At 44.9% G+C, this 84,472-nt stretch carries 79 protein-coding genes and 1 tRNA gene; 24 read left to right on the forward strand and 56 right to left on the reverse strand.

Features of this window, described 5'->3' with window-relative positions:
• The first annotated feature begins 349 nt into the window (after positions 1–349).
• The 4 genes from B0182_RS00365 (at position 350) to B0182_RS00380 (ending at position 3,671) form a co-directional block, all read left to right on the forward strand.
• Positions 350–1,510 carry an MFS transporter gene (locus B0182_RS00365; RefSeq protein WP_078273155.1) on the forward strand — a complete coding sequence of 387 codons (1,161 nt, stop codon included), beginning with the start codon at positions 350–352 and terminating at the stop codon, positions 1,508–1,510.
• A 186-nt stretch (positions 1,511–1,696) separates the two neighbouring features.
• The gene (locus B0182_RS00370; RefSeq protein WP_078273047.1) at positions 1,697–2,482 is read left to right on the forward strand and encodes a hypothetical protein; all 786 of its coding nucleotides are present in this window, start codon (positions 1,697–1,699) and stop codon (positions 2,480–2,482) included.
• Positions 2,482–2,934 (forward strand): ATP-binding protein, encoded by a 453-nt coding sequence (locus B0182_RS00375; protein WP_078273048.1) that lies wholly within the window; start codon positions 2,482–2,484, stop codon positions 2,932–2,934. Before B0182_RS00370 ends, B0182_RS00375 begins: the two co-directional genes overlap by 1 nt.
• Positions 2,916–3,671 carry a tRNA(His) guanylyltransferase Thg1 family protein gene (locus B0182_RS00380; protein WP_078273049.1) on the forward strand — a complete coding sequence of 252 codons (756 nt, stop codon included), beginning with the start codon at positions 2,916–2,918 and terminating at the stop codon, positions 3,669–3,671. Before B0182_RS00375 ends, B0182_RS00380 begins: the two co-directional genes overlap by 19 nt.
• A 216-nt stretch (positions 3,672–3,887) precedes the next feature.
• Here B0182_RS00380 and B0182_RS00385 read toward each other — a convergent pair whose 3' ends face one another.
• Together B0182_RS00385 and prfB are read right to left on the reverse strand one after the other, a co-directional pair.
• Positions 3,888–5,414: a succinyl-CoA:acetate CoA-transferase ScpC gene (locus tag B0182_RS00385; RefSeq protein ID WP_078273050.1), complete on the reverse strand. Its 1,527-nt coding sequence runs from the start codon at positions 5,412–5,414 to the stop codon at positions 3,888–3,890.
• A 164-nt stretch (positions 5,415–5,578) separates the two neighbouring features.
• A protein-coding gene (gene prfB / locus B0182_RS00390; RefSeq protein WP_112742417.1) for a peptide chain release factor 2 occupies positions 5,579–6,674 on the reverse strand; the annotation gives its coding sequence in 2 pieces (ribosomal slippage) (positions 5,579–6,601 and positions 6,603–6,674; 1,095 coding nt in all).
• A gap of 220 nt (positions 6,675–6,894) precedes the next feature.
• Between prfB and gltS the strand changes: the two genes are divergently transcribed.
• Positions 6,895–8,157 carry a sodium/glutamate symporter gene (gene gltS, locus B0182_RS00395; RefSeq protein ID WP_078273051.1) on the forward strand — a complete coding sequence of 421 codons (1,263 nt, stop codon included), beginning with the start codon at positions 6,895–6,897 and terminating at the stop codon, positions 8,155–8,157.
• A 725-nt stretch (positions 8,158–8,882) separates the two neighbouring features.
• Here gltS and B0182_RS00400 read toward each other — a convergent pair.
• The 4 genes from B0182_RS00400 to B0182_RS00415 form a co-directional block, all read right to left on the reverse strand.
• The gene (locus tag B0182_RS00400; protein WP_078273052.1) at positions 8,883–10,472 is read right to left on the reverse strand and encodes an inorganic phosphate transporter; all 1,590 of its coding nucleotides are present in this window, start codon (positions 10,470–10,472) and stop codon (positions 8,883–8,885) included.
• A 488-nt stretch (positions 10,473–10,960) separates the two neighbouring features.
• Positions 10,961–11,191, reverse strand: coding sequence for a hypothetical protein (locus tag B0182_RS00405; protein ID WP_078273053.1), 231 nt, complete (start codon positions 11,189–11,191; stop codon positions 10,961–10,963).
• A 178-nt stretch (positions 11,192–11,369) separates the two neighbouring features.
• The gene (gene mrcB, locus B0182_RS00410; protein ID WP_228157692.1) at positions 11,370–13,757 is read right to left on the reverse strand and encodes a penicillin-binding protein 1B; all 2,388 of its coding nucleotides are present in this window, start codon (positions 13,755–13,757) and stop codon (positions 11,370–11,372) included.
• A gap of 336 nt (positions 13,758–14,093) precedes the next feature.
• Positions 14,094–14,990 (reverse strand): LysR family transcriptional regulator, encoded by an 897-nt coding sequence (locus tag B0182_RS00415; RefSeq protein ID WP_078273055.1) that lies wholly within the window; start codon positions 14,988–14,990, stop codon positions 14,094–14,096.
• Positions 14,991–15,286: 296 nt separating this feature from the next.
• Here B0182_RS00415 and B0182_RS00420 point away from each other — a divergent pair, with 296 nt between their 5' ends.
• The 3 genes from B0182_RS00420 to htpX all read left to right on the forward strand — a co-directional run bounded on the left by B0182_RS00420 (position 15,287) and on the right by htpX (position 17,946).
• Positions 15,287–15,889, forward strand: a complete 603-nt coding sequence (locus B0182_RS00420; protein WP_078273056.1) for a nitroreductase family protein — start codon at positions 15,287–15,289, stop codon at positions 15,887–15,889.
• A gap of 134 nt (positions 15,890–16,023) precedes the next feature.
• The gene (locus B0182_RS00425) at positions 16,024–16,875 is read left to right on the forward strand and encodes a lytic transglycosylase domain-containing protein (protein WP_078273057.1); all 852 of its coding nucleotides are present in this window, start codon (positions 16,024–16,026) and stop codon (positions 16,873–16,875) included.
• A 162-nt stretch (positions 16,876–17,037) separates the two neighbouring features.
• Positions 17,038–17,946 carry a protease HtpX gene (gene htpX / locus B0182_RS00430; protein WP_078273058.1) on the forward strand — a complete coding sequence of 303 codons (909 nt, stop codon included), beginning with the start codon at positions 17,038–17,040 and terminating at the stop codon, positions 17,944–17,946.
• Between the two features lie 45 nt (positions 17,947–17,991).
• Here the strand turns inward: htpX and B0182_RS00435 are convergent, their stop codons facing one another.
• The 3 genes from B0182_RS00435 to B0182_RS00445 form a co-directional block, all read right to left on the reverse strand.
• Entirely contained in the window at positions 17,992–18,192 is a 201-nt protein-coding gene (locus tag B0182_RS00435; protein ID WP_143821626.1) for a hypothetical protein, read from the reverse strand.
• Positions 18,193–18,274: 82 nt separating this feature from the next.
• Complete coding sequence (locus tag B0182_RS00440; protein WP_078273060.1) at positions 18,275–18,454, reverse strand: hypothetical protein; 180 nt, start codon at positions 18,452–18,454, stop codon at positions 18,275–18,277.
• Entirely contained in the window at positions 18,455–18,760 is a 306-nt protein-coding gene (locus tag B0182_RS00445; protein WP_078273061.1) for a phage protein Gp36 family protein, read from the reverse strand. It abuts the gene before it with no gap.
• Here B0182_RS00445 and B0182_RS00450 point away from each other — a divergent pair.
• Entirely contained in the window at positions 18,735–18,956 is a 222-nt protein-coding gene (locus B0182_RS00450; RefSeq protein ID WP_280522572.1) for a Mor transcription activator family protein, read from the forward strand. The genes B0182_RS00445 and B0182_RS00450 overlap by 26 nt on opposite strands.
• On the opposite strand, the gene B0182_RS00455 is transcribed toward B0182_RS00450, so the two are convergent.
• From B0182_RS00455 to B0182_RS00535, 17 genes are all read right to left on the reverse strand, one after another.
• A complete protein-coding gene (locus B0182_RS00455; RefSeq protein ID WP_078273063.1) occupies positions 18,953–19,915 on the reverse strand; it encodes a PIN domain-containing protein in 963 nt (320 codons plus the stop codon). The genes B0182_RS00450 and B0182_RS00455 overlap by 4 nt on opposite strands.
• A gap of 12 nt (positions 19,916–19,927) precedes the next feature.
• On the reverse strand, positions 19,928–20,632 hold the full coding sequence (locus B0182_RS00460) for an LrgB family protein (RefSeq protein ID WP_078273064.1): 705 nt from the start codon (positions 20,630–20,632) through the stop codon (positions 19,928–19,930).
• Positions 20,629–21,012: a CidA/LrgA family protein gene (locus tag B0182_RS00465; RefSeq protein WP_078273065.1), complete on the reverse strand. Its 384-nt coding sequence runs from the start codon at positions 21,010–21,012 to the stop codon at positions 20,629–20,631. The genes B0182_RS00460 and B0182_RS00465 overlap by 4 nt, the downstream gene beginning before the upstream one ends.
• 394 nt (positions 21,013–21,406) lie before the next feature.
• Positions 21,407–22,447 (reverse strand): signal peptide peptidase SppA, encoded by a 1,041-nt coding sequence (sppA, locus tag B0182_RS00470; protein WP_078273066.1) that lies wholly within the window; start codon positions 22,445–22,447, stop codon positions 21,407–21,409.
• Between the two features lie 349 nt (positions 22,448–22,796).
• A complete protein-coding gene (locus tag B0182_RS00475) occupies positions 22,797–25,379 on the reverse strand; it encodes a ComEC/Rec2 family competence protein (RefSeq protein ID WP_078273067.1) in 2,583 nt (860 codons plus the stop codon).
• Between the two features lie 18 nt (positions 25,380–25,397).
• Positions 25,398–26,177, reverse strand: a complete 780-nt coding sequence (ispD, locus tag B0182_RS00480; RefSeq protein ID WP_078273068.1) for a 2-C-methyl-D-erythritol 4-phosphate cytidylyltransferase — start codon at positions 26,175–26,177, stop codon at positions 25,398–25,400.
• Positions 26,177–26,584, reverse strand: coding sequence for a septum formation initiator family protein (locus B0182_RS00485; protein ID WP_407662297.1), 408 nt, complete (start codon positions 26,582–26,584; stop codon positions 26,177–26,179). Before B0182_RS00485 ends, ispD begins: the two co-directional genes overlap by 1 nt.
• Positions 26,585–26,672: 88 nt before the next feature.
• The gene (gene eno, locus B0182_RS00490) at positions 26,673–27,986 is read right to left on the reverse strand and encodes a phosphopyruvate hydratase (protein ID WP_078273070.1); all 1,314 of its coding nucleotides are present in this window, start codon (positions 27,984–27,986) and stop codon (positions 26,673–26,675) included.
• A 70-nt stretch (positions 27,987–28,056) separates the two neighbouring features.
• On the reverse strand, positions 28,057–28,422 hold the full coding sequence (locus B0182_RS00495) for a hypothetical protein (protein ID WP_078273071.1): 366 nt from the start codon (positions 28,420–28,422) through the stop codon (positions 28,057–28,059).
• Positions 28,423–28,453: 31 nt separating this feature from the next.
• Positions 28,454–28,606 carry a hypothetical protein gene (locus B0182_RS14110; protein WP_158079580.1) on the reverse strand — a complete coding sequence of 51 codons (153 nt, stop codon included), beginning with the start codon at positions 28,604–28,606 and terminating at the stop codon, positions 28,454–28,456.
• Between the two features lie 382 nt (positions 28,607–28,988).
• Positions 28,989–29,855 carry a 3-deoxy-8-phosphooctulonate synthase gene (kdsA, locus tag B0182_RS00505; protein WP_078273073.1) on the reverse strand — a complete coding sequence of 289 codons (867 nt, stop codon included), beginning with the start codon at positions 29,853–29,855 and terminating at the stop codon, positions 28,989–28,991.
• A complete protein-coding gene (locus B0182_RS00510; RefSeq protein ID WP_158079581.1) occupies positions 29,852–30,271 on the reverse strand; it encodes a PIN domain-containing protein in 420 nt (139 codons plus the stop codon). Before B0182_RS00510 ends, kdsA begins: the two co-directional genes overlap by 4 nt.
• Positions 30,258–30,494: a hypothetical protein gene (locus tag B0182_RS00515; protein ID WP_029102036.1), complete on the reverse strand. Its 237-nt coding sequence runs from the start codon at positions 30,492–30,494 to the stop codon at positions 30,258–30,260. The genes B0182_RS00510 and B0182_RS00515 overlap by 14 nt, the downstream gene beginning before the upstream one ends.
• A gap of 69 nt (positions 30,495–30,563) precedes the next feature.
• A complete protein-coding gene (locus B0182_RS00520) occupies positions 30,564–32,198 on the reverse strand; it encodes a CTP synthase (protein WP_078273156.1) in 1,635 nt (544 codons plus the stop codon).
• A gap of 142 nt (positions 32,199–32,340) precedes the next feature.
• Positions 32,341–33,741: a 30S ribosomal protein S12 methylthiotransferase RimO gene (rimO, locus tag B0182_RS00525; protein ID WP_244893624.1), complete on the reverse strand. Its 1,401-nt coding sequence runs from the start codon at positions 33,739–33,741 to the stop codon at positions 32,341–32,343.
• Positions 33,742–34,193: 452 nt separating this feature from the next.
• A tRNA-Leu gene (locus B0182_RS00530) sits at positions 34,194–34,278 on the reverse strand.
• Between the two features lie 95 nt (positions 34,279–34,373).
• On the reverse strand, positions 34,374–34,988 hold the full coding sequence (locus tag B0182_RS00535) for a nicotinamidase (RefSeq protein ID WP_078273076.1): 615 nt from the start codon (positions 34,986–34,988) through the stop codon (positions 34,374–34,376).
• Positions 34,989–35,113: 125 nt separating this feature from the next.
• Between B0182_RS00535 and B0182_RS00540 the strand changes: the two genes are divergently transcribed.
• Positions 35,114–36,679 carry an alanine/glycine:cation symporter family protein gene (locus B0182_RS00540; protein ID WP_228157693.1) on the forward strand — a complete coding sequence of 522 codons (1,566 nt, stop codon included), beginning with the start codon at positions 35,114–35,116 and terminating at the stop codon, positions 36,677–36,679.
• Positions 36,680–36,749: 70 nt separating this feature from the next.
• On the opposite strand, the gene B0182_RS00545 is transcribed toward B0182_RS00540, so the two are convergent.
• The 11 genes from B0182_RS00545 to nuoE form a co-directional block, all read right to left on the reverse strand.
• Positions 36,750–37,550, reverse strand: coding sequence for a ferredoxin--NADP reductase (locus B0182_RS00545; RefSeq protein ID WP_078273077.1), 801 nt, complete (start codon positions 37,548–37,550; stop codon positions 36,750–36,752).
• Between the two features lie 228 nt (positions 37,551–37,778).
• Entirely contained in the window at positions 37,779–39,293 is a 1,515-nt protein-coding gene (locus B0182_RS00550) for an NADH-quinone oxidoreductase subunit N (RefSeq protein ID WP_078273078.1), read from the reverse strand.
• Entirely contained in the window at positions 39,293–40,969 is a 1,677-nt protein-coding gene (nuoM, locus tag B0182_RS00555) for an NADH-quinone oxidoreductase subunit M (protein ID WP_078273079.1), read from the reverse strand. Before nuoM ends, B0182_RS00550 begins: the two co-directional genes overlap by 1 nt.
• A gap of 1 nt (position 40,970) precedes the next feature.
• Positions 40,971–42,827, reverse strand: coding sequence for an NADH-quinone oxidoreductase subunit L (nuoL, locus tag B0182_RS00560; protein WP_078273080.1), 1,857 nt, complete (start codon positions 42,825–42,827; stop codon positions 40,971–40,973).
• Between the two features lie 6 nt (positions 42,828–42,833).
• Positions 42,834–43,184 (reverse strand): NADH-quinone oxidoreductase subunit NuoK, encoded by a 351-nt coding sequence (nuoK, locus tag B0182_RS00565; RefSeq protein WP_078273081.1) that lies wholly within the window; start codon positions 43,182–43,184, stop codon positions 42,834–42,836.
• On the reverse strand, positions 43,181–43,807 hold the full coding sequence (nuoJ, locus tag B0182_RS00570) for an NADH-quinone oxidoreductase subunit J (protein ID WP_078273082.1): 627 nt from the start codon (positions 43,805–43,807) through the stop codon (positions 43,181–43,183). Before nuoJ ends, nuoK begins: the two co-directional genes overlap by 4 nt.
• Positions 43,804–44,352: an NADH-quinone oxidoreductase subunit NuoI gene (gene nuoI / locus B0182_RS00575; RefSeq protein ID WP_078273083.1), complete on the reverse strand. Its 549-nt coding sequence runs from the start codon at positions 44,350–44,352 to the stop codon at positions 43,804–43,806. The genes nuoJ and nuoI overlap by 4 nt, the downstream gene beginning before the upstream one ends.
• Positions 44,353–45,381: an NADH-quinone oxidoreductase subunit NuoH gene (gene nuoH / locus B0182_RS00580; protein ID WP_078273084.1), complete on the reverse strand. Its 1,029-nt coding sequence runs from the start codon at positions 45,379–45,381 to the stop codon at positions 44,353–44,355.
• Positions 45,382–48,498: an NADH-quinone oxidoreductase subunit NuoG gene (gene nuoG / locus B0182_RS00585; RefSeq protein ID WP_078273085.1), complete on the reverse strand. Its 3,117-nt coding sequence runs from the start codon at positions 48,496–48,498 to the stop codon at positions 45,382–45,384.
• 1 nt (position 48,499) lies between these two features.
• On the reverse strand, positions 48,500–49,918 hold the full coding sequence (nuoF, locus tag B0182_RS00590) for an NADH-quinone oxidoreductase subunit NuoF (RefSeq protein ID WP_078273086.1): 1,419 nt from the start codon (positions 49,916–49,918) through the stop codon (positions 48,500–48,502).
• The gene (gene nuoE / locus B0182_RS00595) at positions 49,915–50,424 is read right to left on the reverse strand and encodes an NADH-quinone oxidoreductase subunit NuoE (RefSeq protein WP_078273087.1); all 510 of its coding nucleotides are present in this window, start codon (positions 50,422–50,424) and stop codon (positions 49,915–49,917) included. Before nuoE ends, nuoF begins: the two co-directional genes overlap by 4 nt.
• A 56-nt stretch (positions 50,425–50,480) precedes the next feature.
• On the opposite strand from nuoE, the gene B0182_RS00600 reads away from it, so the two are divergent.
• Positions 50,481–51,197 (forward strand): AraC family transcriptional regulator, encoded by a 717-nt coding sequence (locus B0182_RS00600; protein ID WP_228157694.1) that lies wholly within the window; start codon positions 50,481–50,483, stop codon positions 51,195–51,197.
• A 45-nt stretch (positions 51,198–51,242) separates the two neighbouring features.
• Here B0182_RS00600 and B0182_RS00605 read toward each other — a convergent pair whose 3' ends face one another.
• The 10 genes from B0182_RS00605 to purL all read right to left on the reverse strand — a co-directional run bounded on the left by B0182_RS00605 (position 51,243) and on the right by purL (position 63,006).
• Entirely contained in the window at positions 51,243–52,538 is a 1,296-nt protein-coding gene (locus B0182_RS00605) for a S41 family peptidase (RefSeq protein ID WP_078273089.1), read from the reverse strand.
• 30 nt (positions 52,539–52,568) lie between these two features.
• Positions 52,569–52,787, reverse strand: a complete 219-nt coding sequence (locus B0182_RS13770) for a hypothetical protein (protein WP_143821628.1) — start codon at positions 52,785–52,787, stop codon at positions 52,569–52,571.
• Between the two features lie 168 nt (positions 52,788–52,955).
• Entirely contained in the window at positions 52,956–53,201 is a 246-nt protein-coding gene (locus B0182_RS14115) for a hypothetical protein (RefSeq protein ID WP_158079583.1), read from the reverse strand.
• Between the two features lie 90 nt (positions 53,202–53,291).
• On the reverse strand, positions 53,292–55,040 hold the full coding sequence (gene nuoC, locus B0182_RS00615; protein WP_078273091.1) for an NADH-quinone oxidoreductase subunit C/D: 1,749 nt from the start codon (positions 55,038–55,040) through the stop codon (positions 53,292–53,294).
• Positions 55,041–55,113: 73 nt separating this feature from the next.
• The gene (locus B0182_RS00620; RefSeq protein WP_078273092.1) at positions 55,114–56,034 is read right to left on the reverse strand and encodes a DMT family transporter; all 921 of its coding nucleotides are present in this window, start codon (positions 56,032–56,034) and stop codon (positions 55,114–55,116) included.
• Positions 56,027–56,968 (reverse strand): guanitoxin biosynthesis L-arginine gamma (S) hydroxylase, encoded by a 942-nt coding sequence (gene gntB, locus B0182_RS00625; protein ID WP_078273093.1) that lies wholly within the window; start codon positions 56,966–56,968, stop codon positions 56,027–56,029. The genes B0182_RS00620 and gntB overlap by 8 nt, the downstream gene beginning before the upstream one ends.
• A 53-nt stretch (positions 56,969–57,021) precedes the next feature.
• On the reverse strand, positions 57,022–57,690 hold the full coding sequence (locus B0182_RS00630) for an NADH-quinone oxidoreductase subunit B (RefSeq protein WP_078273158.1): 669 nt from the start codon (positions 57,688–57,690) through the stop codon (positions 57,022–57,024).
• A gap of 79 nt (positions 57,691–57,769) precedes the next feature.
• A complete protein-coding gene (locus tag B0182_RS00635; protein ID WP_078273094.1) occupies positions 57,770–58,258 on the reverse strand; it encodes a DUF2004 domain-containing protein in 489 nt (162 codons plus the stop codon).
• Positions 58,259–58,280: 22 nt separating this feature from the next.
• Entirely contained in the window at positions 58,281–58,886 is a 606-nt protein-coding gene (gene ndhC / locus B0182_RS00640; RefSeq protein WP_078273095.1) for an NADH-quinone oxidoreductase subunit A, read from the reverse strand.
• Positions 58,887–59,079: 193 nt separating this feature from the next.
• A complete protein-coding gene (gene purL, locus B0182_RS00645; RefSeq protein ID WP_078273159.1) occupies positions 59,080–63,006 on the reverse strand; it encodes a phosphoribosylformylglycinamidine synthase in 3,927 nt (1,308 codons plus the stop codon).
• Between the two features lie 267 nt (positions 63,007–63,273).
• On the opposite strand from purL, the gene B0182_RS00650 reads away from it, so the two are divergent.
• The 4 genes from B0182_RS00650 (at position 63,274) to B0182_RS00660 (ending at position 65,653) form a co-directional block, all read left to right on the forward strand.
• Positions 63,274–63,942 (forward strand): FixH family protein, encoded by a 669-nt coding sequence (locus B0182_RS00650; RefSeq protein WP_078273096.1) that lies wholly within the window; start codon positions 63,274–63,276, stop codon positions 63,940–63,942.
• An 18-nt stretch (positions 63,943–63,960) separates the two neighbouring features.
• A complete protein-coding gene (locus B0182_RS00655) occupies positions 63,961–64,746 on the forward strand; it encodes a TraX family protein (RefSeq protein ID WP_078273097.1) in 786 nt (261 codons plus the stop codon).
• A 338-nt stretch (positions 64,747–65,084) separates the two neighbouring features.
• Positions 65,085–65,231 carry a hypothetical protein gene (locus B0182_RS14120; RefSeq protein WP_158079584.1) on the forward strand — a complete coding sequence of 49 codons (147 nt, stop codon included), beginning with the start codon at positions 65,085–65,087 and terminating at the stop codon, positions 65,229–65,231.
• 23 nt (positions 65,232–65,254) lie between these two features.
• Positions 65,255–65,653: a hypothetical protein gene (locus B0182_RS00660; protein ID WP_078273098.1), complete on the forward strand. Its 399-nt coding sequence runs from the start codon at positions 65,255–65,257 to the stop codon at positions 65,651–65,653.
• Between the two features lie 59 nt (positions 65,654–65,712).
• Here the strand turns inward: B0182_RS00660 and B0182_RS00665 are convergent, their stop codons facing one another.
• The gene (locus tag B0182_RS00665; RefSeq protein ID WP_078273099.1) at positions 65,713–66,903 is read right to left on the reverse strand and encodes a CNNM domain-containing protein; all 1,191 of its coding nucleotides are present in this window, start codon (positions 66,901–66,903) and stop codon (positions 65,713–65,715) included.
• A 238-nt stretch (positions 66,904–67,141) separates the two neighbouring features.
• On the opposite strand from B0182_RS00665, the gene yajC reads away from it, so the two are divergent.
• The 3 genes from yajC to secF all read left to right on the forward strand — a co-directional run bounded on the left by yajC (position 67,142) and on the right by secF (position 70,651).
• The gene (gene yajC, locus B0182_RS00670) at positions 67,142–67,459 is read left to right on the forward strand and encodes a preprotein translocase subunit YajC (RefSeq protein ID WP_029102065.1); all 318 of its coding nucleotides are present in this window, start codon (positions 67,142–67,144) and stop codon (positions 67,457–67,459) included.
• A 180-nt stretch (positions 67,460–67,639) separates the two neighbouring features.
• On the forward strand, positions 67,640–69,514 hold the full coding sequence (gene secD / locus B0182_RS00675) for a protein translocase subunit SecD (protein WP_078273100.1): 1,875 nt from the start codon (positions 67,640–67,642) through the stop codon (positions 69,512–69,514).
• Positions 69,515–69,523: 9 nt separating this feature from the next.
• Positions 69,524–70,651 carry a protein translocase subunit SecF gene (gene secF / locus B0182_RS00680; RefSeq protein WP_078273101.1) on the forward strand — a complete coding sequence of 376 codons (1,128 nt, stop codon included), beginning with the start codon at positions 69,524–69,526 and terminating at the stop codon, positions 70,649–70,651.
• 117 nt (positions 70,652–70,768) lie between these two features.
• Here secF and cysG read toward each other — a convergent pair whose 3' ends face one another.
• The 5 genes from cysG to B0182_RS00700 all read right to left on the reverse strand — a co-directional run bounded on the left by cysG (position 70,769) and on the right by B0182_RS00700 (position 75,422).
• Positions 70,769–72,142 carry a siroheme synthase CysG gene (gene cysG / locus B0182_RS00685; RefSeq protein WP_078273102.1) on the reverse strand — a complete coding sequence of 458 codons (1,374 nt, stop codon included), beginning with the start codon at positions 72,140–72,142 and terminating at the stop codon, positions 70,769–70,771.
• A gap of 135 nt (positions 72,143–72,277) precedes the next feature.
• The gene (locus B0182_RS00690) at positions 72,278–72,733 is read right to left on the reverse strand and encodes a phosphoadenosine phosphosulfate reductase domain-containing protein (protein WP_244893622.1); all 456 of its coding nucleotides are present in this window, start codon (positions 72,731–72,733) and stop codon (positions 72,278–72,280) included.
• 4 nt (positions 72,734–72,737) lie between these two features.
• On the reverse strand, positions 72,738–72,938 hold the full coding sequence (locus B0182_RS14725) for an adenine nucleotide alpha hydrolase family protein (protein ID WP_244893623.1): 201 nt from the start codon (positions 72,936–72,938) through the stop codon (positions 72,738–72,740).
• A 263-nt stretch (positions 72,939–73,201) separates the two neighbouring features.
• Positions 73,202–73,729 (reverse strand): DUF934 domain-containing protein, encoded by a 528-nt coding sequence (locus B0182_RS00695; RefSeq protein ID WP_078273103.1) that lies wholly within the window; start codon positions 73,727–73,729, stop codon positions 73,202–73,204.
• 13 nt (positions 73,730–73,742) lie between these two features.
• Complete coding sequence (locus tag B0182_RS00700; protein WP_078273160.1) at positions 73,743–75,422, reverse strand: nitrite/sulfite reductase; 1,680 nt, start codon at positions 75,420–75,422, stop codon at positions 73,743–73,745.
• Between the two features lie 156 nt (positions 75,423–75,578).
• Here B0182_RS00700 and B0182_RS00705 point away from each other — a divergent pair, with 156 nt between their 5' ends.
• The 3 genes from B0182_RS00705 (at position 75,579) to B0182_RS00715 (ending at position 76,543) form a co-directional block, all read left to right on the forward strand.
• Positions 75,579–75,830, forward strand: coding sequence for a hypothetical protein (locus B0182_RS00705; protein ID WP_078273104.1), 252 nt, complete (start codon positions 75,579–75,581; stop codon positions 75,828–75,830).
• A 32-nt stretch (positions 75,831–75,862) separates the two neighbouring features.
• Positions 75,863–76,126: a hypothetical protein gene (locus tag B0182_RS00710; RefSeq protein ID WP_078273105.1), complete on the forward strand. Its 264-nt coding sequence runs from the start codon at positions 75,863–75,865 to the stop codon at positions 76,124–76,126.
• Between the two features lie 168 nt (positions 76,127–76,294).
• On the forward strand, positions 76,295–76,543 hold the full coding sequence (locus tag B0182_RS00715) for a hypothetical protein (RefSeq protein WP_078273106.1): 249 nt from the start codon (positions 76,295–76,297) through the stop codon (positions 76,541–76,543).
• A 129-nt stretch (positions 76,544–76,672) separates the two neighbouring features.
• On the opposite strand, the gene B0182_RS15060 is transcribed toward B0182_RS00715, so the two are convergent.
• Complete coding sequence (locus B0182_RS15060) at positions 76,673–76,807, reverse strand: hypothetical protein (RefSeq protein ID WP_264676628.1); 135 nt, start codon at positions 76,805–76,807, stop codon at positions 76,673–76,675.
• A gap of 24 nt (positions 76,808–76,831) precedes the next feature.
• Positions 76,832–78,124, reverse strand: a complete 1,293-nt coding sequence (gene brnQ, locus B0182_RS00725) for a branched-chain amino acid transport system II carrier protein (protein ID WP_078273108.1) — start codon at positions 78,122–78,124, stop codon at positions 76,832–76,834.
• 188 nt (positions 78,125–78,312) lie between these two features.
• Here brnQ and B0182_RS00730 point away from each other — a divergent pair, with 188 nt between their 5' ends.
• A complete protein-coding gene (locus tag B0182_RS00730) occupies positions 78,313–79,017 on the forward strand; it encodes a hypothetical protein (RefSeq protein ID WP_078273109.1) in 705 nt (234 codons plus the stop codon).
• A 48-nt stretch (positions 79,018–79,065) separates the two neighbouring features.
• On the opposite strand, the gene B0182_RS00735 is transcribed toward B0182_RS00730, so the two are convergent.
• Complete coding sequence (locus B0182_RS00735) at positions 79,066–80,727, reverse strand: mechanosensitive ion channel family protein (RefSeq protein WP_078273110.1); 1,662 nt, start codon at positions 80,725–80,727, stop codon at positions 79,066–79,068.
• A 460-nt stretch (positions 80,728–81,187) separates the two neighbouring features.
• On the opposite strand from B0182_RS00735, the gene ahcY reads away from it, so the two are divergent.
• Together ahcY and msrAB are read left to right on the forward strand one after the other, a co-directional pair.
• Positions 81,188–82,567, forward strand: coding sequence for an adenosylhomocysteinase (gene ahcY / locus B0182_RS00740; RefSeq protein WP_112742443.1), 1,380 nt, complete (start codon positions 81,188–81,190; stop codon positions 82,565–82,567).
• A gap of 93 nt (positions 82,568–82,660) precedes the next feature.
• Complete coding sequence (gene msrAB, locus B0182_RS00745; RefSeq protein WP_078273112.1) at positions 82,661–84,346, forward strand: bifunctional peptide-methionine (S)-S-oxide reductase MsrA/peptide-methionine (R)-S-oxide reductase MsrB; 1,686 nt, start codon at positions 82,661–82,663, stop codon at positions 84,344–84,346.
• The last annotated feature ends 126 nt before the right edge of the window (positions 84,347–84,472 follow it).

An 84,472-nucleotide genomic window follows, 5' to 3' on the forward strand; every position in this document is an offset into this window, starting at 1 on the left:
GAAAAATCGCACGTTTTTCAAGAAAAAGTCCGCAGTTAATATTAAATCTCTTTCCAAACTAAGAATAAACCCTTATAAACACTGGGTTTAAAGTTTTTAAAAATCTATAAAAATCGGGGTTTGAAAAGAAGTCTATTGAAATATCAACAAGAATTTTGATGATAAAAAACAATCCAACCACTTAATTTTAAAAAATTAAGTTAAAATCTTAAAAATTTATACGATTAAGTGGTCGGATAGCCATTTTCCATGCAAAAATTGATTTAAAACGTTAAGCTTTCACCTTATTTTATAAAAATGTTATCAATGGTAGACACGCCCTATGTTACCTACTATCTTTGATAATGTCATGACCGCCCACAATCCCACTTTTACCCAGAAATTCACCATTGCCATGATTGGCTTTTTTGCCTTTTTACAGGTCTATTCAGTGCAGGCGATTTTGCCGGTACTCATGCAGGACTTGCAGGCAAGCGAAGTGCAAGTGGGGCTAGCGGTCGGGGCAACAGTCATGGCAATTGCCCTGATGTCGCCCTTTATGGGCATGCTCTCGGACGCCTTTGGGCGACGGCGGTTCATCATCGGCTCGCTACTCATGCTCGCCATTCCTACTTTCATGGTCGGCATGGCAAGGTCGGTGGACGGGCTGACTTTTTGGCGGTTTTTGCAGGGGCTTGCCGTCCCTGGTATCACGGTGGTACTCATTGCCTACATTGGCGAAGAGTACAGTGATAACATCGCTGGCATGATGAGCCTGTATGTAGCAGGCACGGTATTGGGTGGATTTAGCGGACGGTTCTTTGCAGGACATTTGCACGAATGGATAGGCTGGCGGTGGGGCTATGGGGTCATGGCAGTACTGACCTTGGTGGGGGCGGTGTGGGTACTAAAAAGCCTGCCCAAATCACAACATTTTAAAAAAAGCCAAAACTTCCAAGACGCCCTACGCCTGCTCCTATCCCACACCAAAAACCGCCATTTCGTGAGTGCCTGCCTACTCGGTGGCTGTGTACTGTTTAGCCTGGTGGGCTGTTTTACCTTTATCAACTTACACCTAACCGATGCCCCTTATCGACTCTTGCCGTCTCATCTGGCGAACATCTTTGCTCTGTATCTCATCGGCATGGTCATCACCCCTTTGTCTGCCAAAATCATCGCTCGCTTTGGCATGACGGACACTATCATCTTTGCCGTTATCTGCTCCATCACAGGGCTATTTATCACGTTATCCACCCCCCTACCACTCATCATCATCGGCTTGACCATCATGTCATCAGGGGTGTTCATTACGCAGTCGGCGACCATCAGCTACATCACAAGCCATGTCAAAGAAGGACGTTCGCTGGCATCAGGACTATACTACATGGGCTACTATGGTGGGGGTAGTGTCGGGGCGTGGATCTGTGCCATCGCCTACGCTCATGGTGGGTGGCTCTATGCTGTACTGACCATCTTTGGCGTGCAACTGCTGGCGTTAGGCGTGGTAATGGGTCTTATGAAAAAGGCGTGATGATAAAAGGTATTTTCAATGAACAGACCTTTTAAAATGACATATAAAAAATTACATTTAATCAAAAATTAACCTACAGCACCAGATGGATTGTTATTTACCCGATTTGCACATAAATCTACCCATTTTTACCGAATTTTTGCTACAATAGTACAACTTTTTATTTCCCTTTTATTTTTAGCATTTATGAATAACACTTACGACAGTCGCACGCAGGCGGATTTTTCTGGCGAACAAGCAGGATTTGAGCAAACAGGGTTCGCCTTTGAAAACGAAAATTTATTTGACAACATCGCCACCAGCATTCAAAATATCCTAACCAACATCAAACACAGCTACACTAACACCGCAAGCGATTTGGTTGATGAGATTTATGTAACAGGCAGTCAGGAGCAGATCAATGACGCCTTAAATCAATTTGTGGTGCAAAATGTCGGCATGGTGCTAGATTTACGCCTTGAACTTTTTGATGGCTTTTTAAGGCTCTACTGCACAGCAGATGTGCTAGACATGCACCTGTCGGTGGCTTGTAATTTTAAACTCACCGAAGCTCGTCTTGACCGTCATGTTCAGCGGTTCGCCTTTGAACAAATCTCTAACACCGACATCATCACCCTGCACAGCAAATCATGGTGGAAGACCCCTGCCATCAAGTTTGCCGTGCCTGCCTATCGCACCCTACTTAGAAAAGACCCCCTGCCCTTTTTGTTGTCGCTGTCGCCCAAACTCAAAGGCAAGCCCTTTATCGAGTATAAAGGTAACGTCATCTACTTAGAAATCGGACGTTGGCTCCCCGAGAACATCAAAAATTACCTAAAAAAAGCTCAGGTCAATCACGGCGTGGTCAAAAAAGAACAGCTTATCTTAAAAGTACAGCCCAACTTTGGTGATATATTGAGCTTTGGCGACCCAAATAATCCCATCATCACCGAAAAAGACAACCCTAATAAGGCGGGCGACAAAGAAGCCTAATGGAGCTTATCATTTTTATCGGCTTGCAAGGGGCGGGCAAATCCACGTTTTATAAAGAGCGGTTTATTGATACGCATATTCGGCTAAATGGCGATATGCTAAAAACTGCTCACCGTGAAAAACGGCTGTTTGGGGCGTGCCTAGACAGCAAAACCCCCACCGTGATAGACAAAACCAATCCGACCAGAGATGTCCGAGCGGATTATATCCGTTTGGCAAAGACTCATCATTTTAAAGTCATCGCCTATTATTTTGATGTGCCGTTTGATGTAGCACTTGCCAATAATAACAGACGACACGGCAAAGCCAAAATCCCTGAAGTAGGACTAAAATCAGTTGCCAAAGTGCTTAGCCGACCTGATTTTGATGAAGGTTTTGATAAGATTTTTGTGGTAAAAAATACTGGTGGCGACTTTGAAGTACAGGAGTATGTATGCGATTTAACGAATTAGACACAAGATTACGTCAATACGAAACCTTACATGACAGCTTTGTCTTGCCAGATGTTCATATGGTCGTGCGACTAGACGGACGGGGCTTTACCAAAAAGGCAGACGATGTTTGGCAGCTCAACCGTCCTTTTGATGACACCTTTCATCACGCCATGACCAAAACCACCGAACACCTGATGAATACTGGCTTTCGTGTAGTCTATGGCTACACCCAAAGCGATGAGATTTCTCTGCTGTTGCACATCGATGACGACAGTTTTAACCGCAAAACTCGCAAAATCATCTCACTATTGGCAGGCGAAGCAAGTGGGGTATTTAGTCTTATCATGAACGCCCCAGCAAGTTTTGACGCTCGCATTTGTGAATTGCCAACTCAAAAGCTCGTGCAGGATTATTTTAGCTGGCGACAAAAAGACGCTCAGAGAAACGGCTTAAACACGCATTGTTATTGGCTACTTAGAAAACAAGGACAATCACCAAAAGCAAGTGCCGATTTTTTATTATACAAATCAGTAGGCGAAAAGCATGAACTACTATTTCAAAACGGCATTAACTTTAATGACATACCAAATTGGCAAAAGCGTGGTGTGGGGATATATTGGCAAGACGTTCAAAAAGACGGCTTTAACCCCAAAACAGGCGAGCAGACAACCGCCTTACGCAGAACCTTGGCCATTGATGATAATCTGCCCATTTATGATGAGTATCGTGAAATGATTGGGGGTATGCTCGGTTAAATTTAACCTTTAAAATATGATGTTGTTCAATAAAAAATATCATCATCAAAATACACCAACTGGCGTAATACACACCAATTTATCATTTCACCTAAAAGGTGCGTGGTACGCACCTTACAAAAAACCACATCAAGGGCAAATGCAATTTGCCGTTATAAATCCGCCCAAAAAAACACCCAAGCGACAACTTGGGTGTTTGTTTTGTCAAAGCGATGATTACTTGATACGCATATCGCCCGTTTCAACAAAACGTTGGTGCCATGATAGGGCTTCTAGCAATAGGTGCGGGGTGTGTACACCACCTGATTTTTGGCTTGCCACGAATGCACGGTCATAATAATCACGGAGCATATCACGGTAATCAGGGTGCGAGCAGTTGTCAATGATAAGTTTGGCACGCTCTTTTGGCGACTTACCACGCAAATCCGCCATGCCTTGCTCAGTTACAATAAACATCACGTCATGCTCGGTGTGGTCGTGGTGGCTTACCATTGGCACGATTGCCGAGATTGCCCCGCCTTTTGCGGTAGACGGGCTGACATAAATGCTAAAAAAGCCGTTACGGGTAAAGTCACCAGAACCGCCAATACCGTTCATCATGCGAGTACCCATGACGTGCGTTGAGTTTACGTTGCCATAAATATCCGCTTCAATCATGGAGTTCATGCCAATCACACCCAAACGGCGAATGACTTCTGGGTTGTTGCTGATTTCCATAGGACGAAGGATAATTTTGTCTTTTAAAAACTCAATGTTTTCGTTAAAGCGAGCCAGAGCATCTGGGCTAAATGACAAGGCGGTGGCGGACGCTGTTTTCATCTTTTTGGCAAGAATCAAATCAAGCATACCGTCTTGCAATACCTCGGTATAACCTGTCAAATCGTCAAATGGAGCGTCTAATAGTCCTGCCATGACTGCGTTCGCTACGTTACCCACGCCTGATTGAAGTGGCAATAGGCTCTTAGGCAAGCGACCTGCTTTAACTTCATGGTCAAGAAAATCAATGACTTGGGCGGCGATACGCTTAGAGATGTCATCGGGTTCTGCAAACTTAGAGTTACGGTCACCTGCGTTGGTAAATACAATCGCTACGATTTTGTTGGGGTCAATCGCTAGCCCTGTGGTGCCGATACGGTCAAACGCCCCTACCACAGGAATCGGCTTGCGGTGCGGTGGCAAGCCTACATCGCCATAGATGTCATGCATACCTTCTAAGCCTGCACTTAGGGCAGCGTTAATCTCAACGATGACTTTGTTGGCATTTTTAACCGCTTCTACGCCATGACCGATACCCATCGCAAAAATCAGCTCGCCATTTTCGGTAATGGCGGTCGCCTCAACGATAGCCACATCAAATTTACCATAAAAGCCTTGACGCATTTGCTGTTCAACGTGCGATAGGTGCATGTCTTGATAAGCAATCTCGCCTGCGTTAATGCCGTTACGCAGGGTTGGGTCAGACTGAAATGGTGAGCGAAAATGCAAGGCTTTGGCTTCGGCAAGCACGCCATCACACTCAGGGGCGGTGGACGCACCTGTTACCATACCTACGCTAAATTTTTCGCCTTTGGCGTGAGCGTCTTTGGCTTTGTTGGCGATGGCGGTTGGCATTGCTTTAGGATAACCTGCCCCTGTAAAGCCTGTAACAGCAAGCATCATGCCATTTTGGATAAATTGGGCAGCTTCATCAGCACTCATTACCTTTTCACGCAAAGTAGCGTGGCGAACACGGTCAATTGACATAATCATTCCTTATTGAAGTCATGGAAATTAAAAATACCCTTTTAAACAGGTGCTAAGATTTTAACACCTGTTAGGGATAAAATAAATAGTTTGTTACAATATTTAGCAGGATTTTTTGATAGGCAAAATCAATCATTACCATTTATCATAATTGATTTTAAAAATCACAATCCCGCCTTTAAACTTGCCACAATAAACTTATCCAAATCACCATTTAACACCGCTTGTGTGTTGGACGTCTCAACGCCCGTACGTAAATCCTTAATGCGTGAATCATCAAGCACATAGGAGCGGATTTGCGACCCCCAACCGATGTCAGATTTGCTGTCTTCTAAGGCTTGCTGTTTTTCCATGCGTTTTTGCATTTCAAGCTCGTAGAGTTTGGCACGAAGCATTTTCATGGCGGTATCTTTGTTGGCGTGCTGTGAACGCTCGTTTTGACACGCCACGACCACGCCTGTGGGCCCGTGCGTGATACGCACGGCAGAGTCGGTGGTATTGACGTGCTGACCGCCTGCCCCACTTGAACGATAGGTATCGATACGTAGGTCGGCAGGATTGATGTCAATCTGCACGTTGTCGTCAATCTCGGGGGAGACGAACACTGCCGAAAATGACGTATGACGACCGTTGTTGCTGTCAAAGGGAGATTTACGCACCAAACGATGAACGCCAATCTCGGTGCGAAGCCAACCAAAAGCATAATCACCCTTGACCGCAATGGTTGCCGACTTAATGCCTGCCACACCGCCTTCGGAGACTTCTAAAACTTCCGCCTTAAAGCCATGCGACTCGCACCAACGCAGATACATACGCAAGAGCATCTCCGACCAGTCTTGGGCTTCTGTCCCGCCAGAGCCTGCCTGTATGTCTAGGTAGCAGTTGTTAGCGTCCATCTCGCCGCTAAACATACGTTTAAATTCTAGGTCTTCCACGCTTTTTAGGGCATCATCAAGCTCGGCTTGCACGTCTGCCAGTAGGCTCTCATCGTCTGCTTCTACGGCAAGCTCTAACATGGCGGCAGCGTCATCTAGCTTGACGGTCAAGCCGTCCACCACGCCCACGATACCATCTAGGACGGATTTTTCTTTGCTGATTTTGGTGGCAAGCTCAGGGTCGTTCCAGATGTCGGGGTTTTCTAGTTCTAGATTAACTTCTTCTAGGCGTTCTTTTTTGCTTTCGACGTCAAAGATACCCCCAAAGCTCTTTGCCACGAGCGTGTAGGTCTTTGATTTGTTCTTGGTATGGGGCGATTTCCATGATGATTACCTTAAAAAATAAAAAGCGTATTATAACAAATTTTCTCTACAAATGCGAAAAAACAAGCACAACTAAAACACATGATTTGCTTTATTGTAACTTTTTGTTTATAATACACTATTTTCAACTGATTTTTGTAAATCATTGAAAATTATATCTTTAAAAAATTAACAATCAATTAAGCTCTTTTAGGGCATATTATTTTAAATAAGGAGTTTACATGGAACTCACCGAAATCACGCTAAACGGCTACTATACGCTGATTTTGGCGACCATTGTCCTACTGGTGGGGCAATTTTTGGTTAAAAAGATTAAATTTTTAGAAGATTTTAACATCCCTGAGCCTGTGGCAGGTGGCTTACTTGCAGCTGCCATCATTTATTTTTTAAATTTCCAATATGGCTACGTTTTTAACATCCAAAAGGAACTCCAAACCGCCTGTATGCTCATGTTTTTCTCATCCATCGGCTTGTCGGCAGATTTTCGCCGTCTAAAAGCAGGTGGGTTACCACTGATTATCTTGACAGTACTGGTTGGCTTTTTCCTACTTATACAAAATGGGGTGGGTGTGGCACTGGCATCCATGCTCGGACTTGACCCTATCATGGGTCTGGTGGCAGGTTCTATCAGTTTGATTGGTGGTCATGGCACGGCGGGTGCGTGGGGGGCAACCCTTGAAAACGACTATGGCGTAACAGGGGCGATTACCATGGGTATTGCGGCAGCGACTTATGGCTTGGTGGCAGGCGGTCTTATCGGCGGCCCTGTGGCAAAACGTCTTATCAAAAATATGGGCATACAAACTGTTAATACCGCACCAAACAACGCCAATCTTGAAAAAACAGACGGTAGTAATGATGCCAACAACACCGTGTTTGAAAAGTCTGACAGTGTCCGCCTGATTACTGCTGTGTCTGCGGTGGAGACTTTGGCTTTGTTTGCTGTGTGTTTGGTGGCTGCCGACTATATGAGCGGTGTCGCCAAAGACATCGAGTGGTTAGCTCAGCTTAAAGTTCCAACCTTTGTATGGGCATTGGCTACAGGCGTGATTTTGCGTAACGTTTTGACCAGTCTTTTTAATTTTGATATGTTTGACCGTGCCATTGATGTGTTTGGTAATGCGTCTTTGAGCCTATTTTTGGCAATGGCACTCATGTCATTAAAGCTGTGGGAACTTGCCGACTTAGCAGGTCCTTTGGTTATCATCCTAGTTGTACAGACCATTGTGATGATTTTGTTTGCCTATTTTGTGACGTTTAGAGTCATGGGCAAAAACTACGATTCGGCAGTACTGGCGGCAGGTCATTGTGGTTTTGGTATGGGTGCAACCCCCACCGCCGTGGCAAACATGCAAGCCATTACCGACCGTTATGGTGTGTCCCACAAAGCATTTTTGATTATCCCGATGGTAGGGGCGTTCTTTGTGGACTTGATGAACCTAGTGGTGCTACAAGGCTTCTTGATGTTGCCATTTATGAAATAATCGGCATAAATAAAAAGGCGTATCGTTGGGTACGCCTTTTTTGTTGGTAAATCTCTCATCAAATCCGACAATCCACCACCTCCCACCCCTGCTCTGTTGCATGAGCGGTTAATACCTCATCAGGGCAAACACACACCGCCTTATCAGCAAAACTCAAAAGCGGTAAATCTTTTTTGAATCTGAATAAGCGATGATTTTGTCAAAATAAACACCGTTGTTATTGGCGTATTTTATCTGGGGCATGCCTATCATTGATAACATTTTTATAAAATAAGATGGAAATTTAACGTTTTAAATCAATTTTTGCATGAAAAATGGCTGTCCGACCACTTAATCAAGCAAATTTTAAGATTTTAACTTAATTTTTTAAAATTAAGCGGTGGGATTATGGCTCGAAATCAAAAACTTGTCTGATAGTCTGATAGTCTGATAGTCTGATAGAATGACCATCAAACTTCACTTTTTCCTTGAAAAACGTACGATTTTTCGTGATTTTCATTGCAAATACCAAAGGTAAGCACGCCCTAATAATTTTGAAGTTTTAGACCGTATTTACAATCATCTAAGACAATATACCCACAAAAAAGAGCGATAAACACGCCCTTCTTTATGTTTTTAATAGACCTCTTGCGAAATTACAATTTTATTGAGCTTGTCAAAATTCCAAATCCAATAAAATCAAGGTTTGCAAGCCAAAATTTTGAATTTCTCAAGAATTCTAATCATCAACCAAATATCGCCGACAATGCCAAAAACGCCATGGCACTAATCGTCCCTGCTGCAGGAAGTGTGATGACCCACGCAAGCCCGATGGGTTTCATGAGTTTCCAGTTGGTGCTTTTGTTCACAAGTCCAATACCCAGCACCGCCCCAACAAGGATATGCGTACTAGACACAGGAATGCCAAGGCTTGACGCTCCCATGACGACCGCCGCCGCCGCAAGCTCGGCAGAAAAGCCCGATGCTGGGTGCATTTCGGTCAAATTCGTACCGACGGTCTGAATAACTTCTTTACCAATAAACCAAAGCCCCACGATAAGCGACACACCAAAGGTAACAAGTACAGGGGCAGGCACGGTCGCTTTGGTAGCAATGGCGTTTTCACGGATAACGTCCATAATCGCCACAAAAGGCCCGACAGCGTTGGCGATGTCGTTCGAGCCATGGCTAAACGCAAACGCACAAGCGGTAAACACCTGCATCCAGCTAAACATGATAAAGGTCGCCTTACCCAAATCCTCTTTGTGCTTGCCACGAATGGTCTTGGTATAGATAAAGGCGGTGAGCCACACCATCGCCCCAATCATGCCCATGACAAGGGCAGAATGCAAGGTGGATAGGTTTAGCCCTGTGTTTTTTAAACCCTTAAACACCACCATCGCTGTCATCACGACCGCACCCAAAGCAGCGATAAGTGGTACCCATGTTTTTAGGGCTTTTAGGGTATCAAGATTGTCTCTTTTGTTTTCTAGGGCGTATAATTCTTTGTAATAGCCCGTTTCAAGCTCATCGAGACTGTCCGTCTCTTTATAGACTTCTTGGTCTCGCAACAGGGCGGTTGTATAAGGCAATTTCTCAGAATCGCTTAATTTTTCAAAATGCTCTTTTTGGCGGGCTTTTAGGGCTTTTTTCTCTGATTTTAGGGCTTTGACCTCAAGCTCCATTTTGTCATTATATGCCAAAATGTTCTTTTTGATAAGCCCATAAATCACATAAGACAACGCCCCACCAAGTACAGGCGACAGCACCCACGATAGGGCAATCTCACCAATCTTTGACCATTTGACAGTAGATAAGGCAAGCTCAGACCCACCCAAATTCACACCAAGTACAATGCTTGACCCCACGATACCACCAATGATGGCGTGCGTGGTTGAGACAGGCAAGCCTCTTTTGGTGGCAAACAGTAGCCAAAATGCTGCTGCGATGAGTGCCGAGAGCATGAGATAAATAAACTGGTTAGGCGACACCCCCAAATCCGAGATATCCACAATGCCACTACGGATTGTATCGGTAACGGCAGCTCCAGCAAGCACCGCCCCCGACACCTCAAAAATTGCCGCAACCGCCAAGGCTTGGGTAACGGTAAGCGTCCCTGCTCCGACTGACGTACCAAAGGAGTTAGCAACATCGTTACCACCGATGTTAAACGCCATAAAAATCCCAAAAAATGATGCCACCAAGAACAGCACGACTTGCTGATGATTGGTATAATCAAGTCCCCACATCACAAAATAAATGCTCATGCCCGCAAGAAGCAACGCAAAAAAAACATTAGCAGCAAAAGGAGTATTCTGCTTTGTTGAAGTTACCATAAAATCCGCCAAGGGTTGGTTAAATTAAAAGAATATCACAATAAAAAAGCCCCACCCATTTAACTCCTTAAATGGGCAACGCCACTACTATTTAATCCAAATCGTCATGGATAGGGCGTGCCTGCCTTTTGTATTTGCCATGAAAAATGAGAAGAATCGCCCGTTTTTCAAGGAAAAAAGTGAAGTTTGATGGTCGTTCTATCAAACAAGCTTTTATTATAAAAAAATCCGACCACTTGATTTTAAAAATTAAGTTAAAATCTTAAAAATTTACACAGTTATACACAGTTAAGTGGTTCGATAGCCATTTTCATGCAAAAACAAGTAGTTTATTTCTACAATATTTTTAAATTTTAAATTGTGTTATAAAGGACAGGCACGCCCTAACATGAGTTTATCCAAAAATTGTTGCATTATAAAAGTCAAATATGACAGTTATATGACAATTTTAACACATTTCATAAGTTTTGGAAAAATGTATCAAAATGTTATGATTGTTTGCTTCTTAACAGCATTAACGTGCCTGACAACAAAACATCTCGCCTGCCCCCATCAGAAGTTCTAGCACACTTTTCAATGCGTTTGACATAGCTAATATCATTCATCAAAGACGATGCTTGTTCTTCATTAAGTACATCATCTTGCAAGCGGTTAAACGCTTGTCCATACAGTTTGTCAAGGTTGTCGGCATGACAAGCAAGCTCATCGATATGAGCCATCCACTCATGCAAGATGGTGTAGGTAGTTTTCGCGTTTCATGATAGATGCGGCATGATTGATGTGTGGCATGAACAAAAACCACGACAATCCTATTTTACAGTTTTGTCACTATTTTGCCATAAATCAATGATGGTAGTATTGATTTGATTTTGCAAATGGTTTTTAGGCGTGCTGATGTCAAAAACTCTCTTCTACCTCGCCATAGACCACCTCTTCTTCCACGACATCATGAGCCACCTCGCCATAGACCACCTCGCCATCGTCAATGACTTCATCAGCTGTCCCGCTTGGTTCATTATGATAATACTCTTCACTCAGACAAGACGTGCTTTGTTTGGGGGCATGTTCTGCCAATACTGGCACATACATGGCATGCTCGCAGGCTTCATCGGAGAGCAGTCCTGTCTCGCCATCGAGCCACAGCCACGCCACTTTATCACTCTCATCAAGACGCACAGGGGCTAAGTTAAGCCGTCTCATATAATCCGTCCAAATCGGCAACGCTCCCGACCCCCCTGTCAGTCCAATGGGCTTATTATCATCACGTCCAACCCACACCACCGAGACGTAGTTGCCACTAAACCCTGCAAACCACGCATCACGAGCGTCATTGGTCGTGCCTGTTTTACCAGCGAGTTTATAAGTACTGCCAATGTTGCCCATGCCTTTGGCGGTGCCATCTTTGACCACTTGTTGCAGACCGAAGTTTGTCACCGTCATGACCTCAGGCGGTATGCGTGCCGTCAATTTGATATTGTCATCTGTTCGCTGAATCACTTTGCCTGTCTCGCTGATGACCTGACGAATGCTATGAATGGGGGTGTGATAGCCACCACTGGCAAAGACCTGATATACACCGAGCATGTCCATGGGCGACAAATCAACCGCCCCGAGCATGACCGATGGGTAGTGAGGGACTTCACTCGCCACTCCCAACTGACGTAGCTGTTTGGCAAACACATCTACCCCAAAATCCATGCCAATATTGACCGCTGACTGGTTATAAGAATTGGCAAGGGCGGTGAGCATAGGGACATCGCCATAGCTTCTACCAGCATAGTTTTTGGGTGTCCATGATTTGCCACCAGCAGGATAGGCGATGGGTTCATCTTTGACAGGGGTTGCCCAGTGGTATTTACCCGACTGGATGGCGGTCATGTAGATGACAGGCTTTAACAGCGAGCCGACCTGTCGTTTTGAATCAATGGCACGGTTAAACCCCGTAAAGTCACTGGCACTGCCCACGATGGCAACGAGCTCACCCGTGGCAGGGTCAGCACTGACCAATGCCCCTTGTAGCTTCTTGTTTTTATTGCCTTTTTTATTTAAATGTTCACTAATGGCTTTATCTGCCGACATTTGGGCAATCGGGTCTAGCGTGGAGATGATTTTTAGCCCTGCCCCACGCAAATCGCTGTCTTTATAATACTGTCTTAGCTCACGGCTGACCGCATCAAAAAAATCAGGGAATTTGGGCTTGGCGATGGCAGGGGTTTTAACCACGCCCAGTGGTCGCTCGGTTGCTTCGTTATACTCATCTTGGCTGATTTTACCCATGATTAGCATGTTATGTAGCACGGTATTACGGCGTTCGGTCGCCCGCTCGGGGTGCTTTCTGGGATTATAATAGCTTGACCCTTTGGCAACCCCAACCAGCAAGGCATACTGGTCAAGACTTAGCTCTGATATAGGCTTGTCAAAATAAAAATGCGATGCAATGCCAAAGCCATTGACCGAACGATTGCCATTTTGCCCCAGATTAATCTCATTTAAATACGCCAGCAAAATCGCATCTTTGCTATAATGACGCTCTAACAGCAGAGCCATCAAGGCTTCATTTGCCTTGCGTTTTAGGGTGCGTTCGGAGTTTAGGTAGAAGTTTTTGATGAGCTGTTGGGTAATGGTTGAACCGCCTTGACGTTCGCCCCCTGTGATGTTGGAGAGCAACGCTCGGCTCGTGCCACGCAGTGAAATGCCATAATGCTCATAAAAACCACGGTCTTCGGTCGCAATGAGTGCATCCACCAACTGCCTCGGCATGGTATCTTTGGTCAGCAAAATGCGGTCTTCGTTATTCTCAGGATAGATACCGCCAATGTTAATCGGCTCTAAACGCACCACCCCATCTGTATTAGGATTGGTGCTTTGGATTTTGGCAACCTTGCCAGCGTTAAAGGTGATTTTTAGCACCTGTGCTGGGTCTATCTCGCCATCGCCATAATCAAACCCCCGTGTATGCACCGTGTAGGTATTGCCCGATTTCTCATAACGCCCCGTCTGATTGACATCGCCTTGGCTATATCCTAACATGTCAAGCCACGCCTTAAAATTGGCATCAGAGACCACCACGCCCCGCTCCAAATCTAGGGGGCGAGAATAGACCGTGGCAGGAATGTCCCAACGGCGATTTTCAAATTTACTGACAATCTCGCTGTTTAATTTATAGGCATACATCGCCAAAAACACAAGTCCTGCGATGATGATAACCAACAGCAAAAACCCAACAAGCATCAGCCCCTGTTCTGATTTTGGTGAGCGGTTGGGGATTTTTTTATGATTTAGCATGATAATCATTGTTAAAATGTGAAAAGTGTCATATCATAACGTTAAAATCAGGCATTTGGCAAGTGAAAAAACCATGGAAAACCGCCCAAATGTTACAGATGGCTGACAGGATATGATTAGAGCCTACCAAGCATTGATAACATTTTTATAAAAAGAAAACAAAATTTTACCCCATTCTCAACCTTGTATGAGTGATTGATTTATCAAGGGCAAATTGCAATTCGCCCCTACAACCCGAAAATAATCATTGAAAAATCAATAAGTTAATATTTTAAGTTGAGATTGAAGTAAATTTTAAAAATTTTAATCTATTTTTGCATGAAAGATGGCTAAATTCTAACCATCCAATTTTTCCACCATAAAATCAATAAACGCCCGTACTCTGGCACTCAAAAACGCCCTATCCACATACACCGCATAGAGCGTGACCGACAACAGCTCATAATCAGCAAGCAGTCGCACCAGTCGCCCATCTGCCAAATCATGCTCAACAAGCCAGCTTGGGGCATAGCCAATACCTGCCCCTGCCCGTACCAGCTCACTAATCATGGGTGTGTCATTACTGTACATGGACGGCTTGAGGTTTAGTACAAATTCCGCTTGCGTGGCGTGATGATAAATGGACACGCTGTCCATTTTGACATACGTTGGCAATATCACCCGATGACAAGCAGGGTCGTTTAGTTCATCGGGCGTGGTCGGCGTGCCATGGCGTGACAGATAATCAGGGCTTGCCACCAGATAAAAATCCATGCGTGTCAAAGGGCGAGCTATCAAAGACAGCTTGGGGTCATGAGTGATTCGCAGTGCCAAATCAAAACCATCCGCCACCAAATCCACGAACTGATTAGACAGCGAGACATTTAAAGTCACGTCAGGATAACGTGCCTGAAATTCACTCAAATAGCCTGCCATCTTGGGATTGGCAAACCATCTGGGCATGGTGATTTTTAACATGCCACGCACGCCATCGGTTGCCCCTTGGGCGGTCTCTTTGGCACTGTCTAACAGTTCCAAGGCATACAGCGACTCACGGTAATACTGCTCGCCTGCATCGGTCAGATGAATGTTGCGACTGTTTCTGTGTAACAGCTTGGTGCCAAGCGTGCGTTCTAAATGAGCGACGTGCTTACTGGTCATCGCCACCGACATATCTAAGCTGTCGGCAGATTTGGTAAAACTGCCTGTCAAAACCACTTGATGAAAAACTTTGATACTGGTAAGTGTGTCCATGTTAGGGTTCTTTGTTATTGATTGCTTGATATTTTGCCATAGGTTTTGTGGGGGGTATGTTGAGTACACCCTTTGATGGCATTACCATGCAAGGCGTGCTCAGCACGCCCCTACATCCAAACATCATTGTGTTTGTAGTAATTTTAAAGTTTATTGTGTGTGCTTAACAAAACCATTTTACCATTATAAACCTTTTCTTAATAAGAAACAAACCTTTAACAAAATGGCTATTGTTTTCTTATTATTTTAATTTATAATAAATCCCATTCTATTCATTCTTAACATAAGGAATGCCCATGTCTGTTCAAACCCTACAAGCCACCGCCGAACTTCGTCGTTCTATCTATGCCCTAGACAAGAATAGCCCCCTAACCAGCATACAAATCGACCAAATCGTCGAACACGCCCTACTACATACACCATCATCCTTTAACTCACAGTCCACTCGCCTTGTGGTGCTACACGGGGCTGAACACGAAAAACTGTGGGATGCCACCACCGAAATTTTGCGTGCTATCGTACCTGCCGAGAATTTTGCCCCCACCCAAGACAAATTAAACGCCTTTAAAGCAGGGGCAGGCACGGTGCTGTTTTTTGAAGATACCGACGTGGTCAAAGGCTTGCAAGAACAATTCCCTGCTTATGCCGACAACTTCCCCATCTGGGCAGGTCACGCCAATGCCATGGTGCAGTACGCCATCTGGACAACCCTAGCTTCCGCTAATGTCGGTGCCAACTTACAGCACTACAACCCACTCATTAATGACTTCGTGGCAAGCGAATGGGACGTGCCTAGCAACTGGCAACTGGTCGCCCAAATGGTCTTTGGCGGTATTGTTGCCCCTGCTGGCGAGAAAACGTTTGTCCCTGTGGCAGAACGCCTAAAAGTCTTTGGTTAATCATCAGCCATAAAACAGACAGGTTGGCATAAAAACAGAGATAAAACCAAGATAAAAAATCTTGGTTTTATTTTTTAAAAAATAAATTTTTGTGTTATAATTAAGGTATTTACCATCTTAACAACCAAAAGACCATGACCAACATTCTTTTAAGTCCCCTACTGCTCGTCGCCCTATTCTCTGCTGTTGTCACACATGCCACAGCCAACACCATCTATGTCTACGAAGATGGCGATAACGGACAAAAATTTTTGACCAATGTTCAACAAAACGCCAGTGGCGCCAAAAAATTCACCCAAATCAGTGTTACCTATTACCCTGACACCAAATTACACTCCAATGGCAACATCCCTAGCACCTACAACCCAACGACCGCCGCCACACCCAGTCGCAGTGCCAACCGTAACGCCTACGACCACTTAATCCGTGCCGCCGCTGCTCGTCATGGCGTAGACCCTGCCCTTGTCAAAGCCATCATTCACACCGAATCTGCCTTTAACCCGAACGCTCGCTCACCTGTGGGGGCAATGGGACTTATGCAGCTCATGCCCAGTACTGCCCGAGACATGGGCGTAAGTAACGCTTGGGACCCCATCCAAAACATCGAAGGTGGGGTAAAATATCTTGCATGGCTACAACGCCAATTTCGCAACCGTGACCATGTCGTCGCCGCCTACAATGCAGGATTGGGCAATGTCCGCAAACATGGTGGCATTCCCCCATTTCGGGAAACTCAAAATTACGTCCGCTCGGTAAACAGCCGTTATGCCAGTCTCTATCGCCATGATACGGGTATTATCGGGGGTGGCACGCACTTGGCAATGAACCAAAACTTTACCACGCCCGCCCCGACCACCTTGCAAGTACCCAGCTCGTCAGGCGTTCAAAATGTCAGCATTACTTACACCACCCCAAATAATAACTACGCCACTCCGCAAAACCCCAGTGTTGGTAGTGGTTCAGGACGTATTTATATCCATAAATAATGTGCTTGTAACTGGTTTATTTTAAAAAATATCTAATTTTTGTAAAAATAATCAATCAGTTACACAACTACCATTTAAATTTTTAACGTTATACCCCATAATAGCAGTAATGCCAATGGGGGCATTTTTATTTTGCAACTTTTATTTTAAGGAAAATTTACCGTGTTACGCATTGGTTTATTTTTACTCACCAACGTCGCCGTCATGGTCGTGGCAGGTATCGCCTTTTTTATCCTAAGTAGAGTCTTTGGATTGGGCGGTGTGCATGGACCGGGCGGACTTCAATATGCTTCGCTTGCCATCTTATGCCTGTGCTATGGCATGATTGTCTCAATGGTTTCTTTATTTTTGTCAAAATGGATGGCAAAAAAATCCACAGGTACGGTCATCATTGAACGTCCCAGTAACGCCACCGAGCAGTGGCTTGTGGATACCGTCGCCAAACAAGCCAAAGCTGTCGGTATTGGCATGCCCGAAGTGGGTATTTTTGACAATGCCCAACCCAACGCCTTTGCCACAGGTTGGAACAAAAACTCTGCCCTAGTCGCTGTTTCATCAGGACTGCTACACACCATGACCGCCGATGAAGTCGAAGCGGTATTGGCTCACGAAATCGGACACATTGCCAATGGCGACATGGTAACGCTTGCCTTGATTCAAGGTGTGGTGAACGCCTTTGTCATGTTCTTTGCCCGTATCATCGGCTCATTTGTGGACCAAGTGGTCTTTAAAAACGAAAGCGACTCCCCTGGTATCGGCTACTTTGTAACCAGTATGGTTATGGACATCTTGCTTGGCTTTTTGGCAAGTGCCATCGTCATGTGGTTCTCTCGCTTGCGTGAATACCGTGCCGACGAGATGGGGGCAAAACTTGCCAGCCGTGACAAGATGATTAGCGCCCTAAACGCCCTACGTCCTGCCGAAGCTCTCCCCGATCAAATGCCAGAGAGCATGAAAGCCTTTGCCATTTCTAGCGGTCAATCCCAAGGATTTAGCATTGCCAATCTGTTCCGCACACACCCGACATTGGATGAGCGTATCTCGGCACTGCAAAAACTACCTGCCAATTAATATTGTCACAAATCACCTAGACCGTCAAAGTATTGGCGGTCTTTTTTAAGAAATGAAGTCACTATAAACAACGCCATCATCTTTCATAATAACCCAGCCCTGACAAATGGCTAACTGCATTAAAATTTTATCATCCTCGTTAGGAAAAACTGATTTAGCAATATCTAAATATTCTGTCTCATCAACCTGTTTATCTTTTTTTTGACCCAATGTGACAAACTCTGCTAATTTATCTTTTAGTCTCATGACGCCACCTTTAACCAAAAGCGTATTTCCTATTCTGATGAAATTGTCATTCACTCTATTAATATTAATTCTCGCCCAATTCTCACCGCCCATAACTGACAAGCAAAGCCCCATTGGTGTGGTTTAGGCGGTAGCTTGTCGGCTTTTCTGGATAAAAACTTACCGCAAGCTCATTGCCTACGCCTTGTTTTAACTGCCCTACAATGCCTGTGGCAATGTCTTTGGTAAGACTAAATGACGGTAATTTTTGCAAAGTATTCATTTAAAAATTGTCCAACAAGGCATTATTAAACACCGAGCCATTTTGGGTACTTGGGCGAACTCGGATATGAAATTCGCCGTCATCGTTTAAAATGGCTTTGGCATTGTTTAGGGTGTCAGGCACACCAAGACTGACCTTGCCGTCCCTAATATTTTCAAGATTTTTAATGGCGACTTTGCGACCGTCCACCACCGCAGGGGGCAACTCAAAGCCTTCTGGACGGCGTTCGTACAAGGCATAGCGAGCGATTTGTTTGGCACATTGTTTTACCAGCGTGGGTGTGTTTGCAAAAGGGGGTGGTTCTATGTTTTATGTTACCAAGCACAACGCTTGGCAATACCACGAGAGGGATTTGGCGATTTGGGAAGCGTTTAAGGGCGATAATCATTTTGAGCTGGTGCAAAAGTTTAATTTGTCTTTGCCTTACATTTATGAAATCCTATCCCAACTTACCCCAGCCACCCCCACCATTTCCCATATTTATCCTACCTGTCTTGGTTAATTATCTATCTTGTGTTTATCAAAAATAATCTGATGATTTCTTTTTTCGATAACACAATAAGGTTGCATTGTATTGATGATATTTTGCACGCTAAAAACATGTTCAATCATCAACTCTTCTTTTAGCCATTCTGAAAATTCATTTATGGTTGCTGGCTTTTTCTTTAACAAAAACAATAAATCACAGATGATTTTCAATCTTTTCAAGGACATATCACCCAAAATATATTCCACTTTGGGTGGCAGAGCCAACTCTTTTTTGCGTAATTTTAACGTCATTCTATCTGGCTGATAATCAACAGTATCAAGAGCCGACCAATTTTTGATGTGACCTTGATTGTAGCCTATCTTGGTATGATTCACATGGACAATTTTATATTCTTGTAGCAACTCAAATATTCTGTCTACACTCTCATCTGTCAATTTTAATTTTTGATAAATGTCTTTTTTTAATGTTTTTATTTTAGCAGGGCGATTGTTATTCTCCTTAGTCCAAATATCACATAAATGCTTAATGTCATGTAGATAGATATTCTTTTTAAATTCAGTCAATTTTGGCATAAGTCCATTGTCAATATTTTTATGCATAATATATTGCTCTTTGGTGACTTGCTTAACCTTAAATGACTTTTTTTGAAGCAGTCTAGCAATATGTTCAAAATCTCTGTCACTAGACAAAATATAGAATTTTGTTTTATTAGGCTTAAATTGACCACTTAACACCCTTGCATAAAATGCCAAGCCAAAATCAGCACCATTGCTCTTTTTATTCTCTGTCATTGTAATTAAAAACAGCTTATAATTTAGCAACTTACTCAATAACTCAATATCTTGCAATGCAAAAATAGCAGGGGTTTTTGCAAAACTCACATAAACCCTATCATATTTTTGGCAAAAAGCAAAAATCTCATCCGCTTTTACAGTCACATTTTCAATATCCAATAACAAAATTTTTTTCATAAGACCCAATCATTAAAGCAACCACGGCACAATCACAGGGGCTAAAAATGCCGTTAAAATACCATTTAAAATCAGCCCCACTGTCGCATACGCCACAAACCTTGACCCCATCTGCATGACACGCACCGTACCAAGGGCGTGCGACGCTGTCCCCATGGATAACCCCCACGCCATAGGATGAGTGGATTTGACAAATAACAGCACGCCTATGCCCATCATCTGTCCCACCACACCTGCGATGAGTACGGTACTGGCGGTAATGCCCATCACCCCATCTAATTTATCGGTGACCTCGATGGCAATCGGCATGGTGACAGATTTGGGGGCGATGGCGATGGCACTTTGCTCACTGCCCCCCATCAGACGCACAAGCCACACCCCTGAGATAATACCCGTGAGCGAGCCTAGCAGTTGTGAGATGATAATAGGAAACCACTGCGAGCGGATTTTTTGCCACTGAACATAAAGCGGAATGGCAAGTGCCACAACCGCAGGCTGTAACCAAAAGGTCAGCTGACGACTCGCCTGCTCAAAGCTCGCCCACTCTATATTTAGCACTTTTAGTAAGATGATAACCACGATGGTTGTGATGAGTGTGGAGTTGATGAGCTGATTTTTAAAACGGGCTTTGATGTGCATACAGCCATGAAAGACAGCGATGAGCATAAATAGCAGAAAAAAGGGACTGTTTAACAGCTCTGACAGGTCGGTATTCATGAGCTACCCCCTTGATTTGTTCGTCCTTGATGTCTGGCTTTTTGGGCGTGCCGTAGCCACTCGTAGGATTTGCCCGTCACAATCAGTACCATCAATGTACTGATGGCAGTCGCCCCGATAAGCACCCCCAAATCCACCCGAATGATGTCCAGATACTGCGTGATGGAGATACAGGCAGGCACAACCATTAACACCAAATAGTCCAGTAAGGTCTTGGCAAGGCTCTGCACCGTCTCTAACTTAATCACGCCTGCCTGCAACGCCCCAAATAGAATAATCAGCCCAATCACGCTCGGGGGCAAGGACAATCCTGTTAGGGCGATAAAAATCTCACCCAAAAACACACACCCAAAAATAATCAAAAATGCTTTTAAAATCATGACGGTTTGTCCGACCCAAAGATACCCAAAGATGACGTATTGTACAAAACTTTATGGCATTTTGCACCGCTTAATTGTGCTTGTTATTTTATTTTGTTAAATTTGATAACAAGGCTTGATTTAATGAAAATAGGTATCGTTACACCCAACCAACTTGATATTTACCACGGGTTTGTAGGGGTGTGCTGAGCACACCCTTTGATGATATTCAGCACGCCCCTACGTCCACACATCATTGTATTTGTAGTAATTTTAAAGTTTCTTGGGTGTAACAACTTATTTTTTTAACCACCTTGTCGTAGACGTTTGAGTACAATTGGCAAGACTAAATCTAAATCAAGACAATAAAAAAGGGCAATCATGCCCTTTTTGGTTTTTTATTTTGTCTTTATCATCATTGCAATTTGCTTTGGCTGTTTTCTGCAATGCTCATTTGCACGCCCTGACCTAAACCTTTGCCGATTTGCACGCCAAGACGGTCAAAGACCTTACGCATAGGGTCTACATAGGTGTAATTTACCGAATGCTCAACGCCCAGCTCTTTTTCTAGCTTGCTAATACCGCCTGCTTTGTCGGCAAGTCCCAGTTTAAGCGACTCTTTGCCCGTCCAAAACAGACCGCTAAACACGTTGTTTTGTTCGGCATTTTTGAGCTTATCGCCACGCCCTTCTTTGACTGCATCGATGAAGTTTTGGTGCGTGGTGTCAAGCAGTTGTTGGACGTGTATCCGCTCGTCTTCGGTCATGGGGCGAGACATGGATAGGATGTCTTTGTACTGCCCCGATGTCATGGTGCGGTCTTGGACACCAATTTTTTTCATCAGCTCTTCGGTGTTGTAGCTTGACATGATGACCCCGATAGAGCCGACCAGACTTGATGGATTCACCCAAATCTCATCGGCAGAGCTGGCGATATAATACGCCCCACTCGCCCCGATGTCGCCGATGACGGCATAGAGTTTTTTGTCAGGGTTTTCTTTACGTAGCTCCATGGCGGTCTGCCAAATCTCGTCCGACTGCACGGGCGAGCCCCCAGGAGAGTTGATGGCAAGAGCGACAGCTTTAGCATTGGGATTTTCAAAGGCTTCGGTCAGTGCTGAGCTGATGTCATAAGCATTAGCATCGCTGTCACTGGCAATCACGCCATTGACTTCCACCACCGCCAAATGGGGCGAGTTCGCTTCTAGTGGCATCGTGCTACTGGCAGTGCTACACCCACGCCCCATGACGGCGATGATAAAAACGATATAGCCGAACGTGAGCAATTTAAAGAATATCCCCCAACGGCGAGCTTTTCTTTGCTCATCAAGACTTGCCATGAGTGTTTTTTCTAGCAGTCGCCACTCTTGACCGCTGTATTGGTTGGGCGGTGTTTGTGGTGCTGGGTTTGAGCGTTCGTTTAAGTTGTCTTTATTGGGATTTGGTGGCCATGCCATGATGTATTTTCCTGACTTAACTTGGGCGTGTTGAACCTTTATAACACTATTTACAATATAGACATATTTTAGAAAAACTAATCGTTTTTGCATGAAAAATGGCTAAATCTTGTTTTTCATCGTCAAAAACTTGCCTGATAGAATGACTATCAGCCTACGTTTTTTCCTTGAAAAACGGGCGATTTTTCTCATTTTTCATTGCAAATACAAAAGTTCAACACACCCTTTTAAAAATCCAAGTTAAAACCGTGCGGTCGGTTTTAGATGATTTTAAATTTTACAAGGGTTATTTTAACACAAATATTGCCAAATGCTCGCCTTAAATTTTATCAATTTGTTAAGGGCGCGTCTACTGACCACCAAGCTCTATCATCATCAGCTCAGCTCGCTCACGGTTGTCCGCTGTATCTTTGTCAGTAAAAACAAACCGTGATGGCAAAGTTTGTGCCAACACCGTCCCACTTACAGCATGGCGACTGTGTCCGAACCACACATCGGCATGCACCTGTTCATCATGGCACATACTCTCATACATGTGCCACGCATACTCATGGATTGCCCCGTTAATGACAAGCCGTGAGCCTGCCCGCTCGCTTTTTTGGTCATCACGACCATCATCGCCATAATCATGATGGATACCACCCATGATGGCAGGCATCAGCTCGCTCTCAACAATGATGGTACAGCCCCACACCCGCTCATCATCTATCATCTGCCAGCCTGTCATTGCCGATATGCTAAGCCCCTGCCCCGACCATGATCGCCCTACCCCACACGTCTGCATGGGCAAGCCCTGCACGGTGTTTGTAGGTTGCCCCGCCTGCCAATAGCGATGGATAAACACATCCTGTGCCAGCGTTGCCACCACATCACTCATGCGATGGCTTGGGGTCTGCACGATAACCCCTGTCAGATGGCGAACACTGTGCTGACGCAGTTTGTCGTGCAGAACACTCGCCACTTTATCATGTCCTACCGCCTTATCATCTTGCAAATCCGACAACACAAGCCACACCGCATCATCGCCATTATCCGCCCCTTGCTGACGGATGAGTACTTGGCTGACCTTATCATCACCATCTAACACCATCACGCTAAATGGCATTTGTCTATCTGCAAATAACACCATCATCGCCACCGCCACGAGTGGCACCAATGCAAACTTCCGCCCAATCACAGGGACGACCCACACCGCCACCCCAAGGGCAAACAGTGCCATACCCATTACGCTTGTGGTCTGATACAGCCATACATCACTTAGGCTCTGTAACCACGTCAGGAGCTGATGAAGCCATGCTAATATCAGCGATGAGACACCCCAAAGCACATCAGCAAGGCTCGGCAACACCACAAAAATCACCCCTGCCACCAAATTTATCGGCACGATGACCGCCCCAAACAGCCCCACCGCAAACAGATTGACAAATAGCCCCCACAGCGAGACTTTGCCAAAAAACAACAGCGACACAGGAAGCATGGCAACAAAGAGATAGCTTTGTAACTTTAAAAAACCAACCAGACGGTCTTTTATGGACATGACTGGCACATCAAACTCCCGCTCGCCATAACTCATGAGCAGTGCCACCGCCACAAAGGACAGCCAAAACCCCGCTTGCCACACCATGACAGGGTCAAGCCATATCATGCCCAGCCCCACCCACATCAGCACCGCCAACGACGACAAAGGCAATGCCAAATAGCCTGCCACCGCCACCGCCAACAGCATGTACACCGTCCGCACCGCAGGCACATCAAAGCCTGTAAACAACGCATAAATCATGCTCGCCCCCACCATGACAAACAGTCGCAAGCGATGGCGGGGCAGTCGCTGATAATATGGCAAAAACCTATCGGTCAAATAACACACCCCAAAGCTCAACATCGTCGCCAACAGCACCACATGCATGCCCGAGATGGCAAGCAGATGACTGATACCGCCAAACTGGTATAAATCTTTGGTCGCACGACTGATTAATGCCCTATCGCCCGTCAGCAGGGCAAGCGTGACCGCTCGGGCTTGCTGTTTATCATCACTAAGAGCATGCCAATCTTTATAAAAATGCGTGCGTAACGCATGGCGAAATCGCTCTAAATGCTCCACCAAGCCGACCTGTGGCAAGGGTGTCGGCTCATCACGCACCGCCAATACTCGGGCATTGGCATGGATGTGGCGTGTACGAAGCCACCGCTGACTGTCAAAGCCTGACGCACTGGGGTCGGCAGTAATGGGTGTAATACGTAGCGTCATGTAAGCGGTCGTGGCAGGATGTAGTTTGGCAAGCTGATGGCGGTTCGAGCCGTCCTTATTATCCTTGACATCTGCCACTTGGAGTAGCACCGTCATCTGACTGGGCAAGGGCGGATGGGATTCGGGTGTGTCTGCGGTAACAGCAAATGGGTTACGGGTCTCTGTCCTTGTGTGCTCGCCCTCATCTTTGCTATCTTTATTATTCTTACCAACATCATTAAAGCCATCCAACAAGCGGTCACCACCAAATGTCAAATCAGACAGCACTGCTTTTTGGCGATAATAGTTCCCTGTGTCATACACGCTGTCACTAATCTCATGCACCGTCACTTTGGCGGTGATGGTATAGCCAAGCTCAGGGATGGCATGAGCAGTATTTGTAAACGCCTGTTCGGTACTGATGGTGCGCAGCATGAATAATAGCACCACAAAGCCGACCAGTAGCACCTGCATGGCAGCCTGCCCCACTCGGGCAAAAGCGGATTTGGGATGAAATTGATTAAATTTAAAACATAAAAAAGCACACCCCAACAAGAGCATGCTCATCATCATAAAACCCATCCCATGAGTCGTATCCATGCCAAACAGCTGACTGCTCACGGCTGTCATGTCATGGCTGGGCAAGATATCCAGCGTGGCGAGCACCATCAACGCCACACCAATAAACACAAGCCAAATCAACATCGTACCCACATCTTAGGCTTAACCCATGCCATGTTGTAACATCAGCTCAATCATCGCCAAATCATCAGAATAAGTCAGCTTCATGTTCATGCGTGACCCCTGCACCAAAGCCACCGACTGACCGAACTGCTCAAACCCACTGGCTTCGTCGGTAATCATCAGCCCATCAGCAATGACCTTATCAAGCATGGCTTGTAAGGCGTACAATCTAAATACTTGGGGAGTCTGGGCTTGCCAAAGCTGACGACGATCTATGGTGCGATGTATCTGACCATTGATATATTGGCAACCTGTCAAGGCAGAGCTGTTGGTATCATGAGCAAGTTTTAAAGTATCAACCACAGGCGTGGCAAGTATCGCTCCTACTGGGTTATACTTACCATCCGTCTGTTCAAGCCGTTCAAGCTCACGCACCGCACCAATCAGGCGGGTCAAATCATCAGCAGGCAAGCATGGTCTGGCACCATCATGGATAAGCACCCACACATCACCAACCGCTCGCCGAGCAATGTCATCCACGCCTGCCTTGACCGACAAAAAACGCTCCGCCCCACCTTCGGTCAGATAAACAGGGCGGTCAAACTCAAAATCCAAAGACGATACCAGCGTATCATCTTTGGCAACCACGAGTGTCAAATCAGTGACGGCAGGGACATTTAAACACGCCACGCCATGCTCTAACACCGTTCGCCCTGCCACCGTCAAATACTGCTTTGGCACATCCGCCCCAAAACGACTGCCACGCCCTGCCGAGACGATGAGTGCGTGAATCGGTAGGTTGGGACTTGTCTGTTTCATCACTCGCCCGTATCACCGCTAACGCCCGTAAAGGCATTCTCGCCCATGTCATCATCAATAAGTCCATCAACAGGCTCGGTCGCACTCACCCCATCCACGCCATAGGGAATCTCTCTATCACTCACCATGGGGGCAACGGACAACTCTACAAATGTCTCGCCTGACTTAATCAAACCCAAATCAAGGCGAGCATGCTCTTCAATGGCACCCAGCCCTGATTTTAAATCACGGACATCCATTCGTAACGTGTCATTGACCGCTTGCTGGGTGGCATTGATTTTTTGTTGTTTGGCAAGTTCATTATTTAACTCATCAAACGCATGATGACCGAACTCGCCATACCAGTATTGATACTGTAGACCTGCCAACACCACCGCCCCAAAAACAATGAGTAGCAGATAGCCCAAAAAAGCAGGCGAAAAGCTAACGCCTACTTTTTGGTTGTGTGTTTGATGGTCTGATGACAAAGCATCATCAGTTTTTTGGGTTGCCATGTCAGCCACGCAGTCCAATGAATTCAGCACGCCCACGATAGCTTGCCGTTACCATCTGCTCAATGCGTAGCAGTTGGTTGTATTTGGCGACACGGTCAGAGCGACATAGCGAGCCTGTCTTGATCTGACCAGCCGCTGTACCTACTGCTAGGTCAGCAATGGTACTATCTTCGGTCTCACCCGAACGATGACTGATGACGGTCGCATAGCCGTTTTCTTTGGCAAGATAAATGGCGTCTAGCGTCTCGGACAATGTGCCGATTTGGTTAAATTTAATCAAAATGGCGTTGGCGATGTTTTTATCAATGCCTTCACGCAGGATTTTTGGATTGGTTACAAATAGGTCATCGCCCACCAGTTGCACTTTATCGCCAAGCTGACGGGTCAAATACGCCCAGCCGTCCCAGTCGCTCTCATCCAAACCGTCTTCAATGGAGATAATCGGATATTGACGCACAAGCCCTGCCAGATAATTCGAAAAGCCTTGGCTGTCGTAAGATTTGCCCTCACCTTCTAGCACATATTGACCGTTTTTATAAAACTCACTAGACGCACAGTCAAGAGCCAAATAAATATCCTGCCCTGCTTTGTAGCCCGCTTGTTCAATGGCTTTCATGATGACGGTAATCGCCTCTTCGTTAGAACGCAGGTTCGGGGCAAAACCACCTTCATCGCCCACGGCAGTATTTAACCCTTGGGCTTTTAGCACGGATTTTAGGCTATGGAAAATCTCTGTCCCTGCACGAAGCCCCTCTGAAAAAGACGTAAAGCCCACAGGCTCAATCATAAATTCTTGAATGTCCACGGTATTATCGGCGTGAGCCCCACCGTTTAGAATGTTCATCATCGGCACAGGCATGGTTAAGCTGGTTTGCCCACGCAAGTTGGCGATGTACTGATGAAGTGGCAAATTTTTGGCAATTGCCCCTGCTTTGGCAATGGCAAGCGATACCGCAAGCGTGGCATTTGCTCCTAGATTGGCTTTGTTTTCGGTGCCGTCAAGGTCAATCAAAATCTTATCAAGCTCACTTTGGGCGGTTACGTCCTTGTCAAGCAAAGCTGAGCGGATTTGGCTGTTCACATTTGCCACCGCTTTTTTGACACCCTTACCCAAATAGCGAGATTTGTCGCCATCTCTGAGCTCCAACGCCTCACGAGAACCTGTGGACGCACCAGACGGAGCGGCGGCACGACCACACACACCATTCGCCAAAATCACGTCTGCCTCAATGGTTGGGTTACCACGAGAATCCAAAATCTCACGAGCCACGATGTCTTTGATTTCAATGGCATTATCAGTGGTTTCAGCGTACATAACAAAATCCTTTAATGGTTGGGTAAAAGTTTAGCTAGATTATAACACAAATTTTGGCTGGCATAAACTGTTATTTAAACTCGTCCGCCCGCCCCGATACCGAAAATTCACAGCCATTATTTTCCACAAAAATCAGCTGATTTGATGTGCGAATATGATACCTTTCATAACGCACACCCTGCCGATAACCATTTTGCCCTGTTTGTAAACTTGGCGAACCCATCGCCTCTGTTGCCATTAACTTTTCGCCAAAGGCTGTTTGTAAGTCATCAACACTTGGGTAATGCTCTTTTTTAAAAGTAATATTCACATTTTTAGAGACGGTACTTAAATCATCATTGCCAAGCCCACCAAAAGACACATCGCAAGAAATAGATTCAATGACTTGATGTGTCTTGATTGGAAAATTGTAGATAATACTATTACGATTCGCCACAGGTTTATGCTCTGCCCTATAAATCTCATCTTTAAGCGTTACAATGTTCAGCCGTTTTGGTTAAATTAAAAATCTCTCCACTTTCTGCCAATGATACAATTTGTTTAATCGTATCAATATTATTATTGGCATAAGTATGGCTCGCCAATATTGCCATTAAAGGAAATAAGAGAAATTTTTTCATTTTAAAAAAACCTTTTTAAAATGAAAAAATTTGACGTAAGGTGCGTAATACACATCATTTAGATTTGGGATTTTAAATGGTGTGTATTACGCACCTTACAGATTACGCTTATCCTCAAAACCCTTCAATAATTGCATTTTGATAGTTTTTAAAAAATAAAAATATCATGAAAATATAACAAATCCATACAATAATTCCAACTATAAAAGCTGATACAATTTTTAAAGTCGGTTTTTCTTTAATTATACGATAAATATCTAACAATCCACGACAATCTTTGGGTGTTAAAATATGGTATAATAGCAAAACAATTATCCAAATGAACGAAAAAACACCATAGAATAACATTTTAATCCCCAAAGATTATCTTTGCAACTTTTATTTAATGCGTATCAAGCACTTCAAACCCTTTTACCAAATCATCAATTTCTTTTAATTGACGTAAAAACGGTTCTAATTGCGACAGTCGCAACGCACAAGGACCGTCGCACTTGGCTTTATCAGGGTCAGGGTGAGCTTCTAAGAACAGCCCTGCCAGTCCTGTTGCCATACCTGCTCTTGCCAAGGTGGTGATTTGATGACGGCGACCGCCTGCACTGTCTGCTCTCGCCCCTGGCTCTTGCAGGGCGTGCGTTACATCAAAAAACACCGGCACGTTCATCGCCTTCATCGTGTCAAAGCCGAGCATATCTACCACAAGGTTGTTATACCCAAAAGACGTGCCACGCTCACACAAGATGATGTTGTCATTGCCTGCTTCTAGGCATTTGTTAATGATGTGTCGCATCTCATGCGGAGTAAGGAATTGGGCTTTTTTGATGTTAATCACCGCCCCCGTGCGAGCAATGGCACTCACAAGGTCAGTTTGACGAGAGAGAAACGCAGGGATTTGTAGCACGTCCGCCACCTTTGCCACAGGGGAGGCTTGGTAGGGTTCGTGTACGTCTGTGATGATTGGCACGCCGTATTTTTCTTTAATGTCGTTTAGCCACGTTAGCCCCGTATCTAGGCTAGGCCCTCGAAATGAATGTAGGCTTGACCGATTGGCTTTATCAAAACTTGCCTTAAATACATAGCCAATATCTAGCTTTTTGCAAATCTCAATATAGCTCTCAGCAATCTCAAATGCCAATTCTCGGCTTTCTAATACATTCATACCACCGAATAACACAAATGGCAACTCATTGGCAATCTTTATATCGCCTGATTGTGATGATAATTCAATGGTAGATTTGGCGGTTAATGTCATGGGTTTTCCTTATAAAATGGATTGATAATGGTAAGTTTGTTTTCAATGATATGATTGTGGTGCATATCTTCGGAATATAAAATGGGTGTGTTTGCGTATAGAGCAGTTGCAATAAGCAAACTGTCCCAATAAGAATATTGATAACGCTTTTTGATGTGCAAAGCATCAACCACAAAATCGCTATTTAAGTCAATAATGGTAAAATACTTTTTAAAAAATCGTATTGATGATAATAATTCATCATCTGTCATGAGTTTTTTACGAAAAACCACATTACAAAATTCATTTAATACTTGGGTGCTAATCACGGCATTAGGATTGCGTGATAATTTTTCTGCAATGGGCTGTTTGTCATCATCACCAATAGAATATAATAAAATATTACTATCCATAAAATAGTGATTATGGGCGGTCATATAATTCATCTCTATTAAACTCATAATCGGCTGGCAATTTGCCTTTCATTTTGGCAAAAAATTCATCAAATGCCAATTGCCTTTCATCAGCTTGTGGCTTATTTGGTGTTAAACTAACTGCCACATTGTCATGCTTTAATATCACCTGCTCGCCTTGTACTGCCTTTTGTAGAATTTGCACCATGTCATATTTGGCGATGTCTGTAACCATAATTTCAATCATCTTATCCCCTTTTATCTTCCCAATGAATAAACAGGGCGAAAACCGCCCCTTTTATTTTATTGTAATGCTTTATTTGCCATTTTGCAATGCAACTGCCGAATGGATAAAGGCATTAAAGAGTGGGTGTCCGCCACGGGGCGAGCTTGTAAACTCTGGATGATATTGCACCGCCACAAAGAACGGGTGATTGTCAAGCTCCACTGTCTCTACAAGATTTTGTTTGGCAGAGTAGCCCGAGATTTTTAGCCCTTGTGCTTCAAGCGGTTCAATGTAGCGGTTGTTCATCTCATAGCGATGACGATGACGCTCAAAAATGGTGCCTGCCCCATAAATCTTGGCAAGGCGAGAGTCCGCCACCAGATGAGCTTCTTGTTTGCCCAGTCGCATCGTACCACCCAAATCGCTGTCATCTGAGCGAATTTGTAACTCGCCTTTTTCATCAAACCATTCGGTAATCAGACCAATAATCGGATTGGCGGTTTTGCGGTCAAACTCGGTAGAGTTGGCTTCAAGCCCAAGCACATTGCGAGCAAATTCAATGACGGCTAACTGCATACCCAAGCAAATGCCTAAAAATGGCACGTCATTTTCACGAGCATAGCGGATTGCTTTCATCTTGCCTTGGGTGCCACGCTCGCCAAATCCCCCCGGTACTAAGATAGCATGGCAGGCTTTTAGCTCGTCCATAAGGGCATCTTGGGTTTCTAGTTTTTCAGCATCAATGTAGTGGATTTTTACACGGATTTTGTTGTGAATGCCTGCGTGCAATAGGGCTTCATTGACCGATTTATAAGCATCGGGCAACTCTACATATTTACCAACCATTGCCACGACAATCTCGCCTTGGGCGTTAAACAGTCCGTCAATGACTTTATCCCAATCGGACAAATCGGCTTCGGGCTGATTAAAGCCAAAACGCTCACACACCAAATCGTCCAAATTTTGCTCATAAAAAGTGCGTGGAATCTCATAAATACTGCGAGCATCCTTGCACACCGCCACCGCACGCTCGGAGACGTTGGTGAACATCGCAATCTTACGCTTGGTGTCATCGTCCACGTCATGCTCGGTACGGCACACCAAAATATCAGGCTGAATACCAATGGACAGTAGCTCTTTGACAGAATGCTGAGTGGGCTTGGTTTTAAGTTCGCTGGCGGAAGAGATATAAGGCAGTAGAGTCAAGTGCATGAGCATGGTATTTTCACGCCCAAGTTTTACCATAAGTTGTCGCACCGCTTCCATAAAGGGCAAGCTCTCAATATCACCCACCGTGCCACCAATCTCAATCATGGCAACGTCATAACCCTCGCCTGACGCTAGAATACGGCTTTGAATCTCGTCTGTGATGTGCGGAACGACTTGCACGGTTTTGCCAAGATAGTCGCCACGGCGTTCTTTGGCAAGCACCGTTTGATAAATACGCCCCGATGTGAAGTTATTTGCACGAGACATTTTAGAATGTCTTAAAAAACGCTCATAATAGCCCAAATCAAGGTCAGTCTCTGCCCCGTCTTCGGTAACGAACACTTCACCATGCTCAAACGGACTCATCGTACCAGGGTCCACATTGATATAAGGGTCCATTTTGGTCATGGTAACTTTAAGACCACGGGCTTCTAACACGCTTGCCAAAGAGGCAGCCGCAATACCCTTACCGAGTGAGGAAACCACGCCACCTGTTACAAAAATAAATTTAGTCATGTCAATCATCGTTTATTGGTAAAAGCGAATTTTACTAAAAATTGACAAAAAAATATAGGGGGCAAAGGCAAAATCCCAAAATTTTTGTGAAAAATACCCAAAACAAAAAAAAGACTTGATAGGTTCAAGTCTTTTTAGAGCATTACTTAAAACTGGCAAACAAATCATATTCGCTGGCTTCATCAATGGTAACGGTTAAAAATTCGCCAACTTTTACCGTCTCATCAATATTATCCACATAGACATGACCGTCAATCTCGGGGGCATCGGCATAGCTACGGCAAATGGCGATATTTTCTTCTGTATCAATTTCATCGACCAAGACCACCAACGTTTGCCCGACTTTTTCTTGCAATTTTTCTTCGCTGATTTGTTGGGCGACCGCCATAAACCGCTCGTAACGCTCTTGCTTAACAGACTCTGGCACAGGGTTTGGCAAATCATTCGCCACCGCCCCGTCAATCTCTGAATAAGTAAAACAGCCCACACGGTCGAGGCGTGCTTGTTTTAACCAGTCAAGCAAGTACTCAAAATCTTCTTCGGTCTCCCCTGGAAAACCCACCACAAAGGTAGAACGAATGACAATCTCGGGGCAAATCTCCCGCCATTTGGCAAGCCGATCCAAGGTATTTTCGCTCATGGCAGGGCGTTTCATCGCCTTTAATACACTGGGGCTTGCGTGCTGAAAGGGAATGTCAAGATATGGCAAAAGCCCACCCTTACCACCACTGGCTTTCATGCTGTCCGCCATGATTTGTACCACATTATCCACGTGCGGATAAGGGTACACATAATGCAAACGCACCCAAATGCCAAGCCTTGCTAAGGCTTGGCACATATCAAAAAACTTGGTCTTTATCGGTTCGCCTTGCCAAAACGCCATTTTATATTTTAAATCCACGCCATAAGCGGACGTGTCTTGGCTGATGATAAGTAGCTCTTTGACCCCTGCTTTTTTTAGGGCAACAGCTTCATTCATCACGCTGTCAATGGTGCGAGACACCAAGTCGCCACGCAAGGACGGAATAATACAAAAAGTACAGCGATGATTACAGCCTTCACTGATTTTGACATACGCATAATGGGCAGGGGTCAGCTTCACGCCTGCGTCATTGATAAGGTCTATTTTGGGGTCATAAGTCTTGGATTTGGCAGGTTTTGGCACATGGTGCGTTACCGCTTTGACCACTTCATCATAGGCATGAGCCCCCGTTACTGCCAGTACGGCAGGGTGCATGGTGCGAATGCGTTCGGCATCTTTACCCAAACAGCCTGTTACGATGACTTTGCCGTTTTTGGTAATCGCCTCGCCAATGGCATCAAGGCTTTCTTGGACGGCAGATTCGATAAATCCGCAGGTGTTTACCACCACCAAATCCGCCCCGTCATAATCCTTGGCGACTTGGTAGCCCTCACGAGTCAGCTCGGTAATAATCCGCTCACTGTCCACGAGTGCTTTGGGGCAACCTAAGGAGACAAACCCCACTTTGGGCGTTTTGACAATCTCACTGGATAAACTGCCACTAGGCTCAGCAATCTGCATCAAACTTGCCGACTCTTCTAGGGTGCGGTTTTGGTTGTGATTGGCTTTATGATGATAGCCAACTTCGCTAGGATTGGGATTTTGATTTTTAGGATTAAAGGTTTGAACAGTCATGGTATTTTGGCTAAGGATAAACTTGGCTGATTGGGGGTGGGTTTAGGTAGAGATGAATTTTGGGCAAATGATTTTACCTTTATCATATACACCTAATGGACTTAATATTTACCACAGGGTTTGTAGGGGCGTGTTGAACACGCCCTTGATGATGTGATGTTCATTGGACGTGCAAAGCCAGTCCCTACACCCACACATCATAAATTTGTGGCAATTTTAAAATTCTTTATAAAATATAATATAAAATCAATCATATACAGACAAATTGCCATGTACCCTATTTTAAAATTTCAAAATTTACATAGCAAAAAACCCGCCTTAACAGCAGGTTTTTAATATGGTGGGGTCGGAGAGACTCGAACTCTCACAGGTCGCCCCGCTGGAACCTAAATCCAGTGCGTCTACCAATTTCGCCACGACCCCAGATTTCATCAACTTTCGTCTTGATGTGGCGTATTATATACGACTTTTAAAATTTGGCAAGTATTTTTTGCTAAAAATTTTAAAAAGTTTATAAGTCATTGATTTAAAATATCTTTTGAATTGATAAATTTCACCCCAACGTCCGTCATGTCCGCCATTGCCTTATCCAGCGAGCCGTTAATGTCTATCGGGGCAGTGGCGTCCGTGATGACCGTGCAATCAAACCCAAACGCTACGGCATCTATCGCTGTCCACGCCACACAAAAATCGGTCGCAATGCCCACCACATACACGCTGTCTATGCCCCGCTCATGAAGATAGCCCGCCAGCCCTGTTTTGGTCGCCCTGTCGGCTTCCATAAATGCCGAATAGCTGTCTATGTGGCGATGATAGCCTTTGCGAATGATGAGTTCGGCTTTATCAGCTTGCAAATCAGCATGAAAAAAAGCGTCCGATGTGCCTTGTACACAGTGAGCATTCCATAGAACCTGCGTACCATAGGGTAGCTCTATCGTGTCAAACGGGGCTTTGCCGTCATGATTTTGGTAAAATGAAATGTGGTCGGCAGGGTGATAATCTTGGGTCAAAATCACGGTATCAAAATGAGCAATCAAGCGGTTAATCATGGGGATAATCGTATGGCTGTTTGCCACCGCCAGATTGCCACCGACAAAACCGTTTTGTACGTCCACAACCAATAGGGTTTTCATAAATACTCCTTATTCTTTAATTTGTTTGATGGTTTGCATCACATTACATCATAAAGCAAGTCTAATTTTTAACATGAATGCTTTGATAAGAAGAAACTAAAATGCCATCATAAGAACTTGTAATAATGGACAAATTTTTTTATAATACCGCATTTACCAAAGCAAGGTCAAGCCTTGCTTTTTTTGTGAACTACAATGGAGCGGTTATGATTGAGTGGTTTAACAGTCTCATCAATTGGGGCGTAAGCCTGATTTGGGGCAATGGCGATTGGTTGATAGCGGGCAATCCTTGGTATGGTCTTATTGTGTTTTTGTTAGTGGGTGGGGGTATTTATTTTACCATAGCCACTCGCTTTGCTCAGTTTCGCTATTTTGGACATCTGTGGAAACTGCTTAGGGTGTCGGGGCAGGGCGGTCGCTCGGGCGGTATCAGCTCGTACGAAGCCTTGATGACATCGCTGGCGGCACGGGTCGGCACGGGCAACCTTGCTGGGGTTGCTATCGCCATTTATTTGGGCGGTGCTGGAGCGGTGTTTTGGATGTGGGTTACGGCAATTTTGGGTATGGCGACAAGCTTTATTGAGTCCGCTCTCGCCCAAGCCTACAAAGTCCCCCACACCGACAACGTCTTTCGTGGTGGTCCTGCGTATTATATCCAAGCAGGTCTTGGACAACGCTGGCTTGCCATTATCTTTTCGGTGTGTCTACTGATTGCCTTTGGGCTTGCCTTTAATGGCGTACAAGCCAATACCATTGCCCAAGCAAGCCTACAAGCCTTCAACATTCCGCCTTGGGCAACGGGGGTGTTTTTGGTGATTTTGGTTGCTCCTGTGGTTTTTGGTGGTATGCGTTCGGTTGCCAAAGTGGCAGGTAAGATTGTGCCGATTATGGCGATTTTGTACATTTTGCTTGCACTGTTTATTATCCTTACCAACATCACGCAGTTCCCTGCCGCCATTGCCACTATCTTTAAGTCCGCCTTTGGACTTGAACAAGCCGCAGGCGGGGTGCTTGGCTATACTGTCGCGACAGCGATGATTAACGGCATCAAGCGTGGTCTGTTCTCAAACGAAGCGGGCATGGGTTCTGCTCCCAACGCTGCCGCAACTGCCCAATCTTACCCCAATCACCCTGCTGTACAAGGCTTTATGCAAATGCTTGGGGTGTTTATAGACACCATTGTCATCTGTACGGCAACGGCCGCCATTGTGATTTTGTCGGGTGTGGTAGACCCAAACTCTGAGCAGACAGGCATTCAGCTTACCCAACTTGCCCTGTCGCAATATGTGGGGCAATTTGGTGTGGTGTTTGTGGCGGTGGCGATTTTCTTTTTTTCTTTTACGTCTATCATTGCCAATTATAGCTATGGCGAGAGCAACATTGAATTTTTGTCTGGTCAAAAAAACGCCAAGTCTGCCATGATGGGGCTACGCATCGCCCTGCTTGTCATGGTCTTTGTGGGGTCTATTGCTGACCTAAAAGCGGTTTGGAACTTTGCTGACTTGACGATGGGTATCATGGCGGTCATCAACCTTATCGCCATTGTGTGGCTATCGCCTGTGGCACTGCGTGTCCTAAAGGACTATGAGCGTCAAATCAAAGCAGGTGTTGCCCTAAAAGACATCAGTTTCGACCCCAACCTGTTCCCCAAACTAAAAAATGAAGCGGACAGAACAGCGTGGAAGGATTGATAATTTTCTAGACAAACCAAAAAACAGGGTATGGATACCACCTGCCCTGTTTTATTTTATCCGTCAAATATTACCAATAATTCTCCACCGCAATATTACCCACGCCCCTGCGGTTCATCGTTAAACCTTTGTTTTTTAAACTTTCTTTGGTGTCGTCCACCATCTGCGGATTGCCACAGAGCATGACATGGGAAGTGGCAGGATTTAAGTTTAGACCGACAAAGTTTTCAAGTTCGCCACTGTCTATCAAAGCAGGAATGCGAGCATTTAGGCAGTTTTCGACTTTTTCACGAGTGATAATCGGCACAAAATGGAGTTTAGCTGGGTTGTCGGTCAGTTCGCTAAACTGCTGATTTAATTCATGAATTTTATCAAGATAGGCAAGTTCTGCTTGCGTTCTGGCACTGTACACCAGTACAATGTCGCTGTAATTTTGCCAAGTGGTCAAATCGCCAAGCATGGATAAAAATGGAGCAAGTCCCGTGCCTGTTGCCAGTAGCCACAAATCCTTTGGGGCAGGCTCTTGGTAGCGAGCAAGGGTCAAAAAGCCAAACGGCTCGGGGTTAAGATAGAGCGTATCGCCCACCGTCAAATGCTGTAATTGACTGGTAAACGCCCCGTCAGGCACAACCACCGAGAAAAACTCCAACTGCTCATCATAGGGGCTTGACGCTACCGAATAAGCCCGAAAAATGCGTTCATCGGGGGCGTTTTGGGTGTGTTTTAATTCGCTGGGATTGACCCCGAGCCGTACAAACTGCCCTGCAAGAAAACGAAATCCATCTGGGCGGGTGGTGGTAAAGCTAAACAGCGTGGGAGTAATGGGGGTTTTGGAGAGTACGGTTAGGGGGGTGGCTTTTTGGTCGGACATGATTTTTCTCTATTTTATCGTAAATCAACCCCAATCTGCACCAATTCTACATTCTAAAAAAATTTTTGTAGGGGCGTGTTGCACACGCCCATTGGGGACTGGCAGGGCGTGCAGAGCCAGACCTTACGATGGTGCATTTTGAAGTTAAACAAGTATAAATTTATCCATGCTATTGTAAACCATCGCCACAAAAAAACAAGCGCCCAAATTGAGTGCTTGTTTTTTATCTCATAGACTTAAAATTGCCATACTTGCCCACTTAAACAGCGTATTTGGCAAAATCCCCATCACAAAAATAAACACCGTGATAAGAATCAGCACAAGCCCGCCTGCTTTGACCCGCCAATTACTTGGCACATCAAAAGGCACGATGGTCATTGGGCGTTTGAACATGATAAGCAGGACTTTAAGATAATAATAAAGTCCGATGGCACTGCCCACAATCACCATAAAGGCAAGCCCAAAGCGTCCGCCTTGAGTGGCAGCGAACAGCACCTGCATTTTGGTAATAAATCCTGCGGTAAACGGAATACCCGCCATGGACAAAATCATCACCGTCAAAACTGCCGTCAAGACAGGTCTTCGCCAAAACAGTCCTTGGTAGACTGCCATACTATCCGCTTCGTCTTCTACTTCTTGGGTTGCCGTGTTGCGGTTGGTCTCGCCATACGCCCCCGTCATCAGCACAATCACCCCAAATGCCCCAACAGACGACAAGGCATAGATGAGCATATACATACTAATCACGCTGTCAGCATCTGCCGTTGTCCCTGTGGCGATAAGCGGAATCAGCACATAGCCCATGTGTGCCACAGACGAAAACGCAAGCAGGCGTTTTAGGTTAGTTTGGGTTAGGGCAAGCAAGTTCCCTGCCACAATAGACACCAACACAAGGGCAACCAGTACCACATCAACAGACGAGATGGCAGGAGTGGCACTTGTCAGCAAAAAACGCACGACAAGGGCGACAACCGCCACCTTGCCCACGCTCGCCAAAAATGCCGTAACAGGAGCAGGAGAGCCTTGATAAATATCGCCCGCCCATGAATGAAACGGTGCCAAGGACAGCTTAAAAGCAACTGCTGCCACCATCATCACCGCCCCCACCATAAACAAAGGCGACAATCCAAACCCTGCCATGAGACTCTGCCCGAGACGGACAAAGCCAAGCTCGCCTGTCGCCCCAAAAATAAACGCCATACCCATCAGAAGCGTTGCCGAAGCGGTTGCCGATAGGATAAGGTATTTTAGCCCTGATTCTAAGGACTTTTGTTTTAGGTAAGCAAAACTTAGCATACCATACATAGGCACAGACAAAAGCTCCAATGACACAAAGAAAGAAGCAAAATGATGAGCCGATGTCATCAGTACCGCCCCAAGCGTACTTGTCAAAAGTAGCAGATACAGCTCTTCTTTGTTGTTATTAAAACTTTGAAAGTAGCGATAAGACAACGTAACGCACGCCAACGCCGACACGACAACAACAAGGCTATTGAACAAGGCAAAGCCGTCCACCAAAAACAGCCCCATGACATCGCCGCGATTGATATGAGTGGGCAATTTTTCAAAAAACTGCAACAGTAGCACCACCAACGCCCCATTTAGCCCAAGGGCAGTTAAGCCAACAATCAGACTGTGCGAGCGTTTGATGGTGATGGCAAGCATCACCACAAGCACCGCCACGCCCAATATCATGGCAGGGAGCAACGGGAGCAAAGACGAAAACTCAATAGACACGTTCATTAGTTGCCCCCTTGGTTAATTTCAATGACTTGTGGCACGATTTCTGGCGAGATGGGCTTTTGATTGCCTTTTAACCCTGTAATGGCGGTATCCACATCCGAATACCTATCAGGCATTTTGGTGCTGATATAGCTCATCGCTTGCTCGGATTTGTGTAGGACAGGTTGTGGATACAGCCCAAGCCAAACAAGCCCCACCGCCAACACACCAAGCAAAGACAGCTCTCGCCCACCCAAATCACGCAAAGGCTTGGCGGTGTCGTCTTTTCCCTTATATAAGGCGTGCAAATAGGGCGTGGTGTTGTCGCCAAACAACGCCTTATGAATCAAAATAAGTGCATAAAGCCCCGCCCACACAAAACTCACGGTCAATAGCACGCTGATGACAGGATGTGCCTTGAACGACCCCATCAAAATCAAAATCTCGCCAATGAAGTTGCCCGTACCAGGGATACCCAAAAGGGCGGCACAAAAGAACATCATAAACGGAGCAAGATAGCGAAACTGACCCCACATACCACCCATGACCGTCATATCACGAGTGTGCAAGCGTTCGTACACTTGCCCTGCCACAATAAAGAGTGCCGCACTCGATAAACCGTGAGCGAGCATTTGCACCATCAAGCCCTGCAACGACACCAGCGTGCCAGCATAGATGGCAAGCACGACAAAGCCCATGTGCGACACAGACGTATAGGCGAGCAGTCGTTTGATGTCGGTCTGGGCAAACGCCAAAAACGCCCCATAAAACACCCCAATCATGCCAAGCGTGATGGCAATGGGAGTAAACTCAGCAGACGCATTTGGAAAAAGCGGAATGACAAAGCGAAGCAAACCAAACGCCGCCGTCTTAATCAAAATCCCTGCCAAATCCACCGAACCTGCGGTTGGGGCTTGGGCGTGGACATCAGGTAGCCAGCCGTGCAATGGGAAAACAGGCAATTTGACCGCAAAGCCCACAAAAAAGCACAGCATAATCAGGTATTCATATTTGCCAAGATACGTGCCAAGCAGGTCTTCATAATGAAAACTTAGCACGCCTTTTTGGGCAAAATTGATAAGCACAAGCATACTGATACCAATGAACATGATAAGACCAGACGCTTGGGTATAAATAAAAAACTTCGTGGCGGCAGCCGATTTTGGCTTGATGATATTGCCATCTTTATCACGCACATCATGCCCCCATAGAGCAATCAAAAAGTAGATGGGCAGGAGCATCATTTCCCAAAAAAAGAAAAACAAAAACAAATCAATCGCCAAAAAGACACCGATGACACCGCCCAACGACCACAACAGGTTTAGATGAAAAAATCCCACACGGTGCTTAATCTCGCCCCACGAACAGCCCACCGCCATAATACCCAAAAATGCCGTCAAGACAATCATCAGCAAAGACAAGCCGTCCATTGCCAAGGAAAATTTGATACCAAAGGCAGGTATCCAAGGCACTTCAAAGGTTGCCACCCAAGGCAGACTGCCATCGGTGCTGGCATTTAGCACCCCAAAGTCGCCCTTGGCATACAGCACGAGCGACAGCACAAAGGTCAATGTCATGCCAATAAGTGCCACCCATCTGGGCAGTCTTGCGTCCTTTTTTTCAAATAACCAACACAAAAATCCTGCAATCAACGGGATTGCAATTAGACTTGGCAAAAGCCATGTTTGCTCTATCATCTTATACCACCATCATCATTGCCAAGATTAGTACCACAGCAAGCCCCACGCCAAAGCTCACCGCATGAGAGCCTAATCGCCCTGTTTGGGTTTTTACCAACAGCTTGTTGCCAAGTTTGACCCCAAAAGGCAAGATATTCCAAAGTTTGTCCACAGGGTCGCCCTTTAAGAATTTGCAAATTGCCAAAAACGGCTTGACAAACACAAGGGCATAAAGAGCGTCAAAACCCAGTCCGTGATAGCACCAATAAGTACACGCCCCACCAAAGGCAGAATTTGTCCATTTTGTCAAAATCTTACCCTTGTCAAGCACATACAAAAAGTACGCCAACGCCAAGCCAAGTGCGGTTACGCCCACAGCGATAATCTCGGCGGTGTGCTTGCCGTCTGTAAGGGTACTACCCACGCTCGCTGGCAAGACATTTGCCAAAGGCGGATGAATCCACGCCCCAATCCCTGTCGATAGCACCAGTAGCACCACCAAAGGCAAGGCATAGCTGACACCAGACAACTTCTCGCCATGCGTTTTTTCTTGTCCAAAGAACACAAGATAAATCAAACGAAAAGTATAAACAGCCGTCAAAAACGCCCCAAACACGCCTGCCCAAAACAGACTCATGTGTCCTGTGGCATAAGTTTCCCACAAAATCGCTTCTTTTGAATAAAAGCCAACCGTTACAAAAGGCAAGGCAACCAACGCCCCACCACCAACGACAAACGACCAAAACACAAGGGGGATTTTTTTACGCAGACCACCCATCTTAAAGATATTTTGCTCATGATGAGTTGAGATAATCACCGCTCCACTGGCTAGGAATAGCAAGGCTTTAAAAAATGCGTGCGTCATCAAGTGAAAAATCGCCACTTGCCACGCCCCAACGCCCAAAGCGATGAACATATATCCAAGCTGACTCATGGTAGAGTAAGCAAGCACACGCTTAATGTCGGTCTGTGCCAACGCACAAAATCCTGCCACGAGCATAGACAACGCACCAATACCCCCCACCCAATACAAAAGCATCTGAGGGGTCAGCACAAACAACGGGTGCATACGGGCAATCAGATATACCCCTGCCGTTACCATGGTAGCCGCGTGAATCAGAGCCGAAACAGGCGTAGGACCCGCCATCGCATCGGCAAGCCAAGTGTGCAGTGGAATTTGAGCCGATTTACCAAACGCCCCACCGATAAGCATTGCCACGATAAGCATAAGCATGGGATCATTGACAGCGAACATGGTGTCGGCTTTGGCATTGATGGCGGTCATGTCAAGCGTACCAAACACCACAAACAACAAAAACAGCCCAATCGCCAAAAACACATCGCCAACACGGGTTACGGTAAATGCCTTGATAGCGGCCCGTCCATTGGCTCGGTTGTGATAATAAAAACCGATAAGTAGGTATGAGCAGATACCCACGCCTTCCCAACCCAGATAGAGTAGGAGTAAGTTATCCGCTTGTACAAGCAATAACATACTTGCCACAAATAGATTTAGATAACTAAAAAAACGGGCATATCCTGTCTCGCCTTTCATATACCAACTGGCAAACAGATGAATCAAAAAGCCCACGCCTGTGATGATGGCGGTCATGGTCAAGGACAAACCGTCCAACGCCAAGCCAAATTTTGGGGCAAAACCGCCCACCGAAAACCACGTCCACAGTGTCGTAAATACCGTCTTATCACTGCTGTTTGCCAGATAATCTATGCCCACAACTGCCGTGGTCAAGGCGGACAAACCCATGACTCCCACGCCGATTATCGTGGCAAGTTTTTCTGAAATTCTATTTCGCCCTGTGGCTAATATCAAAAAGCCAATCAAGGGGAAAATAAAGGTCAATGCTAACAAATTCATACCGCCCTACCCCTTTAATTCACTGGCATGATTGACATCAAGGCTTCTAAACCGATGATAAAACTGCAACAGTATGGCAAGCCCTATCGCTGCTTCGGCTGCCGCCAGCGTCAAGACAAAAATAAACATAATCTGCCCGTCTGCCTTGCCCCACATATTACCCCCCACCACAAAGGCAAGGGCAGCGGAGTTCATCATAATCTCTAAACTCATAAGCATAAACAGCACATTTCGTCTTGCCATGACCCCAACCAAGCCAATGACAAAGAGTATCGCCGAGACAATCAAGGCATGATGAGCAGGCACGCCAAGACTGGCAAGCTCTGCCGTTTGGGTTGCCGTTTGTAAAGAACTCATGATTTACCCCCTTGTTGTTGGCTAAATACAGGTGCATCAGGCTGGCGGTTTGGTGCATCATTGTTTGGGTCATCTTGATAATGACTCACGTTTTCATCATCTAGGGCTTTTTTACCCAAATGATACGCCGCCACCAACGCCCCAAGCAATAGAAATCCTGCCACTTCCACAAGCAAGACATATTGGGTAAATAGGCTGATGCCCACGTCCTTTACACCAATGGTGTTATCTTGTAACATAGTGCTATCCCCTGCGGTCAAAAACCCAACAAGCACGCCACCGATGATGAGCGTCATACAAAACGGGGTTGCCCACGCATTGGCAGTCAGCCACGTCTTTTCTTCTGTCGTATCCGTGCCTAAGTTTAACATCATAATGACAAACACAAATAAGACCAAAATCGCCCCAGCATAGACAATCATTTCAAGCACGCCTGCAAATGGAGCTCCGATGATAAAGAAAATCCCCGCCACCGCCAGCAGGCTCACTATCATGGATAAAATGGCATGGACGGGATTGGCGTGCGTAACCACCCTTAGGCTTGCCCAAATCGCCACCAGCGACAAGGCATAAAAGCCTACCGCATCGCCATTTGCCAAAAACGCCTTTAACACATCAATCATGGCAACAAACTCCGTACATTGACAGGCTCTGCTTCACGCTCGTGCGACCCTTTGGGCTTATCGTCTGTTGCCACGCCTGTTACTCGATAATAGTTATATTCTGGGTATTTGCCCACGCCACTAATCAGCAAATGCTCTTTTTCATAGACAAGATTTTGGCGGTTGTATTCGCCCAATTCAAAATCAGGGGTTAGCTGAATGGCGGTGGTCGGACAGGCTTCTTCGCACATACCACAAAACACGCAACGGCTAAAATTGATACGAAAAAATTCAGGATACCATCGACCGTCTTCACGCTCCGCCTTTTGTAGGCTAATACAGCCCACAGGACACGCCACCGCACATAGGTTACAGGCCACACAGCGTTCATCGCCGTCAGGGTCTCTTGTTAGTACAATTCGCCCACGAAAACGGGGCGGTACAGGTACAGGCTGTTCGGGGTACAAAATCGTGTCTCGTGGACGCAAGGCATGAGAATTTACCATCCACATAGAGCGTACAATGGTAAAAATGCCTACCGCCGTATTTTTTAAAGTTGCAAACATTTAATTCACCATCAAAATCACAAAAGCAGTCATCAAAAGGTTTAGCAAGGTTACAGGCAAACACACTTTCCAACCAAAATTCATCACTTGGTCATAGCGTGGACGCATGAGCGAGCCACGAGCCAACACAAATAAGGTCATAAAAAACAAGGTCTTAATCAAAAACCAAAACACAGGCGGAACAAAGGGTAGATCTAGGTTAAAAGGAGCAAGCCAGCCCCCAAAAAACAAGCAGGTCATCAAGGCACTAATCACCACGACATTGACATATTCACCAATAAAAAACATACCAAATTTCATGCCTGAGTATTCCACATGATAACCCTCGGCAAGCTCTTGCTCGGCTTCTGGTTGGTCAAAGGGGTGTCTGTGCGTAACCGCCACGCCTGCCACCACAAAGGTCAAAAAGCCCAAAAACTGCGGAATGACGTTCCAGACGGTTGTTTGAGCTTCTACAATCTCACGCAAATTAAACGAGCCTGCCATCGCCACCACGCCCATTAGCGACAAGCCCAAAAAAACCTCATAGCTAATCGTCTGAGCCGCCGAACGTAAACCGCCAAGCAGCGAGAACTTATTGGCACTTGCCCAACCGCCAAACATAACGGCATACACAGCAAGCCCTGCCATGGCAAAAAAGAACAAAATGCCAATGTTCCAATCCGCCGCCCCAAGCGTGGGCGATAGCGGAATAATGGCAAAACTTGCCAAAGCGGTAAACATGGCAATGGCAGGGGCGAGCGTAAACAGGCGTTTGTCGGCAAAATTGGGTGTCCAGTCTTCTTTAAAAAAGATTTTTAGCATGTCCGCCACCAGTTGTAGCGAGCCTTGCCAACCGACCCTATTTGGACCATAGCGGTCTTGCCACAGGGCAAGCATGCGCCGCTCATAGACAATCATGAGTGCTGCCGTGATGACTAGCCCCAAAAAGATAATCAAGGTCTGGGCGGTCATAAAAATAAGCGACCACCACTCAAACGACAAACCGCCAAGCCACGACGGCACATCAGGAATCACACGAATACTCATTTATGCCCCCACTTGCATTGCTAACGGTGCGTTATTAAACCCAGCTTTTGGCGTAAAGATATTTTCACGCTTGATATTAGCGAGATTTGCCACGCTTTTTTGATATTCAGGCACATAGACAGGCGTGTCGGCTTCCGCCTTTTTGACGGTTGTCGGCACACCGACCATAAACGGCACAAGCCCGTCAGGATAGCCGATACAGCCGTCCGCCACATAGTCCGCCACGTCCACAGGCAGGGTAATCTCTATCCCATGCTGGGCAAGGGTTAGCTTATCGCCTGCCTTGATAATCCAGCGCTTGGCATCATCATCGCTGATTGTCCATGTGGCAGGCTTGATTTGACTTGCCACCACAGGGCTACGGCTTGCCATGCGTGAGCTTGCAAATAGATTATGCACAGGCACAACCACCGCACGACCGTCAAAAATGCTCGTGCTTATCATGCTGTCAAGCTCGGCTTTGTCAAATACCGTCTCAACTTTTGGCAAGTCATCAAACAGACGAATGCCGACATCTCCGCCTTTTAGCCGTCCGCCCACTTTGTCTTGGAGCTTGTTCCATGCTTGGGGTGAGTTCCATCCTGCACTCCACGCAAATGGGATAAGGCTTGGGTCAGTCTTATCGCCCACATAGCCTTCCATGGAGAACGTCAAACCACTGTCTAAGTCCTTAGGTTGCATGGGTTCGTGGATAGAAATGGGCGAGCGTAACACCGTCCGCCCCGAATAACGGCGTGGCTCACGGGCGACTTTTAGCCCTGTAATGCGATAATCCGACTCAGGGGCAACGTCTTTGATTTGGGCAAGGTATGGATAATCGGTGATAAGCTCATCAATGACATCATCAAGATGATACCATGTTGGCTCATTATTGCTATTTGTCAAACTGGTGCCAATCAAGGCATTAGCGACAGCGTGTAGCCAACGCCAACTGTCTTTTAGCTCGCTGTTTGGCTCATAGTATTTTTTGTCAAAACTGGCAAAAAACCGTCCTGCTCGCCCTTCGGCAGACACCAGCGTGCCGTCGCTTTCTGCAAATGACGCACTTGATAGCACCATATCGGCTTTAGTGTGCCAGTCATAAGACTGGTGATCTAGGACGATGAGCGTTTTTTCGGTCAATTTGTCAAATTGGCTTGGGGCAAGATTAGCTAAGTCATGTTCTAGCACCACTACCGCCTCAAATTCTTTTGCCAAAATCTCCTCTATCGCCTGTCCGCCAAGCAAGTTTACGCCCACGCTGTTCGCCTCTGGCATGGCAACGTACACGCCTGTTTTGTCGGCATATAGAGTATTTATTTTTAATAAACGGGATGACAGTTCTTTTTCAAACTCATTGGGGTCTCGCTCTGTGGTGTGTGTGCCGTCCGTTTTGGCATCTTTATCAGGGTCAATGAATTGACGAGCCACTTCATCACGGATTTTGGCGTTTTGCACTTCCACAAATTCACGCTCCACATGGGCGATTTTGGCACGTTTGGCGGTCAAGGTTTGGGCAATATAGCCTGTCGCTTGTACGATTGCTTTTGATGACAAGCTGGTGCCTGTGATAACAAGTGGACGGTTCGCCATAATCAAATCATAAGCGATATGATGAGCCAAGAACTCCATTGCCATGTTCTCATCTATCACAAGATTTGGCTCTTGTTCTTTGGCAAAAATGGCGTTCTCGCTTTTGCCAATCTCATCTAGCGTATCGGCATAGCCCTTGATGATGTCGCCCACCATAAAGCCCAGTTTGGCGATGTCGTTTGGCGTGGCAACGGCAGACACTTTGGCGATGTCGGACAGCTTGGTATCCACCACGCTCGCCACATAAATGGGACTGTACGCCTCTTGCCCGATACGCTTGACAGGCTCGGCAAGCCAATGCTCGGTTTTTAGGGCGGTTGCCATTTGGCGGGCCTTGTTTTTGGACGCTTGACGCACCGACAGGGCGACACGGCTTGCCGTTTGGGTCAAATCCTCACCCAGCACAAGCACGCTATCTGCCGTCTCAATCTCTGCCAAAGACACATTATGCACATCTTTGTGGCGTAACAGCGCCACGCCCAAACCCACCACGTCTTTGACAACCGCTCGCTCGCCTGTGCTGTAATAATCGCTTCCGACCAGTTTTTTTAGGGCAAAATTACTCTCCAAACTTGCCCGAGCCGAACCAATGCCGATGACGTTTTTGCCTTTTAATAACTCCGCCACGCTATCGACCGCAAGGCTTGCACTGGTTTTGACAAATTGTCCGTTTACATTTTGCACAGGCTGGGTTGGGCGATCGCTACGATTGACATAGCCATAGCCAAAACGCCCACGGTCGCACAAAAAATAGCCGTTTACGTCATGGTTATAGCGGTTTTCAATACGTCTAAGCTCGCCATAACGCTCGCCTGCCGAGATGTTACAACCGCTTGAACAACCGTGGCAAATGCTTGGGGCGTATTGCATATCCCATTTGCGGTTGTAGCGGTCTGAGTGCGTTTTGTCGGTAAATACGCCAGTCGGACAAACTTCGGTCAAGTTACCACTAAATTCACTCTGTAACTGTCCGCTCTCTTCACGCCCAAAATAGACACGGTTATTTGACGCATACACCCCAAAATCCGTGCCACCTGCGTAATCCTTATAAAACCGCACACAGCGATAGCAAGCGATACAGCGGTTCATTTCATGATTGATAAACGCTCCTAAGTCTTGGTTGTGGTGCGTGCGTTTGGTAAAGCGGTAACGGCGTTTTCTATGTCCGCTCATGTAGGTCATGTCTTGCAAATGGCAATGACCACCCTCCTCACAAGTTGGGCAATCGTGGGGGTGGTTGGTCATCAAGTATTCCACAATGCTTTTGCGAAATGCCTTTGCCTCGGCATCGTCCACCGAAATCCAAGTATCGCTTTTTGGCGTAGGGGCAATCATACAGCTCATGACCAACTTGCCACGTCCTGCCTGATAATCCTCCTCGCTCATGTACTGCTTGACCGCACATTGACGGCACGACCCCACCGAACCCAAGGCAGGATGATAACAGAAATACGGCACGTCAATGCCAAGCGACAGACACGCCTGCAATAGGTTGTCCGAGCCGTCCACGTCATAGGTTTTACCGTCTATATGAAGGATTGCCATGTTATGCCCCTACCTTGTTGTCTTGTGGCTCTGATTTGCCCACTTTTGCCTCAAATTCATGACGGAAATAGCGTAACGCACTCATGAGTGGCTCCATCGCCCCTGGGGCATGAGCACAAAAGGTCTTGCCAAGCCATAAATCTCGTGTCAGCTCGGACAATTTGTCAATGTCGTCCGCTTGCCCTTGTCCGTTTTCCATCGCATCAAGGATTTTTACGCCCCACGGCAAGCCATCACGGCAAGGGGTACACCAACCGCATGATTCTCTTTGAAAAAACTGTTGTAAGTTTCTAGATAGGCTTACCATGTCTTGCGTTTCATCCACGACCATCATAAGACACGTCCCAAGGCGTGAACCTGCCTTCATAATCGGGTCAAAATCCATGACAAGGTCAAGGTGCTCATCGCTTGCCGTCAAAAAGTCGGTACTCGCTCCGCCAGGTAGCCACGCCTTTAAGGTTAAGCCGTCCTGCATACCGCCAGCAAGATCAATCAGCTCACGAGCGGTATAGCCAAATGGCACTTCCCACAGCCCTGCGTCCTTGACACGACCGCTACACCCCATAATCTTAGTGCCAGGGGTAGTAGATTTGCCTTTGGTGTTTGGCAAGGATAAATACCACTCCACCCCATTTAACAAAATGGCAGGCATGTTGTTTAAGGTTTCAACGTTATTGACCACCGTTGGACGACCCCACGCCCCTGATACCTGGGGAAATGGCGGTTTGGTGCGTGGGTTGGCACGGCGACCCTCCAAACAGTTGATAAGAGCCGTCTCCTCGCCACAGATGTACCGCCCTGCCCCTGTGTGAACATGCAATTCAAAGTTAAACTCCGCCCCCAAAATACCCTCGCCTAGCAAGTTATTGGCGATACATTCGTTAATGGCGTTTTGTAATCGTTCGGCGGCTAGGACATATTCGCCACGAATAAAGATATAGCCCACGCTCGCCCCAATGGCATAAGCGGTAATGAGCATACCCTCAATAAGCTGAAACGGAATCCGCTCCATAAGCAGACGGTCTTTAAACGTACCAGGTTCCATTTCATCGGCATTGCAAATCAAATACCGCACGCCACCGTCAGGCGGAGTCATAAACGTCCATTTTAGCCCTGCGTTAAAACCAGCACCGCCCCGCCCACGCACATTGGCGGTTTTAATCATTTCGCCGACTTCTTTGGGCGTTTTGGCAAGGGCATTTTTTAGCCCTTTAAAGCCGTCCAAGGCTTCATAATCTGCCAATGTCAGCACTGCATCATGATGATACAGTCGCCATGTCAAAGGGTGCGTAAGCGACGTCGGTGCTTGACCGTCCGCCAGTCCTACGCCCCAGATTGGCGTTTTTTGGCGATTTAGTTGGCTTGGGGCAAGTCCGTTTTTACGAGCATTGATTTGCTCGGCGACATTTGGTTTATTCATGCGTATTGCTCCAACAATAGACTGACCTCAGACGGCAACACAGGTCCATAAGTATCCTCATCAATCAGCACGCTCGCCCCCTTATCGCAGTTGCCAAGACAGCAAATGGGAAGCAGGGTAAAACGACCGTCTTTTGTGGTTTGCCCATAATCAATGCCAAGCTCACACTTAAAAGCGTCCGCCAATGCCTCATAGCCGTTCAGATAGCAAGCGATAGAATCACAAATCAAAATCACATGGCGACCGACTGGCATCCGATAAATGCGGTTAAAAAATGTCGCCACGCCCTCCACGTCCGCCACAGGCATGGACAGCATATGGGCTATGGCGTGGACTTGGGCATCGTCCACCCAGCCGTTACGCTTTTGGACGAGTTTTAGGGCATCAAGCACCGCCGCCCTCGGTTGTGGGTAGTGATGAATGTGATGATGAATGCCGTCAATTTCTTGGGGCGTTAAAATGGCGTGAATGTCTACTTTGGGGGTTTTGTCGGTTACTATTTTCATAAAAGACCTTTTTTATGAACAGCTTGCGAAGCTGGCTACATCTGCTAGCTAAATTCATGTATTGTAACATAAACTTACACAGTGTTGCGTTCAAATTTTACACAAAGTTACCGTGCAAAATTTTGTGTAAGTATTTAGTAAGAATTGTTCTTATTTTTCTACCGTCCACCGTGCCATATCCTTTTGCCCAAAGGGGCGGTAAAACTTGCTGCAAAAACACAACTCACATTTTAAGGGCGGGGGATATTGCCTTGTTTTGTGGGATAGCCCACTGCATACAAAATGCCAATGCTGACACACATCGCTTGATTGATGCCACTTGTGCTATCCAAAGTATGTCAGGGGCATTTTTGGTCAATCAAGTTGGCAGCCAGACCGATTGCACAATGCTGTGCTTAAATTTTTATACCGACAAACACAGTAGCTTATTGGCAAATCTGCCAGATTTTTTTATTGTAACCTTAAATGAACAAACACTGCATCCGTTGGTAAAGTTAATTAGTAATGAAGCTCAAAACCCCAATCAAATTGGCAATGCGTTTTTGGTGGATAATTTAGCCCAATCAATACTAGTATATATGTTGCATGCTTTGCCTAATGAAAAATTAGGTGGTGTATCAAAGGCATATCAGCACCCTAGGCTGTCAGAATTGATTACCCAAATTGCCATTGAGACAGGGTTTGGCTCACAAACCAATTTTAATCGTGCATTTAAAGCACATTATGGCATATCTCCAAGCACTTATCGCCTAACGCCAATATCAATGCAATAACATCAAAATAACAAAAGCCATTTAAAACAGACAAATGATACGCCACTAATGCGATGATAATGCCAACTGCACCGCATGCTGTATCACAGGGTCGTTTTTGGCGACATTGACATCGGTGGGGAGCGTAAAGTTTGGTGGATTTGCCACCAGTATATCAGGCTGTGTGCCGACAATGGCATTTATCGTGCCGTCTGGGGCAAGCCCAAGCTGTTTGGCATAGCGGACAGCAAAATGGGTGTTGGGCAAAATCGTAATCATGGGGTCAGTGCCTACGCCATCGCCACGAGTGGGCGTCCCCACCAAAGTGGCAAACTGTGTGTATTTTGCAAAAATCGCCAAAGTTTCTGCCGAACTGTACACATCGTTGTCCACCAATAGATAAATTTTACCGCCAAACCCAATGCCGTTTGGGTCCATATCCACACGCAAAGGCTGAACTTCTTGATAGGCAAATGTATCCAAAATCCGTGCCAAATCTGCCGACACAGGCAACGCCTTTGCCACCTGCGTGCGGTCAATGTCGGTCATCGCGGGGCGAGTGGCTTTGTAGGCGTCCATGTGCGTGCCTTGTTTAAAAAAGCTATACAAATCAAGCGACAAGGGGCGAGCTGTGATGGCAGGCAACAAAAACTGCGTCCAATAGCGAGTATCGCCCCCTGCATTGGTGCGAATATCTATAATCAAAGCAGGATAATGTTTGATTTTTTGCAAATAACGCATCACAGCGTGGCGTTCGTCCATATCCAGTAGACTCAAATGGGTCAGCTCACGCACCGACAAATAGCCCACCTGATTGGGTACAACATCAAACATCTGCACATTGGCAGGCACAGCAATTTGGGCATCAATTTTGGCAATTTTATCACGGCGTGCTTGTTCTTCTTGGGATTTGGTCATACCAATTTCGGTAGCATAGGCTTGTTGCAAGCGTTTATCACGAGTCAAATGGGTATAAATCTGCCAGCGATAATCGTCGTGATTGCTTTGACTATAAATGCCAATGGCGTATTGCACATCGGCTTTGGTCATCATATGGGTGTGTTCGTTGTCCAATTTGTCAAGCACATCGTTTAACAAAAAGAAAAACTCGGTGGGATTTTTTGCCTGCATAATATGGGCTTTGTGCTTGGCATAATCAGCAACAAAATCATAGCCTGTGGCGTTTTTTTGGGCTTGCAATAAGGGATATTCTTGTTTGATTAAATCAAACACATAGTCAAAATCTTCTGCTTTTTGTACTTCAAAGGGCTTGGGATTGGGTTTGGGGGCTGGGTCATAAAATACCCAAGCGGTGAGTGCCAATAATGTAATGATTAGGGGCAAGACAATGGCTTTTTTCATTTTTTTAACCGTTCAATATAAAATACTGGTTTATAATAAATCACGCAGTGAACTTATTACCCCAAAACAGGCAAATGCCAATAACACCACCGCCGATAGTATCATACTTATTTTGATAAAGATGCCATTGGCAATTTTGGCAAACAAATAAGCGTATAATAACAACAGGCCATAATCCAATACCACCCAAGTCAAAGTTAATATCACTGCTGAGATAAGCTTATCATAAGCGACTGCAAAAAAAAACAAAATGACTTTGAATTTTTATTAATATTAATCAATATTGATATTAATAAATCATTGAATTGATTTTTTAATTTTATTTTTGGAAATACATGATTTTTATTTTGATTTTTAATGCTTGGCAATCACAAAGATAATGGCAACGACACAAAATAAAACGATGATTAAATAATGTCACATACCACTCACTTGATACAATAAGCCACTTACCATAATACAAGCGGCAAAAATGCTGATTTTTAAACCTGTTTGGCGATTGTCTTGTAAATGGGTCTTGGTGTTATTTGGGACAGTTTTATTGGCAAGCACAGACATCAAACCAACAACACCAATAATAACAAATAAAATCAAGCCAAATACTGTTTTGCTAAGCCCTCCATTTTCATATAAATACACAATAGCAAAAAACCAAAAAGCCAATACCGCCAATCAAATTGATCAAAAATCTACCCATAAACTCCCTTAGGTTTTTAGTGGTGCATAATCATAAAAATCACACACCATTAACTATCACCTATCACAATCCGCCATCACAATATCAATACTTGCCAAATAAATAATCGCATCTGATACCAAAGAGCCGTTAATCACAGACGGCATTTGTTGCAAGTGGGCAAAGGTTGGGGTACGGATACGAGTGCGGTAGCTCATCGTTGAGTTGTCGGACGTTACATAATAGCTGTTTAGCCCTTTTACGCCTTCTACCATACAGGCACTCTCCCCTTGTGGCATGACAGGCCCCCACGACACCGACACAAAGTGGTTGATGAGCGTTTCAATGTCTTGTAAGGTGCGGTCTTTTGGCGGCGGCACGGCAAGCGGGTGTTCGGCTTTATACGCTCCGCTTGGCATATTATTTAGGCATTGCTCAATGATACGCAGTGATTGGCGAATCTCTTCAATTTTTACCAAGCAACGGTCATAGGCATCGCCGTTATAAAAGACAGGCACATCAAATTCAAAATTCTCATAGCCCAAATACGGACGGGCTTTACGCAAATCAAACTCCACGCCCGTGGCACGCAGACCTGCCCCTGTTACCCCCCACGCTAGGGCGTGTTTGGCATCGTACTGGGCAACCGCTTGCGTGCGTCCTTTCAGCACCGTGTTGGTCATTGTCGCCTTAAAGTACTCATCAATGCGTTTTGGCATCCAATTTAAAAATTCTCTCACCAATCTGTCCCAGCCATTTGGCAAATCCATCGCCGTACCACCAATTCTAAACCACGCAGGGTGCATCCGATAGCCCGTTACCGCCTCAATGATGTCGTACGCCTTTTGACGGTCGGCAAACATATAAAACACAGGGGTCATACCGCCCGCATCTTGGATAAACGTCCCCCAATAGAGCAAGTTATTGGTAATCCTAAATAATTCACTCATCATAATGCGAATGGTGTTGGCTCGGTCAGGCACCGTGATGCCAGCAAGTTTTTCCACCGCCATAATGTACGGAAGTTCATTCATCACCCCACCCAAATAGTCAATGCGGTCGGTGTAGGGAATGAACGAATGCCAAGTCTGACGCTCCGCCATTTTCTCCGCCCCACGATGATGATAGCCAATATCAGGGATACAGTCCACAATCTCTTCGCCGTCCAGCTGTAACACCAGACGAAACGCTCCGTGTGCGGACGGGTGGTTTGGACCGATATTTAGGAACATAAAGTCTTCGTCTCGCCCTGAGCGTTTCATTCCCCATTCTTCGGGGACGAATCGTAGATTTTCTTGTTCAAATTGCTGTTTGGCGGTGTTCAAAAAATACGGCGTAAACTCGGTCGCACGGGCGTGATATTCTTTACGCAGTGGGTGTCCTTCCCAGTATTTGGGCAATAAAATGCGTGTCAGGTGCGGATGTCCGTCAAACACCACGCCAAACATATCCCACACCTCTCGCTCATACCAGTTGGCATTGGGGTAGATTTGTGTGGCGGACGGAATACTCTCGCCCTCACGCAAAGCGACTTTAATGCGAATGTCCGAGTTTCGCTCCAAACTCATCAGATGATAAAACACCGTAAAATCGCTGGCAGGTTGCCCATAGCGGTGCTTACGAAGCCTTTCATCAATGGCGGACAAATCCACCAGCATCACAAAAGGCTTGGGTAATTTACGCAAATACAGCAATAAATCAAGCACTTGGGCTTTGTCCACCCACACGGTCGGAATGCCGTCAGCGGTCTCTTGGACGGTCAGCCCTGTAAACTTAGAGTTTAATTCGGTTAAAATCTCAAAATCGTGAATGTGGTGAATGCTCATAATACCAACTTTTGTTTGTGTTTGTTAATTTGTTTAACTTAATTTAATTTGGTGCTTGCGGTTTAAAGCGAATTTATTTAGTTATTTTTGCCAATAAACTTTGGTGCATTTGGTTGATTAGAACAATGCCCATTATAATAAAAATCGCTCCAACAAAAAATTGATAGGTTGGCAATTCACTTAAAAACACCCAAGCCATAACAACTGCAAAAATAGGTTCGGATAATTCTGTAACCTGCACTTTTGCTGCTGTCAAATAATTTAAAGCCTTAGTTGTGCAATAAAATCCCAGTATGGTGGGCAATACTGCTAATGCCAATACATTCATTACAATCAAAGCATTCCAATCAATGTGGTGTATGTTATTTAAATAAGGAAAAAATAAATACATACTACCGAACATCATAAATAATCTCGTTAAATAAATTCCACCATTTAAAGAGAATTTTTTTACCAAAACCGAAAAAACACCATAGCCACTACCTGCCGTAATTGCATTTAATAGCATATTTAAATTACTACCACCAGACCACGATATTGCAAATATTCCAATAATCGCCAATAATGTCCCTAAAATAGCGGAAATTGTTAATTTCTCGTTTAATAAAATCTTCCCAAATAGCAATGCCGAAACAGAGGCGGAAGCCATTAAAACAACCACAACATTTGATGCAAAACCATATTGATAAGCGGTTGTTTCAAAGAAAAATAACACAAAAATACCCAAAAATGCACAGATAGCTATTTTAGTCAGTAGATTTAACCAATTTAAATCTGATGTTATTTCACTATTAACAATTTCTTTTTTTTGTACTGATAATGGTTTATTAGCCAAAACCAAACTCAATATCACAAAAGCACAAACCGTCTTAAAAAAAGCAATATCTTGTGGACTTAACCCATTTTGTAGCAAAACCTTACTAAATACCCCAATGGACGCATTAAGAGCAGCAGCCGATAATGCCAACAAAACTCCCAACATTGCCTTAGACATACTCCCTTCTCCATAACTGTTGCCACATAGAAGGGTTTTTATTGCTAGAAATAAAAATTCCGCCAAATCTTTCATTTATGGAACGATACTCATCATCTTGCATTAAAATATGATGAGCTTTTTTTAAGTTCCAAAATGGAATAGCAGGAAATAAATGATGAATCAGGTGGTAATTTTCTCCGTGCATTCCAGTAAAAAAATGCTCCATAAAATGACTAAAACGATTTCTTGAAATTTCTATATTACTTTTAGCATAAGCAATCATAGGATAATGTTCAGCCAATTCAATAAACCAAGTTATCATTTGAAATACAGTAAAGTAAGGCAAAAGCCAATATAATAAATAAAATTTATATCCAACAAAATAAGTTCCTATTGCAAAAAATAAAATATGAACCAATAAAATTTTTAACAGTTCTTTTTTATTTGCACTAGACATCAGACGATTTACAAATAAATATTTTATATTTGAAAATAATTTTAAACATAAAATTGGAGCAATAAAAAATCTCCAAAAAAATTCTCTTTTATTATAAGTATCAAAAACACCTGATGACTTATAGTATTCATAATCAGGGTCTAAATCCGTACCTATTTTTGGGTGATGATTTTTGACGTGCGATTGCGCATAACTATCCCAGCTTTGAAAAATTAGATAACCTGAAAAATAAGTCCCAAGTATTTTTCCAAACTTTTTATTTTTCGTTAATGCAGAGTGAGATGCTTCGTGTAATATTGTAGCCAAAGCCCTTTGGCGACTACCAATAATTAGCAAAGTTAAAGGTAAAAACCAATAAGAGTATTCACTTAATGCAATAGCAAATACAATCAAAGCAAAATCCACACCCAATGCAATCGGGGCGTGCCAATTATCATACACATAAAGAGATTTAATCTGTTTTAAAATTTCTCTATCAAACTTCTTATGTTGCATTACATGACCCCTTGTCAATTCCTAGTTAATGAATTTTACTCACAAAACAAAATTCACTCCACATTATCAGGACTTCTTAAATTCTTAACCGCAATCCTTTCCGCATTTTTTCTATCCCGTTCTGGGGTCATAATCGGCTGATACACGCCTTGGTCAAGATGAATGCCAAGCGGACGGCGTTCTTTTTGGATAGACTCTTGTAGGAGCATAATCGCCTGAATCAAGGCTTCTGGGCGGGGCGGACAGCCGGGGATATAGACATCCACAGGGATAATCTTGTCCACGCCCTGCACCACCGAATAAATGTCGTACATACCGCCCGAGTTGGCACACGCCCCCATTGAGATGACCCATTTGGGTTCTAGCATTTGCTCGTACAACCTAAGGATAACAGGTGCCATTTTGACAAAACAAGTCCCCGCCACAATCATCACATCGGCCTGACGGGGCGACGCCCGAATGACTTCCGCCCCAAAGCGAGACAAGTCGTGTACGCCTGTCAAAGTCGTGGCATATTCCACATAACAACAGCTTGTGCCAAAGTTAAACGGCCATAAGGAATGCTTGCGACCCCAGTTGGCGGCGGCGTGGGCAAGATTTTCAAGATTGCCCAAAAAGATGTTTTTTTCAACTTCGTCAGTGGTAATGTCGTCCACCACTTGACGAGTGGTGTAGGGATATTGGTTGACGTTTTCATTGGGGCGGGTTAGGGTGTATTTCATAATCATCTTTTAAATTGCTGGTTATTAAACTGGCGGATTGGGCTTGAATTGATTTGATAAATTTAAATTTAAAAAAAAATTAACTTTCCCAGCTTACTTTATTAAAATTACCGTCCAAATCAAATTTAACCGCTAAAATTTGGTCGGATTGTTCTGGGTCGATCATATAATCCATTACAATTTGACAATCTTCGCCATACCAACTGCTAACCGATTGCAATTTTAATAATTTAACAAAATTTTCATTGGTTAAATCATCATTTTCAATCAATGCCGTTAATGTTGGCAAATCATATTCATCAATCTCATCAACATAATAATTGACAAAATAATCATCGTCATTTAAATAATTAACAAGTTCAATGACCGCTTTTTGGTGAAGTTTGTCAATATTTTGAAAATGATTGGCGGATTTATCCAAAAATTCTATGGTGGGTTTGGTATTTTTATCATCTACCCACAATAGAATTTCAATCGGATTTTCATTGATTTGGGGAATATGAATTTCATTTTCCCAAATATACAAATTATCAAAATTTAATTCGCCAAAATAGGAATGGGTCGTCATTTTAAATTTCCTTATTTAATCATCAATCAAACTTCTGCGTGGTAACTCGTCCTGTGTCATTGATATGGTCAATATTTGCCATGTCAGCTTTGTCTTTTTCAAGCACCGCTTGCAAGTCTTTTCGTCCTGCAAAAATCCGTCCTGATGATTGGGCAGGGACTTTGCCCGTAGGGTCGGTGTGCAAATCGTCAATCGTGGTAAAGGCGGTAATGCTCGCCAAATCAAAGTTGGCAGGACGCTCATAAATACGCTTTTTCTTGACACGTTTGTCGGCAGGCGCCCAGTTCATCGCCCCAAGTTTCATCTCATAGACAAGCCCAACAAACAAAATGGCGATAAAGACAAAGGCGGTCGCAAACCCCATCCAGCCCACTTCTCGCACGCTGACCGAATAGGCATACAAATACAAGGCTTCTAAGTCAAAAATCACAAAGAAAATCGCCACTAAATAAAATTTGGCAGACAAACGAATACGGGCTGACCCTGCTGAGACCACCCCTGCTTCAAAATTTTCTTGTTTTTGGGAACCTGATGAGCGACCGCCAAGCAAGCGCGGCACGACAAGCATAAAGACGACAAGCCCTAGACTGGCAAGTAAATAGACAATGGCTGACCATTCGGCTGGCATAAATCACCCCATGTGATTTTATGAAAGTAGATTATAATAAAGCATCCGCTAATCCTGACAGATTAACCCTACAATTATAGCATATTTTGTAAAATTATTTAAATAAAAAATAACCACGTCAGTCATTGGATAAATTTGGCATTTTCACAAAAAAAACACCGCCAACATGACGATGTTTTTTTGGCTTGGGTTGTTATCGTAAAAACGCACGGGCATTACGGAACAGTCGCATCCATGCCCCGTCTTTGTCCCACTCGTTCGGTTTCCATGAGTGATTGACCGCACGTAGTGTCCGCTCTGGATGTGGCATCATGAGTGTTACTCGCCCATCATTACTACAAATGCCTGTAATGCCTTGGGGTGAGCCGTTGGGGTTTAGAGGATAATGCTCAGTGGGTCGCCCCTGACTGTCCACATAGCGTAGGGCAATCTGACCGCTATTTTCTAACTCAAAAATCGCCTTGTCATCAAGGTTGGCAAAGCCTTCGCCATGTGCCACTGCAATCGGCAAAATACTGTCTTGCATACCCTTTAACAGCACTGATTTGGTGCGTTCCACACGCACATTGACCGTACGAGCCTCAAAACGTGCTGATACGTTGGTGCTAAATCGTGGGAAATACTCCGCTCCGACCATCAAGCCTTTGAGCTGGCTCATCATCTGACAGCCGTTACACACGCCTAGAGCAAAGGTCTCGGGACGATGGAAAAATCTGGCGAACATCATAGACAACTCTTCGTGGTGTAACACGCTATTTGCCCAACCCGAGCCTGCCCCTAACACGTCGCCATAACTAAATCCGCCACAGGCTACTAGCCCATCAACATCACGCAGATTGACACGTCCACTCATGAGGTCGCTCATGTGCACATCAAGTGCGTCAAAGCCTGCCAGTTTAAAGCCTGCCGCCATCTCCAAATGACCATTCACGCCCTGTTCACGCAAGATGGCGACTTTAGGTTGGCTGGTGCGAGCATTGACATACGGAGCTTCTACGGCTTGATTTAGGTCGTAATTTGCCTGTGCAATCAGTCCGTGATGGTCGATGTCGTTGATGAGTGCAAACTCTTGGTCGGCACAGACAGGATTATCACGCAAGCTAGCGATGGCGTGGCTGACTTTTGTCCACTCATTTTGTAAATCGCTACGCATGAATTCTAAGTCCACAGTGGCTGTCTGTATGCTTAGAATGTCTTGATCGGCACCGCCAGCAGGGGTTTCAAAAACTTGTCCGATTTCACTCATCAGCTCTGACACGCCCATACTGTGTGCCAACTCTTCAAAATCAAAAGCGTATTCAGGCAGCACCTGCACCACCGCCCCCAACTCTTCGGCAAACAGCTGTCCTAAGACGTTATCATCATCAAGAGATAGGTTAATGGCGACACGGGCAGTGAACTGCATCTCCGCCACGGTGGCAATCAGTCCACCATCAGAGATGTCATGATAGGCACTGATAAAGCCTTGCTTATTGGCACTTTGGATAAACTCAAAAAAACGTCGCAAATCATCGGCACTGTCCACATCAGGACAGTCATCGCCAAGCTGACCCAATGTTTGGGCAAGGATAGAGCCACCTAGACGGAATTTACCTTTTGATAAGTCAATACGATACAGACGACTGTCCGCATTGATAAGCTCAGGTGTTAAAGTTTTGTTGATGTCTTGAACAGGAGCAAAGCCTGTGATGATAAGACTCATGGGCGATACCACCGCCTTGTCCACGCCATCATCTTGCCAGCTAGCACGCATGGACAAGCTGTCTTTGCCCACAGGAATGGCAATACCTAAGGCAGGGCATAGCTCCTCACCTACGGCATGCACCGCATCATATAACGCCACATCTTCGCCATCATCACCGCACGCCGCCATCCAGTTGGCAGATAAGGTAATGTCGGATATCTTGGCGATATTGGCACTGGCTAAGTTGGTAACCGTTTCGCCCACTGCTAGGCGTGCTGACGCTTTGGGACTGATGAGCGCCACAGGCGTACGCTCGCCCATCGCCATCGCTTCGCCCGTATCGGCAAGCAGTCCTGTCATCGTCACCGCACAGTCCGCCACAGGCACTTGATAACGCCCCACATACTGCTCACGCACCACCATGCCCGTGATAGAACGGTCGCCGATACTAATCAAAAATGATTTGCTTGCCACGGTCGGATGTCTTAGCACATCTCGAACAGCACTGGCAATGTCTGGCTCATCGACATTTAGGGTTGTTAGCTGAACATTTTGGCGACCTACCGAACGCTTCATCTTGGGCGTACCACCCAGTAGCACTTGCATGGGCATGTCCACGGGTTGCTCTGGTAGTAGCTCGTCATTGACTTTAAGCTGACGTACATCGGTTGCCACGCCCAGTATGGCAAAAGGACAGCGCTCACGCTCACAAATTTGAGTAAATAACTCCTCGTCCTTAGGGTCAATGGCTAGCACATAACGTTCTTGGGCTTCATTTGACCAAATTGCCATAGGCGACATGCCACGCTCTAACGATGGCACTTTTCTAAGCTCTAACACCGCCCCAAGCTCATGGTCATCCACCAGCTCTGGCATGGCGTTAGACAACCCGCCTGCCCCCACATCATGAATGGAGACAATGGGGTTATGCTCCGCCTCCATCGCCCAGCAAGTATCAATTACCTCTTGGCAACGGCGTTCCATCTCGGCATTATCACGCTGTACACTAGCAAAGTCTAGCCCCTCATCTAGGCTACCACTGTTCACTGAGCTTGCCGCCCCACCACCTAGACCGATTTGCATGGCAGGACCCCCAAGCACGATGAGCAAATCACCTTGCTTGATGGCATTTTTTTCCACCAAATCACGCTTGATATTACCATAACCGCCGGCAATCATGATCGGCTTATGATAACCACGCATTTGACTGCCGTCATGCATGACACTGGTATCAAGCTGAAAACTTCTAAAATATCCCGTCAAATTAGGGCGACCAAATTCGTTACTAAACGCCGCACTGCCTAGTGGAGCGTGAGTCATGATTTCTAGGGCAGATGCCATACGTTCTGGCTTGCCGTATGCTTTGGTCTGAACCTCCCATTTTTCGGGCATTTCTGGCAAGTGCAAATGCGACACGCTAAATCCCACCAAACCTGCTTTTGGCTTACCGCCACGCCCTGTCGCTCCTTCGTCTCGTATCTCACCGCCCGAGCCTGTCGCCGCCCCTGCATAGGGAGCGATGGCTGTTGGGTGATTGTGCGTTTCTACTTTCATCAAGATATCAATAGGCTCTTCATGAAAGTCATACTCATGCACGCCATCACTATTTTTATTGACATAAAAACGCTTGGCAGTAAAGCCTTCCATAACCGCCGCATTGTCTTTATATGCCGACAAAATATCCTCAGGCGAGGTTTCATGGGTATTTTTAATCATTTTAAATAATGATTTGTCTTGTTTTTTGCCGTCAATCGTCCATTCAGAGTTAAAAATCTTATGACGGCAATGCTCGCTGTTGGCTTGGGCGAACATCATGAGCTCCACATCAGTGGGGTTACGAGCTAAGATGTTAAAATGCTTGACCAAATAATCCATGTCTTCATCCGACAGGGCAAAACCAAACTCACGATTTGCCTGCACCAATGCCGAACGCCCCTGCCCCATGATGTCAATGTGTGTGAGGCTGGCAGGTTTGTCATCGCCAAACAGAGCCTTGACCGCTGATAACTCATGGCTTAGACTTTGGGTCATGCGGTCGTGCAGGATATTTTGGGCGACCTGTGGCAGTTTGCGTGGTAGCTCGCCCTCGCCTGTTAGTGTGAACAATACCACACGCTCGACACGCTCAATGTCCACCCCACAGTTTCTAAAAATATCGGTCGCTTTGGACGCCCACGGACTAATCGTGCCAAAACGTGGCGACACCACCACTTGACGTTCGCCCTCGCTTGCCTTATCCTCATCAAACTCCAAGCCGTCATTTAAGAGACTCAACGCTTTTTGGCGTGCATCAGCCGTCAGATAGCTAGGAAAAACATAAATCTGCTGTGACTTGATGGCACGGATGGGTAAATTGGCTTTGGTATTTAGCTCTTTAATGAGAGCGTCTGTCTGAAACTGGGTTAAAAACGGCTTTCCAGCGATGGTCATCATGATGGTTATTCCCCACAATTTGATGGATAAGAAAAATGACAAACAATATAAAAGCAACGAGCAATTATCAGCACGCTATTTTAACAGATTCTACCCCGATTATGCCAATGCTTTACTGATATTTTTTAAATTATTGGGAGGCATTGAACGCTTGTGGTACAATTTGCATTATAGAAATATGTTAGAAACAAAATGCTGTTTTTGGATGGAAATTTTGGCTTTTTTAGACAAAAAATGCTACAATAAGCCAAATTTTATCCCCATGTCATCATGTCAGCGACCACCCCAACCCCCAATACCCCCCAAACCACTGCCAACATCAATGCCAATGTTTGGTATAAAAACTACATGGTCATCGTGTTTGTCATCGGACTGCCACTCATTGTGGTAATTTCTTGTGTTTTCTTTATCGTGCACGCCTTTAAAATCAAAGACTCGCCCGTGCGTGATGATTGGTACATGGACGGCAAAAGCCTCTATCAAGATGCCTCCAAAGATAAGCTCGCCCATGATTTGGGCTTATCAGGAATCATGCGATTGGACGGCACGCCTGATGATTATGCCGTGCGATTTGAACTAAAATCCGCCCAAGCCATGAGCTATCCTGCCACGCTCAATGTCAAAGTTTCACACGCCACCGACAAAGCCAAAGACCGTGATTTTGTGCTGACCTACCAAAGCGACAATCTATATACCGGCAAGTTCACCCTTGACCCCCTGCCTGCCAAATACTATCTTGACATCAGCAATGATGACCACAGTACTGCCAAGATAGAAGCTGGTTCATGGCGACTGACCCACAGCCAAAAACTGCCTGCCCAAAACGTGGCGTTTTTGCCTTTGACCGCCTTTGATGATGAGCGTCAAGCCCTGCCCGACCAACGAGACAAACGCCACCAACAGCACACCCCCGACACCATACCACCATTGGCACAATAACTCATCAACAAGCCCAAGATGACCAATATAAGCCGTCAAACCCATCAACCATTGACCGCTTTTCATGTCAAATGGCTTGCCATGCTACTCATGACCGCCGACCATGTGGCATGGCGGTTTTTGGATTATGATGTGCATTCATCAGAGATGTTACACTTTGTGGGGCGGGCGGTGGCTCCACTCATGTGTTATTTGCTCGTGGTCGGCTTTTATCATACGCATGACATCAAGGGCTATGCCAAACGGTTGGGGCTGTTTGCCCTTATCTCACAACTGCCCTTTTGGTTTTTTAATATTGGCATTGCTCATACTGCCCTGCTTTGGCAAGGGGTTTCTTTTGATGATTGGGCGGTACTGACCCCTTTTATAGGCGGTAACGTGCTGTTCTCGCTCTTATTATCGCTCATTGCTTTGATGATTCGTCACCATAAATCTTTTCACCTTTGGGAAAAGGCAATCCTTATCGTCCTGCTCTATCCCATCATCAGTCTGTGTGATTATGGTTTTGCCATGATTTATATGACGTTATTGTTTGATTATTTTTATAAAAATAAACCCAACTACCTTATCATCGCTTATCTCTTATCCTTGCCTATCATCTATGTGCTCATCTATGGCTTTAACACCACCGTAGGGCTTGGCTATATGCACTTTGGCATGATATTGACCGCCCTTATCATCCATGGTTTTAATGGACAAAAAGGCTCTGACTTTGGCGGTCGCTATCTGTTTTATTGGTTTTATCCTGTGCATTTATTAGTCATTGCTGTGGCGGAATATTTGCTTTTAGATTATGTTAAATAAATTATCAATGTCAAAAAACAACTCAAAGATTATGCTTTTAATTTATAACATTTAAAAGAATAAAAATTACTCTACTCTTTTAGGGCGTGCCTACCATTGATAACATTTTTATACAATAAGTTAAAAACCTAACATTTTAAATTAATTTTTGCATGAAAAATGGCTAAATCTTGTTTTTCATTGCAAATACCAAAGGCAGGCACGCCCTATACAAGCCATTGATTCACCAAGGACGATTGTAATTTGCCCCCACAATCAAGCCATCCAATAACCAATAAACCACCATTTTAACTTAAAATTAGAGTAATATATGCACATCATCACCCCAAGGAGCTTTTATGAAAAATCTCATCCGCTGTGTATTATCTGCTGTTTTGCTTAGCTCTATACCTGCATCTGCACTAACCATTGCCCCGCCCGTATCAGAAACAGAAAAAGTTAGAAACACACATCGCTTATTTATCGGCTCCAAAAAGTCGCCTTAGAGAGACTGGAAAAATATGGCTTTATGGACATTAAAGACAGTGGTAAGCATGAATGTTTTATGGATGATGAGGTGTTTCGTTGTAGAGTTATACACCCTTACGCTTTTGTTATGAAAGATGATGTTTTTGCCAAAATCGATTATAACTTCAATCCAAGGTTTTCATCTATCCAATCAATATCTACCACCCTATCCAAAGATGAGAAAGATGAACTCATTAATGTCCTAAACATGGCAACTGATGACCCACAAATGTCAGAGATCATCATTGACAAGTTGGTTCAAGATTATCACGCAAAAGTCGCCAAGAAAGAAATCATAGAAAAAGGATGGCATGTTTATTCTGTTTATTTTAACTATTATGGTGTAATTATTGAATTGACAGGCAGTGATGAAGAATTTATATATCTTTATGTTAATTAATCCAAAAAAAGAAAAAGGCGTCAGCCATCAGCCACGCCTAGTCTTTGATTTGCAAATTATCATCCATTTGACACATTATCCACATTTTTATCATCAGCAACGGTCGTGCCTAGCCTGCTCATGCGTCTGTCCATGAGCTGACGGGCAAGGGCTTGCATGTCATCAACACGGTCAATCTCATCAACAATTTCAAGCCCAAGCAAGGTTTCAAGGACATCTTCTAAGCTCACAATACCTTTGACTTCGCCAAACTCACCCACGACAAGGGCGATGTGCAGTCGCTCTTTTAACATCAAATCAAGCACATCAAACAGCTTCATCTTGGCAAAGACAAAGGTAATGTCTCGTTTAAAGGCTTTGATGGGTGTGTGAATCTCTTGGTTGGCTTTGGCAATGAGCAGGTCACTTTTTAGCACAAAACCTGTGGCATTATCTAGGTCTTCATCAAAAATGGGAAAACGTGAAAATGGCAATTTGGCATGAACAGCAAATACATCGCCTACCGTCATATTCTCATCAAAGGCGATCATCACCGAGCGTGGCGTAACAATACTCTCGACATGAATCATGCTCAGAGCCAACGAGTTTTTGATGATGCGTGTCTCAAGCTCGCTCATCTGTCCTGATACCTCACCTTGATTGGCAAGGGCGATAAATTCATGACGGTTAAACCCGCTCTCGTTGTTGCCCCGAGTGAGTAGGCGAGAGACTTTTTCGGCAACCCACACGATGGGAAACAGCAAAATACTAATACCTTTGACATAGTACGCCACTGGCACAGCAAAACGTCGCCAATAAGTCGCCCCCAGCGTCTTTGGGATAATCTCGCTACCCATAAGTACCGCCAATGTCATCACGCCACTAAACACCCCAAACCACGCACTACCAAACACGATGGTCGCCTGCGAACCTGCCCCAAGCGAGCCTAAGGTATTGGCGATGGTGTTGAGCGTGAGAATTGATGAGATGGATTTTTCGATGTTTTTAACTTTGACTTCGTTAAGCAAGTCGGCAGTTTTAGGGCTGTCATCTCTTAGCGTGTCGATATAGCTTGGGGTCATTGTCAGAAGAGTTGCTTCTGAAATAGAACAAATAAAGGAAACAATCAGCGACAACGCCACATAAAAGATAAGCAAAATAACATTGGTGCTACCCGCCTGTCCCACACTCTCGCCTGTGGCAGCAAGGACAGTGATGGGTGTGATGGCTAATAAAAAGATAACAATAAGGAAAAATCGCGGTCGGGGCATATAAAGAATGAGTGGCTTAAATTAACCGCTAATATTAAGCCAAAATGATGGCAACTGCAAGTATTTTAGGATAAAGTGGACAATTTTGTGATGATAAACGTGGTTGGGATTGGGAGTAGGACGATATTTTTGGGGAAATTTATAAAATTTTTCAAAGACTTATGTAAAATTTTATAAATTGTGTTTGTTTTATGGTATGATATGCGTTATTTTTCGTTTTGGAAATTTAGGAACGCTCATGCTACTTTCTATTTTGGCAACCACTGCCCCTGCTCAGCCCAATGCCTTTTTGCAATTATTACCGATGGTTGCCATTTTTGCCATTTTTTATTTTCTCATCATTCGCCCCCAGTCCAAGCGTGCCAAAGAACACCGTGCTATGGTCAATGCGTTGGCGGTGGATAATGAGGTGGTATTTGCTGGCGGTCTGGTCGGTCGTGTCAAAAAAGTTGATGGCGACTATGCGGTCATCGCCCTAAACAACAACACCGATGTCAAAATCCAACGTGCGTCCGTGATTAGCGTATTGCCCAAAGGCACGATTGAAAATATCTAAATTCGGTACTGTTAAAGACGCATTTTAAATAAACGCATCGGGCAAAAGGATAAGCCCTATTTTAACAAGACCAAACAATGATTTAACACTTAAATTATTGTCAATTATTAAAGGGTTTAATGATAATTATTTTTTAAAATAAATTAAACCCACATCATCAACCTTTGTAAAGAAGTCCTTATGCATTACCCTGCTTGGAAATACATACTCATCGCTGTGGTGCTGGTCGTTGCTGGCTTGTACGCCCTACCCAATCTCTACCCTGACGAACCTGCGGTACAAATCACAGGTGCCAGTGCTGGTACTGAACTGACATCCGACGTGTTGGTACAGTCACAGGCTCTGCTTGATAAGGCAGGTTTGGCACATCATGATGGTAGCTTTGCCAATAACAGTGCCTTGATTCGCCTAAATACCGCCGAAGACCAGCTCAAAGCCCAAGAGACCCTCCGCCAAAACCTAGGTGAAAACTACGTTGTGGCACTAAATCTTGCCCAGACCACGCCCCAATGGCTAAAAAATATCGGAGCAAAGCCGATGAAGCTGGGTCTGGACTTACGTGGGGGCGTGCGGTTCGTCCTAGAAGTGGACATGGATAAAGCGTTAGAGCAACGCCTAACGGTTGCCACCCAAGATGTGCGTCGCAATCTACGCACCGCCAAAATCGCTGTCAAAAGCCTAAGAACCACCAAAGATGGCATGGTACTGACCTTTAACAGCGACAATCAACGCAGCCAAGCCCAAAGCGCCCTGCAAGGGAGCATGATGGACTTCACGCTAAGACCCCTTGCCAGTAATGACGGGGCGGTGCTAGAACTCACTTATACCGAACAAGCCCTAAACCAAATCAACGAGTACGCTGTCGGTCAGAACTTGACCACCTTGCGTAACCGTATCAATGAGCTTGGTGTGGCAGAAGCACTGGTACAGTCGCAAGGCACCAACCGTATCGTTGTGGAACTACCTGGTGTGCAGGACACCGCCGAAGCCAAGCGTGTACTGGGTCGTACGGCAAACTTAGAGTTTCGCATGGTCAGTGAAGACGCTCATAACTTCACAGGTGGTATCGCCCCTGCTGGTACCGAAGCCTTCCCTTTTGGCACGCTTGATGGTCCACCCGTCTTACTTGACCGCCAAGCCATCGTGACAGGCGACAAAGTCCAAAACGCCCAAGCTGGTGTTGATGAAAATGGTCGCCCACAGGTATCCATCACCCTAGACACAGCAGGTGGTCGCCTCATGCAAAACGCCACTCGCACCAGTGTGGGCAAACAGATGGCGGTGCTATTTATTGAAAATAAACAACGTGTCGGCTATGAGACTGACCCCACCACAGGCGAGACCAAAGAAGTGCGTCAGCCATATAGTGAGACTCGGGTCATCAACCAAGCCACCATTCAGGCAGTATTAGGCTCATCCTTTGTCATCACAGGACTAGATAGCCCTGCCGAAGCTGGCGAGCTTGCCCTACTGCTTCGCTCTGGGGCGTTAGCGGCACCGATGTACTTTGTTGAAGAGCGTACCATTGGTCCATCACTGGGTCAAGATAACATTGATAAAGGTCTTAATGCATCTAAAATCGGCTATCTGCTTGTGTTCTTATGGATGATTGTGTTCTATCGTGCTTGCGGCGTGATTGCCAACATTGCCCTTGCCTTTAATATCATCATGCTAGTGGCGGTAATGTCCATCATCGGCTCATCACTGACCCTGCCTGGTATCGCTGGGGTCGTGCTAACCATGGGTATGGCGGTCGATGCCAACGTGCTGATTTTTGAGCGGATTCGTGAAGAACTTGCCAATGGAGCCAGACCCAAATCCGCCATTGTTGCAGGCTTTGACCGTGCATTTAGCTCTATCTTTGATGGTAACATCACAACGTTGCTTGTTGCCTTTATCTTGTTTGCCATCGGTACAGGTCCTGTCAAGGGCTTTGCCATCACGCTTGCGATTGGTATCATTACCTCGCTATTTACCGCCATCATCGTCACTCGTGCCCTGATGCAGTTATGGTATGGCAATCGCAAAAATCTCACCAAAATCAGTATCGGCTAGGAGTAAAAGATGACAGACAATAACGACAATCTTAACACCGCCAGTGAGACTCGCCGTCGTCGCGCCCCACGCCGTGACGGTAAGGGCAGTAATGCCTCTGCTAATGCCAGTCTTAACAATCAAGCCATCATCGCCCAAACCGATGAGTTTGCCGAAAAAGAAGGCGGGGTCAAACTGCTGGGCAATAAACGCATTATCCCGTTTATGAAATTAGAAATCCCCATGGTGGTAATCTCTGCCATCTTGGTAATTGCCAGTCTGGTTGCCATCACCACCAAAGGGCTAAATCTAGGACTAGACTTCACAGGCGGCATCTCTGCCGATGTGGCATACAGTCAGCCTGTCGAGCAAGCACAGGTTGCTTCTGCCCTAGCTGACAAAGGCTTTAATGATGCGGTCGTACAATATCTCGGCACCCGTCAAGAGCTACTCATTCGCCTGCCACCCCAAGAGAATAAAGACCCCGAAGGTCTAAGCAACGCCCTTAGTGACGCTCTAAACCTGCCTGCCAACCCTGCCAAAGTGGACAACGTCAACATCATCGGCAGTCAAGTAGGCAAAGAGGTCTATACACAGTCGCTCATGGCGTTAGGACTGGCACTTATCCTAATGATGGTGTACATCGCCATGCGCTTTCAGTTTAAATTGGCAGTGGGGGCAACGCTCGCTCTGTTTCATGACGTGGTTGTGGTGTGTGGACTGTTTGCCATCTTTGGTTGGCCTTTTGACTTGACCGTGCTTGCCTCTGTATTGGCATTGATTGGTTATTCGGTAAATGATACCATCGTGGTCTATGACCGTATCCGTGAGAATTTTCGCCGTGTGCGTGGACTACTACCCCGTCAAGTCATTGACTTATCTTTAACCGAGACCTTACGCCGTACTTGCATGACTTCTGGTACAGTCTTTGTAGTCGTGCTTGCCTTGCTGTTTTTGGGTGGCGAAGGGTTGTTTTGGTTTGCTTTGGCTCAGTTTATCGGCACCATTGCAGGAACGTATTCATCTATCTATGTTGCCAGCTCCATTCCTTTACGTATGGGACTATCTCGTGAAGATTTTGTGGTACGTGTCAAACCTGAGTTTGAAGAAGAAGTGGTGGTCTTTGCTGATCCCAAACTCCAAAACGCCCAAGATTGATTGCTCAAAAAACCGCTCAACTGATTTTGGGCGGTTTTGTTTTACGGGAAAAATAAAATGAAATGGAATGATTAGATGAATTAGCGTGGTGCTATTTTACAGAATTAAAATTTATGACTACAATCTATCCCCATGCTCATAAACCCCCACCACATTCCCCACCACGATAATCGCAGGGGCGGGCAGATTGGCAACCGCTTGTTTTTGAACGATATTTGAAAGAACGCCTGTCAGCACTTTTTGATTTGGCAAACTGGCATTTGAGATAATCGCAATTGGCATATCCGTGCTAAGTCCGCTTTTGGCAAGGTTTGCCACGACTTTATCAAGGGCATGCAAACCCATATAAAACACCAGTGTCTCGTCCTGATGATACACGCTTTTTAGGCCATCAAACTCGCTGTCCTGATAGCACGCCGTCAAAAACCGCACACTGGTCGCAAGCCCCCTATGCGTAAGCGGTATGCCCGCCCCACTCGCCCCTGCAAGGCTTGCTGTAATCCCTGCCACAACCTGATACGGCACGCCAGCAGTATGGCATGCCAGCATCTCCTCACCCCCACGCCCAAACACGAACGGGTCGCCCCCTTTTAGGCGTAGCACACGCTTACCCTGCTTTGCGTACTGCACGATAAGCTCGTTAATCTCATCTTGGGTTTTGATGTGATGACTGCGTTTTTTGCCAACAAAAATCTTGTCGCTATCACGCCGACACAACTCCACAATGGCAGGCGAAACAAGGGCATCATACAGCACCACGTCCGCCTGTTGCATGAGTCGCAACGCCTTAAAGGTCAATAAATCAGGGTCGCCTGCCCCTGCTCCCACGATATACACTTCGCCTATGGTTTTATTGTCATTTTTGATAAAATCATTTAATTCATCGGACAAATTTTTTATGGGTTTGTCATTTAAAGCATTCGTAAAAATCTTTTCCCAAAAATGCCGTCTTTGATTAATTGTGCTTAATGATGATTTTACTGTATTCCTAAATTCGCCTGCTTTTTTGGCAATGTCGCTGATATTACTTGGTAAACTGCTTTCTATTTTGGCACGGATAAGGCGAGCTAATACAGGGGCTTTGCCATTTGATGAAATGCCAATGGTAATCGGATCTCTATCCACAATCACAGGAAAGATAAAATCGCATAATTCTGGCGTATCCACGACATTAATAAACAGCCCAATGTCTTTGGCGTTTTCATAAACATTTTTATTTAAGTCATTATCATCGGTGGCACAAATCACCAATGCAATATCATGATGATTTTTTATATCAATTAAATCCTGTTTTTCATAGGATTTTTGAATAATGATATGATTATGATGAACTAAAAATTCTTTAAATTCTTTATCAAAATGTTTGGCAAGCACAACCAATCTTGCCCCTGCATTGGTTAATAACGTAGCTTTTCTTTGGGCGACATCTCCGCCCCCAATGATGAGTACGCTTTTTTGATTTAGATTAAAAAATAAAGGCAAGGTGTTCATAGTGGCTTTTTGGCTGATTTGGCTAACTATTTAAAAAGAAAACCGTTCGTGGTGAGCTTGTCGAACCACAACGGTTTTCCGCTACCCGAAGGCATAGCTCAGGGCGAACGGAAAACCTTTTAAATATGGCATTTTTTATAATTGCGTATGTAATCCGCATTCTCTATGTGCCAATGCTTTTGTTGGGTCAAAATAATGATCTTCGCCATATTCATCAATGGTCGGCAGTCCATTATCTGCTTGATATTGATTTAATTCATCAGCCGATTTATAAAATAGTGGGGCAACTTTTAATACACCGTCTTTGGATAGGCTTAATACGTCCAATGCTGTACGAAATTCGGTTTGGTCTTTACGAATGGCATTAAACCATACATCAGGATTTAACTCCGCCAATGCACGGCGAAAGGGTTCTAATTTGACCTGCTCGGTAAATTTTCCATGATATTCGCTATCCACATCAGGAATGCCGTTTATGGTTACGTCCGCCAATGCCACATCACGAAAGGCACGAGTTTGGGCAGGGATATAAGTAACGACATTTAGATTTAACTCTTTAATAAGTTTTTGGGCGTGTTTATAAGTTTGCACCGTATTATACAAATAGCACGGTAATATCAGGGCGAATGCTTGATACCAAATGCAAAATAGATGCTTCATAAGGACGAAAATTGGTGGTAATAATGGGATTTTTGGCCATGGATAACGCCCATTTGACAATCTCTTGGGGTGTTTTGCCAGTGAGTGATGAATTATAGTCGTCAAGGTTTTGTTCATTCACTAGGGTTTTTGACATGATAGGCTCCGATTAACTAAGGTAGGTATATCATAAAACGAAATTTTTTATTTGTAATCTTATAAAAATTACTATCGTTAATCGGTTTTGGCATATTAAATTTTTATATTTATGTTTAAAAATATTTTAATGAAAGCAGGGTGCGTAATACACACCTTTTAAATAAAAAATCTTATTAGTGCGTGGTACACACCTTACCATTTAACTTTTTAAAATAAAAAATAGGGCGTACAAATACACCCTATTTATTTTAAATTGAAACCCTACCGAAACATCGGTAACGCATTGACTGATTGTCGGCTTTGGGCGGTTTTTAAATCATTTAAGGTTAATATCAGCGTATCCACTTTATCATCATTCACAATAAAGCCATTTGCCCCTGATTTGACAAAATAACTGGACTGGTCAAGCCCAAACGCACCGCCCACGATTATCATGGCTTGGTCATTGATTTTTCGGAGTTGACGGATTAGGCTAAATACTCGCCCGTCTTTAAAATCTTTGACATAAATTAGGATATTTTTTAAGGTTTTTATATCTAAACTTTGTGCCAATTCATTGTCATTATCATCGGCTGTTAAAAACAAATGATAATCCAAATGGCTGTCTTGATAATCCTTTGACAATATGGCATTTATAACATTTTCTGTATTTGCCAATGTATCGCTTATTGTCAAATCAATACTTTGTGATAATGCCATTTTTTCATCATCGGACATATTAGGAGTATATAAAACTACATCTGATAAATCTTGTCTTGTTACGTCATTTTTTAATACAATCAATTTCATCTTTTTATCCTTTTTAGCCATAAACCGCTTCTTTAAACGGGGCAATACCTGCTCGTTGCACATAATCGGCAAAGGTTTCTATATCGTCCGCCGTCTCTTGGCGATTGTTTTTATAGACATTGGCAATCATCAAAATCGTATCCGCCACATCATCAGCCAATACCGCTCGCCCCAATATCTGCCCAAGACGAGCGTCCGCCCCTGAGCTTCCGCCCAAGCTAATCTGATACCAATGCTCGCCTTTTTTGTCCACACCCAAAATGCCAATATCGCCCACATGATGATGAGCACAGGCATTCATGCAGCCTGACATATTTAGGCGAACTTGCCCCAAATCATATAAATAATCCAAGTCATGAAAGGCATTTTCTATATGATGGGCGATATTGTGCGTGGTGGCATTGGCAAGCGAACAATAATCAAAACCCGGGCAAACAATCATATCAGTAAGCGTGCCAATATTGGCTCGTGCCAAATTAAGCTCTTTTAGGGCGTGATATAAGTCATATAGGTCGGTGATTTTAACATCGCCCAATACCAAATTTTGCTGATGCGTGGCACGAATCTCGCCTAAGGAATACTTATCCACCAAATCAGCAAGTTTATTCATCTGATGGCTTGTCAAATCGCCAGCAGGAATATATTTGTCATTTATCACGCCTGCTTTTAATGATATAACAACCGCTTTATAACCGTTTATTTTGTGAATGACGGTATTATGCTCATACCAATTTTTAAAATCTTTATCATTAGTTAACTGTTTTTGTAAAATTTCATTTGCCGTTAATGGGTTAATATTTTCATAATCAGGCTCGCTAAAATAACTTTCTGCCTTTTTAAAATGCTCATCGGTCAATGTCAAATCTCCGTCTTTGTAATATTGCCATTCTGTATCCACTTTTTTGGCAAATTCATCTTTGCCCATACTCTCAACCAATATTTTAATACGGGCTTTGTATTTATTATCACGCCGTCCTTCTAAATTATACACCCTTAAAATAGCGTCCAAATAACTTAATAAATGACGGCGTGGCAAAAATTCATTAATGACTTTACCAATCATCGGTGTCCGCCCAAGTCCACCCCCAACGATGACCTCAAAACCAATCTCGCCATTTTTTTGTACCACATGAAGTCCAATGTCATGCACCTGCGTGGCGGCACGGTCGGCGGTCGTACCAATGACGGCAATTTTGAATTTGCGTGGCAAATAGGCGAACTCAGGGTGAAAGGTACTCCATTGGCGGATAATCTCGCAGTAGGGGCGTGGATCGGCAATCTCATCGCCATGAATGCCCGCATAGGGGTCGGTCGTGGTGTTGCGAATGCAGTTGCCCGATGTCTGAATGGCGTGCATTTGGTTGTCCGCCAGTAGCTGTAAGATGTCAGGGACTTCGGGCAATTTGACCCAGTTAAATTGAATGTTGGTGCGGGTGGTAAAATGCCCATAGCCCTTATCATAAGTGTCAGCAATACAGGCAAGCGTTCGCATCTGATAGCTTGCCAAAAGCCCATAGGGAATGGCGATACGAAGCATGGGGGCGTGGCGTTGGATATAAAGTCCGTTTTGTAGGCGAATGGGTAAAAACTCATCTTCAGGTAGCTCGCCTGCCAAATACCGCTCGGTTTGACGGCGGTACTGGGCGACACGTTCATTGACAAGGGCTTGGTCGGCATAGGAATATTGATACATGGCTGGTTCCGTTTGGCTGTTAATGGCGATATGGTAAGAAAAAGTCGTCAAAAAGGGTAATGCAAAAATGGCATATAGATAGGGGGAATTTGCATAGGGTGCATTAGCCCCAAAAAAAATTTTATAATTTGGCATATTTATTTAAAAGGACAGCCTATGATTACCCTAGACCTACCCCCACAAATACAGCATAGCATTCAAGCCTACGCCAATGAACAAGGCGTAAGCGTGCATGATTATATTGTACAAGCCATTCAAAATAGATTGGCAAGCGAACCGACAATGCTGTTTGATATTGATGTGATGAAAGAGCGATTAAAGGGACTTGAAAATAAAGAAGAAGCGTTAAAAAATAGTGTGTCTGTGCCAACATGGGCGTTGGCGGATTTTGATAGTTTTGAAAAATGAGTAGCCGAAAGAGATGCGTTAAGGACTTCGGTATGAAAGTGCAATTATCTGATTGGCTAGAAGCAAATTTATCCAGTTTTGACAAATCCATTCAGCAAGCAATTTTTGCTTTTATGTTCCATATTAATACGCACGGCATACAAGGATTAAAAGGACGTAATAAATCATCAATACCACAAAATCCCCATACCAAAAAAACGAGAATATGCCAAAATCGCCCAAAAATATTGTCTTTGGCATTATCATTTGGGCATACCGTATTATATAGAGCAAACCAATGGCGATTTGACCAGTGAATATATTTTGCATTATTGTTATTATGATGATGATGTCATTATTCTTGTGAATATTGGCACACACCCGCCATTTTATTTGCCAAGTTTAGATAAATTAAACGTTTAACTTTTATAAAAAAATTACTTCAATACAAAATTGTCCGCTTTTTCTTATTTGTCTTAATATGGATGGCATTAAGTCAGATTATCTCGCTTTTTAACAAACCTGCATTTAGACAGCCAAGCGACTATTTTAATATTTGTGCCACAACAACCATAAAAGACGACAAACTTTTACCACTTGTTATCCTAAAAGAGTATGAAGAAACGCCCAACGCTTACCAATTATGTAAAAGCCCAACCACTTACCGCAGTCAAAATGGTTATTCTCTTAAACTTCATCAAAATCCCGACCAAACTTATTTATTAACAACATAGGCGGACAGTCTTGGCGACCCCGTAGAATATCATTATAAACTCATTGATGATAAGGTAGAGCCGATTGCATGGCGACATGGGGGCATGATGTATCTTGTGATGAGTTATTTTTGGGGGCTACTGATAACCTTAATAATTCATCGCATTGGCAAAAGGATGTGGGCGAGAAAAGCTTTGCAAGCACATGCTCGGCAATAGAAATGCCTTTAATAAAAGCACCCCAAAGGTTAGTGTTTGAGTGGCGAGCTTTGGGGTACGGTTCACATGGCAGGTTTGGGATTTTTTGACTTATTTTTTCATCACCTTATCAAAAATAAGTCCTGCAATCAGCCCGATAATGGCAAAAGGTAGCCACTCCATCGAATATTCTTTTAAAGGCAAATTCACGCCCGCCACCGATAGCACCGACACAACCGTTACCAAACCAAGGCTGACTCGCTTGGCAAAGACAGGTAAGGGTCTTATGATATTTAGCCCAAGTAAAATCATCGCCATCATGGTAATCGGATATAGCACAAGCAGGACAGGAATGGATTTGCTAATCACCGCACTAAGACCCTGATTGGCAAGTACAAAGCCAATGAGCGTAAAGATGATGACGTAGGCTTTATAGGATAAATTTACTCCGCCAATTTTGGGAAACGTCTCATGGAAATATTCAGATGCCGACACGGTCAGCCCCACGGTGGTGGTCAGACACGCCAAAGACGCAATCAGCCCAAGCACCACCCCGCCTGCCGAGCCAAAGCCAAGCACCGCCGATTTATTCAAAATAAACGTGCCAATGTTTTGCCCTTTGTCTGCCACTTGTGTTAGCTCATCTGCCGATAGGGGCAAATGGTTGCCAATCCAGCCAAGCGACAGATAAATAAGTGCCAATGCAGACGTGGCAATGAGTCCTGCCTTGGTGGTCTCGGCAAACAGATTTGCCTCCTTACCCACTTTTTGGCTGATGGCGTTCATTACAATCACCGAAAACGCCACGGACGCAATCATGTCCATGGTGTTATACCCCTCCAAAAACCCCACAAAAAACGCCTCGCCCTGATAGCCGTCTGTGGCAGCACTGGCAGGATTACCGCCCAGTTTGGCAAAAGACATGACAATCAGAGATAGCACCGTAACAAGCAAAACAGGCGTTAGCACCGAGCCGATACGGTCGACAAGCTTACTTGGATTGATAGACAGCCACAGCGATATGGCATAATAAATCACGGTAAAAATGAGCAAGCTTACCCAATTTGGCGTATCCAAAAACGGCACAACCGCCATCTCATAAGCCACCGCCCCTGTGCGTGGAATGACAAAAAACGGAGCAATGGTCAAATAAATCGCCGACAGCAACGCTATCGAAAACCAAGGATGAATCTTGGCAAGGGCGGACTGATAACCGCCATCATATTTTGAGCCAATCATCAAGCCCACCAACGGCAAGCCCACGCCCGTCAAAATAAAACCCAAAATGGCAGAGATAAAAAATTGCCCGCTTTCAAAGCCCAATTTGGGCGGAAAAATCAAATTGCCCGAGCCAAAGAAAAAGGCAAAGAGCATAAAGCCGACTACAAGCGTATTCTTATTCATGATTTACTGATACATTTTATAAAAATGTGCATTGTAACAATATTTTTAAAAACCAAACGTTTTTTGCTCTATTGATAATAAATTTTCATGGGTTAATAAGAAATCATCACTCATAAATAATTTTTCTTTTTATTTTATAGTAATATTGTGGTATGATATGGTTGTATTTTGAAACATCAGGACAATATATGATAAACCTTTATCAAGTTTTAGGATTATCGGCACACGCCACGGATGTGCAAATCCGCCAAGCTCTAAATACCCATGCCCAAACCTTGGACCCCAAAGTCATCAAGGCAGTCAATGAATGGCTGCTAAACCCCACCGTCCGTCCAAACTACGATGCCAAACTACAAGCCCAAGAACCCCTCTTTTTTACCCCGCCACAGCCCATTCATCAAAACCAACCATCGCCCGAACCAAGCTTCAACCCTTATCAAAGCCCAAATTATCATTCTGCTGCAGATGAGTATTATACACCCTATTTATGGAACCCCAATAAAGCCACCTTTATTGCCCTAATTTTTGTACCTATTGCCATTTATATGCACGCTCTAAACTGGCAGGAATTGGGCGAATATGAATTGGCACAGCAAAGCAAGACTTTGGCATTTATTGTGCTTGCCATCATGTTTGGCTTAGTTATTTTTGAAATGACGACAGGCATTAGCCTGCCTAACGCCACGGGGCTTATCATCTTATTTGCTTGGTATTTTGGTCTTGGCAAAAAGCAGGTTGCCTATGTCAAAGATGAGCTAGGTGATGAGTATGAGCGAAAAACATGGCTAAAACCCATCTTAATCAGCATTGGTGCTTTTATTGGTTTTGTCGTAACGTCTATGACACTAGGATATATATTTGGCTTGTTGGGATTTTTACACCCTGATTTTTAGTATTATGGACCTCCAAATCAAAAAAAAGGGGGGGCTATACTCCCCTTTTTATGTTGCCAACTTATCAAACTCATCCTCTTTTTTAATCTTAATCTCTTGACTGGGCAAGGCGTGTTCTACGTCATATCGTGCCACCTCATTTAACACATCAATCAAAAGCTCGCTTTGTTTTTTCCAAAACACCGTAACATCGGACGCATCAAGATAGCACCGCATCTCAATGACAAAGGCATCTTGGCGTAGCTCGCTCAACCTTACCAGCGTCCACTCATTATTGACATAAACATGATTTTCCAAAAATAACTGCAAGTCATTGATAAGCCTGCCAATTTCATCGGGATTTGCCGTGCGTTTTAGGTACAAAAAATGATAAAAATAAAACATATCCCGAGCGTCATAATTCTCAATCTGCATGGCACTAAACTCGCCATTTGGCACGGTTACAATCGTCCGAGACAACGTGCGGATACGGCTTGAACGAATGCCAATGTCAATCACCGTCCCTTCCATCGTCCCAAATCGGCAATAATCGCCCACACGCACAGGTCTGTCCGCCACCACCATGACCGAGCCGATGAGATTTTCAATGGTTTTTTGAGCCCCGAACGCAAGGGCAAGACCTCCCACCCCCAAAGCGGCAATCCCTGTCGTCAAATCAAAGCCCAAATTGCCAAAAATGATGATAACCGCCAAAATGAGCATAAAGGCTTTGGCAACTTTACGAAACAGATTTAGGATGGAGACTTGTTCTAGGCGTTTGTGCTTACGACTGTTGTTCTCGGCGCGCACGAACACGGCATCAATCACCCGAAGCACCAGCCAAGCAGTTGCAAGCCACGCCACTACCTCAACACCCCGGGTCACTGCCGTGCGAAGCGTGACAGGCACCGCCATTTGTACCATCATCTCAGGGAGCATGGACGCCAAAATCACCACCGCCAAAGGCAACAAGGCTTTGGACGGTATGCCAAACGGCTTGCCACGCACCTTAGGGTATAAAAAGGCAAACACGCCCCACCCTGCCCACAGACCACCCCACAAAAGCGATAAGCCAATGGCAATCAAGATGATGAGCGACACCACGTCCGAGATTTTATGCCCCAACAGCTGTCTGTCACCAAAAAAATCCAGCCCAAAGGCATCGGCAAGCGTGGTGCGATTTTCAGTCAAATCTTTGGGCAGATTATCCAGCGTTTCTTTGTAAATTTGCCAATAAACCACGTTGTCTTTGTCGGTTTTTCTGATAAGTAGCAGGTCTATTTTGTCATCATCAATATCAATCGTACCGACTTTTTCTAGGTTGCTTGGCAATCTGTCCGCCAAATCGCCTTCGCTTTTGTCGCTGATTGACAAATCAGGTAGTAGCCGTCCGCCTTTATCAAGGGCGAGTTTTAGGTCGTGGATAACTGTATCATTCGTTTTTTGCTTTTTTAAAAAGTCAGAATCCAAATACTTTGCTGTCAGCTCCATGTCCTTATCCGACAAGGCTTTGACAAAGTTTTGCATGGTGCTTCGTGGCGTGTCTCGCCCAAAGCTGTCTTGGGGCACGGGCATCTCGCTCTTTGGGGCGGTGTCGGTCAAGGCGGTATTGGCAAAGCCTGCCACAGGCATGGCAAGGGACAACACCGCTAGGACGATGACAAGGCAGGACTTGATAAAGGGTTTGATAAAAATTATCGGACGAAATACAGATGTTGGCACGGTAGGCATGATGAATGTGGTTTTTGAAAATCGGCTATTTTATCATGCAATCCATGACATATTGAACCTTTATAACACAATTTATAGTTTAAAAATATTGCAGAAATAAAATGGCTGTTTTACACAAACATTGCAAATTTGTTTGGTCTGGGTTTTGTTATTTGTTTTGTTATTTTGAAATTTATTATCAACTAGGCTATAATAAGCACACCAAGAGATGTTGCAACTTTTTTAAGTCAGGCTTGGTTTAATTATACTTGTTTAACTTCAAAATACACCACCGTAGGGGCGTGCTGTGCACGCCCTGATGATACATTGATGCTTATAGGCGTGTGCAACACACCCCTACTAAAGGCATTTTTTAATGTAAAATTGGTGCAGATTGGAGTTAATTTGCCATATTTGTATAATTATAAAACAACGACATCTGCGTTATTTTCTCATTTTTCATCATATAGGAGTGGACGCAGTGTCTACAGTTACCGCCCAAGAATTTAAAGACTACAAAGTCGCCGATATTAGCCTTGCTGAGTTTGGTCGCAAAGAGATTAAACTTGCCGAAACCGAAATGCCTGCTCTTATGGGCATTCGCAAACGCTACGCTAGCCAAAAGCCCCTAGCAGGGGCGAAGATTGTGGGCTGTATCCACATGACCATTCAAACGGCTGTCTTGATTGAAACGCTTGTGGCATTAGGGGCGGAGGTTCGCTGGACTTCGTGCAACATTTTTAGCACCCAAGACCACGCCGCCGCCGCCATTGCCGCTGCTGGCATTCCTGTCTTTGCATGGAAAGGCGAGACCGAAGAAGAGTACGAATGGTGCCTGGAACAGCAAATCCACAAAGAAGGCAAACTGTGGGATGCTAACCTTATCCTAGATGACGGTGGCGACTTGACCGCACTCATTCACAACAAATACCCCCAAATGCTAGATAGTATTCACGGCATTTCCGAAGAAACCACAACAGGCGTACACCGTTTGATTGAAATGCTTGGCAAAGGAGAGCTTAAAGTCCCTGCAATTAACGTCAATGATGCTGTCACCAAATCCAAAAACGACAACAAATACGGCTGTCGCCATTCACTCAATGACGCCATCAAGCGTGGTACGGATATGTTGTTGTCTGGTCGCCGTGCGTTGGTGATTGGTTATGGCGACGTGGGCAAAGGCTCTGCCCAAAGCCTACGCCAAGAAGGCATGATTGTGCGTGTCAGCGAGATTGACCCTATTTGTGCCATGCAAGCGTGTATGGACGGCTATGAGCTTGTTTCTCCATTTGTGGGTGGTGAGCAAAATCAAGGAGTTAATACTACACTACTCCAAGATACCGACCTTGTCGTTACCACCACAGGCAACTATCACGTGTGTAACGCCGAGATGTTAAAGGCTCTAAAATCCACCGCTGTGGTGTGTAACATTGGGCATTTTGATACCGAGATTGACACCGACTTTATGCGTAAAAACTGGAAATGGGTGGAAGTCAAGCCACAAGTTCATCAAGTCTATCGCTCAAATGATGAGTCGGATTATCTTATCGTGCTATCCGAAGGTCGCCTTGTCAACCTAGGCAACGCCACAGGACACCCGTCTCGTATCATGGACGGCTCATTTGCCAACCAAGTGCTTGCCCAAATTCATCTATATCAAGAAAAATTTGCCGACTTGCCAAGTGCTGACAAGCAAGGCAAGGTCTATGTCAAAGTATTGCCCAAAAAGCTGGACGAAGAAGTCGCCGCCGCCATGGTCGCAGGCTTTAATGGGGTCATCACCAAGCTCACCCAAGAGCAAGCGGATTATCTGGGCGTCAATGTGGAAGGTCCTTTTAAGGCGGATGAGTATAAATACTAAACGTAACATAGGCATGGTGTCGCACGTGCATCATTGATAAAAACAGCTGGCGACACCATTTAGATAATAGATTACAACAGGGGTAAATTAAGCATGTTTTCCAAACGATTCATCAAAAATATTGGCATTTTTGGACTTAGTGCCACCACAAGCATCTTTACGCTCATCGCTTGTGGCAAAGGCATCGGTGACCATCATGGCAACCAAACCGAACTACACCAAAGCAGCGATGTATTACCCAATGAACTGTTATTGCAACTGCACAACTTACCTCAGATAACCTCAGGATTGGGCGATACAGGCAAAGATGTCATCAACCCAAATAAACCCACATTGGTAAAATTCTGGGCAAGTTGGTGCCCTCTGTGCCTAGGCACACTACAAGAAACACAAGACTGGCACAACGACCCCAAATTTTCAGACTTTAATATTGTTACTGTTGTCAGCCCAAATCACCTTGGAGAGAAACCCACTCAGGCCTTTAAAGATTGGTATCAAGTATTGCAAGCAGACTATCCCACCTTACCTGTACTAATTGACACAGAAGCAAAAATCATCACTCAGCTGGGCGTACAAGCCTATCCAAGTTGGGCAATATTAGACAAACACGGTAAACTTGTGTATCTTAACAGGGGAAATCTAAGCCAAGAACAAATGAACTATTTGGCAGATAATCCTAATACTCTAGAAGCCTTAAAAACACAAAACAGCACCATGACCCGACCCAGCCAAAACACTAACTATTACAACAGTAATGGCAATACGGCTAACGTGAGCACCATCTATTTGGCAGGGGGCTGTTTTTGGGGTGTTGAGGCTTATATGGAACGCATTGACGGCGTTTTGGATGCGGTAAGTGGCTATGCCAATGGCAGTCCAAATCTACCAAATCCAAGCTATGAGGAGGTCATCAGAGGTTCAGGTCATGCCGAGACCGTCAAGGTAACATATGATGCTGACAAAGTGGATTTAGATACATTATTACAGTACTATTTTCGCATTATTGACCCCACCAGCATCAACAAGCAAGGCAATGACCGTGGCATACAGTACCGCACGGGCATTTATTACGTCAATACACAAGATAAAGCGGTCATTGATAAAGCACTAAACGCCTTACAAGATAAGTACCAACAAAAAATTGCCGTTGAAAACCTGCCGTTATCCAATTTTAGCATGGCAGAAAACTACCATCAAGATTATCTTACCAAAAACCCTGACGGTTATTGTCATGTTGATTTAAGTCTTGCCAATAAAAAAATCACCAAAAACAGCCCCAATACTTTGGCTGAGGCAAAGACCGTTGATGAAGCATTAGACCCAACACGCTATCAAAATTTTGATAAAGACAATTTAAAACAAACCCTAACCGATGCCCAATATCGCATCACGCAACAAGCAAAAACAGAATGGGCATTTAGTCATGACTATGACCAATTATTTGATGACGGCTTGTATGTAGATGTTGTTAGTGGTGAACCTTTATTTTCATCTACCGACAAATACAATTCTCGCTGTGGTTGGCCAAGCTTTACAAAACCCATCACCCCAGAGGTCATCACCGAACACAAAGACGACAGTTATAATATGATTCGCACAGAAGTGCGTTCAAGAGTGGCGGATTCACATTTGGGACATGTATTTACTGATGGGCCGCAAGACAGAGGGGGTTTGCGTTATTGTATCAATGGCAATGCACTAAAATTCATACCAAAAGCACAGATGCAAAAAGAGGGTTATGGAGCTTTATTGCCACTTATTTTACCTGCCAGACCGTAAATTTTGTATAAAGATTGTAGAGCTAGGTTATATTTTGCCTATGACATTGTTGGTATTTAAAATGGATATAACCCACCCTACATTTTCCGATTCAAATATTAGGGCGTGCCTGCCTTTTGTATTTGC

The sequence above is a fragment of the Moraxella bovis genome (genome assembly GCF_002014975.1).
Taxonomy (GTDB): Bacteria; Pseudomonadota; Gammaproteobacteria; order Pseudomonadales; family Moraxellaceae; genus Moraxella; species Moraxella bovis.

Coding starts and splice junctions, on each gene's coding strand:
- B0182_RS00465 (WP_078273065.1), bottom strand. CDS start 21,012: ATGATTTTAAAAGCATTTTTGATTATTTTTGGGTGTGTGTTTTTGGGT.
- B0182_RS14725 (WP_244893623.1), bottom strand. CDS start 72,938: ATGTCAAAAACCCTAGTGAATGAACAAAACCTTGACGACTATAATTCA.
- B0182_RS00705 (WP_078273104.1), top strand. CDS start 75,579: ATGATTACCCTAGACCTACCCCCACAAATACAGCATAGCATTCAAGCC.
- B0182_RS00700 (WP_078273160.1), bottom strand. CDS start 75,422: ATGTATCAATATTCCTATGCCGACCAAGCCCTTGTCAATGAACGTGTC.
- B0182_RS00735 (WP_078273110.1), bottom strand. CDS start 80,727: ATGCCTACCGTGCCAACATCTGTATTTCGTCCGATAATTTTTATCAAA.
- B0182_RS00510 (WP_158079581.1), bottom strand. CDS start 30,271: ATGACCGCCCATAATCACTATTTTATGGATAGTAATATTTTATTATAT.
- nuoG (WP_078273085.1), bottom strand. CDS start 48,498: ATGGCAATCCTTCATATAGACGGTAAAACCTATGACGTGGACGGCTCG.
- nuoC (WP_078273091.1), bottom strand. CDS start 55,040: ATGAGCATTCACCACATTCACGATTTTGAGATTTTAACCGAATTAAAC.
- B0182_RS00665 (WP_078273099.1), bottom strand. CDS start 66,903: ATGCCCCGACCGCGATTTTTCCTTATTGTTATCTTTTTATTAGCCATC.
- B0182_RS00385 (WP_078273050.1), bottom strand. CDS start 5,414: ATGTCAATTGACCGTGTTCGCCACGCTACTTTGCGTGAAAAGGTAATG.
- B0182_RS00400 (WP_078273052.1), bottom strand. CDS start 10,472: ATGGTAACTTCAACAAAGCAGAATACTCCTTTTGCTGCTAATGTTTTT.
- B0182_RS00440 (WP_078273060.1), bottom strand. CDS start 18,454: ATGAATACTTTGCAAAAATTACCGTCATTTAGTCTTACCAAAGACATT.
- mrcB (WP_228157692.1), bottom strand. CDS start 13,757: ATGCTAAATCATAAAAAAATCCCCAACCGCTCACCAAAATCAGAACAG.
- gntB (WP_078273093.1), bottom strand. CDS start 56,968: ATGCAACATAAGAAGTTTGATAGAGAAATTTTAAAACAGATTAAATCT.
- B0182_RS00600 (WP_228157694.1), top strand. CDS start 50,481: ATGTATTGTAACATAAACTTACACAGTGTTGCGTTCAAATTTTACACA.
- B0182_RS00620 (WP_078273092.1), bottom strand. CDS start 56,034: ATGTCTAAGGCAATGTTGGGAGTTTTGTTGGCATTATCGGCTGCTGCT.
- ispD (WP_078273068.1), bottom strand. CDS start 26,177: ATGAAACAGACAAGTCCCAACCTACCGATTCACGCACTCATCGTCTCG.
- nuoH (WP_078273084.1), bottom strand. CDS start 45,381: ATGAGTATTCGTGTGATTCCTGATGTGCCGTCGTGGCTTGGCGGTTTG.
- nuoF (WP_078273086.1), bottom strand. CDS start 49,918: ATGAATAAACCAAATGTCGCCGAGCAAATCAATGCTCGTAAAAACGGA.
- nuoM (WP_078273079.1), bottom strand. CDS start 40,969: ATGATAGAGCAAACATGGCTTTTGCCAAGTCTAATTGCAATCCCGTTG.
- B0182_RS00605 (WP_078273089.1), bottom strand. CDS start 52,538: ATGAAAAAAGCCATTGTCTTGCCCCTAATCATTACATTATTGGCACTC.
- B0182_RS00715 (WP_078273106.1), top strand. CDS start 76,295: ATGGCATTAAGTCAGATTATCTCGCTTTTTAACAAACCTGCATTTAGA.
- msrAB (WP_078273112.1), top strand. CDS start 82,661: ATGTTTTCCAAACGATTCATCAAAAATATTGGCATTTTTGGACTTAGT.
- B0182_RS14120 (WP_158079584.1), top strand. CDS start 65,085: ATGAAAAATCTCATCCGCTGTGTATTATCTGCTGTTTTGCTTAGCTCT.
- nuoK (WP_078273081.1), bottom strand. CDS start 43,184: ATGAGTTCTTTACAAACGGCAACCCAAACGGCAGAGCTTGCCAGTCTT.
- nuoJ (WP_078273082.1), bottom strand. CDS start 43,807: ATGATTGATGTGTTAAAGGCGTTTTTGGCAAATGGCGATGCGGTAGGC.
- B0182_RS00520 (WP_078273156.1), bottom strand. CDS start 32,198: ATGACTAAATTTATTTTTGTAACAGGTGGCGTGGTTTCCTCACTCGGT.
- B0182_RS00545 (WP_078273077.1), bottom strand. CDS start 37,550: ATGTCCGACCAAAAAGCCACCCCCCTAACCGTACTCTCCAAAACCCCC.
- B0182_RS00460 (WP_078273064.1), bottom strand. CDS start 20,632: ATGAATACCGACCTGTCAGAGCTGTTAAACAGTCCCTTTTTTCTGCTA.
- kdsA (WP_078273073.1), bottom strand. CDS start 29,855: ATGACATTAACCGCCAAATCTACCATTGAATTATCATCACAATCAGGC.
- B0182_RS00550 (WP_078273078.1), bottom strand. CDS start 39,293: ATGAACGTGTCTATTGAGTTTTCGTCTTTGCTCCCGTTGCTCCCTGCC.
- B0182_RS00420 (WP_078273056.1), top strand. CDS start 15,287: ATGTCTGTTCAAACCCTACAAGCCACCGCCGAACTTCGTCGTTCTATC.
- B0182_RS00630 (WP_078273158.1), bottom strand. CDS start 57,690: ATGAAATACACCCTAACCCGCCCCAATGAAAACGTCAACCAATATCCC.
- B0182_RS00535 (WP_078273076.1), bottom strand. CDS start 34,988: ATGAAAACCCTATTGGTTGTGGACGTACAAAACGGTTTTGTCGGTGGC.
- B0182_RS00655 (WP_078273097.1), top strand. CDS start 63,961: ATGACCAATATAAGCCGTCAAACCCATCAACCATTGACCGCTTTTCAT.
- B0182_RS00455 (WP_078273063.1), bottom strand. CDS start 19,915: ATGAAAAAAATTTTGTTATTGGATATTGAAAATGTGACTGTAAAAGCG.
- B0182_RS00370 (WP_078273047.1), top strand. CDS start 1,697: ATGAATAACACTTACGACAGTCGCACGCAGGCGGATTTTTCTGGCGAA.
- nuoL (WP_078273080.1), bottom strand. CDS start 42,827: ATGAATTTGTTAGCATTGACCTTTATTTTCCCCTTGATTGGCTTTTTG.
- B0182_RS00375 (WP_078273048.1), top strand. CDS start 2,482: ATGGAGCTTATCATTTTTATCGGCTTGCAAGGGGCGGGCAAATCCACG.
- B0182_RS00635 (WP_078273094.1), bottom strand. CDS start 58,258: ATGACGACCCATTCCTATTTTGGCGAATTAAATTTTGATAATTTGTAT.
- B0182_RS00380 (WP_078273049.1), top strand. CDS start 2,916: ATGCGATTTAACGAATTAGACACAAGATTACGTCAATACGAAACCTTA.
- B0182_RS00660 (WP_078273098.1), top strand. CDS start 65,255: ATGGACATTAAAGACAGTGGTAAGCATGAATGTTTTATGGATGATGAG.
- rimO (WP_244893624.1), bottom strand. CDS start 33,741: ATGCAGATTGCTGAGCCTAGTGGCAGTTTATCCAGTGAGATTGTCAAA.
- B0182_RS00540 (WP_228157693.1), top strand. CDS start 35,114: ATGGACAAATTTTTTTATAATACCGCATTTACCAAAGCAAGGTCAAGC.
- eno (WP_078273070.1), bottom strand. CDS start 27,986: ATGTACGCTGAAACCACTGATAATGCCATTGAAATCAAAGACATCGTG.
- B0182_RS00365 (WP_078273155.1), top strand. CDS start 350: ATGACCGCCCACAATCCCACTTTTACCCAGAAATTCACCATTGCCATG.
- secD (WP_078273100.1), top strand. CDS start 67,640: ATGCATTACCCTGCTTGGAAATACATACTCATCGCTGTGGTGCTGGTC.
- brnQ (WP_078273108.1), bottom strand. CDS start 78,124: ATGAATAAGAATACGCTTGTAGTCGGCTTTATGCTCTTTGCCTTTTTC.
- gltS (WP_078273051.1), top strand. CDS start 6,895: ATGGAACTCACCGAAATCACGCTAAACGGCTACTATACGCTGATTTTG.
- cysG (WP_078273102.1), bottom strand. CDS start 72,142: ATGAACACCTTGCCTTTATTTTTTAATCTAAATCAAAAAAGCGTACTC.
- sppA (WP_078273066.1), bottom strand. CDS start 22,447: ATGGCATGGCCACCAAATCCCAATAAAGACAACTTAAACGAACGCTCA.
- yajC (WP_029102065.1), top strand. CDS start 67,142: ATGCTACTTTCTATTTTGGCAACCACTGCCCCTGCTCAGCCCAATGCC.
- B0182_RS00425 (WP_078273057.1), top strand. CDS start 16,024: ATGACCAACATTCTTTTAAGTCCCCTACTGCTCGTCGCCCTATTCTCT.
- nuoI (WP_078273083.1), bottom strand. CDS start 44,352: ATGTTTGCAACTTTAAAAAATACGGCGGTAGGCATTTTTACCATTGTA.
- B0182_RS00710 (WP_078273105.1), top strand. CDS start 75,863: ATGAAAGTGCAATTATCTGATTGGCTAGAAGCAAATTTATCCAGTTTT.
- secF (WP_078273101.1), top strand. CDS start 69,524: ATGACAGACAATAACGACAATCTTAACACCGCCAGTGAGACTCGCCGT.
- B0182_RS00650 (WP_078273096.1), top strand. CDS start 63,274: ATGTCAGCGACCACCCCAACCCCCAATACCCCCCAAACCACTGCCAAC.
- ndhC (WP_078273095.1), bottom strand. CDS start 58,886: ATGCCAGCCGAATGGTCAGCCATTGTCTATTTACTTGCCAGTCTAGGG.
- B0182_RS00405 (WP_078273053.1), bottom strand. CDS start 11,191: ATGGCTCATATCGATGAGCTTGCTTGTCATGCCGACAACCTTGACAAA.
- nuoE (WP_078273087.1), bottom strand. CDS start 50,424: ATGAAAATAGTAACCGACAAAACCCCCAAAGTAGACATTCACGCCATT.
- B0182_RS00475 (WP_078273067.1), bottom strand. CDS start 25,379: ATGTTGATTTGGCTTGTGTTTATTGGTGTGGCGTTGATGGTGCTCGCC.
- B0182_RS14110 (WP_158079580.1), bottom strand. CDS start 28,606: ATGAAAAAATTTCTCTTATTTCCTTTAATGGCAATATTGGCGAGCCAT.
- B0182_RS00515 (WP_029102036.1), bottom strand. CDS start 30,494: ATGATTGAAATTATGGTTACAGACATCGCCAAATATGACATGGTGCAA.
- B0182_RS00730 (WP_078273109.1), top strand. CDS start 78,313: ATGATAAACCTTTATCAAGTTTTAGGATTATCGGCACACGCCACGGAT.
- B0182_RS00435 (WP_143821626.1), bottom strand. CDS start 18,192: ATGAGACTAAAAGATAAATTAGCAGAGTTTGTCACATTGGGTCAAAAA.
- B0182_RS00415 (WP_078273055.1), bottom strand. CDS start 14,990: ATGGACACACTTACCAGTATCAAAGTTTTTCATCAAGTGGTTTTGACA.
- B0182_RS00695 (WP_078273103.1), bottom strand. CDS start 73,729: ATGAAATTGATTGTATTAAAAAATGACGTAACAAGACAAGATTTATCA.